Consider the following 113,248-nt stretch of genomic DNA (forward strand, 5'->3'; position numbering starts at 1 on the left):
CCGGTCGCCTTGACCTCGACCAGCACTTCGCCGGCCTTCGGGCCGTCGAGCTGCACGGTCATCACTTCGAGCGGTTTTCCGGCCTGAACGGCTACGGCGGCGCGAACGTCCATTTGATATCTCCCTGACAATATTATTGGGGCTGAGCTTGGCATGGTCGGCGCGCCGCGCTCAAGCGAAAACGGCCGGCCGCGCGGCCTTCTCTCAGGCGAATTCCATGATCACGGCATCGACGGCCAGGCTTTCGCCGGCCGCGGCATTGATCTTCGAAACAACGAGATCGCGTTCGGCGCGCAGCACGTTTTCCATTTTCATCGCTTCGACGATCGCAAGCGTCTCGCCGGCCTTGACCTCCTGTCCCTCGGCAACCGCGATGGCAACGACGAGGCCGGGCATCGGGCAGAGCAGGAGCTTGGAGGTATCAGGCGGCAGCTTCATCGGCATCAGCCTGTCGAGTTCGGCATGGCGCGGCGAAAAGACCTTGGCGGTGACGGACAATCCCTGCCAGTCGATGCGCAGGCCGTTGAGAACGGGACGGATCTGGGCCGTGATATCCCGGCCGCCGACCTTGCCGCTCCAGACCGGATCACCAGGCCTCCAATTGGTGACAACGCTCCGGTTCTCGCCCTCTACCGCCATGTCCATATCGAAGGGGATAGTGACGAGGCCGTCGAGCAATCTGACATCGACGTAGTTTTCGCCTGTCTTGACCACCCAATGCTCACGCAGCGGGCCGGATGCGGCGCGCAGGCGATCGGCGAAACCTTCGCGGCGGTTCGTTTCGATCAGCGAGGCCGACAGCGCGATGGCAGCCAGCGTGGCCTCTTCCTGCCGGTCCGGTTTCATCGGCGCGAAGCCGTCAGGATATTCCTCGGCGATGAAACCGGTGGAAAGCCGGCCTTCGCGCCAGCGCGGATGTTTCATCAGCGCCGACAGGAAGGGGACATTGTGTTCGATGCCATCGACGACGAAGCCGTCGAGAGCCCGGCCCATGGCGTCGATCGCCTCGCCGCGCGTCGGCGCCCAGGTGCAGAGCTTGGCAATCATCGGGTCGTAATACATCGAGATCTCAGCACCCTCGAAGACGCCGGTATCGTTGCGGACGACGACATTGCCGGTCCAGCCTTCCGCCGGCGGGCGGTAGCGCGTCAGCCGGCCGATCGAAGGCAGGAAATTGCGGTAGGGATCTTCGGCATAGAGCCGGCTTTCGATCGCCCAGCCATCGAGGCTGACATCCTCCTGGCCGAAGCTGAGCGGCTCTCCGGCCGCGACGCGGATCATTTGTTCGACGAGATCGATGCCGGTGACGAGCTCGGTGACGGGATGCTCGACCTGAAGGCGGGTGTTCATTTCGAGGAAATAGAAGTTGCGGTCGCGGTCGACGATGAATTCGACGGTGCCGGCGCTCTGGTATTCGACGGCTTTGGCCAGCGCCACCGATTGTTCGCCCATGGCCTTGCGGGTCTTTTCGTCGAGGAAAGGCGAGGGGGCCTCTTCGACCACCTTCTGGTTGCGCCGCTGGATCGAGCATTCGCGCTCGCCGAGATAGACGACGTTGCCGTGGGCATCGGCCAGCACCTGGATTTCGATGTGGCGCGGCTCGACGACGAACTTCTCGATGAAGACGCGGTCGTCGCCGAAGGAGCTTTTCGCCTCCGAGCGAGCGCGCTCGAAGCCGTCGCGCACCTCCGCCTTGTTCCAGGCGATCCGCATGCCCTTGCCCCCGCCGCCGGCCGACGCCTTGATCATGACGGGATAGCCGATGGCGCCGGCGATCGTTTCCGCATGGGCGGCATCCTCAATGACGCCGAGATGGCCGGGCACTGTCGAAACGCCGGCGGTATTGGCGAATTTTTTCGATTCGATCTTGTCACCCATCGCCATGATCGCCTTCGGCTTCGGGCCGATGAAGACGATTCCCTGCTTTTCCAGGTCGGCGCAGAAGGCGGCGCGCTCGGAAAGAAAGCCGTAGCCGGGATGCACCGCCTCCGCGCCGGTCGCCTTGCAGGCGGCGAAGATATTCTCGGCGACCAGATAACTTTCGGAGGCTGCAGCAGGGCCGATATGGACGGCCTCGTCGGCCATTTCGACATGCAGCGCATCCCGATCCGCATCCGAATAGACCGCAACGGTCGAAATGCCCATACGGCGCGCGGTCTTGATCACGCGGCAGGCAATCTCGCCGCGATTCGCGATCAGGATTTTCTTGAACATCGAGACTCCACCCAGAAATGCGTTCCGGAGTTTTACGCATAAAACACCGGAACGCACAATCGGGCTTGAGAAAGCTCAGGCGACCGCGGCTTTGGCAACCGGTTCTTCGTCGACGATGCGAAGCCAGCGGCTGCGGCGCGGCTCGGGACGATCGCGCAGTTCGACGGCAGCCATGATGCCGGCCCAGTGCGGATGGTTGGCAGCCGGCAGGGTTGCCTGCTCGATCTGCTGGAAGACGCCGTATTCGGCCGGAGACACGGCGATGACGCCGCCTGCGGCGATGCTTCTGAAGATGCGCATCGTAAAGTCGACGTCCTGGCGGGTGATGCTCCTGCGGTCGACGGCGCGCGACAGCTTGTAGCCGCCGATGCCGTCGGTGATCGCCAGACGAAGCTGGTCGAGGGCAAGCGCTCTCAATTCACCCGGGACATCGGCCGAAATCTCCATGATGTGGAGAATGAGCTCGAGCTCCAGCGCCGAGTTGACGACGCCATCGGTCGTGAACATGCGCATGATCCAGGCAACGTTGATGTCATCCAACGAGCCCTGCGGATAGGTGTGGTTGACGATGAACCCGGCGAGCTGCTCCACGAATAAAGCGTTCCACTCGGCACATTTTTCAGGACAGGAATTGTTAAGCGCCAACATCGCCGCGACATCCTGGGATGTCCGGATTCCCTCGGGAAAGGCGTGTTTGCGCAATAGCACGATATCTTCGGCCGCCAGCCGATGCTTGCCGGCCACGACGCAGGCCGGAAAAGCGAGACGAAATACGCTCATGTTTTAACTCCAGTCTTCATCATGAAGCCACAGACGGTTTTATCGCCCGCGAATTGACGATCCCTCAAGAAGAGGCGTTAACCCGATATTGCCGAAATCCAAAGAATTTTAGCGATTGTGCTGCTGGCGCTCGCGCCAGATGATGAAAAGCCCCGATGCAACGATGATAAAGATGCCGATCCACTTGGAAAAACTCGGGAAATCGTTGAACAGCGCATAGCCGAGCACCGTGGCCGAGATGATCTCGAAATATTGGAAAGGCGCAAGCAGCGACAGCGGCGCAAGCCGGAAAGCCCGGACCACCAGCAGATGCGCATAGCCGGAGATCGAGCCGAGAGCGAGAAGCAGCACGAGACCGAGACCGGAGGCGGGCAGGGAGGTGGCGAAATCCGCATTGCCGGCGCCGCTGCCGACGAGAAGGGCGGCGGCCATGAAGACCGTTCCGCCGATGCCGGCTATCGTCTGCATGGTAAGCGGCGAATCGGCCTCGCCGATCGCGCGGTTGAGGAAAAGATAGAGCGAGAACAGAAAGGCGCAGGCGACCGGCAGCAGCGCCTTGAGGCCGAAAATCTCGTAACTGGGCTGAATGACGATCATCGCGCCGCCGAAACCGACCGCAATCGCCATCCAGCGGCGCCAGCCGACCTTCTCTCCCAGGAATACCGCCGACATGACGGTCAGCATGAAGGGCTCGACGAAATAGATGGCGAAGACGTCGGCAAGCGGCATGTATTTGACGGCGACGAAGAACAGCAGGCTTGCAGCCCCGTGCAGCACGCCACGCAGAATATTCATCCATGGTCGCCTAGCCGAAAACGCCTTGAGCCCGAAAAGTGCGACGAGGATCGGCAGGGTGCAGGCGATCTGGAAAAAGAATCGGTAGAACGTCACCTGGCCCGGCGACATCGCCTCGAAGGTCGCCATGTATTTGGCGATGGCGTCCATGGTCGGCAGGATGAACATGGCGCCTGACATGATGGCCATGCCCTGCAGGGAGTTTTGATGGGGCTCTGACATGGCGGCCGATTCTTGCGGGAACGGCGCCCATCAATCACGGGAAAGTCGGGCAAATCAAGCCGTCAACCTCGCAAGCGGTCAGGTCTCGTTCACCGTCTCGCCGAAAACCGTCTCGAAAGCGGAGCGCAGCCTGATATCGACATCCGCCATCATCACAGGCAGGCCGAGGTCGACGAGGCTGGTCACGCCATAAGCCGATATCCCGCAGGGCACGATGCCGCTGAAGTGATCGAGGTCCGGATCGACGTTCAGCGACAGGCCGTGGAAGGTCACCCATTTGCGCAGGCGGATGCCGAGGGCGGCGATCTTGTCTTCAGCCATCGTTCCGTCGGCCAGCAGCGGTTTTTCCGGCCGGCGCACCCAGACGCCGACGCGATCCTCGCGCCGCTCGCCGCGCACGTTCATCATGTCGAGCGTGCGGATGACGACCTCCTCAAGGGCGGCGACGAAGGCGCGCACGTCCTGGCGGCGGCGCTTCAGGTCCAGCATGACGTAGGCGACGCGCTGACCGGGTCCATGATAGGTATATTCGCCACCCCGTCCCGTCGCAAAGACCGGGAAGCGATCCGGTTGGACGAGGTCACCTGCATTGGCGCTGGTGCCGGCGGTGTAGAGCGGCGGATGCTCGACGAGCCAGACAAGCTCGTCGCCGCCGTCTGCGATCGCCGCGACCTCGCGCTCCATCATTTCCACCGCTTCCTCATAGGCGACGAGCCCATCGGCGATGCGCCAGCGCACCGGGCGGCTATCGAGTTTGGGCAGCATGGAGAATTCGAGATCGGTGCGAAGCATGGCCATTCCTTGCCGCTTGCCCCGATATGCCTGAGAAATAGGGGCGGCAGGGAACCTATATGGACCCGTTTTCCAGCCAATTCAAATGCTGTGAAAGGTTTTCAAAAAAACTGTCATATCGCCCTTGTGCACCCCAAATGCTTTTGCTACATGCTGCCCCGCCGACGCAAATCGGCACCTACCACGATGCGGTCGTGGCGGAATTGGTAGACGCGCAGCGTTGAGGTCGCTGTGGGGCAACCCGTGGAAGTTCGAGTCTTCTCGACCGCACCATCCCCTTTAGGGTATTGATTTCGCTTGTTTTCTTCCTGCCGGTGCGAATCTTCTGTGGCGCAGTTTGCGCCCATTTTGTGTCCCGTTTTTCGGTCCGTTTTTCAGGTAGGCGGATCAAAAAATGTTGATGCGTTTTCGGTCTGATCAATGAACGGCGCTGTTCCAGCGGTTGCGTTCGTTTCCATCGAGAACACACATGATCGTTTCTGGGAAAAGTGCTCCCACATCCTCAGCGTTCGTCGGGGAATCTCCGACCAATCTAGCTTATCACAGCTCGCCGCTGAGCATCATGATCACCGGGTGAATGAACCGCACCGGGTTTGCCGGAGGCTGCAACTTCTGAGAAAGTGGAGCAGACATGAGCAGACAACGAACAAATTTTCACCGGACGTCCGCGCCCGAGCCGTGCGGATAGTTTTGGATCACGAAGGCGAGCATTCCCCACGATGGGCGGCGGTGTCCTCAACGCGGCCAAGATCGGCTGCACGGCGCAGACGCTCAATGAGTGGGTGAAGAAGGCCCAGTAGACAATGGTTCCCGGTATGGGCTTCCAAGCGATGTCGCCTCACGCCAATCTGATCGCGACTGGATTCGAACAGATTTACACGTGGATGTACTACCGTTTCGGATGCTTCATAAGGAACGTCAGACACCATAGGTCTGCGCCTCGAGTTGTCGCTTTCTTTCCAGTTGCCGCGCTTGCCGGATGAGTGCTTCGAACTCGGAGAGGAGTCCTTTTCTTTGCGGGGACCACAGGTCGAGCGCAAACTTCAACGCCTGAACTTGAAGAAACATCAATATGTAATGAGCTATTCATGCCCGTTACCTCAATATCCGAGAAACTGTCGGTCTCGCCGCAGCCAAGTATCGAGGACATCCAGTCGCTACGCGACCAGGGATTCAAGACACTCATCAACAACCGACCGGATAACGAGGATACTTCCCAGCCGAACACGCGAGCCGAAGGCCAGGAAGCCAAGCACTGCGACCTGTCCTATATGTTCATTCCTGTCATGGCCGACACGATCACCGAAGCAGATGTCCGTGCCTTCCAGAGGGCCGTCGATGAATCGGACGGACCCGTTGTTGCGCATTGCCAGACCGGCAAGCGCTCGCTTAACCTTTATCTGATTGGAGAGGTTCTGAACGGCAGCATGTCTGCCGACGAGGTCGTCGAATTCGGACGCAGCCGCGGTTTCGACACCAGCGCCGCTGCAGCCTGGCTCAAACAACATGCTGCTCGCAGGCCGCAGGTGAAGGGCTTCTTCGACAGGCGCACCTTGAGCGTCCAGTACGTGGTTTCCGATCCGGTGACCCGCAAGTGCGCTATCGTCGATCCGGTACTCGACTTCGATGAGAAGTCCGGAGCTACGGCGACCATCAACGCGGACGCGATCCTCGACTACATCCGCGACAACGCGCTGACAATCGAGTGGATTCTCGACACCCACCCCCATGCCGACCATTTCTCCGCCGCCCATTATCTGCAAGAGAAGACCGGCGCACAAACGGCGATCGGCGAGCGCGTCGTGGACGTCCAGAAACTGTGGAAGGGCGTCTACAACGGGCCTGAGCTTGCCACCGACGGCTCCCAATGGGACCGCCTGTTTGCCCACGGCGAGACCTTCGAGGTCGGCTCGATCAAAGCCAAAGTGCTTTTCTCTCCGGGACATACGCTCGCCTCCATCACCTATGTGATCGGCGACGCGGCCTTCGTGCACGACACGCTGTTCATGCCCGACAGCGGTACGGCACGCGCCGATTTCCCCGGCGGTGACGCCCGCATCCTGTGGAAGTCGATACAGAAGATCCTTTCGCTCCCGGATGAGTCGCGGATCTTTGCCGGCCACGACTACCAGCCGGACGGTCGGGAACCTCGCTGGGAAAGCACGGTAGCCGATCAGAAGAGGCTCAGCACGCATCTTGCGGGCGTGACGGAAGAAGAATTCGTGGCGCTCAGGACGAAGCGCGACAAGACGCTGCCGATGCCGAAGTTCATCCTCCATGCCCTCCAGGTAAACATCCGCGGCGGGCGCCTGCCGGAGCCGGAAGCCAACGGCCAGCGCTACCTCAGGTTTCCGCTCGATGCATTACAGGTAGCAGCATGGAAATGACCGCCGATCTGAAGGCAATGATGAAGGCAGGGCTGTCTCCTGCGGAGCTTTCTCTCCGGGCGGGCGAGGTGGCGAACCTCCTGAAGACGCTGTCCCATCCGGCGCGCCTGATGATCGTCTGTATCCTGGTGGAAGGCGAGTATTCGGTCGGCGAGCTTGAAGAGACGCTCGACCTCCATCAGCCGCATCTGTCGCAGCACCTGACGGTACTGCGTGGCTCCGGAATCGTCGAAACCAGGCGGGAGGGGAAACAGATTTTCTACCGCCTGACCGAAGAGAAGGCTGCGCAACTGGTCGCCGCCCTCTATGACATCTTCTGCGTAAAGGATGACAAGTGAACGCTTATCTCCCCTCATTGGTCGGCGGCATGCTGATCGGCGTGTCGGCCGTCATGCTGCTGCTCCTCAACGGCCGGATTGCCGGGATCAGCGGGATCGTCGGGCGTCTCGCGCGAGGGATCGGCTTAACGACCAATCTTGCCTTTGCGCTCGGGCTGCTGCTCGGGCCGCTCGCCTATCTGCTCATGTTCGGCGGCTGGCCGGCCGTGCAGATCACCACCGGCTGGCCGCTGCTCATCGTGGCCGGACTGCTTGTCGGCTTCGGCTCGCGGATGGGATCGGGCTGCACCAGCGGACACGGCGTCCTTGGGCTTGCCCGGCTGTCTACGCGATCGATGGTCGCGGTCGCCACCTTCCTGACCGCCGGCGCGGTCGCCGTCGCATTTCTGCGAGGTGTGGGGTTATGAACCGGAACATCTACCAATTCGTGGCGGCGCTCGCTTCGGGCGTTGTCTTCGGCTTAGGACTGTCCTTGTCGGGCATGCTGAACCCTGTTCGCGTCCAGGGCTTCCTCGACGTCTTCGGGGACTGGGATCCGAGCCTTGCCGTCGTTCTCGGCGGCGCCGTCGTCGTCGCCTTTACCGGCGTGCAGGTGATGAAGCGGATGCGGCATCCAGCCTTTGACGACAGCTTCCACGTGCCGACGAGCCGCCGGATCGACGTGGCTCTCGTTGTCGGCTCTGTCTTGTTCGGCCTTGGCTGGGGGATCGGCGGCTTCTGTCCAGGCCCGGCGGTTGCATCCCTATCGGTCGGCCTTCCCCAGACATTCCTGTTCGTGATCGCCATGCTGGTCGGGATGACCTTGTATGACAGAATATGGAGCAGACGGACGCGAACACTTCCATTTTGACGGCAGGACGCCGACGACGAGCATGAGGAGGCCGAACAGGAAAATCAGGCGATTTCCGTCCATCGCGACCCTTGCAACGCCAAACATTGACCATCTCGTAGGGCCTAGCGGCGTTGTCGCCGGTGAGAACCACATGGTCAGTACAGATCCGTGTCTGAAGACGACATGCTACCGCTCCGGCGTGGCCGCGTACGGAGCGCGGCCGTGTTCTTCCCGCCGTCAATGAGCCATGAATATTGGCATGCTGCTTTGCTCGATCATGTTGCGCGTCACGCCTCCGAAGAGCGTCTGCTGCCAGCGAGGGTGATTGTATGCGCCCATGACGATCAAATCGGCATTCACATCCGTCGCATGCTGCCTCAGGATCTCGTCAGCCCTGTTTCCGCCGCTGGCCACACGATCCACCTGTACCTTGACCCCGTGACGGGAGAGGAAGCTTGCAATGTCGGCGCCTGGCTCCTCTCCATTCACCCGCTCTCGCGAAACTGGATCGATCATCGTCACGTAGACGCAGTCGGCCGTCTTCAACAGGTCAAGGGCCTGCCTTGCGGCACGCGACGCCTCGTCGCTCGAATCCCACGCCAGCACGATCGACTTGGAAGTGGAAGAGAGCGGCCGCCGCCCACGGTTGATGATGACCGGCGTCGGAGTGCGGAACAGAGCGCCATCCATGACCCGTTTCTGGAGTTCCTCGTCCTTGCAGGCTTGGCGACCGACGAGTACGACGTCGGCATATAGCGCTCTTTCCGCTATGTCCTCTTGGGCAAAAGCGAATTCCGTATAGACGTCCTGCACGTCGTAGGACAGACCGGTGCGCGACAGGTCTGCCTTGATCTCTTCGGCTTTCTTGACGAGTTCTTCGATTTCGCGCTGGCGTTCGTCCAGCCAGACGGTGGACAGGGAGTTGTATTCTCCAATCATCGGCGACGCTCCCATGCAGATCACGACTGCGCTGAGATGGGCTCCGGAGGCGCCGCAAAACTCCACGGCGGCCTTCAGGTCCTCATCGAAGTTTCTCGAACTCAGGATGCTCATTACCGTGCGAATGGACATTTCGATCACCTCTCTTGTTGAATACTGAGAGGATAGCGGCACTTGCGGCGACGTCTTTGATCTTCATCAAGCAACGCGGGATGAGCGATCGTGGCACCCCCGGGAGACGAACTTGTCGATCTCGGTCACGAGGACGAGTGAGCTCGCCACCAGCATGCTGAGACCCCATTCAAGAGGCGTGATAGGCGAAAGATCAAGAGTTCTGCTGAGCCACGGTATGTACATCGAGGAGATGTGGATCGTCTGTGCCGCGAGCACGCTGAGAAGCAGGAAACGGTTTCGAAGGATATCGACGGAGAATATCGATCGTCGTTCGGAGGAACTTGCCAGAGTCTGGACGTTCTCGAACATCACGAAGATGAGAAGTGTCATGTTGCGGGCTTCGGGAACGCCATATCCATGCTCAATCATCCACTGGAAGGCCAGGAACGCTACCCCGCCGATCACGACCGTCGATTGGACGACGCGCCGGATCATCAGCCGGTCGAGGACAGGCTCGAGCGGAGAACGTGGCGGCCCGGCCAGCTCGTCTCCTTCCGGTCTTCCGCCGGCAAGGGCGACGTCCTGTATGCCGTTTGTCACGAGATTGAGCCATAGAAGCTGAACAGGGAGGAGTGGCATGGGCAGGCCGAATGGCAGCGCGAGCATGAAGAGCAGGACCTCGGCGGCGCCTGTTGCGACCGACATCAGCACCACCTTGCGGATGTTGCGATAGGCTGCCCGGCCTTCGGCGATCCCCGTGACGATGGATGCAAAATTGTCGTCCGTGACGACGAGATCGGCGCTCTCCTTTGCCACCTCGGTTCCCCTGAGCCCCATTGCGACGCCGACATGCGCCTTCTTCAACGCCGGACCGTCGTTCACACCGTCTCCGGTCACGGCGACGATGTGGCCATTGCGGATCAGGGATCCGACGATCGCTGATTTCTGCGCCGGCTGCACGCGGGCGTAGATGCGGGCCTCTTTCGTAATTTCGTCCAGCCGTTGGTCGCCCGCTCGTGCGGCTTCATCGATGTCCTGGCCCAAAACAACTTGGCTGGCGTGAAAGCTCAAGCCGGCATCTCTGGCAATCGCGGCAGCGGTCCTCGGGTCGTCCCCGGTCACCATCACGACCTCCACACCTGCCGAACGGCAGTCTTTCATAGCGTTCGGCACTTCAGGCCGGACCGGGTCCTGTAGTCCAGCCAGGCCTAAGAACACGAGATCGATAAGGTGACCGTGTCCGAGGCTTCCGGCGAGGGGCGCGCCGACTTCTCCTTCGGCGAACGCCAGCACCCTAAGGCCTCGAGCGGCCATTTCTTCCTTCTGCGCCAAAAGCGACGCACGGTCGATTTCCACCACGTTTCCTGTGGAGTCCATGCGATCAGACATTTCTATGAGCACCTCCGACGCCCCCTTGACGAAGACATGGATCCGATCGCTGCCGTGGTGGAAGGATGCAGCGTATTTGTGCTCGGGCTCGTAGGCGATCCTTGCCGCCAGCGGGAATCGATCGTTCAGCTCTTCCTGCCTCAGCCCCGCCTTTCGCCCTGCTGCAAGAAGCGCCACGTCGACAGTGTCTCCGACGGCGACCCAGAGATCGTCACGGCGAACGAGGCTTCCTTCGTTTGCAAGCAGTGCGGCGCGTAGCAGCCTGCGCACCCTCTCGCGGACAAGGTCGCTGTCCAGGCCGCTCGCCCTGATCTCGCACCTGTCGAGGGCGGCATGAGCGTCCAGGGCGATGTCCGTTCCGTCCGGGAGGCGAATTTCGGTCACTGTCTGCACGTTACTGGTCAAGGTCCCCGTCTTGTCGGTGGCGATCATCGTGGTCGAACCCAGGGCCTCAACGGCTGGCATGCTTCGGACGATGACGTTGCGGGCGGCCATCCGCCGCATGCTGACAGCAAGCGCTACGGAGATCGCGATCGGAAGTCCTTCCGGAACAGCGCTCACCGCCAGACCTACGGACATCATGACCAGATCGTGCAGAGGGAGGCCGCGCATGAAGCCCGCAACGACCAGCACCAATGCTGCCAATCCTACGAAAACCGCGAGCGCGTTCGTAAACTTCGCCAGGCGGGCGACAAGCGGGGGCTGCGACGAACTGGCTCTTCCCAACTCGGCGGCGATGCCGCCAAGCATCGTTGCGGTACCCGTAGCGGTCACAACGCCGTTGGCTCGCCCGCGCGTCACCAGGGAACCGGCGAGCAGCAGCAAGGGACTGCGGGTTTCATCCGACGAGCCTTCGGCTGTCCGCCCTTTGGAGACCGGCATCGACTCGCCGGTCAGAAGCGACTCGTCGCACCGGAGATCGCTCGCATCGACAAGCGTCAGATCGGCAGGGATTCTGTCACCGGATTCCAGAAGGACGAGATCGCCGACGACCAGCCGCTTGGCCTCGATCCGGCAAACCACCCCGTCCCGGATGACCCTGGCCAACGGCTGCTCAAGCTTTCGAAGGGCGGCCGCCGCTCGATCCGCCGAATACTCCTGGTAGGTGCCTATGGAGGCATTGATCAGAAGTACGACGAGAATGAACAGGCCATCTTCGATCCTGGCGGTCGCAAACGAGAGCGCCGATGCCAGCAAAAGGATGTAGATGATCGGGTTGCGAAATTGGCTGAGGAAGACCTTCAGCGGCGATGGCGGCTCAGGCTCGGGCAGCGTGTTGGGTCCAAATTCGGCGAGCCGTTCCTCGGCCTCGGCGCTTGTCAGTCCGATTACCGCAGGCGTCGTGGGGGCGGGTGTCTGCGCCGTCAGATTCATCATGGGCTCCGGGCTTGTCGCGAAGATTTCATTGATAGCTCCCGCGACAGCCTATGTGCTTCCGCGCAGGTGACATTGACCGGGATCAAGGAGCTTCGACCGGACTGAGATATGATGCAGACGATTTGTGCACCGCGACTTTTGCGGCCACTGCGTTTCGAAAGCCCGGCGCTTGGATCGGTTCCCGACGGCCCACATTGATCAGGCAAGATTGGAAGGCCCTAAAATGAATAAGCGCTCAGTACAGACCGTGTTGCAGACGATGAAGGATGACCTTGTTCGTCGTCTCGGAGCGATCGATGCAGATCTCTGCGTCGCGCTCGAGAAGGACAGCGAGGAACGCGCGACCCAGGTTGAGAACGATGAGGTTCTTCGCGAGATGCAAGCCGAGGGGCGCGACCAGATCGCGGCTATTAACGCGGCGATCGACAGGCTGAACGACGGCACATATGGGAAATGCGTCAAAAGCCACCATCTGATCGGTAAGGAGCGGCTGACTGCCGTTCCCTATACGCCGTTCTGCATCGATTGCGCAAAGTCGTTCCGCGACTTCTGATTGATCGTGGGGTGAGAGGTTGCTACAGCGGCGACTTGGAGGGCTGGCAGGTGGACGTGGTGCAGGGCGGGATGTCGCGACTGAGGGCGGTGGCCTCCCGGTCGCGCCTTCTGTTGATTTCCTCGCTACTTGCGCTTTCGGCCGCGCTCACTTTTTATCTCGCGGATCACGGCCTAGGATACCGGATAATCCTGGTAGGCTGCACCAGCCTGATTTTGCTGTCTCTTTGCATCGAGATCGCCAAGAAGCTGCGAAAAGGGGAATACGGTCTGGACCTGATCGCGGCCTTGGCCATGGGGTCCTCCTTATGGTTCGGCGAATATCTTGCCGGAGCGATCGTCGGCCTCATGTATTCCGGCGGTCAGTTTCTGGAGGCATACGCACATCGTCGCGCCGACGAGGGCATGTCGGCTTTGCTGGCGCAAGTTCCGCGGACGGCCCTGCGGCTTGACGGAACCGGTTTCCAAGAAATTCCGATCGAGAAGATCGCGGTCGGGGACGTGCTCCTGATACGCAAGGGCGACGTCGTACCGGCCGACGGGGCGCTCGTCGGCGAAGTCGCGACGATCGACCAGGCGGTGCTGACCGGCGAGCCCTTCCCGGTGCGCATCGTCAGGGGTGGCAACATTTCGAGCGGCGCTACGAACGAGGGCGATGCGATTGAAATCCGCGTTCTAAGCCGCGCCGAGGACAGCACCTATGCAGGAATAGTCAGGCTCGTGGAAGCATCGAGACGTTCCAAGGCGAAGCTGATGCGCCTGGCCGACCGGTTCTCGGTGTGGTTCCTGGTCGCGACGATCGCTGTCGCAGGAGTCTCGGCATTCATGTCCGGAGACATGTCGCGGATCGTGGCCGTCCTGGTAGTCGCCACGCCCTGTCCCTTGATCCTGGCCGTACCCATCGCACTTGCTGCCGGCACTTCAAAGGCCGCCAAGGAAGGCGTCCTGGTGAAGGGCGCAGGACCCCTCGAGGCACTCGCCCAGGCCGCCGTGGCGGTGTTCGACAAGACAGGGACGCTCACCGCGGGACAGCCGGAAGTCGGCAAAATCGAGGGTCCGGAGCATCCTGACAGAATCCTGCGGCTCGCCGCCTCGCTGGACCTGGCTTCGGGCCATGTGGTCGGACGCGCGCTGGTGGATGAGGCGCATAGACGTGGTTTGTTACTGAGCCGCCCATCGGAGGTGATCGAGACCGCGGGATCCGGAATCTCCGGGATCGTCGATGGGGTGCGTGTCGGCGTCGGAGGAGACAGCTATTTCGGAGAAGCGCCGCCGTCCGGACCGAACGGGTCAAGCAACGCAATGCGTGTAATGGTGCTGTTCGACGGCACGCCGGCTGGCACGATCACGCTCGAAGACCGGCTTCGCGAAGACGCTGTCCAACTCGTCACCCAGCTCAGGGCGTCGGGAATCTCGCGAGTGGTCCTGGCTTCTGGTGACGAGTTGGCTATTGTCACAGCCATAGCTCGCTCGCTGGGCTTGGACGACGTCGCGGCGAGGCTCGCTCCCGCAGACAAAGTAGCAGTCATCGAGAAGGAGCGCGTCCACGGGAAAGTCCTGATGGTTGGCGACGGAGTGAACGACGCGCCAGCACTGGCGGCAGCCGACGTCGGGATCGCCGTGGGCGTCGAGAACCTTGCGGCGGCCGCGGAGGCTGCGGATATCGTGCTTGTCCGGGACGACCTCACGCAGATAGCGAAGGCCATCGGCATCGCTCGTCGTTCACGCAGGATCGCGCTTCAAAGCATCTATACGGGCATCGGTCTTTCGCTCATCGCGATGGGGTTTGCGGGAGCGGGATACCTTCCGCCGGTCGGCGGCGCGTTGCTTCAGGAGGCCATCGACGTGGCGGTCATCCTCAACGCCCTTCGCGCCCTCTAATGGGCGAGAAGCACCGGTAGCTCGGCCTTGACGAGCAGTTCCCGAGTGACGCCGCCGATGGCCAAATCCGCCCGCGACCAGGAGGTCCGCTTTTCGTTCCAGCGCGGCCGATTGGATGGCGGCGGCCGCGGTCTCTCCACCTGCCTGAATCGATACGTCTTCCACTTCGAATCCCGAGTGCTTCAACGAGGAGATCAGGAGCGCGCGGTTCCCCTCGTTGATCTCCTTGTCGTCAGTGATCGAGATGACCTGCACCTTGGTCGCGCGCTCGATGACGATGCGTGCGCAGGAAAGGGCACGTGCTGCGGTGGCGCTGCCGTCCCAGGCAATGGCGATCGTGTCCACACGAGAGCCGATGCTGGTGGCAGGAAACAGCACGAGTGGACGGCCGCTTCCGAACAGCAACGTCCCGGAAAGCTGGCGGGAGAGCTCCGAGGCCTCGACGATGGAAAGGTCGTGGCACCTGGCAATTTCGGAAAAGCGTTCATACACAAACGGCTCAGTCGCCTCGAATCCATGGATTCTAACTGGACGCCAGTCTTCGAAACAGCGTCGGCGAGGTGTTCCCGCAGCGAAATCCCGCTGTCCTGGCTATACCCCTCTGCTTGTTCCCGCCATGTGTCGACATCGATAAAAGTGGGAAAGGGCTGATGAACCGGGGGAACGCGGACTTGGGGGATGCTGGCGACGAGATCGGCGTCGTTCTGCCGAGCGAGGTCGATCGCGTTGTCGACTATAGTGAAAGAACTCGGGTCGGGATAGGTCGATACCGGGAGATGGAACTGCGGCTTCATGCTGGCCTCCTGAGGTTAATCTGCCGTCATGATGCATGCCGCAGGGAGAGTTCGCATTGCGCTTTGTCAAGGCCGCGGCGCAAAGAAGCTCCTAAGATCGTGCCTTTCAAGCTGACGGAGATCAACCCCGGTGAGTGCTACCTTGAGAACGAGCGCTTCGGTCATCTCGCCTGCTGCAAGGATGGGCAGCCTGACGTGGCGGCGATCTATTTCGCCTTTTCCAGCGGCGTCGCCTAAAGCTTCACCATGGCTGGCAAGAAACTCGACTAAATGCGAGGGAGTGACAAGGTCTGCCTTCACATCGAGCAGCGTGCCGCCGCCGGCGGTTGGAAATGCGTCGTTGTCGACGGTCAGTTCAAGGAGTTTCCGGACAGCGACGCGCGCGACGAAGCGAAAAGGCTCCGACCTGGTCGCTTCTCCAAAAGTATTCGGACTGGTGGTAGATCGGCTCCATGAAGCCCCACAAGCTCCCCGTGCTCGAAGGCTGACCGCATGTCTTCTACGGCATTGTCGTCACGGCCGTGTTTGGACGGAGCGCGCAATCAGAACGGAATGACCGTCGATGCCCGAGCCACCCTACATCTCACAAACGGAGCACCTCATGCTATATCTCCCTAGCCTCCATCCAAGCGCCAGATTCAACTTCAACCTCGCACCCATCTTTCGCGCGGGGGCTCTGATTCAAGACGAGTCCTTCGCCGCGTCGGCCAAGGTCACCACGCATTTGACGGCGTCCGCTGCCCGGCGAGGGCTTCGATGCTTTGAATTTCTGACTCGACTTGGCTGCAGTATCGACCACGGCGATGCGGTCGAAGTCCTTTCGGACTTCGTCGAAACCGAGCTGGAGGAATATCCCAGGGAAGTGGCGCGGCTGTACGAGGTCGGGTCACGAACGTTGTCGCACGCCGCCGAACTGTGTCGTGATGTCGCGGCCGGTCAGGCTCGCGAGGCTGAAGCAAAGACGGTTGTGTGAAGCAAGCGGCGTCACCGGGTCGTTTGCAAGACGAGCTCGGAGCATGGTGCGCGCTGCACGACATAGTCCACGACCGAGCCGAAGAACCGGTCGAGCACATTGTCCCGGTGAGAGGCGATCACGACGAGATTGGCAGCGATCTCCTTTGCAATGGCGACGATGACCCGCGAGGGTTTGCCCGCGCGGAGGTGTATCGAAGCAGGAGTGTCGGTCGACCGCGGAGCTTCCGAAAGTCTGGTCTCGACGGCCATCACCTCGAGCGCCCAATCGTCGGGTGAGGCCAATCCCGGTCAAACATCCGGATTGACGCTTGTCAAAGACGGATTGCCTTGCGGGAGATAGGCTTGTGGACACAGCGCCACGACCTCATCCAAAGGAGACGGACATGCGCGAACAACAAGAGGCATGCAAAACAGCAACCGACGTAGCCACAACTAATCCTCCCGTCGAGCGAACGTTCGCAGACCTTGTTCTCGGACGTCGGGACGAGGACCGCTGGGAGGTGAGGGCAGCGACGCCGCGAGGCGTGGCGTGGGCGAGAGACCATTTCTGCTGCGCGCTCCGGCAATCCTTCACTGGCACCATGTGTCTCGATATCATGAGCGCCGATCGGCTGCTCAAGGAAGCGCATGGCGATGGACTGACCACCGAGTTCGTCAGCCTGTCTGGCAAGGACATATACTGACATGTTCGCCACAGTCGTCTGCGCCATCGGCCGAGGATCGCGGCAACGCATGATTCAGCTTATCGAAAGGAAGCCTCCCCCCGTTCACGCGGTGGAAGGCCGTCCAAGCCAAGGTCCGGCGGTGCGAGGCGGCGAAGCCGGAGACGGCAACGAAGGGCTGTGAAGCCTGTTGGAACTGCGCGCTCCAGGACTCCGAGCCATGGATAAGGTTGCCGTCTCCTTCAACGCCGGATCCTCCAGTCTCAAGATCGGCGTCTCAGGCTGGGCGACGGCCGGTCGCTCCGTCTGGGAGGTGGTATTGCCGGTGACCAGCCAAGATTCAGCTTTCGATCCTCTGGCCGAGACGAGGCCATTGATCTTCCGGCAGGACAGAGATCGACGCGGAACTGGTTTCGCAAGTCGTCGTCTGCATCGTCCGTAGATGCATCTTTGGTGCGTCTCGACCGCACCATCCCTTTTCAGGGAACGCTCGCCGGGCGATGATGTCGGTATAAGCTGATCACCTTGTATATGTGTAACACGGCCGGGTAGGCCGTGATTGCCGCCGCTGCTGACATAAGAATCGACGACGGTGAAACACGTCGCGCTGATCTCAAGCGCCAATCACGCGTCAATTGATTCTCGAAGATCGCGATGTAATTTTGAGACGCACCGCGAGATTTCCTCATAAACGGCTTAACCCATCCTTAGTTGCGGCCAAGATATATGTCGGCCCGGTGTGTATCTCCGGAAGCTTGGGAATAATGAAGACAAAAGACGCGGCAAGCGGGTCGTTCCTCGACATCTATTTCGTCCTCGACATCATCGAGAAGGTTCTGGTCGTCTATCTCTTTGTCGCGATAGTGCTGCGCATCCTGCCGCAGGCGCACGGTGACAGAGCGATTATCGATTGCCTGCTGCTAGTCTCTGAAGGCGCTGCCGCCTTTCTGATCCTGACCCGCCGACCGACGAAGAATGCGTCGCTTCGGGTCTATGACTGGACTGTCACCGCCATAGGAACGCTGTTCCCGCTGCTCGTCTCGCCAACGACGACGGAGCCGCTTGCGCCGCTCTGGTTCTGTGGAACGGTGATGTGCCTCGGCTTTATCCTGCAAATATCGGCGAAGCTGGTTTTGCGGCGAAGCTTCGGTCTGGTGCCGGCAAATCGGGGCGTCAAGGTCGGCGGCCCGTACAGGTTTGTCCGCCACCCGATGTATGCGGGCTATTTGATGACGCATGTCAGTTTCTTGCTGGCCAATCCGTCGATCTTGAATTTCGCCATTTATGCGACGGCTCTTGGCGCGCAATGTCTGCGGCTTCTGGCAGAGGAACGCCTGCTCAAGGAGGATCCCGCCTATACGGCCTTCATGGCCACGACCCGTTACCGACTCGTTCCATTCGTATTCTGAGGCGCTAAAGCGCGTCGCATCAACTTTGATTCATGCGACGCGCTTTAGCCCTTTGTTTTTATGCATGTCGCCCGGAACCGCTGCACACTTCCGGGCGACATGCATTAGAAGCGGATTGAAAGGAAGGGGCTGAATTTGCGGCCCCTTCCTATTAATCAATGCGTTGCGCGGCAAGCTTCGGTGCGCGAGGCGCCGCTGTCGGCACCCTTGGTATGGGAGCCGCTCGGACCGACCATGCTGTGGCACGGGGGCAGGGGCTTGATGCTCGCGGTCGCCGTCTTGTCGACAACTGGGGTGGCCATGGCGGACGGGGCAAAACCGTCGCTGTCATTGGTGTAATCGCTGGAATAGGCCGGGGCCTTGCGGTTGCTGTAGTGAACCGGAGCGGGCTTGGCCATCGGGCTCGGCGCAAAGCCGTCACTGTCATTGGTATAGTCGTCAGAATATGTCGGCTGAGCGAAGGCAGCGCCTGCGAGGCTGACGGCGAACAGAGATGCGGCGAGGGCAATTTTGATGCGCATGGTTTCTTCTCCTCAATCTGTTGTTGAAATCAACAACATAAACCATCCCCGGCGGATAAGAGTTCGCGCTCCAATTCAGGCGAAATTGTGAACGGATTTCGACTGGACAGAAACCTTTTGTTCAAATGAAATCACGGACTTGTCAATGAACCTGACGTTTTCGTCACGGCAGCCGCGTAAACAAACATAGCCAACTGATCGCCCGCGATCGCTACAAGCTAAGATTGTTAACTTTTGGTAATGTTGAACAGAGCCAAAGGGAGGCGGCAGCAGCCTCCCTCGTGATCGCCAAGTTACCCGTGAGGTTCAGTCTTCGTTGGGGATGTGGGCGTCGACGCCGGTCAGCTGCAGCCTGTTGCGGACATGATGGACGCCGTCGACAGAAAGCGCGCCGAGCTCGACCTTGCGGGCAATGCCGATCGTCTCCACCGAGCCTTCCAGGGTGATGACGTGGCCGTCGGCGTGGACCTCGATGCTGTTGATATCCACTTCGGGAATGTTTTCGAGAACGTCGTTTACCCGCGCTTCGAGCTCGTCGCTGTCGTCACGATCGATCGTGCCGGCGCGCAGCGAATCCTTCAGGCGGTTCTCGTTGCCGTCCTTATCCGTGCCGTCGATGCGAAAGCCTTGGTTGGGATCGCGGTCGAAATTTGCTTTTGTATCACCATAGGGGCGGTTGGCCGGGTCGCTGCCAGCGGTGCCGTCGGCATAGGGCCAGCCGTCGTCGAGATTGCGTTCTTCGAGGTCGCGATAATCTTCTTCGCGGGAAAGCTCTGGGGCCTCGCGTGAAATCGGGGTCTTGTCACCGATCCTTGCCATTAGGTTCGCTCCTTGTTTCTCTGCGGGAGAACGCCGACAGGGGCGAATGGTTCGGTGTGCCGGGTGATTTGTCAGCCTTGCGTCTTCTCCCATTTTTTGACGAGGCGGTCGCGCTTCAGCCGCGAAAGCCGCTGCAGCCAGAAGATGCCGTCGAGCTGGTCGACCTCGTGCTGGATGCAGATGGCGAGGAAATCTTCGGCGGCCTCGTCGTGCATCTTGCCGTCGGCATCCTGATAGCGGAAGCGGATTGCCCGCGGGCGCGTGACTTCGTCGGTCGCGCCGGGCATGGAGACGCTGCCCTCGGTATGGATCATCGTCTCCTGCGACCGCCAGGTGATCTCAGGATTGACATAGAGGCGCACTCCGTCGGCCCTGTCCAGCTCAAGCACTGTCAGACGAAGGAAGACGCCGATATGGGCGGCGGTGATGCCGACACCGGGGGCCGCGCGCATCGTCGCCAGCAGGTCGTCGGCCAGCGCGGCGAGCGAGGCGTCGAAGGCCGTCACCGGCGCGCAAACGGTCTTCAGGCCCTGATGCGGATAACGCAGGATCGGACGGACGGGCATGGAGCGGGCTTCCTCTGTTTGAACGACGGGAAAACTATCGTTGGCCGCAGGCATTGTCATCAAGAAGCGCGGTTTGGCGCTTTACGGCAGGGATGCTTTGAGCTAGCAGGAGCAGGAATTCCGACTGCGGGAAGCCTTGCGCGGGATTTACTATCCGCTTGTTGACAATGTGTTTTCGGCCGACATTTGCGAATGCGGCGCGGCAGTCGTTGAAATTCGAACCAGGTGCGAGGGCGGCAGATGACGACGACCGATACGGAAGACCGCATTCGCCGGCGCGATGACGAGGAAGCGGATATTTACGACGAGGACGGCAATGTCCGCGGCGATTTCCTGGCGCTCGTCGGCGCCGCAATCGCCGATCGCGATACGCTGTTCCTGCGCCAGAATGTCGCCCGCCTGCATGAATCCGAAATAGGCGACCTGCTGGAATCGATCCAGCCGGATCAGCGGCTGGCGCTGGTGCGCCTGCTCGGCGAAGATTTTGACATGACGGCGCTGACCGAGGTCGACGAGGCGATCCGCCGCGAGATCGTCGACCAGATGCCGAACGAGCAGATCGCCGCGGCGATCGGCGAACTCGATTCGGATGATGCCGTCTACATTCTCGAAGATCTCGACAAGGAAGACCGAGAAGAGATCCTTGCGCAGCTGCCGTTTACCGAACGGGTGCGGCTGCGTCGGGCGCTGGACTATCCAGAAAGCTCGGCCGGACGCCGCATGCAGACGGAATTCGTCGCCGTGCCGCCATTCTGGACGGTCGGCCAGACGATCGATTACATGCGTGACGAGGAGAATCTGCCCTATTCCTTCGCGCAGATCTTCGTCATCGATCCGACCTTCAAGCTGCTCGGCGCCGTCGATCTCGATAAAATCCTGCGCACCAAGCGGCAGACGAAGATCGAGCAGATCATGCGCGAAACCAACCATCCGGTTCCGGCCGAGATGGACCAGGAAGAGGCCGCCCAGCTCTTCGAACAGTACGACCTTCTCTCTGCGGCCGTCGTCGACGAAAACGACCGACTGGTCGGCGTGCTGACAATCGACGACGTCGTCGACGTCATCCACGAAGAGGCGGATGAGGATATCAAGCGCCTCGGCGGCGTCGGCGACGAAGAACTGTCGGACAATGTGCTGTCGACGGCGCGCTCGCGTTTCCTCTGGCTACTCATCAATCTCGGCACTGCGATGCTGTCGGCAAGCGTCATCGGCCTGTTCGACGCCTCGATCGAGAAGATGATCGCGCTTGCGGTGCTGATGCCGATCGTCGCCTCGATGGGCGGCAATGCCGGCACGCAGACGATGACGGTGACGGTGCGCGCGCTCGCCACCCGCGATCTCGACATCTATAATGCCGGCCGCATCATCCGCAGAGAGGCGGGCGTCGGCATTCTCAACGGCGCCGTCTTCGCGACGATCATGGGCGCGATCGCAGCAGTCTGGTTTAACGACTATCAGCTCGGCGGGGTGATCGCGGCGGCGATGATCATCAATCTGATGGCGGCAGCGCTTGCCGGCATCCTGTTGCCACTGCTGCTCGACAAGATGGGGGCTGATCCGGCCATCGCCTCCTCGGTCTTCGTTACGACGGTGACGGACTGTACCGGCTTTTTCGCCTTTCTCGGTATCGCGACCTGGTGGTTCGGCATCTGAATGGCGGCCGAAATTGACTATTACGTAAAAGTCAATATTATTGCCGGTTCGACGACGGGGAACACATGCCGGTGAACAAATATTATAGCATAACGGAGCTCACGCGCGAATTCGGTGTCTCGACGCGCACGCTCCGATTCTACGAGGACGAGGGACTGATCCATCCGGAGCGGCGAGGGCGCACCCGCCTGTTCCGGCCGGCGGACCGACGGCTGATTGGCGAAATCCTGCGCGGGCGGCGGATCGGTTTCACCATCGCGGAAATTCGCGAGATCATCCAGGTCTATAAGGAGCCGCCGGGCGAACTAGGCCAGCTGAAGCTTCTGATGAAGCGCGTCGACGAGAAGCGCGAGGACCTGCGCCAGAAGCGCAAGGATATAGACGACACGCTGACGGAACTCGACAATATCGAGGAGGCCTGCCTCGGCCGCCTCGCCGAAATCGGCGTCACCACCTGACAACGGGGGCCGTGCCCTCGTCCGTCCCTATTCCGCCTCGGCGCTGCATTCGGTGACGAGCGTCTGCACCCGTTCATCCTTCTGGACGTCGACCTCGTTTGCCTGCAGTGGGATCAACAGGTTTTGGGCCTGCAATTTTCCGAGCGTACACTGGCAGAAACCGCGGCAGAGCGCTTCACCTTGCTGCATCACGCAAGTGGAGTTGCATTGCCTTAGGTAAGTTTCTGTCGGATCCGGCTTTGCCGGCGGGACGAGAAGGGAAAGCCCGTAGGCGACGGCGATCAGCACAGGCTGGTGGATGAGATAGAAGGCAAGGCTGTGGCGGCCGAGCCGCGCCGGCCACCAGGAGCCGGTGCCAAGGGCGGCAAGCCGGTGCGGCAGCCTGGTTCTGATGGCGATCGAGGCGAAGCTCAATCCGGCAAAGAAGGGCGTTGCCCAGGGAAACAGCGGCACGTAGTCGTTCGATCGTTGCGGCATTTCGGCAAGGCCGATCCAGGCGAGATATCGCGGATCGAAAAAGGACGAGCGCAGCAGGCCCGGCGTGCCGAAATTATCGGTGATCCAGGCGGCCAGGAGTGCCAATGTGACGACGAGCGTGACGGCGAGCGGCAGCCGGATGAAAATGATGCCGATGAGCGTGAGCACCGCGATGCAATGCAGAATGCCGAAATAGATCCACCCGTCCGGCATCGCGATGCGGGTGACGATCGAAATGGCGGCGGCTGCCGCGGCAATCATGCCGAAACGCTTCCAGAAGGACGGCCAGCGAATCGTCGGCGTGCTGGAAAGCACCAGACTGACGCCGACGATGAAGAGGAAGGTGGTGGCGATCGCCCGGGCATAGAACTTCAGCCAGCCGGTCTCGGCCGTGCCCGGCGCGAGATATCCCATGAACTCCATGTCCCAGGAGAAATGGTAGCTCGCCATGGCGATCAGCGCGATGCCGCGCGCCGTATCCAGTAGACCGATGCGTGGCGGCCTTGCCGCCGCATCGGCCTGAGCTGCCGGCATGGTCATCAAAGTCTCCCGGTCAGATCATTTCCGTCGTTCGACGGCATGTCGCGGCGAAGAGCGGAAAGGTGAAGATTGGATGGCGGGCCAGCATCCATGATCGCCAGCCGCGCCTCCGAGAAGAACTGCCGTCGTGTCAGCACGAAGATGACGATCGCTGTCGTCAGCATGAAGACATAAGGATTGATGAACCAGCCGAGATAGCCGATCGACAGGAAGATCGCCCTGAGGCCTTCGTTGAAATGGCTGCCCGCGATGACATTCATGCGGATCACCCGTTCGGCGGCGCGCTCGGCCGCGATGACGTCGCTCTCCGTGTCGCGCATCATCGGGATGGCACCGAAAAGGATGGTGCAATAGTTGAACAGCCGATAGGACCAGCCGAACTTGAAGAAGGCATAGCCGAATAGCGCTGCAAGCCCACCGACCTTCATCTCGAAGGCGGCATGGCCGCTGTGGAAGACGAAGGGCAGGTCGGCAAAGACGGCGTCGACCTTCTCCGTCGCGCCGAGCAGGGCGAAGCAGCTGCCGATCGCGAAAATCGAGGTGGAGGCGAAAAAAGCCGTGCCGTTCTGCAGGCCGGCCATGATCTGCGTGTCGATCATCTTAAGGTCGCGGCGCAGCGAATTGTAGATCCAATCTCGCCGCCGTTCGGTCATCGCATGGGTAAGGCTGGTACGGCCGAAGAAGGTGCGGCCCTTCAACAGCCAGGAATAACCCGCCCAGACACAGGCAAAGAAGGCCAGAGCGATATAGTCCGCCGTCGTCATCAACGATTCAGTCTCCGCATGAACGCGGCCACCTTACATATGCGCTGCAATGCTGCAATGACCGGTGAACGAGGCCCGCGCGCTTTATGCGCGTAACTCTGACAATCGAGTTCGATTTTCCGAGCGGAAAATGGCCAAGGCAACAGGAGGGAACAGGGCGCGTTGACGAGGTCAATTAGTTGCGCTAACGTTAGCAAAAAGGGAGATCAGCATGAAGGTTGTGCGTTACCGGTCCGTCGACGGAATTTATTATGGGGTCGAAAGTGAGGGCAGGATCGATCGCTTAGCCGGCGAACCGTTCGAACGTATCGAGCGGACGGGGAAGGAGGATCACCTTTCCGACGTCCGTCTGCTGTGCCCAGTGGAACGGCCCCGGATATTTGGGGTCGCTTACAATTACCGACAGCACACCGACGAGTCCGGAAAGGAGCAGCCGACGCTTCCGGTGTTGTTCATGAAACCCAGCACCGCGGCGAGCGGCAACGGAGATGCCATTGAATATCCGAGTGATGGCGAAATCGTCCACTACGAAGCTGAGCTGGTGGCCATCATAGGCAAAGGCGGACGCCACATCAGTAGGGAAGATGCGTTGCGGCATGTCCTTGGCTACACATGCGGAAACGATATCAGCGACCGCATCATACAGCGGCAGGAAAGCAAGTTTGGCTGCCTGCTGGCAGGCAAGGGTTACGACTCCTTTGCACCGTTGGGGCCGGCCATCGTTACCGATCTCGATCCGACGAATCTTGACGTCATCCTTCGTCAGAACGGCACCGTCAAACAGGCGGGAAATACGCGAGACCTGGTCTATTCCGTTGCTGACATCGTTGCTTATTTGAGCCGCTTCATGACGCTGTTGCCCGGTGATGTAATCATGACCGGTACGCCTGCGGGCGTTGGGCCGATCGTTCCCGGCGACGAACTCGAGGTGGAAATTCCCGGTATCGGTGTTCTGAAAAATCCGGTGGTTGCGGCACCGCACTAGCCGAATCTCTTGCAGGGGTTCCGCTGCGGCGCGAAAATTCTGATTGACCTCAGAATCACTAATGCTATTAATGCTAACGTTAGCACCTGCAGAGACTGGTTCCGCATCGGACCACGTTGAACAGGTAGATTTGTCAAGGCAAAGTTGAGGGTGGAGAAATGGCACGAGTAAAATATGTCTCGAATACCGAGTTGGCCGAGACGCAACCTGCGCTCAATGAGCGCCTGCTGAAGGAGAGGAAGGTTCCGACCGGAAACATCTTTCTGGCGCTCGCCAACGCTCCCGCGATCCTCGGCGATTTCCTCACTTATGCCAATGCGGTGCGGGCTGCTGACCTCAGCCCGAAGCTGCGGGAGATGGCCATCCTAACGGTCGGGTACTGCACAAACTCCGAGTACGAGGTGAAGCATCATCATTCTCATGGGCTCAAGGCCGGCCTGACGGAGGAGCAATTCCATGCAATTGCGCATTTCGAGACCTCGGATCTCTTTGACGAGCACGAAAAGGCAGTGATGGCCTTTGCCAAGGAGTCCACGCTGAACGTCGATGTTTCCGATGAAGTGTGGAACGGCGTCGCAAAGTTCCTGTCGGAAAAGCAGCTTGTCGAGCTCTCGATCAATGTCGCTTGGTACAATTCCGGTGTTCGCCTCATGGGCGCGCTGAAGATCGATCTTGAAGAGGGATATCGCTGAGCAGGCCGGCGGCGCCCAACCTGCGCCGCCTCGGCTTGCCGTATGGTCTTGGCGGCGCTCATCAAGATAATTCCAGAGCTTTCAGCGTCCGGCCCTGGATGCGGATGAATCGCAGCCGATCGAAGAGAGGTGCGTGTCACGGGACGGGCGCCTCTCTCTGATTCCGCTTGCTGCGAGAGATCGACCGCCACCGGCTTTTCACGGAGTGCCTGTGCTGCCGCGGATGACCAGGTGGGGCGGAGAGATGAAGCTGTAGGGCCTACTGAGATCACCCTTGTTCTGAAGGTGGTGCAGGAACCAAAGCCCGCAGGCGGTTGCCAGCTCCGAAACGGGCAATTGGACCGTCGTCAGTCCCGGACCCCACCATCGGTACCCAAGCTCATCACCAAATCCGACGACCGAAATATCTCGGGGAACGCTCAGGGCCTGGTCCTGGATTTCGTCAATGACTCCGGAGGTATTTTGCACCGCGCCGATCACAAGCGCCGTCGGTCGATCCTTTTGGGAAAGAAGGCGACGCACGGCCTCCCGTCCGAATTCCGGCGAGGAGGGCGCGCCAAGCTCCTCATGCACGGTGATCGCTTGACTGGAGCTTTTCACCGCGTCCCGGAAACCCTGCACGCGAGCTGCGCCGGTGGGCAGTTCTTCCGTGCCGCCGATGTAAGCAATCCGTTTGTGACCTGCGTTGATGATGTGTTCCGTGCTCTCGTAAAGCGCCCGTCTGTCATCAATCCCAAACCATTGGTCGCCGAGCAGCGGTGCTCTTCGCAGCAATTGGATGTGAGGTGTCATCTTCAGGATTCGCGCGGAATCGGGATGGGGTTTTGCGCTAGGGACCAGAATGATCCCGGCGACGTTGACGCTCGTTAGTTCCTTGATGTGGCGAAGCTCGTGCATTCTGTCGTCATCGGTTTCGCACAAGGTCAGCTGATAGTTCGCCGAAAGAAGGCACTGCGAGAGGGCGTGGGCAATCGTCGAATAAAAGCTGTTCCGGATATCTGGAACGATCAGCCCGACGAGATTACTCTGCACCCCGCGCATCATGCGAGCAGCACGATTGGCAACGTACCCCGCTTGCGCTGCGGCTTCATTCACCTTTCGCTTCATCTCAGCGCTGATGCGGCGATCGTCGGCAAGAGCGCGGCCCACGGTCGAGGGGGAAACTTGAAGTATCGCCGCTATGTCTTTAATCGTTACCATTGTGCTTGGCTCGGAATGATTATTTTGGCCAACGATAGCACTGACATCGCAGTTGTCAAACCTCTCATACCGTTTAAGTAGCAATCATTTAATTTCGTCCCTGACGCCCGGGCGCGGCGGCCAATCGCCATGTAAAATAAAAAGCTTTCAGATGCTTAATCTTCTCGAACGGGCTTAACGCACCGGTGGTTCTGCGCTCGCAGAGGCGCTTGACGATCAATTAACTTCTTTAAAGCCGTTGACATGAAGGTCATACTGTGGGACGAATGTTTGTGCAAACGTTAGCGCAAACGGGAGGAGGCATAACGTGGATATTCTGGTGTTCCCGGCGTTGATCATCATGTCCGCAGAGGGACGTAGATCCTCATGACCGTCGCTCTTTTCCTGCAATCCGCTGTTGGCGGCGTCTTGTTGGGTGGAATCTATGGCCTGCTGGCGATGGGTCTCAGCCTGAGCTGGGGCCTGTTGAAGCTTGTGAATCTCAGCCACTTCGCGCTCGCATTCCTCGGTGCCTACTTGACCTACCAGCTCGGCACGGTCCATGGCGTTCCGGCATATTTGAGCGCTCTTCTGATCGCTCCGTTGTTCTTCGCGCTCGGCATTGCGCTGCACAGCGTGTTCGTGCGCTTCAAGGTGAAGGAATTCGCCTCTCTGCTGGTGACCTTCGGCGTCACAATCCTGATCGAGTCGTTGATCCAATGGATCTGGTCGGCCGATTTCCTTCGCTACGAAACGCCCTATGCGCAGACCACCGTACGGCTCGGCCCGATCTTCGTGCCCGTATTGGAGCTTTCTGCGTTTGCCTGCGCCGGGGTGCTTGCCGGAGCGGCCTGGTACGCGTTGAACAAGACAATGCTCGGCAAGGCATTGCGCGCCGCCGCCCATGACGCTCCCGTCGCGTCGGCTTTCGGAATCAATTCCACGCGCGTGTCATACATTCTGGCTGGCCTCTGCTCGGCGACGGCGGGGATCGCCGGGGTCTTTATCGCCCTGATCGGAACTCTGGCTCCATCTCAAATCGAGGCTTGGATCGGGGTGGTATTTGCTGTCGCCATCATTGGAGGATTGGGCAGCCCTATTGGCGCGCTGGGCGCCGGAATGCTGATCGGTGTGGCCGAGAGCCTTACCATGTCCGTCGTGAACCCCGCTTGGGCGCCGCTCGTGGCATTCAGCGTGCTCATCGTCATCCTCCTGCGCAAACCGGTGATTTGACCATGAAAAAGCTCCTAATTACAGCACCCGTCGTGGCGGTCCTGGCCTCGCTGCCTTACCTGGGAATGGCGGATTACTACCTTTCCTACCTGTACATCATCTTCTTTTGGGTCGTCCTGGCTACGAGCTGGGGCATCCTCAGCGGTTACACCGGCTACTGGAGTTTTGGTCACGCCGCATTTTTCGGCATTGGGGTCTACACAACGGCCACGCTGACGACGCAGTTGTCATGGCCCTTCGTGGCAACGATACCTGCTGCGGCACTGCTTGCGGCCGCGATCGCCGTCCTGATTGGCTTGGTGGTCTTTCGCTCCGGAGCTCTGCGCGGCGAGTTCTTCGCGCTGCTGACGCTGTCGGTAACCTTCGTCATTGCGGCCATTGTGTCGAACACCGCGCTGGATTCGGGCACGGGCGTATTCCTCTCGGGAATCGAAATCCCAATGATCGGCGCGACGGCGTCTGGCTCCCTCTATATGTTCGGGCTTATCGCGGCTCTTGCTGCGCTGGCGTCCTCCTATTTCGTCTTTCACAGCAAGTTCGGCCAGGGCCTGCTTGCAATCCACGACGATGAAGATGTCGCAGAGGTGAAAGGCGTTCCGACGTTCCGCTACAAGCTGATGTCGTTTGCGATCTCGTCGGCGCTTGCAGGCGCAATGGGTGCAATCCACGCCGTCTATGTGGGCTACGTAACGGTTGGCGAGACGTTCGCGGTGACCGTTCCTCTCTATGTCGTGCTCATGAGCATTCTCGGCGGAGCGCGCCATTGGGCTGGACCTGCAATCGGCGCGGTCATCATCACCGTGCTGCAAAGCGCCATCGTCAGCGGCGCTCATGCGGAATTCGGCCGTGCGGGTGTGGCTCTCGCGCTGATCATTGTCATACTGGTGCTGCCGTCCGGCATTGTTCCCAGCCTTATCCGTCGGTTTGCCGACAAGCGCAGCGGAGCTGGCGCACAGGAGGCGAGTGATCAGGCCGCTGCGCGGTTCACGCCTTCAGCCCCGGCAGGTTCCGGTCCGGTGCTTCTCAAATGCGAGGATGTCACTAAGTCCTTTGGCGGCATCCGTGCCTTGACCGGCGTGACCCTGGACGTCTGGCGGGGTGAAATTCTCGCCCTGGTCGGGCCAAATGGCTCCGGCAAGTCCACACTGATCAACATGATCAGCGGCCATTACGCGATGACCTCCGGCAAGATCACGCTGGAAGGCGAGGAGATCTCCGGTCGATCACCGCATCTGATCGCGCAGCAGGGCGTGGCGCGTACCTACCAGATCCCGCGCCTGTTCGATAATTTGACCGTCCTCGAAAATGTTCGGCTCTGCGCGAAATTTGGCAGCGCAGACGGCATGGGCGTGGATGCGGTCGACGCTGTCACCAGGGAGGCGCTCGCCTTCACCGGCCTGGCTGATAAGGCCGACGTGCTTCCGGAAGCCTTGAACCTGCATGACCGAAAATTTGTCGAATTCGCCAGAGCGTTGGCCGCAAAACCACGTCTGCTCCTGCTCGATGAGGTGCTTTGCGGCTTGAATCCGGCCGAGGTTGACCATGCGGTCGAAATGATCAAGCGGATCAAATCCGGCGGCACGACGATCATCTTCGTCGAACACCTCATGCGTGCGGTTGTCGCACTGGCGGACCGTGTCGCAGTGCTGGATCAAGGCAAGGTACTGGCGCTTGGGCATCCAGGCGAAACGATGCGAGATCCGGCAGTGGTCAGCGTATATCTGGGAGGCACTCATGCTGCTTGAGGTCGATAAGATCGAGGTCGGCTACGGAGACGCGATCGCTCTGTGGGACCTGTCTATCAGCGTAGGGCCGGGCGAGATCGTTTCGGTCGTCGGCCCGAACGGAGCGGGAAAGACGACGCTGGTAAATGCCATCGCCGGCATTCTTCGGCCGCACAAGGGAACGATCGTCATCGAGGGCAACGACGTTTCCAAAGTGCCCAGCCACCGGGTCTGCGATTACGGCATAGCCGTGGTCCCGGAAGGGCGGCGCCTCTTCACAGCGATGACGGTCCTGGACAACCTGTTGCTTGGTGCCTACCGCTCGCAGGCTCGTGCGGAGCGCGATGCCACGCTCGCAGAGGTGTTTCAGCTTTTCCCTGTTTTGAAAGAGCGCCAGGATTCGCTGGCCGGCTCCTTATCGGGTGGGCAGCAGCAAATGGTTGCGATCGGCCGCGGGCTGATGGCCAAGCCGCGCGTGCTTCTTATGGATGAACCGTCGCTCGGGCTGTCGCCTTTGATCGTCGGAGAAATGTTCAAAATCGTCCAGATGATCAACGAGCGGGGCGTAGCCGTGCTGCTCGTCGAGCAGAATGTGAACAAGGCGCTTGAAATTGCCCATCAGGCCTACGTGATCGAGCAAGGCCGCGTGACGGCCTCCGGAGCGCCCGAAGTTCTCATCAATGATCCAAGCATCAGGGAGGCCTATCTTGGTATCTGAAAAATCGAGCGGGAGTGTTCCCGTGCATATAAGGCGCGTCGTGACGGAGCACGGCAGTCAGGGTGTTGCCAGGTTCGCCGAGGACGGCGCTGTTCCGCGCACCGACATATTCAGGACGGTTCCCGGACTGGTGTCGCGGATGGTCTGGTCGACCTCGGCTTCAACGGCAGTTCCATTCAACGGAACCGATCCAACTCCGCTGGTGACGAGCTTCGTTCCTGAGCCGGGCGAAACGCGCTTTTTAGTGCTAACGTTCCCACCAGACTCCGTTTTTATGTCTCCGGATTTCGATGGTCCGGCGGCTATGGCGGAGAACCTTGCGGTCAGCCCCGGCTTGGCCGAACGTTTCGAGCCGGATGGCAAACATCAAACGCCTACCGTCGACTATGGCATCGTTCTCGACGGCGAGATCTGGATGGAGCTCGACAATGGTAATGAGACCCGCTTGGTCCAGTTCGACGCCTTCGTGCAGAACGGCACACGCCACGCCTGGCGAAACAAAAGCGACAGGCCGGCAACCATCGCCGTGGTGCTGGTTGGCGCACGGACCCCCGATACGACGGATTAACGATGACGGCCTATGAGCCTCGATGATCCAATATTTCAACCTGACTTTGTGGACCAGCTGAACATGATGAACACCGAAATTCGAAAAGTGCAGGGCCGTCGCGTCTGGGATTCCCGTGGCAGGCCCACCGTTGAGGTAGAAATCGAGCTCGCCTCCGGTGCCACGGGCAGGGCTATTGCCCCGGCTGGCGCATCGACCGGCACCGGCGAAGCTCTCGATCTACGCGATGGCGGCAGCGCCCTTGCCGGCTTGGGCATCAACAAGGCCCTCTCCGCCGTCAACGGGGAAATTGCCAAACTGCTGGTTGGCCGCGATGCCAAGGATCAAGCCGAGCTAGACCGCGCGATTATTGAGCTCGATGGCACACCGAACCGGAGCAGACTGGGTGGAAATGCATCGGTCGCAACGTCGATGGCGCTGCTTCACGCCGCAGCGGCTGCGGCCGATCAACCGATCTGGCGGTATCTCGCAGGCTCCGGCAACGCCATAACCATGCCACTGCCGGAAATCCAGATTTTCGGTGGCGGAGCGCACGCGGCGCGCCGGGTAGACGTCCAGGATTTCATGATCATGTGCCCCGCCGCCTCGACTTTCTCGGAAGCCTTGGAATGGACTGCCGAGGTCTATCGCGCTGCGGGCGACCTCATGAAACGCGCCGGCAAACTTCAGGGCGTGGCGGACGAGGGAGGTTACTGGCCAGCCTTCACCAGCAATGAAGAGGCTCTCGATGCCCTTGTGCGTTCTATTGAGGCTGCCGGTCTGAGGCCCGGCGGTGAGGTCGCGATATCGCTTGATATCGCGGCTTCCGAATTCGGCCGAGAGGGCAAGTATTCGCTAGCACTGGAGGATCGGCAGCTCGATACGGCCAAGATGATCGACATGCTCGGCGGCTGGTTGAAGGCCTACCCGATCGTCTCCATCGAGGACCCGCTCGCCGAGGACGATGCGGACGGTTTCAAGGAATTCACCGCCCGCTACGGCTCCAGATGCCAGATCATCGGCGACGACTTCTTCGTGACGAACGCGGCGCGGGTAAGCGAAGCGATCAAGGATAAAAGCGCCAACGCTGTTCTGATCAAGCCGAACCAGGCCGGTACCATCACCGAGACCTTCGAGGCGCTCTCCGTTGCCAAGAAGGCGGGCTTTCGGACGATCGTTTCGGCGCGATCCGGGGAGACGGAAGATGTGACGATCGCCCATCTGTCGGTCGGCTGGGATGCCAAGCAGCTCAAGGTCGGATCGTTCTCCCGCTCCGAGCGAATGGCCAAGTGGAACGAGGTTCTTCGGATTGAGGAGGCGCTTGGAAAAGAAGCTTCGTTCGCTGGCTGGTCGGCGCTAGACTTGGCTGAAAGGCCGGCCGCCGTTGCCGCCGTAGGCTAGGATTTTTGATGGGCCGTATGCGCGTCTTGGCAAAACAGGCATTGACAAAATACCCGGCCCTTTTATGCTAACGTTAGCAAAACCAAACGAGGATAACATGCTTCCGGCTGTTAATTTGAAGCCTCCCTTCAACATCACGCGCTTCAGTCACGTCGTGCTTGAAGTCAATGATGTGGGATGCAGCCGAGATTTCTATGTCAATATCGGCGGCCTCGTCGAAACAGAATTCGCGGACGGTGTTTCCTACCTCCGCGGACTGTCCGAGGCCTGCCATCACAGCCTCGTGCTCACACCCACTGGCGGCAAGCCGACATGCAGGCGGATCGGGTACCGGGTGTTCCTGGAGGAGGATCTCGACAAGGCCAAGGTCTTCTTCGAGGAGAGGGACCTTCCGGCGGAGTGGGTCGAGGTTCGAAATCAGGGCCGCACGCTGCTTGTCAGTGATCCCTCGGGCGCTCGCATCGAGCTTTGCTCCAGCATGAGCGTCCATCCGCGGAAATTTCTCGCCGTGCACGAACATCGTGGGGCTCGAGCCCAGGGCCTCGACCATTGCCAGATCATGGTTGCCGATCCGCTGGCTCTGAGCGCGTTCTACGGCGAACTCGGCTTTCGGACTTCGGAATATATAGCAGCGGGCGACACTCTTATTGCGAACTTCATGTATCGCAAAGGTGTCTGCCTCGACCTGGCCTTGGTGCCTGGCATCGGCCCGCAGTTGCACCATTTTGCCTATACAGTTCCCGAAAGCAGCGACATCTTCGCCGTGTGCGACTTTGCCAGCCGTTACGGATATGGAGACAGCGTTGAGCGCGGGCCCGGGCGTCATGGCCCATCGGGAGTCCTGTTCGTCTATCTGCGCGATCCCGATGGACACCGGGTGGAGTTCTTCAACAATCACTACACCACGATAGATGCGGAATTGGAGCCTATTCGCTGGGACGCGGCATCCCTAAGCACCAACGTGCATTGGGGGATGCCAGCCGTCTCGAAGTGGTTCTTCGAGGCCAGCGAATTTACGGGAGTGCCACTGGAGCATCCCGAGAAAATGCCGAACCCGATGACGCTGGAACGCTACGCAGAAGGGCTCGTAAAGAGCTGAGACCTGCCGCCGGGCAAGAGACTGACGCGCTACGAGACTCGTAAGCGCGATGACATGCCGGAAGCACTTGGGAGGATGAGATGAGTGCAAATTCCATCAAACTGAATAGACGTGCATTTCTCGGCTCTGCAGCCGCTGTGGCAGCTTTCAGCTCGATGCCTAGAGTTTTCGCCCAGGAGGGTCCGATCCGCGTCGGCGGAACGCTGCCGTTGACCGGTCCGCTTGCGGGCGTCGGCGCAATCCATAAGCTTGCGGCCGAGGTGTTCGTCGAACAGATCAACGCCAAAGGCGGTATTCTCGGACGGAAGGTTGAGTTCGTCCTTCTCGACGATCAATCGCTTCCCGCCAATGCGCGCACGCTTTATGAGCGCCTGGTGACGGCCGATAAGGTCGATCTCCTGATGGGGCCTTACGGCACCTCCTCGATTATCGCAGCCATGGGTGTTGCCGCTCGTTTCAAGAAGGTGCTCGTGCAGAGCAGCCTTGGCGACCCAAGCCTGGCACCCTATCCGCTGCAGTTCCCCTCTCTTCCGATCGGGGCCGAGCCGCAATTGACCGACACCGAGGTCGTTCTCGATGCCTATGCCAGCCTGCCGACCCCTCCCAAGACGATCGCCTTCGTCACCAGCAAATTCCCGTCCGCGCTGACGATCGCCAAGGGCGGTCAGCAGGTCGCGGAGCAACGGGGCATCAAAAGCGTGCTGGACCTCGAATATGAATTCGGCACGAAGGACTTCGGCGCAATCGCGAACCGCATCAAAGCGGCTGATCCGGATCTGCTGTGGTCCGGTGCGATCGGTATGGAGGCAGTGCAGCTTCTCGATGCCATGAGCCGGATCGATTACCAACCAAGGAACCAGTTCTACCTGTTCCCGGCACCCGGCCCGACCGCAGCCCACCCCAAAGCGAATGGCTTGACCTCGCTGACCTGGTTCGAAGAGCACGAACCATTCCTCAAGTATCACGGCGCCCAGGAGTTCGTAAGCGCTTATGGCAGTAAGGCGAAGGCGGCAGGCTTCCCCTATCCGCGCACCGAATATCAGGCCGCCGTCGAATATGCTGCGTGGCAAATCCTTGCGGCAGCAGCCGAAGGGGCAGGGAAGCTGGACGACGCCGCGATGGCTGCATGGTTGCGCTCGAATGCGGTCGAGACGGTCGTCGGGCCAAGGACTTTCGACGGCAAGTTCAATGCTGGGAAGCCATCGACAAAGCTCAAGCAGGTTCAGGGGAAGGACTGGGTGACTGTCTGGCCGGCGGACTTCCGACCGGCTGGAAAGGAGTTCCTGGTCCCCTGACGAATGCCGCTCGGCACCGCAGCGCACCTGTCTGAAACTAAAAAAATGCATTCGGTCGGGCACGGTCCGACCGATGTCCCATGGAGGAGTTAATGGTTAAAACTATGATCGCTGCTCGGCTGCATGCTCTGCATCAGCCGATGTCGCTGGATGAGATTCCGGTTCCCGCACCCCGGCCCAACGACGTCCTGGTGCAGGTCAGGGCTTGCGGTATCGTGCCCAACATGGCCAACGTCATCAATAATTGGCCAACCTGGTTTCCCCACCAGCCGCTGCCGAAGTTTCCGGCAGTGTTCGGCCTGGATCCGGCCGGGGTCGTCGCCGAAGTCGGCGAGGCGGTCACCAATGTCAAGATTGGCGATCGTGTCTATGTCAGCCCTCTGCGGTCCTGTGGTTCCTGCAAGGCGTGCCGGTCAGGCAACCGCAGCCAATGCCGCTACTACACCTTGAATGGGTACTTCAGCACCAGCCGTGATGGTCAAAGGATCTTCGATCTTTATCCCTATGGCGGCTTCAGCCAGTACATGACTGCCCCGGAATATTCTCTCGTATGCCTGCCGGACAATCTCAGCTTCGAACAGGCCGGCCGTTTCGGCTACCTCGGCACATCCTACGGCGCCCTGAAGAATGCACAGGCCGGGCCCGGCCAGGTCTGCCTCATCGACGGGATTACCGGCACGCTCGGCGTCGCGGCCACCAAGCTCGCTCTTGCAATGGGCCTCTCCAAAATTCTCGGCACCGGCAGAAACAAGGAACTGATGGACCGCATAAAGGCCATCGCTCCCGACCGCATCGATACGATTATGCTCGGTGAAGGCTCGACCGGAGAATGGGCGAAGGCTCAGACCGGCGGCGAGGGAGTGGATTTCGTCATCAGTGCGCTGGGGGCGAGAGCTCCCGCTACGACTGTGGTGGACTCCATGCGCGGCGTTCGTCGAGGCGGCCGTGTGGTTGTCGTTGGTGGTGTCGCGGAAGATGTTCCGGTCGACGTGAAGTGGCTGATGGACGAGCAGGTTCAGCTCATCGGCTCCAACTGGTTCAGCGCTGCCCAGGGGCAGGAGATGGCAGACATGGTCCGCACCGGCGCGCTCGATCTCTCCTATCTCGAGCACAAGATCTATCCGCTCGAGCGGGTGAATGAAGCCATCTCCGGCATCGGCGAACGCGATGGCGGCTTCAGCAACTATGTGGTCATTCCTCCGGTTCCTGCCGCTTACCAATAACAATCACCGGCGCCGGTTGCGACCGGCGCCGCCCTCACGCGGAAAGAGAGAACATGTCCAAGAAAGATATCGCGGTCCTGGTTGGAAGCCTTCGTCAGGCTTCGGTCAACCTGAAGTTTGCCCGTGCAATGCAGAAAGTAGCGCCCGATGGGCTGAACCTGGAAATCGTACCGATCGGCGACCTTCCGCTCTATAACCAGGACCTCGAGACCGAAACGCCGCCGGTGGAATGGACGACCTTCCGCGAGCGCATCAAGGTTTGCGACGGAGCAATCTTCGTGACGCCGGAATACAATAGATCCGTACCCGCGGCATTGAAGAATGCGATCGAAGTCGGCTCTCGACCGTTCGGGAAAAGCGTATGGGATCATAAGCCCGGTGCGGTGACCGGGGCTTCTCCCGGTCTCATTGGCGGCGCTGCCGCAGCCCTCCAGCTCCGGGTTATCCTGACCAACATCAACGTGCCGACCATGCCCCAGCCTGAAGTTTACCTCAGCACGGCCGACAAATTGGTGGGCGACCATGGGGTATTCCTCAATGAAGGAACCCAGAAGTTCATCGAGAGCTTCCTGATTGCGTTCGAAGGCTGGGTCGCCCGGTTCTGAGCCGCAGCAGAGCAAGACTTCATCGGCCATCGCGAACACAGCGCGGTGGCTTTTTCATTTTCATTTGAAGTGGAAAGGGTGCCGCTCCCGAAACGCCTGGCTTACTTACGAAAACCAGGCCTGCGCCAGGTCAGCGAGCTTTTGCGGAGGCGAGGCGATCAACGGGATGGCGGCTTTGCGGATAGCTTCGCGCTGGCATTCCTCGGTTATGTATTCGACGGGCGATTTGCCGTCGACCCGGGCGAGGAAGAGTGCGGGCAGCAGGCTTGCGGCCCGAGCCTCGAGAGCGTCCCGATCCTCCCAATCGACCTGATCCATGTAGGCTGCGGTCAAATCCGAAAATGACGATGCGAGCTCAGATGCCGCCTTTTCCGCTACGATCTTCTTCAACAACAGATGGTTCAGGCAGAAGGCCAGGTCGAAAGCCGGATCACCGAACCAGGCGCATTCGGCATCCAGGAACACAGGTCCGTTCTTGCCCAGCAGGATGTTCTTCGGGCTGACGTCGCCGTGGACAAGCGCCAGCTTTGTTTCGGCCGTGCGCTGAACTAGCTCGGCAAGGCGATCGCTGACGAAGGGATGTTTGGCGGCAGTCGCCACCAGGTAGGGCTCAAGCCGGAGCGCATAGAAATTCGGTCCAGAGTCAAATTTGTCCGATAAGCCCGATGTGCGGGCGCTGACGGAATGGATCTGTCCGATCCGCCGGCCCGTGACCTCTGCTGCCATTCGGTCGACGCTTCCTTGAAGCAGGCTGGTCTTCCACAGCGGATACTCGTCGCTGGGCAGAAACTCCATTGCGAAAATACCACACGACTCGTCGTGCGCGAGAGGCTTCGGAACGGCAGAAGGGAAATGCTCCGCCACGAAGGAAATCCAGTTCCATTCGTATACATTTCTCGACACCGGCGCTTGCCAATCGGCAGATACTTTAAGCTTGGCCAGTGCGCGTTTCACGCAGATGAGCCGGCCAGGGAGCTCCACGCGGTAGATATCTGAGGAAACACCACCCGTCAGGGGCTTGTAGATCGCCTCCTCGGAAGTGCTCTTCAGGCCGCTCTTCAGTAAGAAATCGTCGAAAATCGTCGTCTCGGCTACAGACATAAAACCATTGTCCTTGCTGCGTTAGCGGCCGGGGTTGTTGCGGGCTTGTTCGGGCATCTCTCCGCAGAGAACCCTGACGACCTCCTCCGCGGCCCGGCGACGCAGTTCGATCAGCGAAGCATCCGAGGAGAAGGCGACATGCGGCGTGATCATCGCGCCGGGGTGAGCGATCAGCTCCGCCGGCACGTGTGGTTCATCCTCGAGCACATCAAGGCCGACACCGCTCAGAATGCCGGACGCCAGGCCCTCGATTACAGCGGCAGTATCCACGACGCCGCCTCGGCTGACGTTGATAAGCAGACTTCCGCGACGCATCTTCGAGATGGCGTCTTTGTTGATCAGATGACGCGTCGCCGGCGAAAGCGGCGCATGGACAATGACGATATCGCTCTTGGCCAGAAGCGTATCGAAGTCGGCAAGCTCCACATCGGCGGGGACATTGGAGGCATGGGGATCATGCGCCACTACGCGGCATCCCAGCGCCTGCATCTTTGCTGCCGTCGCGCGGCCGATGCGACCGAAGCCAATGATGCCGCAACTCAGCTCCGAAAGCCTGCGGAGATTTGCCGAAGCGGGATCCCAGCGGCCTTCGCGAACTTCGCGATCAAAGTGGAGCAGTCCGCGGGCCCAGGCAATTGCAAAACCGATTGCGTGGTCGGACACTTCTGCGACGCAATAGTCGGGAACGTTGGTGACCCAAATTCCTCGCTCGGTCGCCGCATCGACTGCAATATTGTCCAGGCCTACACCGAGGCGAGCGACGATCTTGAGATTGGGAGATGCAGCGATGGCCCTCTCGCTGACCCGGGCCCAACAAGTCAGGATCGCTTGCGGCCGATGCTCTGCAGCCAAAGCGTCGATCTCGGCAGAGGGCAATGGCTCGGCAGGGCCGCTGATGAGGACAAATCCAGCCCTCTCGATCACCTCCCGCTCCACCTTGTCATCCGGCCAGGCGTAGTCCGTCAACAGCACGGTCCGTGTCATGATTTCCTCCCATTTTGTGCGAACGTTAGCGCAATAGTTTCACCGAGGTCAAGAAAAAAGGTGTATGCGATCCGCATTGGCGGTTGGCTACCCGCTGTTTCGTAGGCCGGCGGCAATTCCGTTGATTGTCAGGTGCAGGGCTTCTTCGGTGTCCTGATCTCGTTCTCCGGCACGGTGGCGGCGAAGAAGGTCGATCTGCATGTGATTAAGCGGATCGAGGCATGGAAAGCGATGATGGATCGACTGTTTCAGCGCCGGATTGTTCTCCAGGAGCGAGGCCTGATCGGTTATGCCGAGCAGGGCAGCCGTTGTCGCCTCCCATTCGTCTTTTATGCGTGCGAAGATCTTCTCATGCGCGGATGCGTCAGGAGCGAGGTCCACGTGCCGCGCCGCGATCGCCATGTTGGTTTTGGCCAGCACCATCTCCATGTTCGCGATCAGCGTCTGGAAGAAGGACCAGTCCCGATGCATCCTTTGAAGGGTCCGCAACCCGTCCGGTTGTCCGGACAGCCATTGTCTGACGGCCGAGCCAAATCCAAACCAGCCCGGCAGCATGATACGGCTCTGCGACCAGCCGAACACCCAGGGTATCGCGCGGAGATCTTCGATGCGTCGAGACGAGCTGCGTGAGGCCGGGCGGCTGCCAATATTCAGTTTTGCGATTTCGCCGATGATCGTGGTTTCCCAGAAGAACTCTTCAAATCCCTCGGTTTCGTAGACCAACGAGCGATAGATACCAAAAGCCAGGTTGGACAGCTCCTCCATGGCGCCGATATAGTCGGGATCCGGTTCTTGTGCGTCGGAAGGCAGCAAAGACGCTTCCAGCGTCGCGGCGATAAGCAGTTCGAGATTTCGGCGACCGAGTGTTGGATTGGAATATTTCGCTGCAATCACTTCGCCTTGCTCGGTCAGCCGGATCGAGCCGGCAACGGCGCCGGGGGGCAGGGCGGTGATGGCCTCATAGCTTGGGCCGCCGCCGCGGCCGACGGAACCGCCGCGGCCGTGAAACAGGCTGAGGCGGATCCCTTCACGTTCAAAGAGCTGAATGAAGGCCATCTCTGCCTTATAGAGTTCCCATCCCGAAGTCAGATAACCGCCATCCTTGTTGCTGTCGGAATAGCCGAGCATGATCTCCTGTTTGCGGCCAAGTGCGCCCAGATACGCCCGATAGGCTTCGATGGCCAAAACTGTCCGCATCACCTCATGCGACCTTCGAAGGTCCGAGATCGTCTCGAACAGCGGTATGATGTTGACGGAAGCTGCTTCTGGTTCATCGGGCCGGAACAGCCCCACCTCCCGGAACAGAACCATGACCTCCAGAAGGTCGGAAGGGCTTCCGGCCTTCGAGATAATGTAATTCGGGACGCTGGCGCGGCCGTAGCGCTTATGGGCTTCGGCGGCTTCACGCAGAACGGAAAGCTCCGACATGGTCTCGGCCGAATAGGTCTTAAGCGGTGTAACCAGCAGCTGGGAGGACCGTAGTTCCTCGGTGAGCAAGCGGATCTTGTCGTTCTCGGCGAGCGCCTCGTAGCCTGTTCCGGGGCGCACCTTCTCGAAAAGCTCATGAACTACACGCTCGTGAACCTCTGAATTCTGTCTCAAATCGAGGCTGACAAGGTGAAAGCCGAAGACTTCTATGGCGCGTTGGAGGCTGCGCAGTTTTCCAGCGGCGATCTTTTCTGCGCCATTGGTTATCAGGGATTTGCTGATCGTCGCCAGGTCTTCGGAGAATTCGGCGGGGCTCCTGTAGGAAGAGGCGGCGGCTACAGGCTCGCGAACCAATTCCGTGCTGCCGAATTTGCGGGCCGTAGCCGCCAGGCGAGCGTAGATGCCTGAGATCGCCAGGCGATATGGCTCGTGCCGGCGCTGCTCCGATCTATCGGGAGAGTCAGTGGCGAGGCGCTGAAGGTCCGGCGAGACCTTTACATACCGATCATCCAAGGAAAGTTCGGCGCCAAGGCTGTGCAGCTCGCCGAGATAGAAGGAAAAAACCCTCTCGCTATGCAGCCGGAGCGCCTCCCGCAGGGTCTCGCCATTGACATAAGGGTTGCCATCCCGGTCGCCGCCGATCCAGGAACCCATGCGCAGGAATGGCGGCAGCGCGTCCTGGCCAAACCTCCAGGGTGAGCCTCGAAGTTGATTTTCGAGATCCTCATAAACTTCCGGGATAACGTGGAAAATCGTGCTGTCATAATAGGACAGGCCGTTGAGGATTTCATCCACGACCTGCAGTTTCCGTCCTCGCAAGCTGTTCGTTTGCCAAAGGGTCGTCGTCGCTCTTTCCAAATCCTGCTGATATCGATCCACCTCCTGCGCAGTCAGGCCGGCCTGGTCGAACCGGCTCAAGCATCGTGCAAGCTCCTGCTCGATGTCGATAACGCTTTTGCGCCGAACCTCGGTGGGGTGTGCTGTAAATACAGGCGAGACCACAGCTTCAAAAAGCAGGTTGCGGACTGCTTCCGCCTCTATCCCGGCGGCAGCCAGAACGGAAAGCGATCTGGCAACCGTCCCCGGCATGGCGGGTTCGCCATCGACGATGCTGAGGCGCTGCACTCGGGCGTGATGAGCGTCTTCTGCGATGTTCACGAGCTGAGAGAACTGGCTGAACGCGCGGACCACGCGCTTCAGAGTGCGCGGAGGCATGTCAGCGCAGAAGGGAGCAAGATTGTCGTTCAAACCCGCGCTGGTCTTTCTGCGGCCTGTCAACGAAAGACTGCGGACCTGTTCCACAATCTCGCGGACCTCTTTCCCGTCGCTGGCTTCAATAGCCTCACACAACAGTCGGCCGAGAAGCTGAACGTCTTTGACCAAGGTTCTGGCCGTCAGGCGTCTTCCCTGCATGCCTGCTGTCCTCGATTGAAGATGCAAATGCCTATTCCTTGTGCTAACGTTAGCATAGACTGACAGGATTTGGCTGAAGTGTCAAGAACGCGTGCAATCGGGCATGCGTGAACGGTCGAATGGGTGCGTTACAGGCTGCTATTGCAACCGCATTGGCATCAATCGGCAATGCCTTTCTGGTAACGCGCGACTTCTTCCAGAAGCCATGCGCGAAACGCCGCGACAGGACGGAAATCCTTCCTGCCGAGTGGGGCGACCGCATAATAGGCGCTGGGGCTTTTGACCTGATGCGGAAAGGCTTGAACAAGCTGGCCATTCGCAAGTTCGGTCTCGATGAGGAAAAGCGGCATCAGGGCGAGCCCCAGGCCGGCAATGCAGGCTTGGGCCACGTTGCTGAACTGTTCGAACCGCATGGCCTGCGATGGGGTGCCGTTGACCTCGAGGCTCTCGAAAAAATGGCTCCACGCACCCGGACGGGACGCCATCTGCAACAACGGAAGGCGAAGCAGATCTTCAGGCGTCGATATGGAATGCGAACTCAGAAAAGACGGTGACGCGACCGGTGCCACCATCTCCTCCATGAGAAAGGTGCTTTCCGCACCCGGCCAATCAGGCTGGCCGATATGGATCGCCATATCGATGTCGTCGCGGTCGAAATCGAACATTCCTATGCGCGTTGCGAAGTTCAACGTGATCTCCGGATGTCTGGCGACAAACTGCGGAATGCGTGGCATCAGCCAGCGTGTGCCGAATGTTGGCAGGATGGCGAGATTGAGTTGGTCATTATGCTGTTTGGTCATGGCGTGCAGCGAAGCGGAGCGGATTTCCGCCAGAGCGTTGGCGATAGCCCGCGCATAATCAGCGCCGGCCTCTGTGAGAATGACGCCGCGGCTGGTGCGCTCGAATAGTAAAACGCCCAGTTGTTCTTCCAATCCGGCAATCTGCCGACTGATGGCTCCCTGAGTCAGGGAAAGTTCCTCAGCCGCCGCAGAGAAGGTGTTCAGCCGCGCGACGGAATCGAAAGCTGCGAGAGCGGAGGTCGAGGGAAGGAGTTTTCGAGAGAGGTTTGCCATTGGCTATTACTAGAGCTCATAGGGCGATGAGTAAAGCTCGCTTTGTCAATCGCGAAAAAGCGGCTTTAATCCCATCAAATTCGAATTGCCAAAAACCTCAACGGGAGGATGACGAACTTGGCCTTTTCTTGGAATGACCCCTTTCTGCTCGACGACCAGCTGACCGAAGATGAACGGATGATCCGCGAGTCCGCGGCGGCTTTCGCAGAATCCGAACTCCTGCCGCGTGTCCAGGAGGCCTATCTCGAAGAAGCGACCGACCCCGAATTGTTCAGGTTGATGGGGCAGACCGGCCTTCTCGGTGTTACGCTGCCGGAAGAGTACGGGGCCGCGAACGCATCCTACGTCGCTTATGGCCTGGTCGCTCGCGAGGTCGAGCGCATCGACTCCGGATATCGCTCGATGATGAGCGTGCAGTCCTCGTTGGTCATTTACCCGATCTTCGCCTACGGCTCCGACGAGCAGAAGAAGAAGTACCTGCCGCGCCTCGTTTCGGGTGAGCTGATCGGCTGTTTCGGCCTGACCGAGCCTGACGCCGGCTCCGACCCCGGCGGCATGAAAACCCGCGCCGAGAAAATTGCGGGCGGCTACCGATTGCGCGGCTCGAAGATGTGGATCTCGAACTCGCCGATTGCCGATGTCTTCGTCGTCTGGGCAAAGTCTGAGGCTCACAACAACGAAATTCGCGGTTTTGTTCTCGAGAAGGGCATGAAGGGCCTTTCGGCTCCGAAGATCGGCGGCAAGCTTTCGCTGCGTGCCTCGATCACGGGCGAAATCGTGATGGATGGTGTCGAAGTCACCGAGGATGCGCTTCTGCCCGGTGTTTCGGGTCTCAAGGGACCGTTCGGCTGCCTCAACCGCGCCCGTTACGGTATCTCCTGGGGCGTCATGGGAGCTGCCGAGGACTGCTGGTTCCGCGCTCGCCAATACGGTCTGGACCGCAAGCAGTTCGGCAAACCGCTTGCAGGTATGCAGCTTTATCAAAAGAAGCTCGCCGATATGATGACCGAGATTACCCTCGGACTGCAGGGCTCGCTTCGGGTCGGACGCCTGATGGATGAGCACAAGATGGCCCCGGAAATGGTCTCGATCGTCAAGCGCAACAATTGCGGAAAGGCGCTTGAAATAGCGCGGCACGCTCGGGATATGCACGGCGGCAACGGCATTCAGATCGAATACCATGTCATGCGCCACGCGCAGAACCTGGAGACGGTCAATACCTATGAGGGCACCCACGACGTCCATGCGCTGATCCTTGGCCGCGCCCAGACGGGCCTCCAGGCTTTCTTCTGATTGCCGCAATCCGTTCGGCGCAGATCGACCTTCCATCTCTGGATCAACGAGAGGCAGCATGCCTATAGCGAATAAGATTGCGACCGTCGCCGTCATTGGCGCCGGCCAGATGGGAACCGGGATCGCGGAAGTCGTGGCGAAACATGGGTATGAGGCCCTGGTTTACGATCTCGACAAAGATCGGATCCGCGCGAGCCTCGAAGCGAGTACCGGATATTTCGGACGTCAGGTCGAAACCGGTAAAATGCCGGGCGAGGCGGCTGAGCAGGCGACCTCCCGGATCAAGGGCGCGTTCTCCCTCCCGGAGCTGGCGAAGGCCGATTTGGTCGTCGAAGCGGTCAGCGAGAATGAAGACATCAAGAGGAAGGTTTTTGCGGATGTGTGCCCCGTCCTCAAGCCCGACGCGATCCTGGCGACGAACACGTCGTCGCTCTCCATAACGCGGCTCGCCGCGTCAACCGACAGACCCAATCGTTTTATAGGGATACACTTCATGAATCCCGTACCGGTTATGAAGCTGGTCGAGCTGGTCCGCGGCATCGGAACCGATCAAGAAACTTTCGCCACAGCCAAGGCTTTCGCCGAATCCATCGGCAAGACCGTCACTGTCTCCGAGGATTTTCCGGCTTTCATCGTCAACCGCGTTCTCATCCCGATGATCAACGAAGCGATCTACACCCTGTATGAGGGTGTCGGAAACGTGGAGGCCATAGACACCGGCATGAAGCTTGGCGCCAATCATCCGATGGGGCCGCTCGAATTGGCCGACTTCATCGGTTTGGACACATGCCTTTCCATCATGCAGGTCCTTCATGAGGGGCTGGCTGACAGCAAGTACCGCCCGTGCCCGCTGCTGGTCAAATATGTCGAAGCCGGCTGGCTCGGCCGTAAGGCGCAACGCGGGTTCTACGACTACAGGTACGTTCCGGCTCGGCCAACTCGCTGATCCCATCCTTTCCAATATCGAGATTTATCAGGCATTCATCATGACCGAAGAACACGTAGACGATAGTCGGGAGAGCATGGAATTCGACGTGGTGATCGTCGGCGCCGGTCCTGCCGGTCTTTCCGCGGCGATCCGGCTGAAGCAGGTCAATCCGGAACTATCGGTCGTCGTGCTGGAGAAGGGCTCGGAAGTCGGCGCTCATATTCTCTCCGGCGCCGTCGTCGATCCTGTCGGTATCGACCGGCTGCTGCCCGGCTGGCGCGATGAGGCCGATCATCCCTTCAAAACTGAGGTGACAGACGACCATTTCCTGCTGCTCGGCCCGGCCGGCTCGATCCGCCTGCCGAATGTCATGATGCCGCCGCTGATGAACAATCACGGCAACTACATCGTGTCGCTTGGGCTTGTCTGTCGCTGGCTGGCGGGCAAGGCGGAAGAACTCGGCGTCGAGATCTATCCGGGCTTTGCCGCCGCCGAAGTGCTCTACGACGACAAGGGTGCGGTGATCGGCGTTGCCACCGGCGATATGGGCATCGAGAAGAACGGCGAGCCGGGGCCGAACTACACCCGCGGCATGGAGCTGCGCGGCAAGTACACGCTGATCGGCGAGGGTGTGCGCGGCTCGCTCGCCAAGCAGCTGATCGCTAAGTTCGACCTGCAGAAGGACCGCGAGCCGCAGAAATTCGGCATTGGCATCAAGGAGCTCTGGCAGGTCAAGCCCGAGCACCACAAACAGGGTCTGGTGCAGCACTCGTTCGGCTGGCCGCTCGGCATGAAGACCGGCGGCGGCTCCTTCCTCTATCACCTCGAGGACAATCTGGTGGCGGTCGGCTTCGTCGTCCACCTGAACTACAAGAACCCCTATCTCTACCCCTTCGAGGAGTTCCAGCGCTTCAAGACCCATCCGGCGATCCGCGGCACTTTCGAAGGCGGCAAGCGGCTCTCTTATGGGGCGCGCGCCATCACCGAGGGCGGTTATCAGTCGGTGCCGAAGCTGTCCTTCCCCGGCGGGGCGCTGATCGGCTGTTCGGCCGGTCTCGTCAACGTGCCGCGCATCAAGGGCAGCCACAATGCGGTGCTGTCGGGCATGCTGGCGGCCGAGAAGCTGGCCGCTGCCATCACAGCCGGCCGCAGCCATGACGAAGTCGTCGAGATCGAAAACGACTGGCGCCAGGGCGACATCGGCCGCGATCTCAAGCGGGTCCGCAACGTCAAGCCGCTGTGGTCGAAGTTCGGCACCGCCCTCGGCGTGGCGCTCGGCGGTCTCGACATGTGGACCAATACGCTGTTCGGCTTTTCCTTCTTCGGCACGCTTGGTCACGGCAAGACCGATGCGGCCTCGCTGGAGCCGGCCTCGCAGCACAAGCCGATCGCCTATCCGAAGCCGGATGGGGTGCTGACCTTCGACCGCCTGTCCTCGGTGTTCCTGTCGAACACCAATCACGAGGAAGACCAGCCGGTGCATCTGCAGGTCAAGGACATGGGCCTGCAGAAGAGCTCCGAGCTCGGCATCTATGCCGGCCCGTCGACGCGTTACTGTCCGGCCGGCGTCTATGAATGGGTGGAGAAGGATGGCGACAAGAGCTTCGTCATCAACGCCCAGAACTGCGTGCACTGCAAGACCTGCGACATCAAGGATCCCAACCAGAACATCAACTGGGTGCCGCCGCAGGGCGGCGAGGGACCGGTCTATCCGAATATGTAGCCAAACGACGATCAGCGAACTTGGGAATAGATCAGGGAGTTATCGATGCAGTCTCCGCTTGAAGGCGTTCGGGTCTTGGAATTGGCGCGAATCCTGGCTGGTCCGTGGGCCGGACAAACGCTCGCCGACCTGGGTGCGACCGTCATCAAGGTGGAAAGCCCGGAGGGCGACGATACGCGTCGCTGGGGGCCTCCCTTCATCAGGGATGGCGATGATGTCGCTGCAGCCTACTTCCACAGCTGCAATCGCGGAAAACTGAGCATCACGGCGGATTTCAACTCTGTGGAGGACGTCGACAAGCTTCGCGCACTGGTGGCGAACGCGGACGTCGTCATCGAGAATTTCAAGGTAGGCGGGTTGAAGAAGTTCGGTCTTGATTACGAGAGCCTCAAGGCGATCAACCCAAGACTGATCTATTGCTCGATTACCGGCTTTGGCCAAACCGGTCCCTATGCGGGGCGTGCAGGATACGATTTTATCGTCCAGGGCATGGCGGGCATCATGGATCTGACCGGTGAACCTGAAAGGGAGCCGCAGAAAATCGGCGTCGCGTTCGCCGATATCTTCACGGGTCTCTATTCAGTCATCGCTATCCAAGCCGCTCTGATCCTCAGAAATACGACAGGTGAGGGACAGTTCATAGATATGGCACTTTTGGACAGTGCGGTGGGTGTGCTGGCCAACCAGGCAATGAATTTCCTGGCCTCGGGAAAGGCGCCGACGAGACTTGGCAATGCGCATCCCAACATCGCGCCATACCAAGTATTCCCGGTGTCTGACGGCAATATCATTATCGCCTGCGGGAACGACGCTCAGTTTGCACGGCTATGCGATATCCTCCGGCTATCTGCTGTGGCAGACGACATCCGTTTCAAGTCTAATGCGGAAAGAGTTCGCCATCGAGAGGAGCTGACATCGACCATGGAAGCACAGACGAAGCTTTTCAAGCGGACGGATCTGCTAGCCGACTTGGCGCGCGTGGGCATTCCCGCCGGCCCCATCAATACCGTCGAAGACGTATTTGCCGACCCGCAAGTCGCGCATCGAAAGATGGCCGTGGAAAATGAAGGAATAGCGGGCATCCGTACACCAATCATTTTCTCAGGGCACGCGCTCTCCTCGCACCGCAAGTCGCCCAGGCTTGGTGAGCACAATGGCAAGGTACAAGCAGACTGGACCCTATTGGACTGACGTTTTAACCTGGCTTTTTCGACATCGACGGCAATGAGAGGCCGCGCCGAAACTGCGCGTTTTGAAAAGCGGTCGCAGAAGGCTCTCCGATCCGGGCTGGCCGAAAACCGCGCCGCTTCTGCCGAGCTTTCCTCTGCGCCTTTGCTCAAGCGACATCTTCGTGCCACGATGGCCGTCTCTTGCGGTGAGGCGACGATGTTCGTAACAATCGGTTGCCGCATCGCTGCGTTGCGCGGGTTTTGTCTGTGTCAGCCAGTGTGCAGTCGGAATGTCGCACCGACTCTAGGCGATGTCGGTTTGCCGCTTGGATCAGAAACCGGTGGCGTCTAAATTTGCATTCCAGTGATCAGAAGGCGCATCCATGTTTCTCTCGGTATTCGACGTGTTCAAGATCGGTGTCGGGCCGTCGAGTTCGCACACGATGGGTCCGATGTCGGCAGCCAACCGGTTTCTCGATCTGATCCTGTCGAATGAATGGCCACGCCCGTCATCGGGCGCGCAGGTCGCCGCGATCAAGGTCAGCCTGCATGGTTCGCTCGCCCATACCGGCATCGGCCATGGAACGGGCAGGGCCGTCATCCTCGGTTTGATGGGCGAAGCGCCCGACAGCGTCGATCCCGACAAGATGGACGGCATCATCGATACGGTCGAGCGCACCGGCCGCATCGCGCCGACGGGCCATCCGGCCTACCAATTCCAGCCGAAGACCGACCTGGTTTTCGACAAGAAGCAGCCGCTGCCCGGCCATGCCAACGGCATGATCTTCTCCGCTTATGACCGTGACGGACGGCTGCTCTTGAAACGCATCTATTATTCGGTCGGCGGCGGCTTCGTTGTCACCGACACCGAACTGGAGCAGATGCGGGCGAAGAAGAACGCCGTGGGCGGCGCGCGCGTGCCCTATCCTTTCGCGACCGCCAGGCAGATGCTCGACATGGCTGAGCGCTCGGGGCTTTCGATTGCGCAGATGAAGCGGGCGAACGAGGAGAGCCAGCGTAGCCGAGAGGAGCTCGATCAGGGGCTCGACCGAATTTGGGAGGCAATGCGCTCCTGCATCGAGCGCGGTCTCAAGGTCGAAGGCGTCATGCCGGGCGGCCTCAACGTCAAGCGCCGCGCCCGCAGGATTCACGACAAGCTGCAGGAGGAGTGGCGCAGCAATCGCGTCAATCCGCTGCTCGCCAACGATTGGCTCAGCGTCTATGCGATGGCCGTCAACGAGGAAAATGCGGCCGGCGGCCGTGTCGTCACCGCGCCGACCAACGGGGCGGCCGGTGTCATTCCGGCGACGATCCGCTATTACGAGCATTTTCACGAGGACTGGGACCAGAACGGTATTCGCGATTATTTGCTGACGGCGGCCGCCATCGGCGGCATCATCAAGCATAACGCCTCGATCTCGGGCGCCGAGGTCGGCTGTCAGGGCGAGGTCGGCTCGGCCGCGGCGATGGCGGCCGCCGGCCTTGCGGCCGTGATGGGCGGCACGCCCGAGCAGATCGAAAACGCCGCCGAAATTGCGCTCGAACATCATCTCGGCATGACCTGCGATCCGGTTGCGGGCCTCGTCCAGGTTCCCTGCATCGAGCGCAATGCGCTCGGGGCGGTCAAGGCCGTCACGGCGGCATCGCTCGCCGTCAAGGGCGACGGCCAGCACTTCGTGCCGCTGGACGCCTGCATCGAGACCATGCGCCAGACCGGCCACGACATGAGCGAGAAATACAAGGAAACCTCGACCGGCGGCCTCGCCGTCAATGTCGTCGAATGCTGAGTTTGCCACCGCGTTAGAACGGTTCAACTTTTCAGCAAGTGCAAAACCGCTGCACAGTTTCGCCCGGCATGCCGTAGGCGCTTGACGCTCGCCGCCAAAAGGATTTCAACGGCGGTATGGCATTGCATCTCATCAAACTCTGCGTCGGCGCCGACTCGATCGACGATCTGCGCGAATGGGTGGCGGAGCGCTCGCTGCGCGCCATTGCCGCCGGGCTCGAGCCGCATTCCGTGCATACGACCCGCATGGTGCCCAAACGCATGGAGGAGTTGCTCGACGGCGGCTCGCTCTACTGGGTGATCAAGGGGCAGGTGCAGGCGAGACAGCGGCTGCTCGGCATCGAGACCTTCACCGACGCAGAAGGGATTTCACGCTGCCGCCTGATGCTCGGTCCCGAAGTCATCGAAACTGCGGTACAGCCGAAGCGGCCGTTCCAGGGCTGGCGCTACTATGCGCAGGATGACGTGCCGCCCGATCTGACGAGCCTGGGTGCCGGCATCGCCGAAATGCCGGCCGACCTGCGACGCGAGCTTACCGAGCTCGGCCTGCTCTAGGCGCGTCGCATCAAATATGATCCGCGCAACGCGCCTTAGCTCTTTGTTTTTATGCATGTTGTTGTCCCGGAATCGCTGCACACTTCCGGGCGAGATGCATTAACCTCTGCCGCCGAACACAACGGTTCCCGACAGCACAGGCGGCTCAGCGCAGGCGCAATTGCACCGGGGCGCTGCCGTCGGGCGAAGTCACATGCAGATGGATTCGGGCTTCCGGCTGGGAATAGCGCCAGGCGCGAGCGCCGTGGCAAAGCAGCAGGTTGATGAGATCGCGGGTCTTGGCAGATTTCGCTCTCGGCCGCTGCAGGCCCATCTCGGCGAGCCGCAGCGCCGCTTCGTGCAGCGGATGCAGGGCTGAGCGCCCCTTGGCCCCGATGCGGCGGTCGCCTGGCATTCCCGGAACATTTTCATTTATCGCCATTGTTTTCCCCGTACGCACTACTGATCGAGTTCAAGAATGGTGGCCGGAAACGCAAACACCGATTCCGGCCGTTACCAATGCCGCCGGCCATGTTGCAGGCAGCATCGAATAGCTCATTGTGCAGCCGCCCAGCACTTGATGCCGGCCTTCTTCAAGGCCTTGCAGGCGTTCACCGCATCGCGCTGATCGTCGAAGCCGCCGAAGCGGGCGCGGTAGACCTGGTCGTTGCCCGTACCGTAGGCGACGGCGAAGGGCTTTGCCGAGGCCAGCGCCTTGCCGCCCTTGCTCTTGGCGCCCTCCAGAAGGCCCATGGCCATCTGCCGGCTCGGCGAGACGCCGACCTGTACGACCCAGCCCGCCGGCGCGGCGCTTTCCGGGGCGGCGCTGGTCGAAGCAGTCGTGACGTGATCGACGGCGGCGCTGTCCGGTTCGGCAGGTGCTGCGGCCGGAGCCTGCGGCTTGAAGCTCGTGGTCTTGACCTTGGTCGGTGCCGGCATGGCCTGGGCGACCAGCGGGTTGTCGGACTTCGTCGCGGATGTTTCGGTATAGGCGACTTCGGTTGCGGCCACCTGATAGCGAGCGTCCGGCAGCGGTCCCTTGTGCGGCAGGCTGAGATCGGCGGCAGCGGCGGAAATCGGCGGCTGCGCTGCGGTGATCGTCTTTGCGACCTGCTGCTGGGCGACCGGCTGCGGGGCGAGCTGCTGCCGGGCCTTCTGCGGCTGAACCGGAGCGGGCGTTTCGATAATCGCCGGGGCAGGGGCTGCTTGAGCCACCAACGCCGAGTTTCCGCCGCGGCTCGACGCCTTGGGCAGGTAAGTGGCGATCAGATTGCGCATCTGGGCGTCGCGAGCCGCTCCGGAAGTACCGCCAAGCACCACGCTGACGATCGACTTGCCGTCAACTTGGACAGAACTCACAAGATTGAAGCCGGCGGCCCGCGTGTAACCGGTTTTGATTCCGTCGACACCGCGCACTGAGCCGACCAGCCGGTTATGACTGCGGATCGTGCGGCTGCCGAACTTGAAAGCGCGGGTGGAAAAATAGCCGTAATATTGCGGAAAATGCTGACGGAGAGCGATGCCGAGGCGGGCCTGGTCGCGCGCCGTCGTCATCTGCGCCGTATTCGGCAGGCCGTTGGCGTTGCGATAGGTGGTGCGCGTCATGCCGAGAGCATGCGCCTTGGCTGTCATCAACTGAGCAAAGCGATCCTCGCTGCCTGCCAGCAGTTCGCCGAGGGCGGTTGAGGCATCATTCGCAGACAGAGTGACGAGACCGAGGATGCCCTGTTCCACGGTAATCGTGCCGCCGGCGCGCACGCCAAGTTTCGTGGGTGCCTGGGCAGCGGCATGAGCGGAGAAGGGAACCGGCGTGTCGAGACGGATGCGCCCTTGCTCCAGCGCTTCGAAGACCATGTAGAGTGTCATCATCTTGGTTAGCGAGGCCGGGTATTGCAGCCGATCGGCATTCTCGCTGTAGAGAACGTTGCCGGTCTTGGCGTCGACGACGATGCCTGCATATTTCGGATTGGCCGTCTTCGCTTCCGCATTGACTGAATCAACCAGGACGACCGTGAGAGCCACCGAAAGGATCGCCAGGAGCTTTGCGAAAAAGCTGCCGGACCGGAATGATGATACGGAGGAGACTGACCTTGACACTATTCCACTCTTCGCTTGCATTTCAGATATCGGGCAGGAACCGCACACCCCCCGCCGCACAGCTCGTCTTTTGAAATTACCGATTCAGCGTTACCAATCCGTTTATGATGAATCGTTTCACTCGCCTTCCGGAAGCATTTTAAGGACCTGTCGCAGAACGGTTCATAAGACGCGCCTCTACAAAGGTGCGGATCGCGGCATCAATATGTTCCCAATCGTCGAGATGGCTGCTGGAGAAGCGGTAGAGGACGCTGAGATCCTTGCCGACCTTGATATCTCGCTGGCAATCACCGCTTGCCGCCTTGTCTGGGGTTGACGGCAATATGCAGCGCACGACGTAGTCCGGTCCGCCCTTGACAGGTGCCGTCAGCAGCACTTCGTCGCCATAACCGGCGTCGGCGCGAAGACGGTGCAGCGTCAATCCGTCGCGAAAAGCCTGGGACGGCCCTTCGATCAGATGCGAATAGATCGGCTCCAGCCGGCCGGACATGTCGCGCGACATGGTGCTCTGGGCGATCTGCAGGAAGATCAGGCCGGAGGATTGGGCGACATCGTCGAATCGAAGATGGTTGTCCTTGCCGTAACCCCGCATATCAGGCCAGGCGAGGTAGAGATCGACGCGCTCGGCCGCACCTTCATGCCGCTGGCTCGGGAAGCGGATGGCATTCTCGGGCAGTTTCACGGTGTCGCGGCCGATGGTCAGCGTGATTTCGGTTGTGTTGTCGGTATTGCCGGCAAGGGAGATGTGCCGGCCGAACCAACGACCTGCAATGCAGATGGCGACAGTGAGGACCGCAAGGACGGCGATCACCGCCATCGTGCGCAGGAGGAACCCCATGGAAAAAAGCGGCTGCTCGTCCGGTGTGCTTTGCGCTGCTTGGCTCATGGCGGTTCTTCGTGTTTCGGCCCGCCGCAGGAAGAACATGAGCCGCCGGTGCCGATGATGAGTCTCACCAACATGATCAGACCGGCAGGGTTAATAATTCGCTAAGTTTTCGGGGTGCCGCTGTACCGGAATGGCCCTTGTTCCAAAAAGGAGAGAGCCGTTCCCGGGACAGCGGGAACGGCTCTTGGGCACCGGTCGGGACGGGATGCGGGGACTGACCGGGCCGAAACCAGCGCCGGCTTGGCCGGCGGGTTATGCTGCTACTTGACGCTACCGACCGCGATGGCGCGGCCGTCCTGAAGCTTGGACCAGCGGCCCGGATCATTGGCGGACTGGCGCTTGAGATAGGTGTATTCAGTGTCCGACCACAGCAGCACCTTGTTGCGCATGTTGTCGAGAATGAAGTCGCCGTGGTCGGTGCGGACCGTCAGCACGGCATGGCCTTCGCCGTTCGGCTGCAACACGACCGTAATCAGCGTGTCGGATGGCGAAAAGCCGTCCTCGATCAGCATCTTGCGCTTCAGCAGGACATAGTCTTCGCAGTCACCGACGCTGGTCGGATAGGCCCAGCGCTCTTCAACGCCGTAGATCTGTTCATCCGTTTCCGGCTGGACCGAAGAATTGACAGTGTAATTGACCTTGAGAATTTCCTTCCAGCGCTCCTCGGTGAGAATGGCCGGTCCGGCGTCGCCGCCGGCATAGGCGCATTCCGTTGGATTGGCCTTGCAGAACTCATAGTGTCCGATCGGCGGGCTGGCATTACCTGCCAGTGCCATGCTTGCTGGGGTCGCCTGTCCCGAACCCGCCATGGTCATCGCGATGACACCGGCCAGAAGGCCGCCTTTCAGGATATTCGCAGTCGTCATTGCCGTCCCCCCTAAGTTGAGGCGACAATGACACAGACGTTTTTATCTCGCGCAAAATTGCGTAATAGAATTAAAGGCTTAGTTGAATCAAATGCCGATAAAACTTGGCTAAAAACAAACTCGAATGCGCATAAAATTCGAGGCGCATTTGTCTCGAAGTCGATTAAAATTGTAATTAGCGCAGCAAGGCTTTCGCGCTCGAAAAGGCTGCGCTGCCGTCCGGCCATTAAGGTTTGCCCTGAGTCGGTAAACTCCTGCGGGGAAGCCGTCCTTGCCGGCGGCATGCGGTCGTCGGACGGAACGGCCCGGATTGACGGGAATTGTCCGGCCGATGACCGGAAAACTGCCGCCCTCGGCGACTCAAAAGGAAAAATTATTTTTGAGGGAAATTGCGAAACCGGTCGGTGGCGGCGACGATTGCTGCGCTCATACCAGGATTTGCGGTGGAATGGGCAGCGTACGGGAGAATCCTGAGTTCACTTTCGGGCCAAGCGCGCGCCAGTTCCCAGGCGGTGACAAGTGGTGCCTCGATGTCGAACCGTCCCTGCAACAGGATGCCTGGAATGCCGGCAAGCTGCGCGGCGTTCCTCAAGAGCACGCCGTCCTCCAGCCAGGCACCGTTGAGGAAATAATGGGTGATGATGCGGGCGCGCGTCAGAACGTAGACCGGGTCGGCCCAGCGGCGCGGCAGTCCGTCCGGATCGGCGAGCAGGATCGAGGCTGCCTCCCAGTCATGCCAGTCGCGCGCCGCCTTCAGACGCGTCTGCGGGTCCGGATCGTTGAGGAGACGGTGATAGGCTCCAGCCATATCCTCATCCAGCCCCTGCATGCTGGAAGGAATCCCCTGACGGAAACGATGCCATTCTTCCGGAAAGAGCGGCGCCATGCCGCGACAGAGCCAGTCGATTTCCGAGCGCCGCGTGGTGGTGACGCCCGACAGGACGATCGCGGCGACTCGCTGCGGATGCGTTTCGGCATAGGCGAGCGCCAGCGTCGAGCCCCAGGAGTTGCCGAAAAGCAGCCAGCTGTCGATGTCGAGGACGAGCCGCAGCTTCTCGATATCAGCCACGAGATGCCAGGTCGTATTCAGGGAGAGGTCGGTCGTGGGATCGGCCGCACTCGGCAGGCTTCGGCCGCAATTGCGCTGGTCGAAAAGGACGATCCGATAGGCCTCCGGATCGAACTGGCGTCGGGCGTCAGTCGAACAGCCGGAGCCCGGCCCGCCATGCAGCACCAGTGCCGGCCACCCGTTCGGATTGCCGCAGGTCTCCCAATAGATCAGGTTGCCGTCGCCCGTGTCGAGCAGACCATGATCATAGGGTTCGATTTTCGGATAGAGAGCTGACATCGGTGCCTCTGCGGTCGGGGAGGACCTTATCCTTTATCTCGATAGCGAAGGAAAGTGGCCGCGATGCCGCGCGCAAAATCGTTGCTGAATTATGCGCGACCTGCTCCCGGCTGGTCGGTGTCGCAGGTTGTTCCACTCATAAGCTTAGGCATCTACTGGTGGGAACAACTTGCGACAGGGCGCTTGCTTTCCCAAGCCGGATTTGTTGCCGCTTGCAGATTTGTTGCGGTCAGATCCAGGTGTTCTCGACGCGACCTGACCGGGTGAGCGCCGGGCGCTGGCAACAGCCTCGGCGGATGTCTGGCGAAAATGCAGCCGCCGCGGAAATCACCGGCGGGGCAGCGCGCTTCGCAGCAGCTGTTAGAGGAATTCCCGCAGCGTCTCGCGGGACTGGATCGACAGGAATTCGATCGCCACGCCTTCGACGAAATGGCGCACGACGCGGCCGCGCATATTGCCGAGACGCACCGCCGTTCCGATGGAAGGACGCATCTCGACGTCGACGGCCGCTCCGGAGAGCGAAAGATCCATGATGCGGCAGGCATATCGCGTGCCGTCATCGAGTGTCAGTTCGGTCTTGACGTCGCGCGGCGTCAGACGGTCGTGGCGGCGATCTTCCGGCAGGCCGAGCTCGTGCTTGTTGGCAAGCCAGGTGAGCTGGGCGGCGAGCTTCTCGCGCTTGCGCTCGGTGGCATTGATCGACATGGTGAAGCCGCGGCCGTCGAGCGTCTGGACATAACCTTCGACGCGCCCGAGATGGTCGATATAGGCGACGACGCGTTCGTTGGCGCGCGGCCGGCCGGAGCAGGTGACGTACATATCGCCGGGCGACATGTCGATCACCATGCATTCAAACTCCTCGTAGTTTGCAAGCATCAGCCGGCCCTGCATATTGATCGGCACGCGCTGGAAAACGCCTTGTTCAGGGCGCGGCGCAGGTCGTTGCGTCTGTGCTGGCTGGAACGAGTGCATCAAAAGGCTTCTTCATGAAAATCTCAGAGGCCAATCTTTACCCCCAATCCATTAACAGAAGGTTGTCTCGGCGCCTGCCGACATAACCAAAAACGAGTATGGCCGCTGTCCCGAAACGAGACGCTCAGCGCGCCTCACCAGTCAGCAGCTGCGACACCACGCGGCGCATGGCCTGGCCGAAGCCGATGCTCTTTCCGGCGACGCTTTCGTTGATCGGGCGCAGTTCGGCCGGCGCGACCTTGCTGAACTTTTCGGGCAGCAGACGGCTGCGGTCGAGCGCCAGCAATTCCAGCGGCACGATCTCCAGCCAGCTTGCAGCCGCCACCGGCGCGATCGCGCCGAGCACCCGGTCGCAAGCGCCGTGCGACGAGCGCAGCGGCATCATGATGATCTCGAAGGAGGCCTGGTGCCCGACGGTGCTGTAGCCGGTGGCATTGAACAGGGCCGGCATGGCGTGATCCATGACACCTATCGCGGTGCGTTCGATATCCGCGTGCTGGCCATGCGCCCAGAGCGATGAGAAACGTTCGCCGCGCAGATCCCGCCCAAAGAGATCGCAGATGCGGGTGCCGGCGAGCCGGAAAACGATGTCTCCGTCCTCGCGCGCCTCGAGGATGAAGAGACTTTGCAGTAGATGGGGTACGGCAGACGGTTCGACCTGGGACTTCAGCGGCGCACCGGCTGCGCCGCGGATACGGTTCCAATAGTCAAAAATTTCGATGGTCGTTTGCACACGCATTTCACACCAACCTGTCCCATTCCGGATCATTTTCGGGCACTCATTGCCCGGACAACTTCTACCTTGCGGATTTCATGCCAAATCCCGGCCGTTAAGGTTAAGAAAGGGTTTCGGTTGAGGTGTGGCGCCTGCCATGACACTGTCGCGTCTTCGCTTCGACTTTCGAAGTTCTGCACAACCTGCCCGGGCCGAGATCTTTCCTCAGGGTTCCCGGTACGCCGCCCGACATTCCGGGCGGCTTTTTTTTTGGCCATCGCTCCTGTATGGCTGGGGCCACAACGAGGCGAACACAGATGAATGAGCAAACGGGCGAGCCGCAGAAGGCGCCCGAATCTTCCGAGGTCGAACCGCCGGCGCGGCCCCCGCGCGTACCGGTCTTCAACCTTCCGCCGGCGCTGTTCTTCAGCCTTTGCCTGCTGATCGTCATCTATGCGGCGCAGGCGCTCGTCCTGTCCGACGATGCTGTCAGCTGGCTGCTCTTCACCTTTGGCTTCGTTCCCGCACGCTACGTGATTCCGCTGTCGCATCAGGGTTTCGAGCTGTTCTGGACGCCGGTCACCTATTCGCTGCTGCACGGCAGCGTCCAGCACATCGTCTTCAACGCCTTCTGGCTGATGGCCTTCGGCGCGCCGGTCGTGCGTCGCATCGGGACGCTGCGATTCGTGTTCTTCTGGCTGTTTTCCGCAGCCGCCTCCGCCGCTCTCCACGCGGTTCTCAACTGGGGAGACGTGTCGCTGCTGATCGGCGCCTCCGGCGTCATTTCCGGGCTGATGGGAGCCGCCTGCCGGTTCGCCTTTCCGGCTGAGCGACGTCCGATGCTGGCGGCGCATCTCAATGCGCGGCTTTCCATCACCGGGGCGCTGAAGAGCCGGACCGTCGTCTTTTTCATGCTGCTCTGGCTCGTCGGCAACGCCCTGATCGCCGTCGGCATCCCGCTCGTCGGCGACAGCGATCAGGAGATTGCCTGGGACGCGCATATCGGCGGCTTCGTCTTCGGCTTCTTTTTATTTTCGCTGTTCGACCGAGCGGCGCCGCAGGCGCCGATCGAACCAGCCGAAGCGGAGAAGGATGTGTTGCAATCCTGAGCGGGGCAGTGCACCATCCAACCATCCGCGTTTGGGGGGAGAAACCGCCACGGATACTGTGACAAGCGTTACAGTTTCGACATAGGAGGTTCGAATGACCAGTTCAGTCAAAGCAATCCTCGACCTGAAGGGCAGGGACGTCGTTACCGCCGGGCCGAACACCACCGTCGCCGAGGCTGCGGTCATCCTCAGCAAGAAGAAGATCGGCGCCATCGTCGTCGTCGGCATGGAGAATCGGATTTCTGGCATGTTCACCGAGCGCGATCTCGTGCATGCGATCGCCAAGCACGGCAAGGAGGGTCTCGACCAGCCGCTTGCCAAGGTCATGACAGCAAAGGTCTATCGCTGCCATGAGGAGACGACGGTCAACGAACTGATGGAACTGATGACCAGCCGCCGTTTCCGCCACGTCCCGGTGGAAAGCAACGGCAAGCTTGCCGGCATCATCTCGATCGGCGACGTGGTGAAATCGCGGATCGCCGAAGTCGAACGCGAGGCCGAGGACATCAAGGCCTATATTGCCGGCTGAGCTTCGCTTTGTGGTTCAGATCCCGTCGACCGCAGCGCCTGTCGCAGGGGCGACGCCTTATGGCGGGCTGGCGTAGATTTCCTGCATGCGCTTGATCTCGGGGAGCCGGGCTCTGGCTTCCTCGTAACCGCGCTCGATCGCCTCGCCGGCCCGGTGGAATTCGGAAAGGCCGATATAGCTGAGGCGCGGCTGCAGCGAAATGTCGGGGGGGTCGCCGGCAAGGCGGGCGCGGGCAATCCTGTCCTGGATGATGTTGAAGGCCTGCACCATGACGCCGGTCATGCCGAGGCGGGCATAGGGCGCCTCTTCCTGTTTCTGCACCTCCTGCGGAGAAAGGCTGGCATTGTGCCGGACGACGGCCGAGCGGCCGTAGAGATCGTAATTGAGATTGACCGCGACGACCAGCGGCTGCTCATAGGCGCGGCAGACGGAGACGGGAACCGGGTTGACCAGCGCGCCGTCGACGAGCGTGCGCTGATTGCTGCGCACCGGTTCGAAGATGCCGGGCAGGGCATAGGAAGCGCGCAGCGCCGTGATCAGCGAACCGTTGGCGATCCAGACCTCATGGCCGGTATTGACCTCGGCTGCGACCGCGACGAAAGGCCGGTCCAGATCCTCGACATTTAGGCCTTCGAGATGCTCCTGCATGCGCTTGGTCAGCCGCATACCGCCGAACAGGCCGCTGCCGCCGATGGTCAGATCGAGCAGGCTTGCGATCCGGCGCATGGTCAGCGAGCGTGCGAAGGTTTCGAGTTCATCGAGTTTGCCGGCAAGATAGCAGCCGCCGACCAGGGCGCCGATCGACGTGCCGGCAATCATGCCGATTTCGACCGCGGCTTCGTCAAGGGCGCGCAATACGCCGATATGGGCCCAGCCGCGGGCCGCGCCGCCGCCAAGCGCGAGCGCGATCTTGATTTTCTTGGCAGGCGCAGGGGCAGGGATTGTCTCGAGGATCGTCGACATGCCGGAACCGGAACCTTCGCCTTCAGCGCTTTGACGATGCAGACTCCAGTTCAGCATTGCGCTCTCCCCTCCCAGCAGAACACGTGTGGTGCGATAGTGTGCCCGATCAATTGCCAAATGGTATATAGAAGCGGTTTCTGGCACAATAAGGGGCAAATGCCGGGAAGTTCGACCTATTTTCCGTAGATGTCCTGCGGATCGAAATGACGCTCGTCGTCGACGATGTCGAGCATCGGCTTTCCTTCGCGCAGTGTCACCGTCCGATAGAAGCAGGAGCGGCGGCCGGTGTGGCAGGTGGCGTCATGACCGGCGACCTCGACCTTCAGCCAGATGGCGTCCTGATCGCAATCGGTGCGAATTTCCTTCACCGTCTGAAGGTTGCCGGAGGTCTCGCCCTTCTTCCAGATCTTGCCGCGCGAGCGGCTGAAATAATGGGCCGTGCCTGTTTGGATGGTCAAGGCCAGCGCCTGCGCATTCATATGCGCCACCATCAGCAGTTCGCCATCGCCGACGTCGGTTACGATCGCGGTGATCAGGCCGCGGTCGTCGAAACGCGGCGTGAAATCGCCGGCGTCTTCCAAGGCCGACTTGTCCTCGGATGGTTGATTGAAGATCAGGTGACTCATCGCGGCCCTCCTGCGGGAGCCGGTATCAGCGGCTCCGCACCATGCTCATGAAACGGGCCTGATCGGCCGGTTCCGTCTTGAAGGTTCCCGTAAACGTGGTCGTCAACGTGGTCGAACCCTGCTTCTGAACGCCGCGCATCGCCATGCACATATGTTCGGCCTCGATCATCACGGCAACGCCGCGCGGCTGCAGCGTATCGTCGATGGCGCGGGCGATCTGGGCGGTCATCGTTTCCTGCGTCTGCAGGCGGCGGCCATAAATCTCGACGACACGGGCAATCTTCGACAGGCCGAGCACGCGTCCATCCGGCATATAGGCGACATGGGCCTTGCCGATGATCGGGACCATGTGATGTTCGCAATGCGAGTAGAAGGGAATGTCCTTGACCAGGACCATGTCGTCGTAGCCTGCGACCTCTTCGAAGGTCCGGCCGAGCACGTCCTCCGGCGCCATGTCGTAACCGGCGAAAAGCTCGCGATAGGCCTTGGCGACACGGGCGGGCGTCTCGATGAGGCCTTCGCGCGTCGGATCGTCACCGGCCCAGCGCAGCAAAACGCGCACGGCTTCCTCCGCCTCCTGCTGAGACGGGCGGTCCGAGTCGCGGTTCGGCTGCGGAAAGTTCTTTACGATGGCGTCCATGATCAATGGTCTCCTGGTCCGCAGTGCGAACCCATCTTTCGGAATTGCCACTGGTCAGTCCCATGCGGGAATTCATGCACCTTTGGCAGGCTCCGGGGCTTTCAGGGCAATTCAAGCCCATCCGGCACGGTTTCCCAATCAAACTTACACAAGGCCATTGCATTTTGATGGCCTTCGAACGACATACATATAGGAAGACGGCCATGGTATGTAAGTATGCTCAGGCGACACGGTGTGTTTTTTGTTTCAATAACAATAACAGCGCCATTAAGGCCGATCCGCAGTGATTTTGGAGCGGAAACCCAGCATGGATGACATCTACAACAGCAAAATCCTCGAATTCGCCGGCAATATTCCGTTGACCGGCACGCTGGTGGACGCTGATGCGACCGCCCAGGCGCACTCCAAGCTATGCGGTTCCAAGGTCCGGATCTGGCTGAAGATGGACGGCGAAGTCGTAACCGCTTTTTCGCATGACGTGAAGGCCTGCGCACTCGGCCAGGCATCGTCCTCAATCATGGCCCGTCATGTCGTCGGCGCCACATCGGGCGAATTGCGGCAGGCGCGTCTCGACATGCTGGCCATGTTGAAGGCGGATGGGGCTGGGCCCACCGGACGGTTCGAAGACATGCGCTACCTGTTGCCCGTGCGGGACTACAAAGCACGACATGCTTCGACAATGCTGACCTTCGATGCGGTCGTCGATGCGATCGGGCAGATCGAGGCGAAACGGGCGGAAGTGATCGAGGCGTAAGCGCGATGTGCGAGTTCTGCGTTCGGCAGGCTGACGATGAGGACGATGGCGGCGCGGCCGGATCGAGCCAGCCGCGCGAAAGACCTGCGCGCTATTCCCGCAATTATACCGGCCCGTTCCGCAACACCCCCGACCGCCTGCTCGGCATGGGGCTGATCCGCCTCTATCAGTTGACGCTTTCCGGCTTTATCGGCAGTTCCTGCCGCCATATCCCGACCTGCTCCGAATACGGCTATGAGTCGATCGCCCGGCACGGATTATGGGCCGGCGGCTGGATGACGCTGTTTCGCGTCAGCCGCTGCGGCCCGGGCGGCACCAGCGGCCTCGACCCGGTGCCCGAGGCGCTCGGCGACGGCTTCCGCTGGTGGACCCCCTGGCGGTATCTCTCCCTCGGACGGAAAAGAGGGTGAACGCCATGGCGATACCAGGCGAAAATGCGAGCGTGGCGGAGAGCCGGCAGCGACGACGGGCGAGGTGCGGTCACCATTCGGTGACTGTGGTTTCTCACCTGGGATAACGGAGGATTCCTGGCGGCCATGAGCACCTTCATTGCCCTCCTGCACAGCATCGTCCTGACGCCGGACCGCCGAGTGATCATGGAAGACCTGCGCGCGCTTGCCAAAGAGCTTGGCTATCGCGAGCCGCGCACGCTGGTTTCGACCGGCAATCTCGTTTTCGAGGCCGACGACATGCGCCCGCATGAGCTCGAGGCCGCGCTGGAGGAGGGCTTCGAAGAGAAGTTCGGCAAACATGTCGATATCATCGTGCGGAGCGACTGCACCTGGATGGCGCTCTGCAGCACCAATCCGTTCAGGGACGGCAGCGGCGATCAAGTGATCGTCCGGGTGATGCGCCTGCCGGTCGACCCTGAGAAGGTCGAGGCTTTGAAGCCGCTGATGACGGAAGGCCAGCGCATCGCCATCGTCGGCGGCGACCTCTGGATCGATTTCGCAGGCAAGCCGAGCCAATCCAAGCTGCTTTCGGCACTGACGACCAAGCGGATAGGCATCGGCACGATGCGCAACTGGAACACGGTCTGCGGTCTCGCGCAAATGATCATGTAGGCCGCTCCTTCTTTACTCCCGAGGGAAATCTGAGTATCAGGCGGCAGCGCATCCAAGGACGGAGGCGCTGTCGTTGCAACCACCCGCATTCGTTGGCGGGACTGGACAAGGAGAATTTCAATGTCCCAATCCGTTTCCCTGACATTTCCCGATGGTTCCGTGCGCAGCTTCCCGGCTGGCGCAACCGGCAAGGATGTCGCCGAATCCATTTCCAAGTCGCTTGCCAAGAGCGCCGTCGCCATTGCGATCGACGGCGCCGTGCGTGACCTTTCCGATGCCGTCACGGACGGCAAGATCGAAATCATCACCCGCAAAGATCAGCGCGCGCTGGAACTCATCCGTCATGACGCCGCGCACGTGATGGCCGAGGCCGTGCAGGAACTCTGGCCCGGCACCCAGGTGACGATCGGCCCGGTCATCGAGAACGGCTTCTATTACGACTTCGCCAAGAACGAACCGTTTACGCCCGACGATCTGCCGAAGATCGAAAAGAAGATGAAGGAGATCATCGCCCGCAACGCGCCCTTCACCAAGCAGATCTGGTCGCGCGACAAGGCGAAGGAAGTTTTTGCCGCCAAGGGCGAACAGTACAAGGTCGAGCTCGTCGATGCGATTCCGGAAGGGCAGGATCTGAAGATTTATCATCAGGGCGACTGGTTCGACCTTTGCCGCGGCCCGCACATGGCCTCCACCGGCCAGGTCGGCACCGCCTTCAAGCTGATGAAGGTTGCCGGCGCCTATTGGCGCGGCGACAGCAACAACGCCATGCTGTCGCGCATCTACGGCACGGCATGGGCTGACCAGGCCGATCTCGACAATTACCTGCATATGCTGGCCGAAGCCGAGAAGCGCGATCATCGCAAGCTCGGCCGCGAGATGGATCTGTTCCATTTCCAGGAGGAAGGTCCGGGCGTCGTCTTCTGGCACGGCAAGGGCTGGCGCATCTTCCAGACGCTCGTCGCCTATATGCGCCGTCGCCTGGCGGCTGACTACCAGGAAGTCAACGCGCCGCAGGTGCTCGACACGTCGCTCTGGGAAACCTCGGGTCACTGGGGCTGGTATCAGGAAAACATGTTCGCCGTGAAATCGGCGCATGCGATGACGCATCCCGAAGACAAGGAAGCCGACAACCGCGTCTTCGCGCTGAAGCCGATGAACTGCCCGGGGCACGTGCAGATCTTCAAGCATGGCCTGAAATCCTATCGTGAACTGCCGATCCGGCTTGCGGAATTCGGCCTGGTGCATCGCTACGAGCCGTCGGGCGCGCTGCATGGGCTGATGCGCGTGCGCGGCTTTACGCAGGACGACGCGCATATCTTCTGCACCGACGAGCAGATGGCCGCCGAATGCCTGAAGATCAACGATCTTATCCTGTCGGTCTACGAGGACTTCGGCTTCAAGGAAATCGTCGTCAAGCTTTCGACCCGGCCGGAAAAACGCGTCGGTTCCGACGCACTCTGGGATCGTGCCGAAGCCGTGATGACCGACGTGCTGAAGACAATCGAGGCGCAGTCAGAGGGCCGCATCAAAACCGGCATCCTGCCGGGCGAGGGCGCCTTCTACGGTCCGAAGTTCGAATATACGCTGAAGGATGCGATCGGCCGCGAATGGCAGTGCGGTACGACGCAGGTCGACTTCAACCTGCCGGAACGCTTCGGCGCCTTCTACATCGACAGCAATTCCGAAAAGACGCAGCCGGTGATGATCCACCGCGCCATCTGCGGCTCGATGGAACGCTTCCTCGGCATCCTGATAGAGAACTTCGCCGGCCATATGCCGCTCTGGGTATCACCGCTGCAGGTGGTGGTTGCGACGATCACCTCGGAGGCCGATGCCTACGGCCTCGAAGTGGCCGAGGCGCTGCGCGATGCCGGTCTCAACGTAGAGACTGATTTCCGCAACGAGAAGATCAACTACAAGATCCGTGAGCACTCGGTCACCAAGGTTCCTGTCATCATCGTCTGCGGCAGAAAGGAAGCCGAGGAGCGCACGGTCAACATCCGCCGCCTCGGCAGCCAGGACCAGGTTTCTATGGGGCTCGACGCTGCGGTCGAGAGCCTGACGCTCGAGGCGACACCGCCTGATATCCGCCGTAAGGCCGAAGCAAAAAAAGCCAAGGCGGCCTGAAACGCCCTTATCCGGCAGCGCCATCCGGCGCTGTCGGAAATCTGATATGAAACCGCAATATTGTCGTCGCGAACGGGGAGCGGATCATCCCGGGGCCGGCGTGCGCTTCAAAGAACTATCCTATGCCAATGACGCAGACCCGCGGCTGAAGCGGTGGCTGATCCGCTCGATCGACGGGCTTTCGGGCCGCGATCACTATGTCGGCCCTCTACCAGATCTGGCGCCGCGATATCATCGGCAAGAGCGATCGCGTCTTCGCCAGGACGCTCGATCTCGTCGACGTCGCCATCGACGTCAAGGGCCACTGGCCGCTCGAACCCGTTCCCACTGAACCGATCGTCATCGTCGCCAACCACCCTTTCGGCATCGGCGACGGCATCGCTGTCCTGGCGCTTGCCGAACAGCTCGGTCGTCCCTTCAAGATACTCATTCATAACGACCTGCTGAAGGTGCCGGAGATGGCATCCTATTCGTTGCCGATCTCCTTTGAAGAGACCCGGGAGGCCCTGGCGATGAATATGAAGAGCCGGAACGAGGCGGTGCGGCTGCTCAAGGAAGGCACGACCATCATCGTCTTTCCGGCCGGCGGCGTTGCCACCGCGAGAAGGGGTTTCGGCCGCGTCGAGGACCTGCCGTGGAAGCCGTTTCCGGCAAAACTCGTCCAGGCGGCGCGGCAAGCGTACGGCCGGTCTATTTCGAGGGCCAGAACGGCCGGCTGTTCCACCTGGTGAGCCTGACATCGATGACGCTGCGTCTGTCGCTGCTGATCCACGAGTTCCGCCGGCTGTCCGGCCGCACGATCACGGCCCATGTCGGCGAAATGCTGAGCTGGGAGTCGTTGAGCAAGGGTAGCGACCGCAAAGATCTGCTCGCCCGCCTCCATAAGGCCGTCTTTTCGATGGCGCCGCCCTCGAAGCGGCCGAGACGGCACCGCTTGCGGTAAGTTCAATCGAGGCTGGCGCCGTCGCCGCCCTGCGGCACGAGCTGTTCATAGGAGGGCAGAGGCGTTTCGGGGGCCGGCTGGACACCCGGCGGCGGCGGCGTGCCGGCCGGCACCTGCTGCACCGTGCGGGCCGCACTTTCCGGCTGCTGCGGCTGCTGGTCCTTCATCAGAACTTCGACATCGGTGTTTCTGCCGGCGACCACTTTAAAATCCCGCTGGTAAATCTTGTCCTTGTTGCGGGCGACGGCGGAATATTCGCCTTCGGCAAGCACCATGGTTGGAAAGGCGCTGACGCTTTCGCCGACGCTGTCGCCGGCTGCCGTCAGGATCGACCAGGCCGTGTCGGCGATCGCTTCGCCCCCGGCTTCCGAGACCAGCTTGAAAGTGATCTGGGCGGCGCGGTGCTGGATCGTCGCTTCGGTCAGTTTCCCGGCCTCGACCTGGATGTCGGCGCGGATGACGGCATTGACGCTGCCATATTCGGAAACGATGTGATAGGTGCCGGCATTGAGGCGCACCACCGTGTTCGGAGAGACGTCGGCCACCACGAGACCGCGCTCGCCGTCGTCACGCACTTCCGAAGAATAAATCGAGAAACTCAACTGATCCGGGCGGATGCGAGAATCGGTGCCGGAGACGGCATTGAGCAGCAGGCCGCCGGCATCAAGCACCATCACCTGCTTGTCGACCTGGCCGTCGGCCGGCACCGTCAGCTTCTTGGTGACGCCGGCCCGGCCGAAGGAGACATTGACGAAATAATCGCCCGGCGCGAGCTGGAAGGCGGCGGGTCCGCCCTTCGCGCTGGCGATCAGCGGCAGCTTGCCGTCGGTTCCGGCGATCGGGCTGAAGACGTACCAGGACAGACCATCCTCGACAGGCGTGCCGTCGACCGTCAGCTTGGCTTCCATCGCGACGTCGCGCAGCTTGGCGGCTTCGGGGGCGGTGCCGGGCGCGATGAAAGCGTTGAGCTTCGGCATCTTCGGCGTCGATTCAATCTGCTTGAAGTCCTTGAAAGCGTCCTGCGCGCCGGCGCCGAAGGGCGTCACTACCATCAGGGCAATGGCGAGGCCGAGGCGTGCAAAAGGCGAAATGCCAAACATCTGTTTCGTGAACCGATTGACTTCTGAAATCGCAAAGGCCACTTCAAGACCAACGCGATGGCAAATTCAAGACCCACGCTTTGCAGCAGCATAAAAATGAAAGTTTCTCCCGCATGAAATCCGATATCAAGCTGATTGACTACCTCGCCGTGCGCCGCTCCATCCCAGCTTTTCAGATGTGCGAACCAGGCCCCGAGAAGGCCGAGATCGAGGAAATCCTGCGTCTTGCCTCGCGCGTTCCCGATCACGGCAAGATCGCGCCCTGGCGCTTCATCGTCTATCGCGGACAGGAGCGCGTCCGCCTCGGCGAGGCGCTGCTGACGCTGGCGCTCAAGACGAAACCCGACCTTTCCGAAGAGATGATCCAGGTCGAACGCACCCGCTTCACCCGTGCGCCTGTGGTCGTCGCCGTCGTCAGCAGGGCGGGGCCGCACATCAAGATCCCGGAATGGGAGCAGCTGATGTCGGCCGGCGCACTCTGCCTCAACGTCATCCTGTCAGCCAATGCCCATGGCTACGTGGCCAACTGGCTGACGGAGTGGTTCGCCTATGACGAGCGCGCCTATCCGCTGCTTGGCGTCGGATCCGATGAAAAGGTGGCGGGCTTCATCCATATCGGTTCGACGACATTTCCGGCAATCGAGCGGCCGCGGCCGGAGCTTGCCGACACCGTCACCTGGATCGGTGGAGAGGATTGATGTTCTACACGACCGACAGCAACCGTCATGGGCTGGCGCATGATCCCTTCAAGGCGATCGTCTCGCCGCGGCCGATCGGCTGGATCGGCAGCAAGGGCAGGGATGGCTCGATCAATCTCGCGCCCTATTCCTTCTTCAACGCCGTCGCCGACCGGCCGAAGCTGGTGATGTTTTCTTCGGCTGGTCGCAAACACAGCCAGCGCAACGCCGCCGAGACCGGCGTCTTCACCTGCAATTTCGTCAGCCGCGAGCTTGCCGAAAAGATGAACCTTTCCTCGGCCGCACTGCCCTATGGCGCGAGCGAATTCGGCTTCGCCGGACTGACGCCGAAACAGGCCGAACTTATCGACGCCCCCTATGTCGGCGAGGCTTTCGCGGTGCTCGAATGCAGGGTTACCGAGATCATCGAGCCGAAGGCGCTGTCGGGTGCGCCGTCCGAAAACGTCATCGTCTTCGGCGAGGTCATCGGCATCCGCATCGACGAGGCGATTGTCAGGGACGGCCGCCTCGACATGTCGATTGCCCGGCCTGTGGCCCGCATGGGCTACATGGATTACAGCGAGGGCAGCGATGTCTTCGAGATGCTCCGGCCGCGGGTCGAGGGCTGACGCGAAGGCATACAAGGGCTTAAGAAACATGGTGAACGAATCTTAAACCTTTTACCGCTACGGTCGCAGCAATGAAAGGAACGCGAGGGAATCGCGTTCAAGTGCTGGGGCGTCGCGTGATCGTAGAAGCTTTCCTTCGTTGGATCGAAACGGCCAAGACCGGCGATCGGGCCCGGGCCGCGAACGCACTCGGTCGAGCCTATCTGCAATCTCAGATGAACGCGGAAGAGCGGACGGCGGCCGAGATGGCAATGACCTTTCTGCTCGACGATCCGTCGCCGCGCGTGCGGCTTGCGCTTGCCGAGGCGGTCGCCTGGTCGCCCGACGCGCCGCGCAGCCTGGTCCTTTCGCTTGCCGCCGATCAGCCTGAGATTGCCTGCCATGCCGTCACCTGTTCACCGCTTCTGAGCGACGCCGACCTCGTCGATCTCGCCGCACGCGGCAATGGCGCAACCCGGATGCTGATCGCGGCGAGGGCGCGTGTGACGCGGCCGGTTTCAGCCGCCCTTGCGGAAGTCGGCGATGAAGAGGAGCTGCTCTGCCTGCTCGAGAACGAGGGCGCTGTCATTTCGAGTCTTTCGTTGAAGCGCATCGCCGAACGGCTCGGCGACTGCTGCGATATCCGCAATCTGCTTCTCGAACGCAGCGATCTTCCGGCCGATGCCCGCCAACTGCTAACCCAGCACGTCAGCAATGCCCTGGTCGGTCTGCCGCTTGTTCAGGCGGCGGTCGGGCTGCAGCGGCTGCAGCGGATCAGCCGCGAGGCGACGGAAGCGGCGATCGTATCGATTGCCGGCGATATCGCGCCCCGGGAGATACCCGACCTCGTCGTACATTTGCGAATCAATGGCCGTCTGACGCCGTCCTTCCTGATGCACGCGCTCTGCTGCGGCAAGGTGGACTTCTTCGCCGGAGCGATCGTCGATCTGACAGGCTGCGGCGAGCGCCGCGTGCGCTCGATCTTGGCCACGGGACGCATGCATGCAGTGCGCGCGCTCTATGAATCCGCCGGCCTGCCGAGGGATATCAGCGTGATCTTCGTGGAGGCGACGCTTCTGTGGCGCGAGGCGGCGCGGAAGGCGCCGGGCAGCGTGCTCGGCACCGTCTGCGGTCGTCTTCTCGAAAAATTCCGCCATCACGACGGCGCCCACGGTGCGGTCGGCGAACTGCTCGATATGGTGGAGAAGCTGCATGTCGCCGAACAGCGGCAATCAGCCCGCGTCTATGCGGCGCTTGCAGCGGCCTAAAGCGCATGGCGATCTTTCAGATTCGCTCCTTGCGCTTTAGCTCTCGGTTTTCACGCATGTCGTTGCCGCAAAACCGCGCACACTTTTGCGCGACATGCTTTAATCGGCGATCCGTGTCACCACCCAGGAATAGCTGGAGGATACGAAATGCACCGGCTTGGAGAGCGTCTCCTTGACGTCACGGCCCGATGGAAGATGCGCGCGGACCTGGCCGGCGATATTTTCAGCGAAACTGGCGAGCTTTCCCACGGGTTCTTCGACAGGCTCGGACGCAGGAATGGGCGCCGGCAAGGGCGCCGGCTTCGGCGGTTCGGCGGCGGCGAGCGCTTTCGGCGGTTCGCAGACGGCGATCACCGAGGGATAGCTGACATTGGCATAGGCCTTCAGCCGGCGCTCGGCCTCGCCATCGCAGGCGGCAATGGTTTCCCAACGCTTGTCGACTGTCGCGACATAGCTGCACTGGGTGACGGAATCGTCGCAACCGAGAATTGTCATCGCGATGAGCACCGCTTGCATATTCTGCTTCCTTGGCTATTGAACCTCACATCGCCTTAGACGGCGCAATTCCATCCGAATGAAGGCAAGAGCATTAACTCTTCGTCATCTCATGGAAAAATTGCGCCTCGCAAGCATCGGGAGCCAGCATGTCCGTCACCATTGCCCAAGAGCCGCCGCGGCAGGAGGGCGTCATCCGCCTTCTCGATCTTTCCGATGCCTATGCGCAATCGCTCTATCCGGCCGAGAGCAACCATCTGGTGGACCTTTCTCTCCTGGAAAAACCGTCAGTGAGTTTCTTCGTCGCGCGCAGCCATGGCGCAATCGTCGGATGCTGCGCATTGGTGGAGGCCGGCGACGCTACGGCAGAGATCAAGCGCATGTTCGTCGACCCGCAGGCGAGGGGACTGAGAATCGCCAGCGGACTGATGAACGCTCTGGAGGTGGTCGCAAGGGAAAAGCGGCTGATGGCGATCCGGCTCGAAACCGGGATCTATCAGCCCGAGGCGATCGCTCTTTATCGCAAATACGGATATCGGGAAATTGAGGCCTTCGGCGCCTATCTGCCGGACCCGCTCAGCCTGTTCATGGAAAAGCGGCTAAGATAGCACCGAGAGACCCGGTTCAGCCTTCGGCGACGCGGGGAACCGGCTTGGACGGCGGGGCCTGTTCGTCGATCACGATCTGCGGCCCGCTCTCGCTGGTCTCGGCGTTGCGGGCCTCGTGGATCCATTCGCGCCAGATGGCGACGATCAGCGCCATCAGCACCGGGCCGATGAAGAGGCCGAGGAAACCCATCGTCTTGACGCCGCCGACGAGGCCGAAGAAGGTCGGCAGGAAGGGTAGCTTGATCGGGCCGCCGACGAGCTTCGGCCGCAATGTCTTGTCGACGATGAAGAGCTCGACTGTGCCCCAGACGAAGAGGCCTACGCCGGCGACATGCGAGCCGCTCGCCAGGAGATAGATCGAGACCAGCGTGAACGAGAGCGGCGCACCGCCCGGTATCAGCGCCATCACGCCCGTCAGCACGCCGAGCGTCACCGGCGACGGCACGCCGGCGATCCAATAGGCAAGGCCGAGCACGATGCCTTCGCCGATCGCAATCAGCGTCATGCCCATGACGGTGGAGCTGATTGTCGCCGGAACGACGCGGGAAATGCGTTCCCAACGGTTCGGCAGGATGCGCTCGCCCAGCATGTCGATCTGCTTGGAGAAGGAGAAGCCGTCGCGATAGACGAAGAACAACGCGATCAGCATGAAGAGCAGCGTCAGCAGAAGATGGAAGGCGCCGCCGCCGGCCGCAAGAACGGCACGGTAGATATTGCCGATATGGGCACCGCTGACCGCCTGAATGAGCTCACCAAGGGCGCCCGGGCTGCCGATATATTTTGTCCAAAGCTCGTCGAGATAGGGGCCGGCAAACGGCAACGCGGCGATCCAGCCAGGTGTCGAGGCCCCCGAACGGTTGGCGTGGATTGCCCAGGCGAGCCAGGTGCGCACTTCGCCCGTCGTATAGGTGGCCGCAAATCCGATCGGGATGACCAGAAAGGTGACGATCATGATGATGGCGATGGTCGCGGCGATCGTCGTATTGCCGCCGACACGGGCAAGAAGCTTGCGGTAGAGCGGCCAGCTGGCGAAGCCGATGACGAGGGCGGCCAGCACCGGCACAAGGAAACCGTAGAAGAAATAGACGCCGGCGGCGACGATCAGCACCAGCAGCCAGCGCGCCGCGGAGATGGAGGGTATCAGCGGCGTGCGTGTCGGCGCCGACGAGCCCAGCCATCGCGGTTCATGATTGCTTCTCTGACGGTCAAACACACCCACGCGCGCCTCTTCTTATTCTTGTCTTCTGGTTATGGGCTATGAACCCGGCGGTTTCAAGGTCCGCGCCGTGAAAGCGTTTACAAAGCGTCGCTATTCAGCCATCACAGCTGGTGTCTTACTGTTGCGGACGACGCAAAATCTTGAAGGCGTAGAACTGCGTCTTCTGCGCGGCGGAGAAATTATTGTCCGATCCGAGAATGAGGACGTCGGTTCCATCCTTGGCCTTGCCGAGCGACATGGCCTCGATATTGTCGGGGACAAGGCCGATTGCTCTGAGATCAAGGATCTGGCTCCTGCGAACCGGGACGACGCGCTGGTCGTTCTTGGCGAGCGAGGCGATGGCGGATATGTCGGTCGCGTCGGTGAGATCCATCATCATGATCTTGATGTTGTTGCCGACGCCTTCGGCATAGCTTCGCTCGACGGCGAGCAGGCGGTGATCGTCGAGAGCGAGCATTTCCGACATGCCGTTGTCGTTGCCGCCGTCGGGCTTGGCGGCGGCCTGCGGAATCGGCGAGACCGGGTAGACATATTGCGCCTTCGGCTCGCCGGTCGCGCCGTCATAGCGGATGATGCGCGACAGGCTGCCCGTGATCAGCGACGGCTTGGGACCGTCCTGGTAGAGGGCGGCTTCGGCGCCGACGAAAACGTCGCCCGAGGGCGCGACGGCGAGATCCTCAAAGGCGAGATTGTCACGGATGCCAGTCGACTTGTCGATGGTCGGTGCAAAGCCTTCCGGCAGCTTGAATTCGCGCAGGAAAGTACCGTCCGGCGCAGCGACGCGGATGAAGGGCGGCAGCAGCACCTTGGCGTCGCCTTCGCTGCCCCAATAGATGCCGTCCTTGCCGAAGCGGATCGATTCCGGATCGACGGTCTTTGCCGCGAAAGGCTCGCCGTTCTTGTCCTTCAGCGTCACGTGCTTGACGACGGAAACACCCTTGAGGCCCGACGCATCGACATCGATGTCGAGTTCATAGAAGCGGGCCGGGGCCTTGTCCGAGCGATCGTCGCTTATGGCGAGATAGTGGCCGGTGGCGGCATCGAAATCGAGACCGGAAATGCCGCCGAATTCGACGCCGTTTTCCATCTGGCCCGTCGGAATGACGAATTCACCGAGATAGGAGAGCGAAATGCCGGCGGCGCAATCGCCGAAGGGGCAGGCGGTCTCGAAGGTGGCGCCGATATCGCTGGCCCTGACAGTCACGGTGCTGGACAGGAGAACGAAAGCGGCAGTCGCGAGAAAACGCTTGGTCATGGCAAATATCCGGCAAGGGTTGAAAAGGTTCGAACGGACGCCGGCATTCCTCCCCGGGGAGGGCGCGCGCCGACCGCTTCATGCGCCGGTTGTTTGACGGAGTTGTTACGGTTCTTCGTCAGTTCCGTGAAATCGCAAATGCTAAAACGCAGCGCGCCGATGGCCTGTCGAACTGTTCGGCGCGCCTGAGTCCTGTCTAGATGTCCAGGTTTTCGGCGAAGGCGGCGCGTTCCTGAATGAAGCGGAAGCGGGCTTCGGGCTTGGTGCCCATCAGATCGTCGACGGCGCTGCGTGTGCCTTCGAAATCCACCTCGTCGATCAGCACCCGGAGCAGGGTGCGCTTGGACGGGTCCATGGTGGTTTCCTTGAGCTGGGCGGGCATCATCTCGCCGAGACCTTTGAAGCGGCTGATCTCGACCTTGGCCTTGCCCTTGAATTCCGTCTGCATCAGTTCGGCGCGATGATTGTCATCGCGGGCATAGGCGGATTTCGCCCCTTGCGTGATCTTGTAGAGTGGCGGAACGGCAAGGAAAAGGTGACCGCCGCGCACCAGCTCCGGCATCTCCTGATAGAAGAAGGTGATGAGCAGCGAAGCGATGTGGGCGCCGTCGACGTCGGCATCGGTCATGACGATGATGCGCTCGTAGCGCAGGTCTTCCTGACGGTATTTCGAGCGCGTGCCGCAGCCGAGCGCCTGGATGAGATCGGCGAGCTGCTGGTTGGCGCCCAACTTCTCGCGGCCGGCGCTGGCGACGTTGAGGATCTTGCCGCGCAGTGGCAGGATCGCCTGATTGGCGCGGTTGCGCGCCTGCTTGGCTGAGCCACCTGCCGAATCGCCCTCGACGATGAAGAGCTCGGCGCCTTCGGCGGTATTCTGCGAGCAGTCGGCGAGCTTACCGGGCAGGCGCAGCTTGCGCACCGCCGTCTTGCGGTTGACTTCCTTTTCCTTGCGGCGGCGCAGGCGCTCCTCGGCGCGCTCGATCACCCAGTCGAGCAGCTTGGCCGCTTCGTTCGGATTGTCGGCGAGATAGTGGTCGAAGGGGTCGCGCAGCGCATTCTCGACGATGCGCTGGGCCTCGACGGTGGCCAGCTTGTCCTTGGTCTGGCCGACGAATTCCGGCTCGCGGATGAAGACCGACAGCATGCCAACGGCCGAGATCATCACGTCGTCGGTGGTGATCTGCGCGGCACGCTTGTTCTGCGTCAGTTCGGCATAGGCCTTCAGCCCCTTGGTCAGCGCGATGCGCAAGCCTGCCTCGTGCGTGCCGCCTTCCGGGGTCGGAATGGTGTTGCAATAGGAATGCACCTGCGGATCGCCACCATACCAGGTGATCGCCCATTCCATCGAGCCGTGACCGCTGGCCTTCTCGGTCTTGCCGGCGAAGATCTCGCGGGTGACGGTGAACTCCTTGCCCATCGTCGCCTGGAGATAGTCCTTGAGGCCGCCGGGGAAATGGAAGGTGGCCTTATCAGGCACCTCGGACCCTTCCGGCAGAACGCCGGGCTCGCAGCTCCAGCGGATCTCGACGCCACCGAAGAGGTAAGCCTTGGAGCGCGCCATGCGAAAGACGCGGGCGGCGTCGAACTTCATATGCTCGCCGAAGATCTGGACGTCGGGATGGAAGCGCACGCGGGTGCCGCGGCGATTGTGGACGTCGCCCAATTCCTCGAGCCCGCCCTGCGGCAGGCCGCGGGAGAAGCGCTGGCGGTAGAGCTTGCGGTTGCGCGCCACCTCGACCTCGAGGAAGTCGGACAGCGCGTTGACGACCGAGACGCCGACGCCGTGCAGACCGCCCGATGTCTCATAGGCCTTGCCGTCGAACTTGCCGCCGGCATGCAGCTTGGTCATGATGACTTCGAGCGTCGATTTGCCCGGAACCTGCGGATGGTTCTCGACGGGAATGCCGCGGCCGTTATCGGTGACGGTGAGATATCCCTGCAGATCGAGATGCACTTCGATGAAATTGGCGTGTCCGGCGACCGCCTCGTCCATCGCATTGTCGATGACTTCGGCAAAGAGATGATGCAGCGCCTTTTCGTCGGTGCCGCCGATATACATGCCCGGGCGCATGCGCACCGGCTCGAGGCCCTCGAGGACGCGGATCGACGAGGCGCCGTATTCGTCCGAATTCGATCCGGCGGGCGCCGGGCGTGCAGAGGCGGAGGGCGGCGTCGCGGCGATGGCCGCTGCGGCCGCTGGCCGCTCGGCCGGCGCTACGGGCTTCTGTGCCTCCTCGCGTTTTTCAGAAAGGGGCAGTCCGGAAAAAAGGTCGTTGCTGTCGTCCATGGAGCCGTTCAGATCTTCATCCTGTCTTGGGCTTGCATCCGCCGCCGACCCAAAATCACCGCATTTCATGTCACGTTTGCGAATCGGGCAGATTCTGCCAGAAAGCACCTCTATACGCGACACCGCCAATTCTGGCGGAGTTTGACACATGATTTGCGTTGCCGGGCGCGGAATGGCAAGCGGCGGCAGGCTTCAGGAAACCATCCGCATGCGAATGTCCACAAGTGATTGCACCGTTATATCAGCAATTGCGGCGTTTTTCCTGTCCGGGGTGGTGCTGTTATCAGGCGGGCCGGCGCAGGCGGCCGGCCCGCTGGGGCCTTTCAAGGACGATCTGTTCTCGAAGCAGACCGTCCTGCAGACTGGCGACGATGGTGCCTTCGAGGTCATCGACTACGATGAGATGCGCGATATCAACGGCCGCGACCAGATCCCGCAGAAGCGGGTGCAGCAGAAATATGTGGCGCTCGGCATCCGCAAGGCCCAGGCGGACGAAACGCTCTCCCTTGACGGCATCAGCCTCGATGTCACCAGGGTGGGACCGGCGAAAAATGCCGCTTTCACGGTGATTTTCATCCACGGCCGCGACGGCGACCGCCGGCTCGGGGCCAACGACTACAGCTTCGGCGGCAATTTCAACCGGCTGAAGAACCTCGCCGCCGGCAATGGCGGCGTTTACTATTCGCCGACGGTGAAGAGCTTCGACAGCAACGGCGTTGCCGCCATCGCCGGCCTCATCCGCTATGCCAGCGCCCAATCGCCCGGCCGGCCGGTCATCCTGTCCTGCGCCTCGATGGGCAGCCAGGTCTGCTGGGGCATTGCCCGCGACGAGGGCAGCGTCAAGCGGCTGAAGGGCATGCTTGTCATGAGCGGGGTTACCGATCCCGATTTCACCAGAAGCGCCTTCTACCGGGCGAAACTGCCGCTATGGTTCGCGCATGGCAGCCGCGATCCGGTCTATGCCGCCAACGACCAGCAGGCGCTGTTCGAAAGACTGCACAAGGCAAAATATCCGACGCACTTCACGCTGTTTCAGACCGGCAATCACGGAACGCCGATCCGGATGATCGACTGGCGCAGGGTGTTGAACTGGATTCTTGCGGCTTAGCGGCGGATTTTCGGCAAAATTTGCCTGGGATCGCCGAGATTCCCCTTACGTCAAGGGCATGATGCTTTTCTTTGCCGCAAGCTTTTGATATGGCCGCAGGCATAAGCAGATTTAGGGAAGGCCGGCATGACACCTGACGTGCGCCCGCTCGTGGCGGGAAATTGGAAAATGAACGGCACCCGTGCCTCTCTGGATCAGATCAAGGCGATCGCCGAGGGTGTTCGCCCGCCGCTCGCCGATAAGGTCGAGGCACTGATCTGCCCACCTGCGACGCTGCTCTATGTGGCGACCGCGCTTTGCACCGACAGCCCGCTTTCAATCGGCGCGCAGGACTGCCATCAGAAGGCGTCCGGGGCACATACCGGCGACATCTCGGCCGAAATGATCGCCGACAGTTTCGGCACCTATGTGATCGTCGGCCATTCCGAGCGCCGCACCGACCACGCCGAAACAGACCATCTGGTGCGCGCCAAGGCGGAGGCCGCCTTTGCCGCCGGGCTGACCGCGATCATCTGCATCGGCGAGACGGCGGACGAACGCCGCGCGGGTCAGGCGCTCGACATCATCAAGCGCCAGCTTTCGGCCTCCGTTCCGGATGGCGCAACCGCCGAAAATACGGTTATCGCCTATGAGCCGATCTGGGCGATCGGTACCGGTGTGACGCCGACATCGGGCGACGTGGAAAAGGCGCATGCCTTCATGCGCGCCGAAATGGCGGCGCGCTTCGGCGACCAGGGCCGCAAGATGCGCCTTCTCTATGGCGGCTCGGTCAAGCCGGCCAATGCCGGCGAACTGATGGGCATTGCCAATGTCGACGGCGCGCTAATCGGCGGGGCGAGCTTGAAAGCCGCCGACTTCCTCGCCATCTACCGGGCCTACGAGGCGCTGCTCGCCTGAGGCGTTGTTTATTCCCGGGTTATTCGTTCAATCCGGGTCGTATTCTCGGCCGAAGGGCTTGGAATAGATGAACGCCTCATGTAAAGAGCCGCCAGAATTTTTAATTATGTCCGTCTTCCGGCGGGCAGGACTGGACCCATGCAGACAGTATTGATTGTCATCCATCTCATGATCGTGCTCGCCCTTGTCGGCGTCGTGCTCATCCAGCGCTCGGAAGGCGGCGGCCTCGGCATCGGCGGCGGTTCGGGCTTCATGTCGGCCCGCGGCACGGCCAATGCGCTGACGCGCACGACCGCGATCCTTGCCACGCTGTTCTTCCTGACGTCGCTCGGCCTCGGCATACTGACGCGTTACGAGGGCCGTCCGGGCGATATTCTCGACCGCATCCCGGCCACGAGCGGCCAGGGCAACGGCATTCTCGATTCGCTCGGCGGCGCACAGGCTCCGGCCAACCAGCCGACCGGCAACGGCGTTCCGAGCAGCGGCGCCGCCGCGCCCGCTCCGCAGGCTCCGGCCGCGCAAGCTCCGGCAGCCCAGGCCCCTGCGGCCAGCGCGCCTTCAACGGATGCGCCGGCAGCAACCGCTCCGGCAACGACTGCCCCGGCAACGCCCGCAGCTCCGGCCGCGCCGGCGCCGGCTCAGCCCTCCGGCGTCCCGACGGGACAGTAAACCGGTCTTCGACATAAACCGCCGGCAGGCCCTCGGGTCTGCCGGTTTTCTTTTGTTCAGATTCCCGCCTCAGGCTTCGAAAGTTCTGGAAAAGAATTTTTGGGCTGGTGGAATCGTTTTTGAAAAGGTATCCGGTGAATCCCATGGCGCGATACGTATTCATCACTGGCGGCGTGGTTTCCTCTCTCGGAAAAGGAATCGCGGCCGCGGCTCTCGGAGCCTTGCTGCAGGCTCGTGGTTATCGGGTTCGGCTTCGCAAGCTCGACCCCTATCTGAATGTGGATCCGGGCACGATGAGCCCGACCCAGCATGGCGAAGTCTTCGTCACCGACGACGGCGCGGAAACCGATCTCGACCTCGGCCACTACGAGCGCTTCACCGGGCGTTCGGCAACCAAGACCGACAACATCACCACCGGCCGCATCTACAAGAACATCATCGACAAGGAACGGCGCGGCGACTATCTCGGCGCGACGGTGCAGGTCATCCCGCACGTCACCAACGAGATCAAGGATTTCGTCACCGAGGGGAACAAGGACTACGATTTCGTCATCTGCGAGATCGGCGGCACGGTCGGCGACATCGAGGCGATGCCCTTCATGGAGGCGATCCGCCAGCTTGGCAACGACCTGCCGCGCGGCACCGCGGTCTATGTGCATCTGACGCTGATGCCCTATATTCCGGCGGCCGGCGAACTGAAGACCAAGCCGACCCAGCACTCGGTGAAGGAACTCCAGGCGCTCGGCATTCATCCCGATATCCTGCTGGTGCGCGCCGATCGCGAAATCCCGGAGGCCGAACGCCGCAAGCTCTCGCTGTTCTGCAATGTGCGCCCGTCCGCCGTCATCCAGGCGCTCGACGTCGCCAATATCTATGACGTGCCGATGGCCTACCACAAGGAAGGCCTCGACGACGAAGTGCTTGCCGCCTTCGGCATCGAGCCGGCGCCGAAGCCGCGCCTCGACCAGTGGGAAGAGGTCTGCAATCGCATCCGGACGCCGGAAGGCGAGGTGACGATCGCAATCGTCGGCAAATATACCGGCCTCAAAGATGCCTATAAATCGCTGATCGAGGCGCTGCACCACGGCGGCATCGCCAATCGCGTCAAGGTCAAGCTCGAATGGATCGAGTCCGAGGTCTTCGAGAAGGAAGATCCGGCCCCCTATCTGGAAAAGGTGCATGGCATCCTCGTGCCCGGCGGCTTCGGCGAGCGCGGCTCCGAAGGCAAGATCCATGCGGCCCGCTTTGCCCGTGAGCGCAAGGTGCCGTATTTCGGCATCTGTTTCGGCATGCAGATGGCCGTCATCGAGGCGGCCCGCAATCTCGCCGATGTGCCGGCGGCTTCGTCGACCGAATTCGGCCCGACAAAGGAACCGGTGGTCGGCCTGATGACCGAATGGGTCAAGGGCAACGAGCTGCAGAAGCGCACCGCGGCCGGCGATCTCGGCGGCACGATGCGCCTCGGGGCTTACAAGGCGGCCCTGAAGAAGGGCACGAAGATCTCGGAAATCTACGGTTCGACCGATATTTCCGAACGTCACCGTCACCGCTATGAGGTCAATGTCGACTATAAGGACCGTCTCGAGAGCTGCGGCCTCGTCTTCTCTGGCATGTCGCCGGACGGTGTCTTGCCGGAGACGATCGAATATCCCGATCATCCCTGGTTCATCGGCGTGCAGTATCACCCCGAACTGAAGAGCCGACCGCTCGACCCGCATCCGCTGTTTGCGAGCTTCATCGAAGCTGCGACGGAACAGAGCCGTCTCGTCTGACGAATGCTCCTACCAGATCGCGCCGCCGTCGCGCGATCTGGATAATGGCCATGTTTGCGCTATGTTGGCGGCATGGCAGCCCGCAGCACAACAGTCTCACGCTTCATCGCCGCGCCGCGCGAGCGCATCTACAGTGCCTTTCTCGATGCGGAAGCCGTCGCTACATGGCTTCCCCCCGGTTCGATGACCGGCATTGTCCACGCCTTCGAAGGCCGGGAAGGCGGTGCCTTTAGCATGTCGCTCGTCTACCCCGACGACGAGGCATCACAGCCGGGAAAAACCTCCGACAAGACCGACAGATTCGAGGGCCGTTTTGCCAGACTCGTGCCTGACGAACGGATCGTGTGGGCGACCGTATTCGATTCCGAGGACGAGGGATTTTCAGGCGAGATGACCGTCAGCACGATCTTGTCGCCTGCTGACGGCGGCACCGACGTAACGATCGTCTGCGAGAACATTCCCGCCGGCATTCGGCTTGAAGACAATGAAGAAGGTTGCCGCTTGACGCTCGGCAAACTTGCCACTTTCGTCGGTGGTTGAGATCGGCGGCCAATACAGGACATGCCCCGCCGCCGAATCCAAGCGTCAGGCTGCGGCCGGAAGCGGTCCGACATAGACCGAACGGGGGCGGATCAGCCGACCGTCGAGCGCTTGTTCGCGGGCATGCGCCAGCCATCCGACCGTTCGACCGATCGCAAAGACGCCGGTAAAGGCTTCCCGCGGGAAGCCGAGGGCTTCGAGCAGCAAGGCGGTGTAGAATTCGACGTTGACGTCGAGCGGCCGGTCCGGCTTGCGCGCCTTCAGGATCGCCAATGCGGCGGCCTCGACGGCTTGGGCGAGCGCACTGCGGGCGCTGTCCACCTGTCCTGACGTGATCAGCGGCTTCAGCGCACCTTTCAGCGCATCGGCGCGCGGATCGCGGACGCGGTAGATGCGGTGGCCGAAGCCCATCAGCCTTTCGCCGCGATCGAGCGCCCCGCCGAGCCAACGGCCGGCATTCTCTGCCGTTCCCACGGCATCCAGCATGTCGAGGACGGGCCCGGGCGCGCCGCCATGCAGCGGTCCCTTCAGCGCGCTCAGCGCCGCCAGCACGGAAGAGGTGAGGCCGGCCTGGGTCGAGGCGATCACCCGCGATGCGAAGGTCGAGGCGTTGAGGCCGTGGTCCGAGATCGTGACGAGATAGGTATCGAGCGCGGCCACCTGCTCCTTGCTCGGCAATTTTCCAGTCAGCATGCGCAGGATATCGGCCGCCTGCGACAGTGCGGCGTCGGGCGCGATCGGCTTTTGGTCGCACTGCAGCCTGAGAACCGCGGGCAGGAGGACCGCGGGCGCTGCCAGAAGGGCGAGCGCGGTGTCGAAATCGTCGCCATCGGGCAGCCGGGCGATCAGCGCCCGCATCGCATCGACCGGCGGCAGTGCGAGCAGGGCGGCGTCGGCGGCCTCGATATGGACGAAGGCTTTCGTTCGCGCTTTCGCCAGCCAGCCGCGCAATTCCGCTTCATTGAAGCTCCGCTCCATCAGGCCATCCAGCAACAGGGCGGCACCGCCCTCATAGGTTCCGCCCGCGACGAGATGATCCAGCGATACGCCGCGGATGATCAGCCGCCCCGCTTCGCCATCGACATCCGAGAGCTGCGTTTCGGCGGCGATGACGTCTTCCAAGCCGTTTTTCATATTGTTTCTCCTTTACGACAAGGATGATCCGACCTAGTCTCATTGACGTCAATCTTGATGCAATTGATCAATATGAGGCTCCGATGCCGTGGCTGACTGCCGAAGAGGCGCTGCAGGCGCTGAAGACCAAGCCGCAGACGCTTTACGCCAATGTCAGCCGCGGGCGCATCCGCGCCAAACCCGATCCCGCCGACCCGCGCCGCAGCCTCTACCAGGCCGCCGACGTGCGACGACTGGCCGAACGCCATGCCGGCCGCCGCAAGGCCGAAACGGTTGCTGCCGAGACGATCCGATGGGGTGACCCGGTTCTCGCCTCGGCGATCTCCACCATCATCGCAGGACGGCTTTTCTATCGCGGACGGGATGCCGCCGATTTCGCCGAGGCGGCGACGCTGGAGGAGACGGCGGCGCTGCTCTGGAACGGTGCGGAAACATTCTTCTCGGGCACGGTAGCCGGAAATGGCCCGCCGTCGCTTCAGGCTGCGTTCCTGGCGCTGGCCGGACGGGTGACGGCGGATCTGCCATCGCTCGGCCGATCGCAGGCCGCCCTGCGGCGCGAGGCGCACGGCGTTCTCTCCACCATCGCCGATGCGCTGGCGCCGGGGCCTGCGGCCCAGCCGCTGCATCTGCGGCTGGCGTCAAGCTGGGAACGGCCGGATGCCGCCGATTGTCTGCGCCGGGCGCTGGTACTGCTTGCCGATCACGAACTCAACGCCTCGGCCTTTGCGGCGCGGGTCGCCGCCTCGGCGGGTGCGGCACTTTCGGCCGCCGTGCTCTCCGGTCTGGCAACGCTGACGGGGCCACTGCACGGCGCCGCCTGGCAAGGCGTCGACGCCCTGATCGAGGCATCTTCAGCGCTTGGGCCGGAACTGGCGATCCGCCGCTCGCTTGTCCAGGGCAATCACCTCTCGGCCTTCGGCCATCCGCTCTATCCCGATGGCGACATCAGGGCTTTGGCACTGCTTTCGCATTTTTCCCTGCCGCCGCAATTCGCCGCGCTTCGGGAAACCGGCGAGGAGATGGTCGGTGAGAAGGTCAATGTCGATTTCGCGCTTGCCGCCATGGCCGCCGCCTGCGGGCTGCCTCGAGAGGCGCCGATCATCATTTTTTCGCTTGCCCGATCCACCGGCTGGCTGGCGCATGCGATGGAGCAGATCGAGAGCGGAGAATTGATCCGGCCGCGCGCGCGTTATGCCGGGCCGGCGCCGGAGATGCGAAGCGGTCCCTGAGAATTCGCCGGTGGTCTCACCGGTCCGCTTTTTCGCCTAGGGAAATATCGGAATTCGGCTATCATGGCCGATATGGAAGAAGACGGTTGGCGGGCGCTTTCGCAGAAGCTGCTCCGCGCGGTCACGGGGGCTTTCCATGCATACGACGCTTCGCAACCTGTTTGTCGCCGCGCTGGCTGCCGGCCTCATTCCGCATGAGGCGGCCTTCGCGCAGTCTGCGGGCTGCGCGATATCGCGTGACGCCGACGCCCGTCAGGTGCTGAGCTGCCCCGGCGGCGTCAAGGTGACGGCAGAAGCCGGCGCGTCTTTCCGCCTGACCGACCGCAACCGTGACGGCAGTCCCGATTCGGCATCGCTACGGCGCAAGGCCATTCTCGTTGATGTCGACAGCAGTCAGCACACAGGTGGCTTCCAGGTGGTAACGCCGCAGGCGATTGCTGCCGTGCGCGGCACGCGGTGGGCTGTCGACGTCGTAGGCGGCAAGACCTCGGTGCTGGTGGTCGGAGGCAGCGTTGCCGTCCGTCGGCCGGCTGGTGAGCCGGTGGTGCTGTCGCCAGGCGAGGGCGTCGATGTGACCAGCTCAACCGAACCCCTGGTCGTGCGCCGCTGGCCGGCGCCACGCGTCGCTGCCCTTCTTGCCCGCCTCGGCCAATAAATATCATGAGCCATCGCCTGCTGACCCTGATCGCGCTGCTGTTCGCCGGTCTTTGGGGGGCGGCGCTCGGTTATCACAATCTCAACGGCGAGGTCGGCCTTCTCGACCGGATGGAGGCCACGCTTGCGGATATCCGCAGCCTGGTCGTCGGGGCAAGAGAGCCGCCGCCTATCGTGTCGATCGTCGCGATCGATGACCGCACCGCCGCCGCCCATGGCTATCCGCTCGACCGGGCCACGCTTGCCCGCCTTGTCGGCGCGATCAATGCGGGCAATCCGAAAGCCCTGGCGCTCGACATTCTGCTCGTCGATCCGGGGCTGGAGGAAGGTGATGCGGCGCTGACCGCCGCCTTGCGCCAGGGGCCAACCGTCATCGCGGGCGCGGCCACCTTTGCGCAAAGCAGGCAGCGGGTCACCGATGCCGCCGAGGATCCATTTGCTGGCATCCCCGAGGCAAACCAGCTTCTGTTGCCGCTGCCGCGCTTTGCCGAGGCGGCCGCGGTCGGCATCGTCAATGTCGCGACCGATCAGACCGGCACGCCGCGTTTCATTCCGCTGATTTCGCGCAGCGCCGACCGGCTGGACCCGGCTTTTCCGTTGCGTGCCGCCTCGGTGGCGCTCGGCGTCGATCCCAGTATCGAACGCGGTGCCGTCATGCTCGGAGCGCTGCGTATTCCCACGGATATCGGTCAACGCCTGCCGGTGACCTTCTATGGCGGACGCGGCAGCATCACCACCTTCAGCGCCGCCGATGCGCTTGACGGCAAGCTGCCGGCGGCGGCTGTGGCAGGCCGCATCGTCGTCATCGGTTCGACGGTCACCGGCGGCGGCGATGTCTTCCCGACGCCGTTCGATCCCGTCATGCCCGGTGTCGAGGTGATGTCGACGGCAATCACCCATCTTGTCACCGGCGACGGCATGGTGCGCGACCACCGGATGAGGCTGATCGATGCTGGCACTGCCATCGGCCTGGCGCTCCTGCTCGTTTCGCTGGTGGCTTGGCGGCGCAGTGCTGCGGGCTATCTCATCATGGTGCTGGTGCTGGTGGTCTGGGCCATGCTCAATCTGTCGGCCTTTGCTCATGGCTATTGGCTGAGTGCGGCGCTGCCGATCGCCGCGGCGCTGCCGCCGGCGTTAATGCTCGGTGCGGTCGAACTCTGGCACGACCGCGGCCGCGCCCGCCATTTCGCCGAGCAGAGCGCGCTCCTGCAGCGCATCGAGGCTCCCGGCCTTGGCGAATGGCTGGCGCGCCATCCCAATTTCCTTGCCACGCCGGTGCGTCAGAACGCCGCCGTCATCTTCATCGATCTCTCAGGCTTCACGGGTCTCAGCGAAACGCTCGGACCGGTCAAGGTCAGCGAAGTGCTCAGCGGCTTCTTCGAAATCATCGACGACGAGGCCCGCTCTCACGGCGGCGCCATCACCAGCTTCATGGGCGACGGGGCAATGATCCTGTTCGGCCTGCCGCAGCCGGCCGATGACGATGCCGCCCGCGCCGTCGCCTGCGCGGTCGGCCTCTGCGAGCGTACGCGGGCCTGGCTTGGCGCGCATGCGGGCTTTGCCGAGAAGAAGATCGGCTTCAAGGTCGGCGCCCATTGCGGCCCGATCGTCGCCTCACGGCTCGGCACCGGCGACCGGCAGCAGATCACGGCGGCGGGCGACACGGTGAATGTCGGCGCCCGGCTGATGGAGGTCGCCGCCCGCAACGGCGTCGAGCTGGCGCTGAGCGCCGAAATCGTCCGTGCTGCAGGTCCCGACAGCGCGCTGCTGCAGGCCGGCCGGATGGAGGGGCCGTTGGAAACGGAGCTGCGCGGCCGGGCAAGCCATATAGACGCTTGGCTGTGGCGCAGCCACACGCTTTGACAATCGCTGCGGGAGCGGCTAGGAACGGCGCAAATATCCCGCCGGCTGGCTCCGGCCATGGCGCATTTCGCGCCTGACAGCTCCGAAAGATCGAACTCATGACAGAATTCAACGGCGTCGTTCCGGCGATCGCCAAGGCGTTGCAGAAGCGCGGTTACGCCGAACTCACCCCGGTGCAGAAGTCGATGCTCGATCCTGATCTTGCCGCATCCGACGCTCTGGTTTCCGCCCAGACCGGTTCCGGCAAGACCGTCGCCTTCGGGCTGGCGCTGGCGCCGACGCTGCTCGAGGGCAGGGAACGCTTCGGCAATGCCGGCGCCCCGCTCGCCCTCGTCATCGCCCCGACGCGTGAACTTGCCCTGCAGGTGAAACGCGAACTCGAGTGGCTGTATGAGATGACCGGCGCGGTGATCGCCAGCTGCGTCGGCGGCATGGACATCCGCAGTGAGCGCCATTCGCTCGAACGCGGCGCCCATATCGTCGTCGGCACGCCGGGACGGCTCTGCGATCATATCCGCCGCAACGCGCTCGACATGTCGGAGCTGAAGGCCGCCGTGCTCGACGAGGCCGACGAAATGCTCGATCTCGGATTCCGCGAGGATCTGGAATTCATTCTCGACTCGGCGCCGGACGAGCGCCGGACGCTGATGTTTTCGGCAACAGTGCCGGCGGCGATTGCCAAGCTTGCCAAGAGCTATCAGCGCGACGCGGTTCGCATCAGCACCGCCGCTGAGGAAAAGCAGCACGTCGATATCGAATATCGGGCGCTGATGGTGGCTCCGAGTGACCGCGAGAACGCCATCATCAACGTGCTGCGTTATTACGAGGCGACCAACGCCATCGTCTTCTGTTCGACGCGCGCCGCTGTCAATCACCTGACAGCGCGCTTCAACAATCGCAATTTTTCGGTCGTGGCGCTTTCCGGTGAGCTGACGCAGAACGAACGCAGCCATGCGCTGCAGGCGATGCGCGACGGGCGCGCCCGCGTCTGCATCGCGACCGACGTCGCCGCCCGCGGCATCGATCTGCCGGGCCTCGATCTCGTCATCCATGCCGACCTGCCGACCAATCCGGAAACGCTGCTGCACCGCAGCGGCCGCACCGGCCGGGCCGGGCGCAAAGGCATCAGCGCCATGATCGTGCCGCTGAATGCACGGCGCAAGGCCGAGCGCCTGCTCGAGAATGCTGGTATTTCGGCCGCCTGGGCGCGGCCGCCCTCGGCCGAGGAGGTGAGCGAGCGCGACGACGAGCGGCTGCTCGCCGATCCGATTTTTCACGACGCTCCGCAGGAAGAAGAGCGGGGGCTGGTGCAGCAGCTTCTTGCCAACCACGGCGCTGAAAAGCTCGCCGCCGCATTCCTGCGCCTCTACCGCACCAATCATTCGGCGCCGGAGGACCTGATCGAGGTTAGCGTGCAGGATGAGCGCAGCCGCAAACGCCGCGACAATGCAGAGCCATACGCGCCGGCGCAAAAGGGACCGCGGGAGGATTTCGGCCCCAGCGTGTGGTTCTCCGTTTCGGTCGGGCGCAAGCAGAATGCCGAGCCGCGCTGGTTGATCCCGATGCTTTGCCGCAACGGCAACGTGACGAAACGGGAGATCGGCGCGATCAAGATGCAGCCCGAGGAAACCTATGTGGAGATCGCCGCAGCGAATGCCGATAGTTTCCAAGAGGCGCTCGGGCCGAACAAGACGCTCGAACGCGGCATCCGCGTCACCAGGCTTTCCGGTACACCGGATTTCAGCCGTGCGCCGGCACAGAAGCCCTACGCCGGCAAGTCTTCGCGTGACGAACGGCCGGGCGATAACTTCCGCGACGAGCGGCCGAAGAAGAAATTCGGCAAGGGTTCGGGCGGCGGATATGCTGCGGCCGAGAATGTCAGCGGGGAGAAGAGGGATAGTAAGCCCTGGAGCAAGAAACCCGGCAAGCCTGGCTTCGATGGCCCGAAATCCGACAAGCCCAGATACGACAAGCCGAAATTCGAAGGCGGGAAATCCGAAGGCGCCAAATCCGAACGCCCGAAATACGAAGGCAAGGGCGGCGCCGGGCCGAAGAACAAGTTTTCGAAGAAGAAGCCCGGCTGATTTCGCCGGCAGCCCTTCGCTCGTACCGGCGGAGGGCTTTGTCTGACGGCCGATAAGCTACGTCGCATCTCGCCCGGTAGAATTTCTGAAGCTTTGGATTTAGAGCGGGGCAGGGAGCACAACGACGATGAAACGCTCCGGCATGCCGCATCCCGATCCGACCGCCTTCATCCAGGCCAATCTGCCGATCTCACCCGTTCTGGCCATTCCTGAAATCCTGCTGCATACAGCAGGGCCTGCGAGCGGGCTCTGGCGACTTGCCGGCCGCGAAGAAGCCGATCCGGCGCCTTATTGGGCCTATCCCTGGGCCGGCGGCGCCGTGCTTGCCCGCCATCTGCTCGATCGGCCGGAAGCAGTTATCGGCCGCCGCGTCCTCGATCTCGGCGCCGGCTCGGGGCTCGTCGCCATCGCGGCGGCCAAGGCCGGCGCTGCCGCCGTGACGGCGATTGATGTCGATGCCAATGCCATCGCCGCAATCGGCCTTAACGCGACGGTGAACGGGGTGAGCATCGTTGCGGTCGCCGCCAATATCATCGACGAGCCGCCGCCGGAGGAGACTGATCTCCTCGTTGTCGGCGACCTGTTCTACGATCCCGAACTTGCCGTGCGGGTGATGGCTTTCCTGCGGCGTTGCCAGACCGCCGGCATCGAGGTGCTGATCGGCGATCCCCATCGCGCCTACCTGCCGCAGGGCGCACTTCAGCGAATTGCGACGCATGCGGTTTCGGATTTTGGCGCTGGGTCCAGCGGCGAGGCGGTGCAGGCGGGCGTTTTTTTCCTTTCCTGAAGCAGCTGAAGCCTGAACTATACTAGGAGATCCGGCCGCAACAGCATAACCGGGCAAGGCGCTCCGGCGGGCAGTTCCGGCGCGTGCGGCGGACGGATGATGAGGCAATCGGCTTGCGCAAACACTTTCATCATCGAGGAATCCTGCTTGCCGAAAGGTTCGGCCAGCCAGTTTCCGGCGGTGGATTTCGAAAGTTCCGCCCTGATATAGTCCTGGCGGTGGTCATTGGCGCGCAGGGAGACGGCCGCTTCCACTGTTGCCTCGCGGCGCACCGGCGGCAGGGAAGCGAGCTTGCGGATCAGCGGTTCCAGGAAGAGCAGCGAACAGACGAGGCTCGAGACCGGATTGCCGGGCAGACCGAGCACATGCGTCTCGCCCAAGCTGCCGACCATCAGCGGCTTGCCCGGACGCATGGCAATGCGCCAGAAATCGAGCTGCATGCCGGCCTCGATCAGCGTCGCCTGCACCAGATCATGATCGCCGACGGAAGCGCCGCCGAGCGTGACGATGACATCGGCATTGGCTCCCCGCGCCATATCGATCGCCGCGGTGATCCTGGCCTTGTCATCCGGGACGATGCCGAGGTCGAGCACTTCGGCACCGGCCTTGCGGGCGAGGGCTGCGATACCGAACGTATTGGATGCGATGATCTGTGAAGGGCCGGGCGTGCTTCCGGGCGGCAGCAATTCGTCGCCCGTTGCAAGGATTGCGATCAGCGGGCGCCGGAGAATCTCGACATCGGGCCGGTTCATGCCGGCTGCGACGGTCAGCCGCGAGAAATCGAGCACGGTGCCGGCCGAAAGCACGGCTTCGCCTTCGACGAAATCCTGGCCGCGGGGACGGATATGCTGCCCCTGCTGGACGGGAAAATTGGTTCGAATGCCGCCTTCGATCTTCTCCACATCCTCCTGCAGCAGGACGCTGTCGGCCCCCGGCGGCACGGGCGCGCCGGTGAAGATGCGGACGGCTTCTCCGCGACCGACGCTTCCCTCGAAGCCGTGGCCCGCAGCCGAGGTGCCGATGACCTTCAGCACAGCACCCGGCTCCGGCGCGTCGTCGCGGCGCAGCGCATAGCCATCCATCGCCGATGCATTGAAGGGCGGCTGTGTCAGGCCTGCCGTGAGATCGACGGCAAGGACGCGGCCCTCTGCTTCGGCGAGCGGCAGCGTCTCGGATGCTGTGACCGGCTTTGCCCGAGAGAGCAGCCGGTTCTGTGCCTCGGTGACCGGGAGAAGATTCATCTCGCCTCCGGATGACGGAAATCGCCGGATTTGCCACCGGATTTTTCGAGCAGCCTAATACCGCCGATTTCCATCGCCTTGTCGGCGGCCTTGGCCATGTCGTAGATTGTCAGACACGCGACGGAGACGGCTGTCAGCGCCTCCATCTCAACACCGGTCTTGCCGGTCAGCTTGGCGGTTGCCGTGACGCGCAGGCCGGGCAGGGCCGCGTCTTCCGCGATCTCGACCGTCACCTTCGTCAGCATCAGCGGGTGGCAGAGCGGGATCAGATTGGCGGTCTGTTTGGCGGCCATGATGCCGGCAAGGCGGGCCGTGCCGATGACATCGCCCTTCTTGGCATTGCCCTGGCGAATGAGAAGGAGCGTTTCCGACGCCATTCTCACATGGCCTTCGGCGGTGGCGACGCGCACCGTCTCGGCCTTGTCGGAAACATCGACCATATGCGCCTCGCCTGACGCGTCGATATGGGTGAGGCCGGGCTTACCGCCGCTCATCTCATTCGGCCGCGATTGCCGCTTCGCCGATGAGCAGCGCGCGGGTGGCGGCCGTCACGTCGTCCTTGCGCATCAGGCTTTCGCCGACCAGGAAGGTATTGATGTCGGCGGCCTGCAGGCGCTTGCAATCGGCGTGGGTGAAGATGCCGCTTTCGCCGACGAGGAGCCGGTCATCAGGAACCATGGAGGCAAGCGTCTCGCTGACGGTCAGGCTGACTTCGAAAGTGCGCAGATTGCGGTTGTTGATGCCGATAAGCGGCGAGGAGAGCTTCAGCGCGCGTTCCATTTCCGGCGCGTCGTGAACCTCGACCAGCACATCCATGCCAAGCGAAAAAGCTTCGTCCTGCAGACGCTCCGCCTCGTCGTCGGTCAGCGACGCCATGATCAGCAAAATGCAATCGGCGCCCCAGGCGCGGGCCTCATGGACCTGGTAGGTCTCGAACATGAAGTCCTTGCGCAAAGCGGGCAAGGCGCAGGCGGCACGCGCCGCGGTCAGGAATTCCGGCGCCCCCTGAAAGCTTGGCGTATCGGTGAGCACGGAAAGGCAGGCTGCACCGCCGGCTTCGTAGGCCTTTGCCAGCGCCGGCGGATCGAAATCCGGACGAATGAGGCCCTTGGACGGGCTGGCCTTCTTGATCTCGGCGATCAGGCCGAAACGGCCAGCCTCACGCTTGGCCGTAAGCGCTTGGTAAAAACCGCGCGGCGCGGACTGCCCGGCCTGCATTGCCTTCAGGTCGGCCAGCGACACCGTTGCCTTGGCGGCAGCGATTTCCTCACGCTTGTAGAGTTCGATCTTCTTCAGGATATCGCTCATACGGCAATCCTAATCGATATCGTTGGAAACGGCGATGAGTTTGTCGAGAGCGAGCGCCGTGGCGCCGCTGTCGAGCGAATGCGCGGCAAGCGTCATGCCGTCGCGGATCGTTTCGACCTTGCCCGAGATGACGAGCGAGGCGGCAGCATTGGCCAGCGAGACATCGCGGTAGGCGTTTTTCGCGCCGCTAAGAACCTCGCGAAGCGCTGCAGCATTGGCGACACCATCGCCACCCTTGATATCGGCGAGCACGCAGGGGCTGACGCCGAAGTCGGCGGGTGACAGCTCGAAGGCGCGGATCTTGCCGTCTTCGAGGGCAGCAACCTTGGTGATGCCTGTTGTCGTGATCTCGTCGAGACCGTCGCCATGGACCACCCAGACGCATTCGGAACCGAGATCGCGCATGACTTCGGCCAGCGGCACCAACCATTGCGGCGAAAAGACGCCCAGCAGCTGGCGGCGGACACCGGCCGGATTGGAGAGCGGCCCCAGAAGATTGAAGATGGTGCGGGTGCCGAGTTCGACGCGGGACGGGCCGACATGGCGCATGGCGGAATGATGAAGCTGCGCGAACATGAAGCCGACGCTGGCCTCCGCAATGCAGCGGGAAATGATCTCGGGACCGACGTCGATATTGACGCCGAGTGCAGCCAGATTGTCGGCCGCGCCGGATTTCGAGCTCAGCGCCCGGTTGCCGTGCTTTGCCACCGGCACACCGGCGCCGGCGACGATCAGTGCCGCCAGCGTCGAAATATTGTAGGTGCCGCTGGCATCGCCGCCGGTGCCAACAATGTCGATGGCATCGGCCGGCGCCTCGACGGTCAGCATTTTCGACCGCATGGTGGTGACGGCGCCGACGATCTCGTCGACAGTTTCACCGCGCACGCGCAGCGCCATCAGGAAGCCGCCGATCTGCGAAGGCGTCGCCTGGCCCGACATCAGGATGTCGAAGGCAGCACGCGCCTCGTCACGCGTCAGCGGCTCGCGGCTTGCGGCCTTGGCCAGGAACGGCTTCAGATCGGTCATAAAACCTCCCAAAGCATGACACCGGAGCGGCGATCGGGCACGTCATGCTCTAACTGTTGAACTCGACAGGATTCAGATTAGGCCACCGCGCCTAAAATCATCCTGTTCTAGAGCATGGTGCCGAAAAGTGTGAGCGGTTTTTCGGGCGGCATCATGCTCTAACTCTTTAATTTGGAACAGGATTCAGATTTTGGGCCGACCGAGCCTGAAATCATCCTGTTCTACCGGGCCGCCGTCTGTTCGGCGAGCGTCTGGTTGACCTCAGCGCCGTACTGCGTCTGCAGCAGGTTGACCATCTGATCGAGAATATCATCGCCGGCGGCGTTGGCCATGGCGGTGAGCTGGGCATCGCGGTTGTTCAGCACGTCGCCGGTCGGCTGGCTGTTGACCTCGGTGACCTTCATCAGGATCTGCGTCGAGGGATCGGCGCCGACAGCGCTCGCCACCGTGTCGAGAGGGCCGGAGAAGGCGGCCTTGACTCCGGCGCGGCCGAGAACCGGATCGTCGGTGGAGCGGGTGATGCCGCTCTTGCTTTCGACAGCGATGCCGAGTGGCGTCGCAATGTCGGCAAGGGCGGTGCCCTTTTGCGCCTGGGCCTTCAATTCGTCGGCCTTTTTGGCGAGTTCGGCCTTCTGCTGCTCCGCCGTCCAGTCCTCAACGGCTTTCTCGCGCACTTCGGCGATCGGGCGGTCACGGTCCGGCGTGATTTCGCGGACGTTGAACCAGACATAGCCGTCATTGTCGACCGGAAGCGGCGGCGCATCGACGCCGACCTCGGTCTTGAAAGCTTCGCCGAGCAGCTGCTGCTTGACGGGGATATCCTTGACCTCCTTGCCGTCCTTGTCGGCACCGGTCGCGTCGACGGCATCGATGGTGACGGCTTTGAGCTTCAGCTGGCCGGCAATATCTTCAAGCGTGGCGCCGCCGGCGCGCAAATCCTCGATCTGGTCGTGAACGTTGATGACTTCCTGAGAGGCGTTGGAAAGCGCCAGCTGGTTGCGGATCTCCTCCTTCACCTCGTCGAAATTCTTCACCGTTTCCGCCTTGATGTTGGTGATGCGCAGGATCACCGGACCGAAGGAGCCGTCGACAACCGGCGTCGTGCCGCCATCCTTCGAAACCGCGAAGGCGGCATCGGCGACGGCCTGATCGGGAACCTTGTCCTTAGTGAATTCGCCGAGCAGCACGTCGCTTGCCGTCTTGCCCTGGTCGGAGACCAGCTGATCGAAGCTGGTGCCACTCTTCAGCGCGGTTTCGGCGGCGGCGGCAAGATCCTTGCTGGTGAAGGTGAGCTGCTCGATGGTGCGGCTTTCCGGCGTACGGTAGCTATCCTTGCCCTTGTCGAAAGCCTCGCGGACCTGCTCGTCGGTGACGGTCGCGGCATCGGCGATATCGGCCGGCTGCAGCTTGAGATAGGCGATCTTGCGATATTCCGGCGCGCGGTAACGCTGCTTGACGCCCTCGAACCAGGAGGCCAGCACGTCGTCGGCCGGCGCCTTGATCGGTTCGATATTGGCATTGGTCAGCAAGAGGTAATCGACACTGCGACTTTCATCGCCATAAAGCTTCAAGGCGTCGAACAGCGTCTTCGGCGCGGTGAAACCGTTGGAGACCGCATCGACGATCTGGCTGCGGACGGCGACCTTGCTGCGCTCCTGGATGTAATCGTCCTGGCGGATGTTGGCATTGCGCAGGCGCGAGACGAACAGGTCGCGGTCGAACTGGCCGTTGACGCCCTTGAAAGCCGGATCATCGCCGATCAGCTGGGCGAGGCGATCCTCGGACAGGCCGAGATTCATGTCTGCGGCGAGCTGGTCGAGCGAAGCACCCGCGATGAGCTGAGAGAGGACCTGCTGTTCGACGCCGAAGGCACGGGCCTGTTCCGGGGTGAGGCGCATGCCGAATTGCTGGCTGAGGCTTGCCACCTGACGCTGATAGGCGAGGTGGAATTCGTTGACGCCCACACGCTGATCGCCGACGGTCACGACCGTGGTGCTGTTGCCGCCTGATATCAGCTCACGCGATACGCCCCAGACGCCGAAGGAGGCGACCAAGAGAAGCAGAAGCAGCTTGGCAACCCAGGTCTGAGCAGCTCTTCTCAGAAAATGGAACATGGAAACGCAAACCTCGCAGTATTCATTGACCCGCGCGCGGGCAGACATTCGACGTTCCTTAGACCAAACCCGACAGGAAATGAAGGGTTGTCACGCGAAAAGCTGCGCAGAGCGGCGGCGGCGGCGCAAGGCGTTGACAGCAAACAAAACATCGGCTTCGGCGGAACCTTTCGGGCCGCCATTTCGTTGAAGCGGCATCCCATGAAACAGGAGCAGACCATGGCAGATTTGAAAACCGCTTCCGCCGAGTCCACCGCTGCGCGCGTCAAGGCGGATATCGCAGCAGACGATCTGTCGGCGCAGGTCACGGCACTCCGTGAAGATCTGTCCAGACTGACGGACAGCGTGCGGGCGCTGGGGCAGGGGGCGAAGTCGGTGGTTACGGACGAAGCTTCGCTGATGACGGAACGGCTGCGCGACAAGGTTCGCGAAGAACCGATCATGGCGCTCGCGGTGACGGCGGGCATCGCCTATGTTTTCGGCCTGCTGAGCCGCCGCTGATACGGAATTCCGGACAGAAAAAAGCCGGACGCACGGCGCGCCCGGCTTTGAGTGATGTCTGACAGTTATGTCTGGGGCATCAGCGGCGAATGGCGCGGCCAATGAAAATCAGAAGGCAGGCACCGATGAAGCCGGTGATCAGATAACCCAGCCAGCCGGCCAGCGGCTGAATGTGCAAGAGACCGAGAATCCAGTTGGCGACGATCGCGCCGACAATGCCAAGCAATATGTTCATGAGCACGCCCATGCTGCTGCTCATGACTTTTTCCGCCAGCCAGCCGGCGATACCGCCGATGATGATGGCTGCAATCCAACCCACGCCTGCGCCTTCCATGGTAATCCCTCCTGGTAAACCGACTCGCAGGAGAGCACGAAACCGCAGAAAGTTCCACTCATGGAGGAACTTAGGCGATTATGGCTGCAAGAGGGTGACCGGCGTCTCCAAAAGGTAGGCAATCAGCTGGAACAGCAGGCCAGCTACAGCAAGCATCGCGAAGCCGAAAGGCATGATCAGGCTTTTGCTAAACATTCTTTCCTCTCCCCCTTTGAGTAAAGAATAAGCCTATGTGCGGTCGACTCAAGATTATTATTAACTGATAGTTAAGAGTGATATTTAAGTAAAATTGGAAATACCACCAATGTATTAGTATGACCCACTGCGACAGGCGATGAAATACACCGTTTACAGGCAATATCACCGTGAATTTGCAAACAATTCAACGTTTCATGGAGTTTTTACCTGATGTAACCTGGACCGTTAGGGGAATAGGGAGTCGGAACACTGCCCCGATTTGGTGCACGGATTGATTTTGGCGCGGACTGCATCATTTTTCCTGGAGTTCGGCTCCATCAGGGAAAAACTCGATGTCGAAAGCTGCTATCGCCTTTGCCTGCCTCTGCCTGCTGACGCTTTCCGCTTGCGGCAACACGGCCCACGGGCTGAAGAAGGATGGACAGCAGGCCAGCCACGCAATGGACAACGCGACGCATCGGGTGCTCTCGGCCGGCGCCAAGAAGTAACGGCACCAGCGAAACTGAAGCCGTCACCGAGCGGCAAGCTTACATGAAAAAAAAGCCCGCCTGGGGTGAGGCGGGCTTGGCATAACAGAGAGAATGGACGGATGGAAACCGTCTCGACTAATACAGCATTTCTTTAAGCGTATGGCTTTGCGTCATTCGACGTAACGCGGCCGACAGATTCCGGCCGCGACCGCCAGGATCGGGTTTAGAAGTTGCCCCAATTCTGGGCGCGGGCACGGGCGCGAATAATCCGATATTCGCGACCGCCATAGAGCGAACCGATGGTCAGCAGCAGCGTCAGAACGTCCCAGATGATATACATTACATGTTATCCTCTCAGGTTGGACGGCTCTGCCGTCGATCGGTGAACGTACAATAGCAATCTTTCAAACCTGCTTATATGACAAGAAATCGGGATAGGCGGGGAAGCGGGAAGGGCGCTTCATGAGGAGACGGAGTCGCCATCTTGGGAGGAGTAAGGGTGAATAGATCAGCCGGTGGCGGGCCATGACAATTTTCTCCGTCCGCCATATCACGGCCTATCGTTACCGCAGAGAGGTTGATTTCGGCGAGCATCGCCTGATGTTCCGGCCGCGCGACAGTTTCGACCAGCGGCTGATCGAGGCGTCGTTGACCACCTATCCGGAGCAAAGCCATGTACGCTGGATCCACGATGTTTTCGGCAATTGCGTGGCGCTCGTCGATTTTTCGCGGCCGTCGTCCGAGCTTCGTTTCGAAACCTGGATCACGCTCGACCACACACCCCAGCTCGCCCCGGATATTCGAATCGACGAAGCGGCGCTCACCTATCCATTCTCCTACGACAAGGACGAAATCGCCGATCTCGCGCCGGCGATGCAGCGCCACTATCCCGATCCGGGCGATGAGATCGGCCGCTGGTCGCGCCGGTTTGTGCGCCTGGGGCACCCGACTGAGACGGGGCACCTGCTGATGACGCTCTGCTATGCCATTCGGGAAAGCTTCGTTTATGCGCGGCGCCATGAACATGGGACGCAGGCACCGCTTGAGACCTTGCATCTTCGCTCCGGCACGTGCCGGGATTTCGCGCTTCTGATGATGGAGGCAGCACGCACGCTCGGCCTGGCAGCGCGATTCGTCAGCGGCTATGTTTACGTACCCGATCGGGACGGCTCCACCGTGCTCGGTGGCGGCTCCACACATGCATGGTGCCAGATCTACCTTCCCGGAGCCGGGTGGGCGGAGTTCGATCCGACCAACGGCATCGTCGGCAACCGCGATCTCATTCGCGTGGCCGTTGCCCGTGATCCTCGCCAGGCTGTTCCTTTGAGCGGCAGCTATGACGGCGACGGGTCGGATTTCGACAGCATGACGGTGCAGGTCAACGTGACCACGCAGCAGGCGGGGATAAAAGAGGGTTGATGGTGGATCGCCGCGGCTGGATGACAGTTGCGCGGCCGCTGGAACCGGGCAGCGCAATCGGCGTTCAATACTCACCTCCGCCCATGCGGGGAGAGGACGAGGAAGCCGCAATGAAGATACGCGCCGGGTTTCATCTGGGCTATGAATGCATTCAGCCGACGCCAATGCTGCTGGTGCTCAACATTCACCCCTCCCGTCGCGCCGATCTTCTGAGCGAGCAGGTCCTGACATTCGATCGGCCAATCGAAGTCTGGGAATATACCGACAGTTTCGGCAACGCCTGCAACCGGATCATCGCTCCGCCCGGGCTGACGACGATTTCGACCAGATTCGAGATTTACGATACGGGGCAACCCGACGTCGTGCCGACCGAGGCCGTACAACACGCGATCAAGGACCTGCCCGACGAGGTGCTCGTCTTTCTGCTTGGCAGCCGTTACTGCGACACCGACAGGCTTTCGGATTTTGCCTGGAAAACCTTCTCGTCGACGCCGCTCGGCTGGGCGCGTGTGCAGGCGATCTGCGACTTTGTGCATAACCACATCACTTTCGACTATCAGAAGGCCGACGTTCTCCGGACCGCGCATGGCGGCTTTACCGACAAGAGCGGCGTCTGCCGCGATTTCGCCCATCTCGCCATGGCGCTTTGCCGATGCATGAATATTCCCGCCAGATATTGCACGGGCTATCTCGGCGATATCGGCGTTCCAGCCGATCCCAATCCAATGGATTTCAGCGCCTGGTTCGAAGTCTTTCTCGGAGGTCATTGGCACACGGTCGACGCCCGCCACAACACACCCCGTATCGGCAGAATATTGATGGCGACCGGCCGCGACGCCACCGACGTCGCCATGTCGACGGCGTTCGGCCCGGCCACACTCTCCCGCTTCGAGGTGATCACCGAGGAAATGCCGTGAAGGCACACAAAGATTGCCGCGGGTAAGCGGTTCCCTACGCTTTCTTGAGGAATTCCGTTTTCAGCACCAGGCCCTTGACCTGCTTGGTGTTGCACTCGATCTCGCCGGGATTGTCGGTCAGTCGAATTCCCTTGACCAGGGTTCCGCGCTTCAGCGTCTCCGAGGTGCCCTTGACCTTCAGGTCTTTGACGAGAGTCACGGAATCGCCGTCGTGAAGCTGGCTTCCGTTGCTGTCCTTTACGATAATATCCTCGGCCATGATGTCCTCGCTTGATGATGCGGTAGGGGAAATCACGGCGACAAGGGATAGTCAACCGCCGCCCTGCCGCGCCCCGAGGCCGTTCACCTGGGCATGCAGATCATTTTTCCGTCGCGGCCACATTGATCGCCGCGGCACTCGCCATCTCGGTTGGGACTTACCGTCGTGGCCGAGCGCCCGCGGGGCATTGAGACCGGCCGGGGAGGCGACGCAGATCACTTCCCCCGGCCGTGGCCCCTCGCGCAAAACCGACCAAGGTCCGATCCGACCCGGACTTCGTGCCGATACCAAACGCTCGGTTGCTGCAATAGGTTTTCGCGGCGGGGCGGAATTGCGGAGTTTTATAGCCGTGACGAAAATTGTCGTTGTAGGAATGGTACTGACGCCGGTGATCTTCTGGGGTTCTATCGGCGTCTGGGTCTACTCGCTATTATCGTGAGGCCCCTCACACCTTCAGTCCTCGATCATTTCATCGGGTAATCGGCGAAGCGAAGTCATGGCCGGCGACGGTCCTGGACAATCTCAATTAAACCAGGATCATTGTCAAAGCTCCTGACCAGGAGTGCAGATCAACGGAAAGGCTGAGCCCGGTTCATTGTCTTGGCACGAGCCCGTCAAGCAGGAAATCCAGACCTTTCCTGAAAGCGCCGTCCCAATCATTATCCAGCAGCAGACGCGCACGCTCGATCGTCGGATATTTTTCGCTGAGGTGAGCAAGGCGCTGCTGCGCCGCGGCCATGTCGTCGTCGGAAAGGTCGAAATTCGCCCGGGTGATGGTCGCGCCGATCACATAGTTCCAGAGCGACCATATCGCGCCGTTCAAATCTGCGTCGGCGACGCCGGCATCGGATAAGATCCTGCCCAACAGTTCCAGGCGGTTGAGGATGTTCGGGCCGAGCGCCCGCCGCGGCAGCAGCGATGCCGACCAGGGATGGCGCAGCATGCTGGCGCGCCAGTCCTCGAGCATATGAAAGATTGCGCCGCGCCATTCCGCAGCCTCGATCCCTCGCGGCGGCGGCCCGCGATATTCGAGAACCGAGTCGAGCGCCAGATCAAAGACTTCCTCTTTGTTGTCGACGTGCCAATAGAGGCTCATCGCGCCCGCGCCGAGGCTTTCGGCCAGGCGGCGCATCTTCAATCCGTCGACACCATCGGCATCCAGCAGTTCGACCGCGGTCGCCACGATCCGTTCGATCGAAAGCGCCGGTTCACTGCCCCCCTGCTGCACGGACGGGACCGACTCAACTCTCCGTTGAGGCCGTTTACCCTGAGCGCCGCCGCCTTTGGCTGCCATGCGTCCTTCCTAAATGATCTGAAGGCCGTTTTAAGCCGACAAAGCCATGAATGTCGACTCCTGCCGATTGACTCGTACAACGTACGATGCGATTTGATCGTACGTTGTACGAGTCAAGTATCCAACGATCGAACGAGGATTCAACCGGAGACCGCGGGCGATGCTCGCAGTCCGCATGGCCAAGAGAAAATCATGTCACACACCATCAAACATCTGCTTTTCGGAGGGCTGATCATCATGACCACGGGAATTTCCACTGCGACGGCGGCGAATGCGGGCGACCTCAAGCCGACCATCGTAAATCCGAAAAACCTCTACGACCCGACGCCGAACGGCTACAGCACGGCGGTGATCGCACCGCGCGGCGCCCGGTTGGCCTATATCTCCGGGCAGGGTGGCCAGGACGGCACCGGCGCCTTTTCGCCGGACTTCGCCGTCCAGGTTAAGCAGGCCTACGCAAATCTGCGCGCCGCTCTCGATGGGCTCGGCGCAAGGCCGGATCAGGTCGTCAAGCTTACGATCTTCGTGGTCAATCATGACATGTCCAAGCTCGAAGTGCTGACCAGGAACGTCAAAGAAACCTTCGGCGCGGCGCTGCCGGCGCAGACGCTTGTCCCGGTTCCCAAACTTGCAATAGACCCGATGCTCTTCGAGGTCGAAGCCGTCGTCGTTCTGGAATGACGGCCGCGCGCGATCCGGCTGAGGCAAGGCCTCCGGTCTTCTCTTCGACCTGAGCTTATCGCTGCAGAAAACGGCGGGGCCGCCGTTTTCACCCACCGCCTGCACCGATCTCAAGGGCACGCCCCAAGACTGCAGAATGGGGCGGCAGAACGCTGGCACATGAAAATGGAAATGGCGGAAGAGGTGGGATTCGAACCCACGGTACGGTTTCCCGCACGCCGGTTTTCAAGACCGGTTCCTTAAACCACTCGGACACTCTTCCAAGTAATTGAGAAGCTGTAAGAAATTCCGTCTCGGGATTTCTGGTGCATCGGTGGTTTCTGCCGATTTGCTGCCCATTCACTCACAGGGCGGCTTTTTAGCAGCTTTGACCGCAGCGTCAACTTGTTCTGCAGAGAAGCGGCTTCAACAGCCGCTTCTCTCTGCCGTCGTCAGACCAGGACGGTGAAGTTGTCAAATGCGAGCTGCGGAAAGCCCGTCGGCTCTACCTCGGGCTGAATATCGAAGCGGATGAAATCGACTGCTCCCAAGGCTTCCAGCGAAATGTGCTGGCCATCGGCAATGGTGTCGCCATAAACCGTCAGCGACATCTCGCTCACCTTGTTGCCGCCGATATAGCCTTCGAACGTCACAAGGGCATCGACACCGTGATAGGCCGGGTCGAAAACAGTCGCGACGTCGACACCCTCCACGGTGAAGAGTTTGCCGTCAACGCGATCGAAGAATGGATTGTAGGGGTTGGTGACGACGTATTCGTTGCCGCCGGATTCGGCGACCGTCCACAGATTGCCGTCCAGCTTATCGCCGAACTTGAAACCGGCATAGCCCGAGGCGATATCCGGCTGCCCGGGATATTCCGTCGGAGCTTCCTCGAAATCGATGGAATACAGCCCTTGCGGAGGCGTATGCACGCCGATGTTGAGATTGGCGACATCCGTACCGCCTTTTCCATCGGAGATCTTGAAGGAGAATTTCTCGGCGAAGACCTCACCGGACTCAAGGCTTGCGGGATCGCTGACCGTGTAACTATAGCTGCCGTTGCTCCAGACCGTCAGCGTTCCGTGCTCACCCTCGATGGTCAGATATCCTGCTTCACCCGCCTTATTGGGAATTCTTATTCCGTTGACGAACTGAACCTGAAGCAGGTCGCCATCGGAATCTGAGGCACTTTCGAGAAGGTTTCCTTCAATGGCTTCCGCTGGTGCGTAGTCGTGGACCAACACGTCAGGCACTGTTGGTTTGTGATTTGCCATAGCTCGTCTCCCTAAAGATGAGCGTGGAAAGGACGCCGGGCTACGACCCGAACGCCGCAAATAAACTTTCTACTCCACTTTGTGTCAAGCAACAAACTACACGTCCCAAGAGAGTGACCGCCGCGGTTACCCCTGCAGGGCACGCCCAACAACGTGAAGAGCAAGCCGCACCACTACCCTGAGCTGAAAGCTCCAACTCCAGCGGAGATTGGCGGCCTCTTGCGCTCGGTGGACGTTAACCTTCATTTCGCAGCTGTGTCGCTCCGGGGCATCTGACGCTCCGAAAACTGGCTTTGCAGATGCCAAATGATCCGCATCGGCACGCCAATTGCGGCTCTGACTGCAGCCTCAGAAGGGTAGGGCGGCAGCTTCGCGTTAGCGATCTGTAAACCATAATCATCGGAATTGTCGCTATCGCTTCGAAAACGTTCGTAAATTCGCCACGAACCCAGCAAATTTAAAGTCTCGTTAGGCGGGTGGGCATAAGGCGTTATTGGCCCGAGATGGGGCAAAGTTCCTTAACCATAACGATGTTTGAGCGGCGTGGGACATATGACATTGGGATACGGGGCGACGTCTTTCGCAACGACTGCGCGATGGCTGGCGATATCGGCGATGTGTGCGACGGTTGCGGCATGCGGCACAACACAGGCCGTGCCGAATAAAAAAGCCCATGGCAAAGAGTATTTCTCGGAATCCGAATATGGCGTGAAGGCCAGCCCCCGCGTCGCCACCGGCAACAACATCCCGAAGGGTGGCGGCCGCTACATCGTCGGCAATCCTTATGTGGTGAAGGGTAAATGGTATTATCCGAAGGAAGACTTCTCTTATAGCAAGGTCGGCATCGCGTCCTGGTATGGTTCCGCCTTTCATGGACGCCTGACGGCGAACGGCGAAGTCTACGACCAGATGCATCTTTCCGCCGCGCATCCGACTTTCCCACTGCCGAGCTATGCTCGCGTCACCAATGTCGAGAACGGCTCATCGATCATCGTGCGCGTCAACGATCGTGGTCCCTATCACGAAGGACGCATCATCGACCTTTCCAACAAGACTGCCAACATGTTGGATCTGCAGCACAGCGGCACCGGCAAGGTGCGCGTTCAATATGTCGGCCGCGCTCGTATGGATGGCCACGACATGCCCTACCTGATGGCCTCCTACGTACCGAAGGGCAGCCGCATTCCCGGCGTCAATCCGGAAGGGCAGATTGCAAGCGGCGTAATGGTTGCCTCCAACAGCCGCAAGATCACCCGCGATCAACTGCAGAGCGCCGAAGATTACGAGGTGCAGCCGGCCAAGGTGCCGGTGCCGATGTCGGCGACCTCCTATGCCGGCTCAACGCCGAGCGCGCGCTACAATTCGGCGCCCGCGCTTGCCCCGGGCGCCCATGTTCTGGTGGCTCCAACGGCACCCGCCGCAGACGCCGCGCCGGCTTTCGATCAGATGGTCGTGCTGCCGGAGATCGGTCCCATGCCCTATGAACGGCCCTATGGCGGCTCGCAGCCTTCCCTCGCGCTCGGCTATCAGAACGAGGGCGTGAAGACGGTGACGGTCGATCTCGCCTTCGACGCGGTGATGGTGCGCAATGACGGGCTGACGCAGGCCTCGATCCTTGCCTCGGCCAAGCGCCAACAGGCAAAATCCGCGGCGCGCTGAGCATGGCGATTGCATCGGATTTCGCCGCGCTCTAACCTTCTCAAAACTGCCGTTCACCGATGGGACTTGCGATGCTGAGGCCTGTGCTTCGCCTTCTAGAGCGGTTGCGCTTTTCACCGAAGCGCAGACCCGCTCTAACCTTTTGTTTTTCCGCAATTTCGGAGGCAAACCCGCTCGGCACTTTTTCCGCATTTGCTCTTGCATGCCTGATGCCGCTCGCCGCAGGCGCGCAGGCAACCGATGGGGGCGCCGCCGGTTTCGCCACCAAGGCGGCGCAGGCCTATATGATCGAGGCATCGACCGGCACGGTGCTTCTCGCCAAGAACGAGGATCAGGCCTTTTCGCCGGCTTCGCTTGCCAAGCTGATGACAATGGATCTCGTCTTCGAGGCGGTGGCGAAGGGCCAGATCACCCTCGATACCGAATATCCGGTTTCCGAATATGCCTGGCGCACCGGCGGCGCGCCGTCGAGGACGGCGACGATGTTTGCCGCCCTGAAATCGCGGGTGCGCGTCGAGGACCTGATCAAGGGCATCGCCATCCAGGGGGCCAATGACAGCTGTATCATCCTCGCCGAGGGCATGGCCGGAAGCGAGCAGCAATTCGCCGAATCGATGACGCGCCGCGCCCGTGAGATCGGAATGGAGAAGGCGGTGTTCGGCAATTCCACCGGCCTTCCTGATGGTAAGAGCAAGGTGACGGCGCGCGAGATGGTGACTCTTGCCGTCGCCCTCCAGCAATCCTATCCCAATCTTTATCCCTATTTTGCCCAGCCCGATTTCGAGTGGAACAAGATCTTTCAGCGCAACCGCAATCCGCTACTCGGGCTCGATCTCGGTGCTGACGGACTTGCCACGGGCTTTACCGAAGGTGAGGGTTATTCGATCGTCGCCTCGGTCCAGCGCGACGGCCGGCGGCTGTTTCTGGCGCTCGCCGGAATCGCCTCAGACAAGGAGCGGACGGAAGAGGCCAAGCGTGTGCTCGAATGGGGCCTGACGGCCTTCGAGAACCGGCAGATTTTCGCCGAGCATGAAGTGATCGGCGCAGCCAGCGTCTATGGCGGCACGGCGCGCACCGTCGATCTGATCGCCAAAGCGCCGGTCAGCGTCTACATTCCGGTCAGCAATCCCGACCGGTTGTCGGCGCGCATCGTCTATCGCTGGCCGCTGACAGCGCCCGTGCAGCCGGATTATCAGGCCGGCACGCTCAGGATTTTCGCCGGCAGCCGGCTTCTCAGGGAAGTCCCGCTCTATACCGCGCAGGCGGTTGGCGAAGGCTCGCTCAGCAGCCGCGCCGTCGATGCCATGCTGGAACTCGGCGAATCGCTGTTTTTCTCCTGGCTCTGGGACAAGTCCGCGCCCGGCTGAAGCCGTTATCGCCAAGCGGCTGCACTGTCGCGCACCACACGTTCAAGACTTGAGCGCCGGGCCTTCTGATATAATTTGCCGGGGAAGGTGATTATGTCGCCGTGGCGAAAGGTTTTCCTTCCCGATGTCTTCGGATAGATAGAAGAGGCGGGGCGCGCGCGCGCGTGCGGCGCCCGGAATGCGGGAAGCTGTCATTGTCATCCGGTACGGGATTGTTCGTTACGTTTGAAGGCGGGGAAGGCGCGGGGAAATCCACGCAGATCCGCCGCCTCGCGGAGGCGCTGAAGGGCGAAGGCCACGAGGTGCTGGTGACGCGCGAACCGGGCGGATCGCCCGGCGCCGAGGCCGTGCGCCACGTCCTCTTGTCCGGGGCTGCCGAGGCCTTCGGCACACGGATGGAGGCGATCCTTTTCGCCGCTGCGCGCAACGACCATGTCGAAGAGGTGATCCGGCCGGCCCTTGCCGCGGACAAGATCGTGCTCTGTGACCGCTTCATGGATTCCTCCCGTGTCTACCAGGGTATCACCGGCAACCTCGAACCCGATTTCATCGAGACGCTGCAGCGCATCGCCATCAATGGCGTCGTACCCGATTGCACCTTGATACTCGACCTTCCCGCAAAGGTTGGCCTGGAGCGGGCGCAGAAGCGCAGCGCGGCCGAAGCGCCCGACCGCTTCGAGAAGGAGCGGCTCGAAACGCATGAAAAACGGCGCGAAGCCTTTCTCGATATCGCCGCGCGCGAGCCGGAGCGCTGCCGCGTTGTCAACGCTATGCAGACGGAGGAGGCGATCGCGGCCGAGATCTTGGCGATCGTCAGGCAGCTCAAGTCGCCCGCAGACCGCGCCCGATTGCCGGAAGCGGCCCATCATGAGTGAAGCCCATCATGAGTGAGGAGAGGCCGGGACTGCTCGACGGCGCCATCTGGCCGGCCGAGAACACCAGATTATTTGGTCATGAGGAGGCGGAGGCCTTCCTCGCGCAATCCTACCGATCCGGCAAGGGGCATCACGCCATCCTGATCGAGGGGCCGGAGGGCATCGGCAAGGCGACGCTCGCCTTCCGCTTCGCCAACCACGTGCTTTCGCATCCCGATCCAGAGACGGCGCCGGAGACGATCGGCGATCCGGACCCCGCCTCGGCGGTCAGCCGCCAGATCGTCTCCGGCGCCTCGCACAATCTCTTGCATCTTGCCCGGCCGGTGGACGAAAAGACCGGCAAGGTGAAATCGGCGATAACAGTCGACGAGGTGCGCCGCGCCGGCAAGTTCTTCTCGCAGACGTCAGGCACCGGCAACTGGCGGATCGTCATCATCGATCCGGCCGACGACATGAACCGCAATGCGGCCAACGCCATCCTGAAGATCCTCGAGGAGCCGCCGAAGCGAGCGCTGTTTCTGGTGCTGTCGCATGCGCCGGGTCGGCTGCTGCCGACGATCCGTTCGCGCTGCCTACCGCTGAAACTGTCGCCGCTTTCAGACGATGCGCTGGTGGCAGCCCTTGACCATCTCGGCATATCCGGCGAGGGCGGGGCGCTACTTGCAGCGGCTAAGGGCAGCGTGGGCGAAGCGCTGAAGCTCTTGAACTATGGCGGCGGAGAGATCATCGCGGCCTATGACGAGGTGCTTTCCGCCGAAGGGCCGGCGGCCCGCAAGGCGATGCACCGGCTGGCCGATGCGCTTTCGGGCAAGGAAAGCGACACGATCTTCGATTTCTTCGTCAGCCATGTCGGCGACGACATCATGAACCGTGCGCGTGTGGCAGCGGGCGAGGGGCAGATCGCTGCTGCCGAACGCCTGGCGCGGCTCTATTCCGAGATCACTGAGCGGCTCACCATTTCGGATGCCTATAATCTCGACCGCAAGCAGACGATCATCAGCATTCTCGCCGATATCAAGCAGCCGGGCCTCTAAAGCGCGTCGCATCAAATTTGATTCATGCGACGCGCTTTAGCTCCTTGTCTTTATGCATGTCGTTGTCCCGAACTGCTGCACAATTCCGGGCGACATGCATTAGAATCCTCAACCTGGTTAGCCGGTCAGGAGCTTGCCTGCGACGACGGCGAGCGTGGCGGCCAAGACGATGCGGATGGTGCGTTCGTGCAGCTTCGGCGCCAGAAGGCTGCCCATGATGATGCCGGGAATCGACCCGACGAGCAGGGCAAACAGCATCGCCCAGTCGATCTCGCCGATCACCCAATAGCCCGTGCCGCCAATCAGGGTCAGCGGGACCGCATGGACGATATCGGAACCGACGATCTCGCGCACGTTAAGCCTGGGATAGAGGACCAGCAGGATCGTCACACCGAGTGCACCGGCGCCGACCGAGGTCAGGGTGACGAGGACGCCAAGACAGAACCCAAGAATGACGGTGAGGACGAGAATGGTTGCCGGTTGCGGCGGCGTGCGATCGCCGATGGCGCGCCGCGCCAATTCGAGGATCGAGCCTCGGAAGACCAGCATGATCGCGGTCATGACAAGAAGCCAGCCGAGCGCAACCGTAATGGTGTTGGTCACGCCGATGCTTTTACGATCGACGCCTGCCAACAGCCAGAGCATCAGCACGGCCGCCGGTACACTGCCGGCGGCGAGGCTGCCGACGATCTTCCAGTTGATCCGTCCATGCATGCCGTGAACGGCAGTGCCCGCCGTCTTGGTGATCGCCGCATAGAGGAGATCGGTGCCGACAGCGGTTGCGGGATGGACGCCGAACAGCAGCACCAGCAGCGGCGTCATCAGCGACCCGCCACCAACGCCGGTGATGCCGACAAGCGCGCCGACAAACAGGCCCGAGATCGAATAGAGCGGCTCAAATGTCAAACAAGCGTCCCCAACGGCGCGCGGCCACAACAAACCGGATCGATGAAAACTGACACTTCGTTCTGTCCCGCCCTCTTTCTGACGACCGGTAGTTTGGGTGCGAAGCGGAGTCAAGTTCGTGACCCCGCGTCCCGGAAATCATAACGGCGCCAAAACTTGATGTTTCGCTTGGCGGAGACATGCGCTAAGAGCGGCTGACCATTTTTATAGAGTAAGCCGGACATTGGCCGCCATGACAGACAAGACACCCTTCTACATCACCACCGCGATTTCCTATCCCAACGGCAAGCCGCATATCGGCCATGCCTATGAGCTGATCGCGACGGATGCGATGGCGCGCTACCAGCGCCTGGACGGCAGGGATGTCTTCTTCCTGACGGGCACCGACGAACACGGCCAGAAGATGCAGCAGACGGCGCGTGCCGAGGGGATTACCGCCCAGGACCTCGCTGACCGCAACTCCGGCGAATTCCAAGCGATGGCGAAGCTGCTCAACGCCTCGAACGATGATTTCATCCGCACCACGCAGGAGCGCCATCACGAGACGTCGCGCAACATCTGGAGACTGATGGCCGACAATGGTGACATCTACAAGGACAGCTATGCCGGCTGGTATTCGGTGCGCGACGAGGCCTATTACCAGGAAAACGAGACGGAGCTGCGCGCCGACGACGTGCGCTACGGGCCGCAGGGCACGCCCGTCGAATGGGTGGAAGAGGCAAGCTATTTCTTCAAGCTCTCCGAATACCAGGAGAAGCTGCTGGCGCATTACGAGGCCAATCCCGATTTCATCGGTCCGGCCGAGCGCCGCAACGAGGTGATCTCCTTCGTCAAGTCGGGTCTCAAGGACCTCTCGGTCTCGCGCACGACCTTCGACTGGGGCATCAAGGTTCCCAACGATCCAGCCCATGTCATGTATGTCTGGGTCGACGCGCTGACCAACTACATTACCGCGACCGGCTATATCGAAGACAGGAACGGTCCCAGGGCGAAATACTGGCCGGCTGATGTTCACATCATCGGCAAGGACATCATCCGCTTCCATGCGGTCTATTGGCCGGCCTTCCTGATGTCGGCGAAGCTGCCGCTGCCGAAGCGCGTCTTTGCCCATGGCTTCCTGCTCAACAAGGGCGAGAAGATGTCGAAGTCGCTCGGCAATGTCGTCGATCCCGTCAACCTCGTGAACCACTTCGGCCTCGATCAGGTGCGCTATTTCTTCCTGCGCGAAGTGTCATTCGGCCAGGACGGCAGCTACAGCGAAGAGGCGATCGGCACGCGCATCAATTCCGATCTCGCCAACGGCATCGGCAATCTCGCCAGCCGCTCGCTGTCGATGATCGTCAAGAATTGTGACGGCAAAATCCCGGAATGCGGACCGCTGAGCGAAGAGGACAAGGCGATGCTGGCGCAGGCCGACGCACTGCTTGCCTCGACGCGCGAAGACATGGGCAAGCAGCTCATCCACCGGGCGCTCGCCTCGATCATCGCTGTCGTTTCGGAGGCCGACCGCTATTTCGCCGGCCAGGCGCCCTGGGCGCTGAAGAAGACCGATCCGGCGCGCATGGGAACGGTGCTTTACGTCACGGCCGAGGTGGTGCGCCAGATCGCCATCCTGCTGCAGCCCTTCATGCCGGACTCATCGGGCAAACTGCTCGATCTCGTGGCCGCACCTGCCGACAAGCGCGATTTTGCCGCCCTCGGCGAGGCCGGCCGCCTGATCGCCGGTACGGCGCTCGAGGCGCCGACGCCGGTCTTCCCGCGTTACGTGGCTCCGGAGGCTTGAGGCCGTGCTGATCGATACGCATTGCCATCTGGATTTCGCCGACTTCGAGGCCGAGCGCGACGAGATTGTCGCGCGCGCACATCGGGCTGGTGTCAAACAGATGGTGACGATCTCGACGCGTGTGCGCAAGCTCGACGGGCTGCTCGCGATCACCGAGAAATATCCCTCGGTGTTCTGCTCCGTCGGTACGCATCCGAACAATGCCGACGAAGAGCTAGATATCCAGACGGAAGAGTTGGTGCGCCTTGCCTACGCCCATGAGAAGGTGGTGGCGATCGGCGAGGCGGGGCTCGATTATTTCTACGATACGCAAAAGCCCGAAGACCAGCAGACCGGCTTCCGCCGCCATATCGCGGCGGCGCGCGAGACGCAACTGCCGCTCGTCATCCATAGCCGCAGCGCCGACGAGGACATGGCAGCGATCCTGACCGAGGAAACGGGGAAGGGGGCTTTCCCCTTTATCCTGCACTGCTTCTCGGCTGGTCCGGAACTTGCGCGAACCGGCGTCGAGCTCGGCGGCTATGTCTCCTTTTCCGGCATCCTGACCTTCCCGAAGTCGGAAGAGCTGCGCGAGATTGCCAAGACGGTCCCGCATGAGCGGCTGCTGGTGGAAACGGACGCACCGTATCTGGCGCCGAAGCGCTGGCGCGGCAAGCGCAACGAGCCGTCCTATGTCGTCAACACGGCCGAAGTGCTCGCCGAGACGATCGGCCTTTCCTACGCGGAGATCGCACGGATCACGACGGAGAACGCTTTCCGCCTGTTCTCGAAAATGCCGAGGATCTAGCAGCGTGCTCTACCGGCGGCGTTTCACCATTCTTGGCTGTTCGTCGTCACCGGGCGTGCCGCGCATTTCTGGCGACTGGGGTGCCTGCAATCCCGACAATCCGAAAAACCGGCGCACGCGCGCCTCGTTCATGGTGCAGCAATTCGGCCCTGAGGGCGTCACGACGGTTGTCGTCGACACCGGGCCGGATTTTCGCGAGCAGATGATCAGGTCAGGGGCCGACCATGTCGATGCCGTGCTCTACAGCCATCCGCATGCCGACCACATTCACGGTATCGACGATCTGCGCGGCTATTTCCACAATACGCGCCGCCGGGTGCCGATCTTTGCCGACCAATATACGATGGACAGGCTGCGTGAAGCCTTCCGCTATTGCCTGGAAACGCCGCCCGGCAGCAATTATCCGCCGGTCGTGCTGCCTGTTGTCATCGAAAATTTCGACGAACCTGTCGAAATCCGCGGTCCCGGCGGCAAGATCGACTTTTACCCGCATATCCAGCAGCATGGCGATATCCATTCGCTCGGCTTCCGCATCGGCGATGTGGCTTATTGCAGCGATATCAGCGATTTCCCGCCGCAGACCGTCGAGAAACTGCAAAATCTCGAAGTTCTGATCATTGACGCCCTGCAATATACCTATCATCCGAGCCATCTGTCGCTGGAACAGTCGCTCGACTGGATCAGCCGGCTCAAGCCGAAACGGGCGATTCTAACCCATATGCATACGCCGCTGGATTACGATGCGGTGATGGCTGAGACGCCCGAGCATGTGGTTCCGGCGTTTGACCAGATGAGCTTCGAGATTGAGGTCAGCGCATAATTCTGGGCGCCGCAACCTCCTGCTCTGTGTCTGAAAAGACGCTGCGGGTCGAGGCGAAAACCTCGACCCTGATGCAGGATCACGGCATATAGGGCAGAACCTCGACGGCGCCGCGATAGATCATATCGAGCGAGACGTAGAGGATGATCACCAGACCGACATAGGCGATCCAGCGATGGCGGCTGAGCAGCCGGGCGATCACATGGGCGGCGATGCCCATCAACGCGATCGACAGACCGAGGCCGATGACCAGCACGCTCGGATGTTCGCGCGCAGCTCCGGCAACGGCGAGCACGTTATCGAGCGACATCGAGACGTCGGCGATGACGATCTGGGTCGCCGCCTGGAAGAAGGTCTTTTTCGGCGCGCCTTCGCCGGTCTCCGCCAGGTGTTCCTCGCTATGGCCATTGCGAAGCTCGCGCCACATCTTCCAGCAGACCCAGAGCAACAGCAGGCCGCCGGCCAGGAGCAGGCCGACAATCGCCAGCAGATAGACCGCAACGCTGGCAAAGAGAATACGCAGAATGGTTGCGGCCAGAATGCCGACGATGATCGCCTTGCGCCGTTGCGTGGCCTCAAGGCCGGCCGCGGCAAGACCGATAACCACGGCGTTGTCGCCAGCGAGAACAAGGTCGATAGCAATGACCTGCAGCAAAGCCGTCAGACCGGCTGCCGTGAAGATGTCCATATGAAATGTCCCCAATGCGTCAAAGCCGTGCTAGCGTCTCCACGGTTTGACGTCAACCGCTGAGGGATGCAACAGCCGGTGCAATTCACCGCGCGGTGCACCGAAACGACAAGCGGCAGCGTTATGGAACTGACGGTCAAGCCCCGCCGAGCCGTCGCCCTTACGGTGGAACATTCGTCTCGGCTGCCGGTTCTCCGAGTCAGGAAACCAGGCGTCGGGTCGGCGGCTGGAACGCGACATCGAGAGGAGAGTTCCGTGAGCAACATTCACAACGATACCAACCCCGGTTTTTCCGGCCCCGTGGGCGGCGGCAGCCTTACCGCCTTTTTCGACAGCCGGTCGGAGGCCGAATCCGCGGTTTCCCGTCTCGAGGACGCCGGCGTCCCTGTGGCGAGAATAAGATTGTTGCCGGGATATGAGGCGGATGAGAAAAATGCCGGCGTCATGGGCGACGACCGCAGCGGCTTTTTCGACGCGCTGGCAGACTTCTTCTTCCCGGACGAGGACCGCGCGATGTACGCAGAAGGGCTGCGGCGAGGCGGCTTCCTCGTTCAGGTCAACGATATCGATGACGCGCTCTACGAAACCGTTCATGATATCCTGGACGACGAGGGCAGCATCGACATCGACGAACGGGCGGATCTCTGGTTATCGGAAAGCGGGCGCCAAGGCGGGTCGAATACCGGTTTTGCGGGCTCGGCCCATGGCGGCAAGGCCGCGGACGACCTGGCAGTATCCGAAAGCGCATTCGAAGGGCCGGCTTCCGACGAGGCGCCGGTCGCAGTGCGCGACACCGCGCATGGAAGCGCCAAGGTTCGTGCTTATAAATTCACCGGCGCTTCCACATCATCGAACGATTCGCAACAGCAGTCGCAGACGCAAGGCGGGTCGCAGCAAAGCCAGAGTTTCCGGCGCGATCATTGATGTGCAGCGAGGCCGGCGGCAATGCCGAGCCTCGCTGCGCTCACTTATTCGAGGACAAGTCGATGCAATCATCCATCAACCGCGACGGCTTTCTTCCGCCCGATCCCGATGAACTGGTCGCGGAAGGTGAACCGCCTTTTGCCGATGCCGCCCCCGAGTCCGCGCGTGAAAAGGCCGACCAAAGTCTGCACCACCTGCAGCGAGAATTGCGGCTGCTTCAGGCGCGCATCGGCCTGTTACGTGACGATGCGGAAGCAGCGCTGAAAGCCAAGGCAACATCCGTCGATGCGAATGCCCATCTGCAGCTGGGCGACTATCCGTGGCTGAAACTCGCCATCGCCACCGGCGCAGCCTTCGTCGCGGCAAGGGCAATCAGAAGCTTGCCGTTCGGCGTATTGCTGGCCGGATTTGCCGGTCATGTCTCGCAGACCAGACGGTGGTGAACGATCCGGCACGTAACCGGCAAAGTGGATTCCATTCTGATCGTCGTTGTCCGAACCGTGGAGACTACGAAGCAGTGACCGGGCGCCTGTTCTTCGCCAACCAGCGTCAAGAAGTTCCGCGTTTTGTAGCGATGGACAGAGTGAAGGTGAGCCCGAATATCGCCTTGGACCCGCAACGCGATCGGAGCTGAGCCGGACTGGGGCAGCGCAAAGGCGGAGCGGCGTAAGCCTTTGGCCTCGTTGACAAAGGCCTATGTTCCATAATCTATCTTATGTGATCTTTGTGTGTAGCCGGGTGGGTTCAAGGATGAAGTGCGACTTGCGAATGATACCAATGGGTTGTCACTCGCAAGGAAGCTTCAATGAAACGCACCTACTCGCACATCGACATGGATGAACGGCGCAAGATCGCCCGCTGGCGCATGGCGGGCCTCACTGTTGGCATCATCGCCGAGAAGCTTGGGCGTCATCGCTCGACGATTTTCCGAGAGATTCGACGTAACATGTTCATCGATGAAGTCGTCCCGGATCTGAACGGCTATTAGCGCTAAATTGCGGAAGCTATCGCGCTTTTCTAATGTCAGGCAGTCCGTCATAGACCGGATCATGCATGGCTGGTCGCCGCAGCAGATCGCCGGCCGAATGCGGCTAGAGCGACATCCTGTCTCGGT

At 61.3% G+C, this 113,248-nt stretch carries 106 protein-coding genes, 2 tRNA genes and 6 pseudogenes; 67 read left to right on the forward strand and 47 right to left on the reverse strand.

Annotated features, from left to right (window positions below):
- From A7X77_RS33215 to lipB, 5 genes and pseudogenes are all read right to left on the reverse strand, one after another.
- Positions 1–113: pseudogene (locus tag A7X77_RS33215) on the reverse strand (S-(hydroxymethyl)glutathione dehydrogenase); the annotation flags it as partial.
- A gap of 91 nt (positions 114–204) precedes the next feature.
- Entirely contained in the window at positions 205–2,214 is a 2,010-nt protein-coding gene (locus tag A7X77_RS26355; RefSeq protein ID WP_064685796.1) for an acetyl-CoA carboxylase biotin carboxylase subunit, read from the reverse strand.
- A 75-nt stretch (positions 2,215–2,289) separates the two neighbouring features.
- Positions 2,290–2,994, reverse strand: coding sequence for a hypothetical protein (locus tag A7X77_RS26360; RefSeq protein ID WP_064685797.1), 705 nt, complete (start codon positions 2,992–2,994; stop codon positions 2,290–2,292).
- A gap of 108 nt (positions 2,995–3,102) precedes the next feature.
- Complete coding sequence (locus A7X77_RS26365; RefSeq protein WP_064685798.1) at positions 3,103–4,011, reverse strand: DMT family transporter; 909 nt, start codon at positions 4,009–4,011, stop codon at positions 3,103–3,105.
- A 78-nt stretch (positions 4,012–4,089) separates the two neighbouring features.
- A complete protein-coding gene (gene lipB, locus A7X77_RS26370; RefSeq protein WP_064685799.1) occupies positions 4,090–4,809 on the reverse strand; it encodes a lipoyl(octanoyl) transferase LipB in 720 nt (239 codons plus the stop codon).
- Between the two features lie 182 nt (positions 4,810–4,991).
- Here lipB and A7X77_RS26375 point away from each other — a divergent pair.
- From A7X77_RS26375 to A7X77_RS26395, 6 genes and pseudogenes are all read left to right on the forward strand, one after another.
- A tRNA-Leu gene (locus tag A7X77_RS26375) sits at positions 4,992–5,076 on the forward strand.
- Positions 5,077–5,415: 339 nt separating this feature from the next.
- A pseudogene (locus A7X77_RS32685) lies at positions 5,416–5,647 on the forward strand (IS3 family transposase); the annotation flags it as partial.
- A 244-nt stretch (positions 5,648–5,891) separates the two neighbouring features.
- Positions 5,892–7,190: a bifunctional sulfur transferase/dioxygenase Blh gene (blh, locus tag A7X77_RS26380; RefSeq protein WP_064685800.1), complete on the forward strand. Its 1,299-nt coding sequence runs from the start codon at positions 5,892–5,894 to the stop codon at positions 7,188–7,190.
- Positions 7,181–7,528: a sulfite-sensing transcriptional repressor BigR gene (bigR, locus tag A7X77_RS26385; protein ID WP_156668162.1), complete on the forward strand. Its 348-nt coding sequence runs from the start codon at positions 7,181–7,183 to the stop codon at positions 7,526–7,528. Before blh ends, bigR begins: the two co-directional genes overlap by 10 nt.
- A complete protein-coding gene (locus A7X77_RS26390) occupies positions 7,525–7,935 on the forward strand; it encodes a YeeE/YedE family protein (RefSeq protein ID WP_064685802.1) in 411 nt (136 codons plus the stop codon). The genes bigR and A7X77_RS26390 overlap by 4 nt, the downstream gene beginning before the upstream one ends.
- Positions 7,932–8,378, forward strand: coding sequence for a YeeE/YedE family protein (locus A7X77_RS26395; protein ID WP_064685803.1), 447 nt, complete (start codon positions 7,932–7,934; stop codon positions 8,376–8,378). The genes A7X77_RS26390 and A7X77_RS26395 overlap by 4 nt, the downstream gene beginning before the upstream one ends.
- Before the next feature lie 219 nt (positions 8,379–8,597).
- Here the strand turns inward: A7X77_RS26395 and A7X77_RS26400 are convergent, their stop codons facing one another.
- A complete protein-coding gene (locus A7X77_RS26400) occupies positions 8,598–9,431 on the reverse strand; it encodes a universal stress protein (RefSeq protein ID WP_064685886.1) in 834 nt (277 codons plus the stop codon).
- Positions 9,432–9,497: 66 nt separating this feature from the next.
- Positions 9,498–12,179, reverse strand: coding sequence for a cation-translocating P-type ATPase (locus A7X77_RS26405; protein WP_064685804.1), 2,682 nt, complete (start codon positions 12,177–12,179; stop codon positions 9,498–9,500).
- A gap of 223 nt (positions 12,180–12,402) precedes the next feature.
- On the opposite strand from A7X77_RS26405, the gene A7X77_RS26410 reads away from it, so the two are divergent.
- Both A7X77_RS26410 and A7X77_RS26415 read left to right on the forward strand, forming a co-directional pair.
- A complete protein-coding gene (locus A7X77_RS26410; protein WP_064685805.1) occupies positions 12,403–12,732 on the forward strand; it encodes a TraR/DksA family transcriptional regulator in 330 nt (109 codons plus the stop codon).
- Between the two features lie 50 nt (positions 12,733–12,782).
- Positions 12,783–14,612 carry a heavy metal translocating P-type ATPase gene (locus tag A7X77_RS26415; RefSeq protein ID WP_245293797.1) on the forward strand — a complete coding sequence of 610 codons (1,830 nt, stop codon included), beginning with the start codon at positions 12,783–12,785 and terminating at the stop codon, positions 14,610–14,612.
- Here A7X77_RS26415 and A7X77_RS34320 read toward each other — a convergent pair.
- Positions 14,609–15,406, reverse strand: a pseudogene (locus A7X77_RS34320) (universal stress protein). The gene A7X77_RS26415 and the pseudogene A7X77_RS34320 overlap by 4 nt on opposite strands.
- Positions 15,407–15,505: 99 nt before the next feature.
- Between A7X77_RS34320 and A7X77_RS26420 the strand changes: the two are divergent.
- Both A7X77_RS26420 and A7X77_RS26425 read left to right on the forward strand, forming a co-directional pair.
- Positions 15,506–15,962 (forward strand): annotated as a pseudogene (locus A7X77_RS26420) (pyridoxamine 5'-phosphate oxidase family protein).
- Between the two features lie 45 nt (positions 15,963–16,007).
- Positions 16,008–16,379, forward strand: coding sequence for a hypothetical protein (locus A7X77_RS26425; RefSeq protein WP_064685807.1), 372 nt, complete (start codon positions 16,008–16,010; stop codon positions 16,377–16,379).
- A gap of 11 nt (positions 16,380–16,390) precedes the next feature.
- On the opposite strand, the gene A7X77_RS33220 is transcribed toward A7X77_RS26425, so the two are convergent.
- Entirely contained in the window at positions 16,391–16,663 is a 273-nt protein-coding gene (locus A7X77_RS33220; protein ID WP_245293798.1) for a universal stress protein, read from the reverse strand.
- A gap of 101 nt (positions 16,664–16,764) precedes the next feature.
- Here A7X77_RS33220 and A7X77_RS26435 point away from each other — a divergent pair, with 101 nt between their 5' ends.
- Positions 16,765–17,064 (forward strand): hypothetical protein, encoded by a 300-nt coding sequence (locus tag A7X77_RS26435; RefSeq protein WP_064685808.1) that lies wholly within the window; start codon positions 16,765–16,767, stop codon positions 17,062–17,064.
- A 743-nt stretch (positions 17,065–17,807) separates the two neighbouring features.
- The gene (locus A7X77_RS26445; RefSeq protein ID WP_064685810.1) at positions 17,808–18,452 is read left to right on the forward strand and encodes a methyltransferase family protein; all 645 of its coding nucleotides are present in this window, start codon (positions 17,808–17,810) and stop codon (positions 18,450–18,452) included.
- A 155-nt stretch (positions 18,453–18,607) separates the two neighbouring features.
- On the opposite strand, the gene A7X77_RS26450 is transcribed toward A7X77_RS26445, so the two are convergent.
- The 3 genes from A7X77_RS26450 to A7X77_RS26460 all read right to left on the reverse strand — a co-directional run bounded on the left by A7X77_RS26450 (position 18,608) and on the right by A7X77_RS26460 (position 20,358).
- Positions 18,608–18,973, reverse strand: coding sequence for a hypothetical protein (locus A7X77_RS26450; RefSeq protein ID WP_064685811.1), 366 nt, complete (start codon positions 18,971–18,973; stop codon positions 18,608–18,610).
- Between the two features lie 306 nt (positions 18,974–19,279).
- Positions 19,280–19,792 carry a BON domain-containing protein gene (locus A7X77_RS26455; protein WP_064685812.1) on the reverse strand — a complete coding sequence of 171 codons (513 nt, stop codon included), beginning with the start codon at positions 19,790–19,792 and terminating at the stop codon, positions 19,280–19,282.
- A 71-nt stretch (positions 19,793–19,863) separates the two neighbouring features.
- Positions 19,864–20,358 (reverse strand): peptide deformylase, encoded by a 495-nt coding sequence (locus A7X77_RS26460; RefSeq protein ID WP_064685813.1) that lies wholly within the window; start codon positions 20,356–20,358, stop codon positions 19,864–19,866.
- 240 nt (positions 20,359–20,598) lie between these two features.
- Here A7X77_RS26460 and mgtE point away from each other — a divergent pair, with 240 nt between their 5' ends.
- Entirely contained in the window at positions 20,599–22,011 is a 1,413-nt protein-coding gene (mgtE, locus tag A7X77_RS26465) for a magnesium transporter (protein WP_064685814.1), read from the forward strand.
- A 65-nt stretch (positions 22,012–22,076) separates the two neighbouring features.
- Complete coding sequence (locus tag A7X77_RS26470; protein ID WP_011425479.1) at positions 22,077–22,469, forward strand: MerR family transcriptional regulator; 393 nt, start codon at positions 22,077–22,079, stop codon at positions 22,467–22,469.
- A 27-nt stretch (positions 22,470–22,496) separates the two neighbouring features.
- Here the strand turns inward: A7X77_RS26470 and A7X77_RS26475 are convergent, their stop codons facing one another.
- Together A7X77_RS26475 and A7X77_RS26480 are read right to left on the reverse strand one after the other, a co-directional pair.
- Positions 22,497–23,486, reverse strand: a complete 990-nt coding sequence (locus tag A7X77_RS26475; RefSeq protein WP_064685815.1) for a heparan-alpha-glucosaminide N-acetyltransferase — start codon at positions 23,484–23,486, stop codon at positions 22,497–22,499.
- Positions 23,486–24,250: a DUF599 domain-containing protein gene (locus tag A7X77_RS26480; protein WP_064685816.1), complete on the reverse strand. Its 765-nt coding sequence runs from the start codon at positions 24,248–24,250 to the stop codon at positions 23,486–23,488. The genes A7X77_RS26475 and A7X77_RS26480 overlap by 1 nt, the downstream gene beginning before the upstream one ends.
- 211 nt (positions 24,251–24,461) lie before the next feature.
- Between A7X77_RS26480 and A7X77_RS26485 the strand changes: the two genes are divergently transcribed.
- Together A7X77_RS26485 and A7X77_RS26490 are read left to right on the forward strand one after the other, a co-directional pair.
- Positions 24,462–25,235: a fumarylacetoacetate hydrolase family protein gene (locus A7X77_RS26485; protein ID WP_064685817.1), complete on the forward strand. Its 774-nt coding sequence runs from the start codon at positions 24,462–24,464 to the stop codon at positions 25,233–25,235.
- A 158-nt stretch (positions 25,236–25,393) separates the two neighbouring features.
- Entirely contained in the window at positions 25,394–25,927 is a 534-nt protein-coding gene (locus A7X77_RS26490) for a carboxymuconolactone decarboxylase family protein (protein ID WP_064685818.1), read from the forward strand.
- Between the two features lie 198 nt (positions 25,928–26,125).
- Here A7X77_RS26490 and A7X77_RS26495 read toward each other — a convergent pair whose 3' ends face one another.
- A complete protein-coding gene (locus tag A7X77_RS26495; protein WP_064685819.1) occupies positions 26,126–27,127 on the reverse strand; it encodes a LacI family DNA-binding transcriptional regulator in 1,002 nt (333 codons plus the stop codon).
- A gap of 366 nt (positions 27,128–27,493) precedes the next feature.
- Between A7X77_RS26495 and A7X77_RS26500 the strand changes: the two genes are divergently transcribed.
- The 9 genes from A7X77_RS26500 (at position 27,494) to A7X77_RS26540 (ending at position 36,951) form a co-directional block, all read left to right on the forward strand.
- Entirely contained in the window at positions 27,494–28,339 is an 846-nt protein-coding gene (locus A7X77_RS26500) for a branched-chain amino acid ABC transporter permease (RefSeq protein WP_245293799.1), read from the forward strand.
- Between the two features lie 2 nt (positions 28,340–28,341).
- Entirely contained in the window at positions 28,342–30,084 is a 1,743-nt protein-coding gene (locus tag A7X77_RS26505; RefSeq protein ID WP_064685821.1) for a branched-chain amino acid ABC transporter ATP-binding protein/permease, read from the forward strand.
- On the forward strand, positions 30,074–30,781 hold the full coding sequence (locus A7X77_RS26510; RefSeq protein WP_064685822.1) for an ABC transporter ATP-binding protein: 708 nt from the start codon (positions 30,074–30,076) through the stop codon (positions 30,779–30,781). The genes A7X77_RS26505 and A7X77_RS26510 overlap by 11 nt, the downstream gene beginning before the upstream one ends.
- A complete protein-coding gene (locus A7X77_RS26515) occupies positions 30,771–31,349 on the forward strand; it encodes a cupin domain-containing protein (RefSeq protein ID WP_064685823.1) in 579 nt (192 codons plus the stop codon). Before A7X77_RS26510 ends, A7X77_RS26515 begins: the two co-directional genes overlap by 11 nt.
- 63 nt (positions 31,350–31,412) lie before the next feature.
- Positions 31,413–32,729, forward strand: a complete 1,317-nt coding sequence (gene eno, locus A7X77_RS26520) for a phosphopyruvate hydratase (RefSeq protein ID WP_064685887.1) — start codon at positions 31,413–31,415, stop codon at positions 32,727–32,729.
- A 97-nt stretch (positions 32,730–32,826) separates the two neighbouring features.
- The gene (locus tag A7X77_RS26525) at positions 32,827–33,828 is read left to right on the forward strand and encodes a VOC family protein (protein WP_064685824.1); all 1,002 of its coding nucleotides are present in this window, start codon (positions 32,827–32,829) and stop codon (positions 33,826–33,828) included.
- 80 nt (positions 33,829–33,908) lie between these two features.
- Positions 33,909–35,123: an amino acid ABC transporter substrate-binding protein gene (locus A7X77_RS26530; protein ID WP_197486898.1), complete on the forward strand. Its 1,215-nt coding sequence runs from the start codon at positions 33,909–33,911 to the stop codon at positions 35,121–35,123.
- 104 nt (positions 35,124–35,227) lie between these two features.
- Positions 35,228–36,346: an alcohol dehydrogenase catalytic domain-containing protein gene (locus A7X77_RS26535; protein ID WP_197486901.1), complete on the forward strand. Its 1,119-nt coding sequence runs from the start codon at positions 35,228–35,230 to the stop codon at positions 36,344–36,346.
- 53 nt (positions 36,347–36,399) lie between these two features.
- Positions 36,400–36,951, forward strand: coding sequence for an NADPH-dependent FMN reductase (locus A7X77_RS26540; RefSeq protein ID WP_064685826.1), 552 nt, complete (start codon positions 36,400–36,402; stop codon positions 36,949–36,951).
- Positions 36,952–37,056: 105 nt separating this feature from the next.
- Here A7X77_RS26540 and A7X77_RS26545 read toward each other — a convergent pair whose 3' ends face one another.
- The 4 genes from A7X77_RS26545 to A7X77_RS26560 all read right to left on the reverse strand — a co-directional run bounded on the left by A7X77_RS26545 (position 37,057) and on the right by A7X77_RS26560 (position 42,950).
- Complete coding sequence (locus A7X77_RS26545) at positions 37,057–38,052, reverse strand: phosphotransferase family protein (protein WP_064685827.1); 996 nt, start codon at positions 38,050–38,052, stop codon at positions 37,057–37,059.
- Positions 38,053–38,073: 21 nt separating this feature from the next.
- Positions 38,074–39,036 carry a C-terminal binding protein gene (locus A7X77_RS26550; RefSeq protein ID WP_064685828.1) on the reverse strand — a complete coding sequence of 321 codons (963 nt, stop codon included), beginning with the start codon at positions 39,034–39,036 and terminating at the stop codon, positions 38,074–38,076.
- An 87-nt stretch (positions 39,037–39,123) separates the two neighbouring features.
- Entirely contained in the window at positions 39,124–41,877 is a 2,754-nt protein-coding gene (gene ppc / locus A7X77_RS26555) for a phosphoenolpyruvate carboxylase (protein WP_064685829.1), read from the reverse strand.
- A 158-nt stretch (positions 41,878–42,035) separates the two neighbouring features.
- The gene (locus tag A7X77_RS26560; RefSeq protein ID WP_064685830.1) at positions 42,036–42,950 is read right to left on the reverse strand and encodes a LysR family transcriptional regulator; all 915 of its coding nucleotides are present in this window, start codon (positions 42,948–42,950) and stop codon (positions 42,036–42,038) included.
- A 108-nt stretch (positions 42,951–43,058) separates the two neighbouring features.
- On the opposite strand from A7X77_RS26560, the gene A7X77_RS26565 reads away from it, so the two are divergent.
- The 6 genes from A7X77_RS26565 to A7X77_RS26590 all read left to right on the forward strand — a co-directional run bounded on the left by A7X77_RS26565 (position 43,059) and on the right by A7X77_RS26590 (position 50,404).
- A complete protein-coding gene (locus tag A7X77_RS26565) occupies positions 43,059–44,243 on the forward strand; it encodes an acyl-CoA dehydrogenase (protein WP_064685831.1) in 1,185 nt (394 codons plus the stop codon).
- A gap of 58 nt (positions 44,244–44,301) precedes the next feature.
- Positions 44,302–45,189: a 3-hydroxybutyryl-CoA dehydrogenase gene (locus A7X77_RS26570; protein WP_064685832.1), complete on the forward strand. Its 888-nt coding sequence runs from the start codon at positions 44,302–44,304 to the stop codon at positions 45,187–45,189.
- Positions 45,190–45,229: 40 nt separating this feature from the next.
- Positions 45,230–46,894: an electron transfer flavoprotein-ubiquinone oxidoreductase gene (locus tag A7X77_RS26575; protein ID WP_064685833.1), complete on the forward strand. Its 1,665-nt coding sequence runs from the start codon at positions 45,230–45,232 to the stop codon at positions 46,892–46,894.
- Positions 46,895–46,939: 45 nt separating this feature from the next.
- Positions 46,940–48,085, forward strand: coding sequence for a CaiB/BaiF CoA transferase family protein (locus A7X77_RS26580; RefSeq protein ID WP_064685834.1), 1,146 nt, complete (start codon positions 46,940–46,942; stop codon positions 48,083–48,085).
- 361 nt (positions 48,086–48,446) lie between these two features.
- On the forward strand, positions 48,447–49,850 hold the full coding sequence (locus A7X77_RS26585) for an L-serine ammonia-lyase (protein ID WP_064685835.1): 1,404 nt from the start codon (positions 48,447–48,449) through the stop codon (positions 49,848–49,850).
- A 116-nt stretch (positions 49,851–49,966) separates the two neighbouring features.
- Positions 49,967–50,404 (forward strand): DUF1489 family protein, encoded by a 438-nt coding sequence (locus A7X77_RS26590; RefSeq protein WP_064685836.1) that lies wholly within the window; start codon positions 49,967–49,969, stop codon positions 50,402–50,404.
- 145 nt (positions 50,405–50,549) lie between these two features.
- Here the strand turns inward: A7X77_RS26590 and A7X77_RS26595 are convergent, their stop codons facing one another.
- From A7X77_RS26595 to A7X77_RS26625, 7 genes are all read right to left on the reverse strand, one after another.
- Positions 50,550–50,825 carry a hypothetical protein gene (locus tag A7X77_RS26595; RefSeq protein WP_009994808.1) on the reverse strand — a complete coding sequence of 92 codons (276 nt, stop codon included), beginning with the start codon at positions 50,823–50,825 and terminating at the stop codon, positions 50,550–50,552.
- 113 nt (positions 50,826–50,938) lie between these two features.
- Positions 50,939–52,501 carry a D-alanyl-D-alanine carboxypeptidase gene (locus A7X77_RS26600; protein WP_064685837.1) on the reverse strand — a complete coding sequence of 521 codons (1,563 nt, stop codon included), beginning with the start codon at positions 52,499–52,501 and terminating at the stop codon, positions 50,939–50,941.
- Positions 52,502–52,619: 118 nt separating this feature from the next.
- Complete coding sequence (locus A7X77_RS26605; protein WP_064685838.1) at positions 52,620–53,405, reverse strand: hypothetical protein; 786 nt, start codon at positions 53,403–53,405, stop codon at positions 52,620–52,622.
- Between the two features lie 221 nt (positions 53,406–53,626).
- The gene (locus tag A7X77_RS26610; protein WP_064685839.1) at positions 53,627–54,232 is read right to left on the reverse strand and encodes a transglutaminase-like cysteine peptidase; all 606 of its coding nucleotides are present in this window, start codon (positions 54,230–54,232) and stop codon (positions 53,627–53,629) included.
- A gap of 373 nt (positions 54,233–54,605) precedes the next feature.
- Entirely contained in the window at positions 54,606–55,580 is a 975-nt protein-coding gene (pip, locus tag A7X77_RS26615) for a prolyl aminopeptidase (protein WP_064685840.1), read from the reverse strand.
- 360 nt (positions 55,581–55,940) lie between these two features.
- Positions 55,941–56,552: a PilZ domain-containing protein gene (locus A7X77_RS26620; protein ID WP_038689051.1), complete on the reverse strand. Its 612-nt coding sequence runs from the start codon at positions 56,550–56,552 to the stop codon at positions 55,941–55,943.
- Positions 56,553–56,676: 124 nt separating this feature from the next.
- The gene (locus A7X77_RS26625; RefSeq protein ID WP_197486899.1) at positions 56,677–57,321 is read right to left on the reverse strand and encodes a PAS domain-containing protein; all 645 of its coding nucleotides are present in this window, start codon (positions 57,319–57,321) and stop codon (positions 56,677–56,679) included.
- 263 nt (positions 57,322–57,584) lie between these two features.
- Between A7X77_RS26625 and A7X77_RS26630 the strand changes: the two genes are divergently transcribed.
- Positions 57,585–58,376 (forward strand): rhomboid family intramembrane serine protease, encoded by a 792-nt coding sequence (locus A7X77_RS26630; RefSeq protein WP_064685842.1) that lies wholly within the window; start codon positions 57,585–57,587, stop codon positions 58,374–58,376.
- Between the two features lie 94 nt (positions 58,377–58,470).
- Positions 58,471–58,905, forward strand: a complete 435-nt coding sequence (locus A7X77_RS26635; RefSeq protein WP_064685843.1) for a CBS domain-containing protein — start codon at positions 58,471–58,473, stop codon at positions 58,903–58,905.
- 57 nt (positions 58,906–58,962) lie between these two features.
- On the opposite strand, the gene A7X77_RS26640 is transcribed toward A7X77_RS26635, so the two are convergent.
- The 3 genes from A7X77_RS26640 to folE form a co-directional block, all read right to left on the reverse strand.
- Positions 58,963–59,925, reverse strand: coding sequence for a patatin-like phospholipase family protein (locus tag A7X77_RS26640; RefSeq protein ID WP_064685844.1), 963 nt, complete (start codon positions 59,923–59,925; stop codon positions 58,963–58,965).
- A gap of 116 nt (positions 59,926–60,041) precedes the next feature.
- Complete coding sequence (gene hisI, locus A7X77_RS26645) at positions 60,042–60,494, reverse strand: phosphoribosyl-AMP cyclohydrolase (RefSeq protein ID WP_064685845.1); 453 nt, start codon at positions 60,492–60,494, stop codon at positions 60,042–60,044.
- Between the two features lie 25 nt (positions 60,495–60,519).
- A complete protein-coding gene (gene folE, locus A7X77_RS26650; protein WP_010004221.1) occupies positions 60,520–61,134 on the reverse strand; it encodes a GTP cyclohydrolase I FolE in 615 nt (204 codons plus the stop codon).
- 307 nt (positions 61,135–61,441) lie between these two features.
- Here folE and A7X77_RS26655 point away from each other — a divergent pair, with 307 nt between their 5' ends.
- From A7X77_RS26655 to A7X77_RS26675, 5 genes and pseudogenes are all read left to right on the forward strand, one after another.
- A complete protein-coding gene (locus tag A7X77_RS26655) occupies positions 61,442–61,888 on the forward strand; it encodes an iron-sulfur cluster assembly scaffold protein (RefSeq protein WP_064685846.1) in 447 nt (148 codons plus the stop codon).
- 5 nt (positions 61,889–61,893) lie between these two features.
- Positions 61,894–62,298 (forward strand): membrane protein insertion efficiency factor YidD, encoded by a 405-nt coding sequence (gene yidD, locus A7X77_RS26660; protein WP_064685847.1) that lies wholly within the window; start codon positions 61,894–61,896, stop codon positions 62,296–62,298.
- A gap of 126 nt (positions 62,299–62,424) precedes the next feature.
- Positions 62,425–62,952 carry a DUF1697 domain-containing protein gene (locus A7X77_RS26665; RefSeq protein ID WP_064685848.1) on the forward strand — a complete coding sequence of 176 codons (528 nt, stop codon included), beginning with the start codon at positions 62,425–62,427 and terminating at the stop codon, positions 62,950–62,952.
- A 120-nt stretch (positions 62,953–63,072) separates the two neighbouring features.
- Entirely contained in the window at positions 63,073–65,079 is a 2,007-nt protein-coding gene (gene thrS, locus A7X77_RS26670) for a threonine--tRNA ligase (RefSeq protein WP_064685849.1), read from the forward strand.
- 100 nt (positions 65,080–65,179) lie between these two features.
- Positions 65,180–66,022, forward strand: a pseudogene (locus tag A7X77_RS26675) (lysophospholipid acyltransferase family protein).
- A 2-nt stretch (positions 66,023–66,024) separates the two neighbouring features.
- Here A7X77_RS26675 and A7X77_RS26680 read toward each other — a convergent pair.
- A complete protein-coding gene (locus A7X77_RS26680; protein WP_064685850.1) occupies positions 66,025–67,122 on the reverse strand; it encodes a hypothetical protein in 1,098 nt (365 codons plus the stop codon).
- Positions 67,123–67,235: 113 nt separating this feature from the next.
- On the opposite strand from A7X77_RS26680, the gene A7X77_RS26685 reads away from it, so the two are divergent.
- From A7X77_RS26685 to A7X77_RS26695, 3 genes are all read left to right on the forward strand, one after another.
- A complete protein-coding gene (locus A7X77_RS26685) occupies positions 67,236–67,820 on the forward strand; it encodes a nitroreductase family protein (RefSeq protein ID WP_064685851.1) in 585 nt (194 codons plus the stop codon).
- Positions 67,820–68,428, forward strand: a complete 609-nt coding sequence (locus A7X77_RS26690; protein ID WP_064685852.1) for a flavin reductase family protein — start codon at positions 67,820–67,822, stop codon at positions 68,426–68,428. Before A7X77_RS26685 ends, A7X77_RS26690 begins: the two co-directional genes overlap by 1 nt.
- Before the next feature lie 101 nt (positions 68,429–68,529).
- Positions 68,530–69,675, forward strand: a complete 1,146-nt coding sequence (locus A7X77_RS26695) for a DUF2336 domain-containing protein (protein ID WP_082928869.1) — start codon at positions 68,530–68,532, stop codon at positions 69,673–69,675.
- A gap of 99 nt (positions 69,676–69,774) precedes the next feature.
- Here A7X77_RS26695 and A7X77_RS26700 read toward each other — a convergent pair whose 3' ends face one another.
- A complete protein-coding gene (locus A7X77_RS26700; protein WP_064685854.1) occupies positions 69,775–70,191 on the reverse strand; it encodes a hypothetical protein in 417 nt (138 codons plus the stop codon).
- 128 nt (positions 70,192–70,319) lie between these two features.
- On the opposite strand from A7X77_RS26700, the gene A7X77_RS26705 reads away from it, so the two are divergent.
- On the forward strand, positions 70,320–70,778 hold the full coding sequence (locus A7X77_RS26705; RefSeq protein WP_064685855.1) for a GNAT family N-acetyltransferase: 459 nt from the start codon (positions 70,320–70,322) through the stop codon (positions 70,776–70,778).
- A 16-nt stretch (positions 70,779–70,794) separates the two neighbouring features.
- On the opposite strand, the gene A7X77_RS26710 is transcribed toward A7X77_RS26705, so the two are convergent.
- The 3 genes from A7X77_RS26710 to parE all read right to left on the reverse strand — a co-directional run bounded on the left by A7X77_RS26710 (position 70,795) and on the right by parE (position 75,539).
- On the reverse strand, positions 70,795–71,997 hold the full coding sequence (locus A7X77_RS26710; protein WP_064685856.1) for an AI-2E family transporter: 1,203 nt from the start codon (positions 71,995–71,997) through the stop codon (positions 70,795–70,797).
- A gap of 115 nt (positions 71,998–72,112) precedes the next feature.
- Entirely contained in the window at positions 72,113–73,252 is a 1,140-nt protein-coding gene (locus A7X77_RS26715) for an esterase-like activity of phytase family protein (RefSeq protein WP_064685857.1), read from the reverse strand.
- 196 nt (positions 73,253–73,448) lie between these two features.
- Entirely contained in the window at positions 73,449–75,539 is a 2,091-nt protein-coding gene (gene parE, locus A7X77_RS26720; protein WP_064685889.1) for a DNA topoisomerase IV subunit B, read from the reverse strand.
- A 208-nt stretch (positions 75,540–75,747) separates the two neighbouring features.
- On the opposite strand from parE, the gene A7X77_RS26725 reads away from it, so the two are divergent.
- The 5 genes from A7X77_RS26725 to A7X77_RS26745 all read left to right on the forward strand — a co-directional run bounded on the left by A7X77_RS26725 (position 75,748) and on the right by A7X77_RS26745 (position 80,525).
- Positions 75,748–76,647: an alpha/beta hydrolase gene (locus tag A7X77_RS26725; RefSeq protein WP_064685890.1), complete on the forward strand. Its 900-nt coding sequence runs from the start codon at positions 75,748–75,750 to the stop codon at positions 76,645–76,647.
- Between the two features lie 126 nt (positions 76,648–76,773).
- Positions 76,774–77,544 carry a triose-phosphate isomerase gene (tpiA, locus tag A7X77_RS26730; protein ID WP_038689029.1) on the forward strand — a complete coding sequence of 257 codons (771 nt, stop codon included), beginning with the start codon at positions 76,774–76,776 and terminating at the stop codon, positions 77,542–77,544.
- A gap of 138 nt (positions 77,545–77,682) precedes the next feature.
- On the forward strand, positions 77,683–78,213 hold the full coding sequence (gene secG, locus A7X77_RS26735) for a preprotein translocase subunit SecG (protein ID WP_064685858.1): 531 nt from the start codon (positions 77,683–77,685) through the stop codon (positions 78,211–78,213).
- A 143-nt stretch (positions 78,214–78,356) separates the two neighbouring features.
- Complete coding sequence (locus tag A7X77_RS26740; protein ID WP_064685859.1) at positions 78,357–79,985, forward strand: CTP synthase; 1,629 nt, start codon at positions 78,357–78,359, stop codon at positions 79,983–79,985.
- A 72-nt stretch (positions 79,986–80,057) separates the two neighbouring features.
- The gene (locus A7X77_RS26745) at positions 80,058–80,525 is read left to right on the forward strand and encodes an SRPBCC family protein (protein ID WP_064685891.1); all 468 of its coding nucleotides are present in this window, start codon (positions 80,058–80,060) and stop codon (positions 80,523–80,525) included.
- 45 nt (positions 80,526–80,570) lie between these two features.
- Here A7X77_RS26745 and A7X77_RS26750 read toward each other — a convergent pair whose 3' ends face one another.
- A complete protein-coding gene (locus tag A7X77_RS26750) occupies positions 80,571–81,659 on the reverse strand; it encodes a citrate synthase/methylcitrate synthase (protein ID WP_064685860.1) in 1,089 nt (362 codons plus the stop codon).
- 83 nt (positions 81,660–81,742) lie between these two features.
- Between A7X77_RS26750 and A7X77_RS26755 the strand changes: the two genes are divergently transcribed.
- The 5 genes from A7X77_RS26755 (at position 81,743) to A7X77_RS26775 (ending at position 88,276) form a co-directional block, all read left to right on the forward strand.
- The gene (locus tag A7X77_RS26755; RefSeq protein ID WP_197486900.1) at positions 81,743–82,888 is read left to right on the forward strand and encodes a citrate synthase; all 1,146 of its coding nucleotides are present in this window, start codon (positions 81,743–81,745) and stop codon (positions 82,886–82,888) included.
- A gap of 136 nt (positions 82,889–83,024) precedes the next feature.
- Complete coding sequence (locus A7X77_RS26760) at positions 83,025–83,543, forward strand: FecR domain-containing protein (protein WP_064685862.1); 519 nt, start codon at positions 83,025–83,027, stop codon at positions 83,541–83,543.
- A 5-nt stretch (positions 83,544–83,548) separates the two neighbouring features.
- On the forward strand, positions 83,549–85,405 hold the full coding sequence (locus A7X77_RS26765) for a CHASE2 domain-containing protein (protein ID WP_064685863.1): 1,857 nt from the start codon (positions 83,549–83,551) through the stop codon (positions 85,403–85,405).
- 98 nt (positions 85,406–85,503) lie between these two features.
- The gene (locus A7X77_RS26770; RefSeq protein ID WP_064685864.1) at positions 85,504–87,489 is read left to right on the forward strand and encodes a DEAD/DEAH box helicase; all 1,986 of its coding nucleotides are present in this window, start codon (positions 85,504–85,506) and stop codon (positions 87,487–87,489) included.
- A 127-nt stretch (positions 87,490–87,616) separates the two neighbouring features.
- On the forward strand, positions 87,617–88,276 hold the full coding sequence (locus A7X77_RS26775) for a class I SAM-dependent methyltransferase (RefSeq protein ID WP_064685865.1): 660 nt from the start codon (positions 87,617–87,619) through the stop codon (positions 88,274–88,276).
- A gap of 17 nt (positions 88,277–88,293) precedes the next feature.
- Here A7X77_RS26775 and A7X77_RS26780 read toward each other — a convergent pair whose 3' ends face one another.
- The 5 genes from A7X77_RS26780 to A7X77_RS26800 all read right to left on the reverse strand — a co-directional run bounded on the left by A7X77_RS26780 (position 88,294) and on the right by A7X77_RS26800 (position 93,965).
- Positions 88,294–89,517 carry a molybdopterin molybdotransferase MoeA gene (locus A7X77_RS26780; RefSeq protein WP_064685866.1) on the reverse strand — a complete coding sequence of 408 codons (1,224 nt, stop codon included), beginning with the start codon at positions 89,515–89,517 and terminating at the stop codon, positions 88,294–88,296.
- Positions 89,514–90,011: a cyclic pyranopterin monophosphate synthase MoaC gene (moaC, locus tag A7X77_RS26785; RefSeq protein WP_064685867.1), complete on the reverse strand. Its 498-nt coding sequence runs from the start codon at positions 90,009–90,011 to the stop codon at positions 89,514–89,516. The genes A7X77_RS26780 and moaC overlap by 4 nt, the downstream gene beginning before the upstream one ends.
- Position 90,012: 1 nt before the next feature.
- On the reverse strand, positions 90,013–90,825 hold the full coding sequence (trpC, locus tag A7X77_RS26790; protein ID WP_064685868.1) for an indole-3-glycerol phosphate synthase TrpC: 813 nt from the start codon (positions 90,823–90,825) through the stop codon (positions 90,013–90,015).
- Positions 90,826–90,834: 9 nt separating this feature from the next.
- Positions 90,835–91,851 (reverse strand): anthranilate phosphoribosyltransferase, encoded by a 1,017-nt coding sequence (gene trpD / locus A7X77_RS26795; protein ID WP_064685869.1) that lies wholly within the window; start codon positions 91,849–91,851, stop codon positions 90,835–90,837.
- A 221-nt stretch (positions 91,852–92,072) separates the two neighbouring features.
- Positions 92,073–93,965: a SurA N-terminal domain-containing protein gene (locus A7X77_RS26800; protein WP_064685892.1), complete on the reverse strand. Its 1,893-nt coding sequence runs from the start codon at positions 93,963–93,965 to the stop codon at positions 92,073–92,075.
- A gap of 219 nt (positions 93,966–94,184) precedes the next feature.
- Between A7X77_RS26800 and A7X77_RS26805 the strand changes: the two genes are divergently transcribed.
- A complete protein-coding gene (locus A7X77_RS26805; protein WP_004672489.1) occupies positions 94,185–94,466 on the forward strand; it encodes a hypothetical protein in 282 nt (93 codons plus the stop codon).
- Between the two features lie 79 nt (positions 94,467–94,545).
- Here A7X77_RS26805 and A7X77_RS26810 read toward each other — a convergent pair whose 3' ends face one another.
- Entirely contained in the window at positions 94,546–94,800 is a 255-nt protein-coding gene (locus tag A7X77_RS26810) for a GlsB/YeaQ/YmgE family stress response membrane protein (RefSeq protein ID WP_064685870.1), read from the reverse strand.
- Between the two features lie 530 nt (positions 94,801–95,330).
- Here A7X77_RS26810 and A7X77_RS26815 point away from each other — a divergent pair.
- The 3 genes from A7X77_RS26815 (at position 95,331) to A7X77_RS26825 (ending at position 97,804) form a co-directional block, all read left to right on the forward strand.
- Entirely contained in the window at positions 95,331–95,486 is a 156-nt protein-coding gene (locus tag A7X77_RS26815) for a hypothetical protein (protein WP_064685871.1), read from the forward strand.
- A gap of 507 nt (positions 95,487–95,993) precedes the next feature.
- Positions 95,994–96,887, forward strand: coding sequence for a transglutaminase family protein (locus tag A7X77_RS26820; RefSeq protein ID WP_064685872.1), 894 nt, complete (start codon positions 95,994–95,996; stop codon positions 96,885–96,887).
- A 110-nt stretch (positions 96,888–96,997) separates the two neighbouring features.
- Positions 96,998–97,804: a transglutaminase-like domain-containing protein gene (locus A7X77_RS26825; protein ID WP_064685893.1), complete on the forward strand. Its 807-nt coding sequence runs from the start codon at positions 96,998–97,000 to the stop codon at positions 97,802–97,804.
- Between the two features lie 34 nt (positions 97,805–97,838).
- Here A7X77_RS26825 and A7X77_RS26830 read toward each other — a convergent pair whose 3' ends face one another.
- Both A7X77_RS26830 and A7X77_RS26835 read right to left on the reverse strand, forming a co-directional pair.
- The gene (locus A7X77_RS26830; protein WP_064685873.1) at positions 97,839–98,063 is read right to left on the reverse strand and encodes an alkylphosphonate utilization protein; all 225 of its coding nucleotides are present in this window, start codon (positions 98,061–98,063) and stop codon (positions 97,839–97,841) included.
- A 592-nt stretch (positions 98,064–98,655) separates the two neighbouring features.
- A complete protein-coding gene (locus tag A7X77_RS26835; protein WP_064685874.1) occupies positions 98,656–99,357 on the reverse strand; it encodes a TetR/AcrR family transcriptional regulator in 702 nt (233 codons plus the stop codon).
- Between the two features lie 192 nt (positions 99,358–99,549).
- Here A7X77_RS26835 and A7X77_RS26840 point away from each other — a divergent pair, with 192 nt between their 5' ends.
- Positions 99,550–100,038 (forward strand): RidA family protein, encoded by a 489-nt coding sequence (locus tag A7X77_RS26840; protein WP_064685875.1) that lies wholly within the window; start codon positions 99,550–99,552, stop codon positions 100,036–100,038.
- Positions 100,039–100,210: 172 nt separating this feature from the next.
- On the opposite strand, the gene A7X77_RS26845 is transcribed toward A7X77_RS26840, so the two are convergent.
- Positions 100,211–100,300, reverse strand: a tRNA-Ser gene (locus A7X77_RS26845).
- A 169-nt stretch (positions 100,301–100,469) separates the two neighbouring features.
- A complete protein-coding gene (locus A7X77_RS26850) occupies positions 100,470–101,291 on the reverse strand; it encodes an Ig-like domain-containing protein (protein WP_064685876.1) in 822 nt (273 codons plus the stop codon).
- Between the two features lie 552 nt (positions 101,292–101,843).
- Between A7X77_RS26850 and A7X77_RS26855 the strand changes: the two genes are divergently transcribed.
- From A7X77_RS26855 to A7X77_RS26870, 4 genes are all read left to right on the forward strand, one after another.
- Positions 101,844–102,950, forward strand: a complete 1,107-nt coding sequence (locus tag A7X77_RS26855) for a septal ring lytic transglycosylase RlpA family protein (RefSeq protein WP_064685877.1) — start codon at positions 101,844–101,846, stop codon at positions 102,948–102,950.
- Positions 102,951–103,159: 209 nt separating this feature from the next.
- The gene (locus A7X77_RS26860; protein WP_082928870.1) at positions 103,160–104,317 is read left to right on the forward strand and encodes a D-alanyl-D-alanine carboxypeptidase family protein; all 1,158 of its coding nucleotides are present in this window, start codon (positions 103,160–103,162) and stop codon (positions 104,315–104,317) included.
- A 194-nt stretch (positions 104,318–104,511) separates the two neighbouring features.
- On the forward strand, positions 104,512–105,192 hold the full coding sequence (gene tmk / locus A7X77_RS26865; RefSeq protein WP_064685878.1) for a dTMP kinase: 681 nt from the start codon (positions 104,512–104,514) through the stop codon (positions 105,190–105,192).
- Positions 105,193–105,200: 8 nt separating this feature from the next.
- The gene (locus A7X77_RS26870) at positions 105,201–106,226 is read left to right on the forward strand and encodes a DNA polymerase III subunit delta' (protein WP_064685895.1); all 1,026 of its coding nucleotides are present in this window, start codon (positions 105,201–105,203) and stop codon (positions 106,224–106,226) included.
- Between the two features lie 117 nt (positions 106,227–106,343).
- Here the strand turns inward: A7X77_RS26870 and A7X77_RS26875 are convergent, their stop codons facing one another.
- Complete coding sequence (locus A7X77_RS26875; RefSeq protein WP_064685879.1) at positions 106,344–107,132, reverse strand: sulfite exporter TauE/SafE family protein; 789 nt, start codon at positions 107,130–107,132, stop codon at positions 106,344–106,346.
- Between the two features lie 232 nt (positions 107,133–107,364).
- On the opposite strand from A7X77_RS26875, the gene metG reads away from it, so the two are divergent.
- Genes metG through A7X77_RS26890 form a run of 3 tightly spaced genes read left to right on the forward strand, consistent with a single transcriptional unit; the run spans position 107,365 to position 110,522 of the window.
- Positions 107,365–108,915: a methionine--tRNA ligase gene (gene metG, locus A7X77_RS26880; RefSeq protein ID WP_064685880.1), complete on the forward strand. Its 1,551-nt coding sequence runs from the start codon at positions 107,365–107,367 to the stop codon at positions 108,913–108,915.
- Positions 108,916–108,919: 4 nt separating this feature from the next.
- Entirely contained in the window at positions 108,920–109,702 is a 783-nt protein-coding gene (locus A7X77_RS26885) for a TatD family hydrolase (protein WP_064685881.1), read from the forward strand.
- Positions 109,703–109,706: 4 nt separating this feature from the next.
- Positions 109,707–110,522 carry an MBL fold metallo-hydrolase gene (locus A7X77_RS26890; protein WP_064685882.1) on the forward strand — a complete coding sequence of 272 codons (816 nt, stop codon included), beginning with the start codon at positions 109,707–109,709 and terminating at the stop codon, positions 110,520–110,522.
- A 79-nt stretch (positions 110,523–110,601) separates the two neighbouring features.
- Here the strand turns inward: A7X77_RS26890 and A7X77_RS26895 are convergent, their stop codons facing one another.
- A complete protein-coding gene (locus A7X77_RS26895; protein ID WP_064685883.1) occupies positions 110,602–111,210 on the reverse strand; it encodes a TerC family protein in 609 nt (202 codons plus the stop codon).
- Between the two features lie 255 nt (positions 111,211–111,465).
- Here A7X77_RS26895 and A7X77_RS26900 point away from each other — a divergent pair, with 255 nt between their 5' ends.
- The 3 genes and pseudogenes from A7X77_RS26900 to A7X77_RS32695 all read left to right on the forward strand — a co-directional run.
- A complete protein-coding gene (locus tag A7X77_RS26900; RefSeq protein WP_064685884.1) occupies positions 111,466–112,134 on the forward strand; it encodes a hypothetical protein in 669 nt (222 codons plus the stop codon).
- Between the two features lie 62 nt (positions 112,135–112,196).
- A complete protein-coding gene (locus tag A7X77_RS26905) occupies positions 112,197–112,577 on the forward strand; it encodes a hypothetical protein (RefSeq protein WP_064685896.1) in 381 nt (126 codons plus the stop codon).
- 362 nt (positions 112,578–112,939) lie between these two features.
- Positions 112,940–113,248, forward strand: a pseudogene (locus A7X77_RS32695) (transposase); the annotation flags it as partial.

The organism is Rhizobium bangladeshense, from assembly GCF_001662075.1.
Taxonomy (GTDB): domain Bacteria; phylum Pseudomonadota; class Alphaproteobacteria; order Rhizobiales; family Rhizobiaceae; genus Rhizobium; species Rhizobium bangladeshense_B.

Bases quoted from the DNA above. Each gene is read 5' to 3' on its own strand.
- A7X77_RS26745 (WP_064685891.1), top strand. From the start codon at position 80,058: ATGGCAGCCCGCAGCACAACAGTCTCACGCTTCATCGCCGCGCCGCGC.
- A7X77_RS26545 (WP_064685827.1), bottom strand. From the start codon at position 38,052: ATGTCTGTAGCCGAGACGACGATTTTCGACGATTTCTTACTGAAGAGC.
- A7X77_RS26635 (WP_064685843.1), top strand. From the start codon at position 58,471: ATGACCAGTTCAGTCAAAGCAATCCTCGACCTGAAGGGCAGGGACGTC.
- A7X77_RS26460 (WP_064685813.1), bottom strand. From the start codon at position 20,358: ATGCCCGTCCGTCCGATCCTGCGTTATCCGCATCAGGGCCTGAAGACC.
- A7X77_RS26700 (WP_064685854.1), bottom strand. From the start codon at position 70,191: ATGCAAGCGGTGCTCATCGCGATGACAATTCTCGGTTGCGACGATTCC.
- A7X77_RS26800 (WP_064685892.1), bottom strand. From the start codon at position 93,965: ATGTTCCATTTTCTGAGAAGAGCTGCTCAGACCTGGGTTGCCAAGCTG.
- A7X77_RS26640 (WP_064685844.1), bottom strand. From the start codon at position 59,925: ATGCTGAACTGGAGTCTGCATCGTCAAAGCGCTGAAGGCGAAGGTTCC.
- A7X77_RS26705 (WP_064685855.1), top strand. From the start codon at position 70,320: ATGTCCGTCACCATTGCCCAAGAGCCGCCGCGGCAGGAGGGCGTCATC.
- A7X77_RS26805 (WP_004672489.1), top strand. From the start codon at position 94,185: ATGGCAGATTTGAAAACCGCTTCCGCCGAGTCCACCGCTGCGCGCGTC.
- moaC (WP_064685867.1), bottom strand. From the start codon at position 90,011: ATGAGCGGCGGTAAGCCCGGCCTCACCCATATCGACGCGTCAGGCGAG.
- A7X77_RS26860 (WP_082928870.1), top strand. From the start codon at position 103,160: ATGCCGCTCGCCGCAGGCGCGCAGGCAACCGATGGGGGCGCCGCCGGT.
- A7X77_RS26490 (WP_064685818.1), top strand. From the start codon at position 25,394: ATGGCACGAGTAAAATATGTCTCGAATACCGAGTTGGCCGAGACGCAA.
- A7X77_RS26715 (WP_064685857.1), bottom strand. From the start codon at position 73,252: ATGACCAAGCGTTTTCTCGCGACTGCCGCTTTCGTTCTCCTGTCCAGC.
- A7X77_RS26830 (WP_064685873.1), bottom strand. From the start codon at position 98,063: ATGGCCGAGGATATTATCGTAAAGGACAGCAACGGAAGCCAGCTTCAC.
- A7X77_RS26610 (WP_064685839.1), bottom strand. From the start codon at position 54,232: ATGACGACTGCGAATATCCTGAAAGGCGGCCTTCTGGCCGGTGTCATC.
- A7X77_RS26855 (WP_064685877.1), top strand. From the start codon at position 101,844: ATGACATTGGGATACGGGGCGACGTCTTTCGCAACGACTGCGCGATGG.
- A7X77_RS26395 (WP_064685803.1), top strand. From the start codon at position 7,932: ATGAACCGGAACATCTACCAATTCGTGGCGGCGCTCGCTTCGGGCGTT.
- A7X77_RS26685 (WP_064685851.1), top strand. From the start codon at position 67,236: ATGAAATCCGATATCAAGCTGATTGACTACCTCGCCGTGCGCCGCTCC.
- A7X77_RS26810 (WP_064685870.1), bottom strand. From the start codon at position 94,800: ATGGAAGGCGCAGGCGTGGGTTGGATTGCAGCCATCATCATCGGCGGT.
- A7X77_RS26760 (WP_064685862.1), top strand. From the start codon at position 83,025: ATGCATACGACGCTTCGCAACCTGTTTGTCGCCGCGCTGGCTGCCGGC.
- yidD (WP_064685847.1), top strand. From the start codon at position 61,894: ATGTGCGAGTTCTGCGTTCGGCAGGCTGACGATGAGGACGATGGCGGC.
- trpC (WP_064685868.1), bottom strand. From the start codon at position 90,825: ATGAGCGATATCCTGAAGAAGATCGAACTCTACAAGCGTGAGGAAATC.
- A7X77_RS26780 (WP_064685866.1), bottom strand. From the start codon at position 89,517: ATGAATCTTCTCCCGGTCACCGAGGCACAGAACCGGCTGCTCTCTCGG.
- A7X77_RS26850 (WP_064685876.1), bottom strand. From the start codon at position 101,291: ATGGCAAATCACAAACCAACAGTGCCTGACGTGTTGGTCCACGACTAC.
- A7X77_RS26820 (WP_064685872.1), top strand. From the start codon at position 95,994: ATGACAATTTTCTCCGTCCGCCATATCACGGCCTATCGTTACCGCAGA.
- hisI (WP_064685845.1), bottom strand. From the start codon at position 60,494: ATGAGTCACCTGATCTTCAATCAACCATCCGAGGACAAGTCGGCCTTG.
- secG (WP_064685858.1), top strand. From the start codon at position 77,683: ATGCAGACAGTATTGATTGTCATCCATCTCATGATCGTGCTCGCCCTT.
- thrS (WP_064685849.1), top strand. From the start codon at position 63,073: ATGTCCCAATCCGTTTCCCTGACATTTCCCGATGGTTCCGTGCGCAGC.
- A7X77_RS26620 (WP_038689051.1), bottom strand. From the start codon at position 56,552: ATGCACTCGTTCCAGCCAGCACAGACGCAACGACCTGCGCCGCGCCCT.
- eno (WP_064685887.1), top strand. From the start codon at position 31,413: ATGATGAACACCGAAATTCGAAAAGTGCAGGGCCGTCGCGTCTGGGAT.
- A7X77_RS26495 (WP_064685819.1), bottom strand. From the start codon at position 27,127: ATGGTAACGATTAAAGACATAGCGGCGATACTTCAAGTTTCCCCCTCG.
- A7X77_RS26680 (WP_064685850.1), bottom strand. From the start codon at position 67,122: ATGTTTGGCATTTCGCCTTTTGCACGCCTCGGCCTCGCCATTGCCCTG.
- folE (WP_010004221.1), bottom strand. From the start codon at position 61,134: ATGGACGCCATCGTAAAGAACTTTCCGCAGCCGAACCGCGACTCGGAC.
- trpD (WP_064685869.1), bottom strand. From the start codon at position 91,851: ATGACCGATCTGAAGCCGTTCCTGGCCAAGGCCGCAAGCCGCGAGCCG.
- metG (WP_064685880.1), top strand. From the start codon at position 107,365: ATGACAGACAAGACACCCTTCTACATCACCACCGCGATTTCCTATCCC.
- pip (WP_064685840.1), bottom strand. From the start codon at position 55,580: ATGTCAGCTCTCTATCCGAAAATCGAACCCTATGATCATGGTCTGCTC.
- A7X77_RS26775 (WP_064685865.1), top strand. From the start codon at position 87,617: ATGAAACGCTCCGGCATGCCGCATCCCGATCCGACCGCCTTCATCCAG.
- A7X77_RS26565 (WP_064685831.1), top strand. From the start codon at position 43,059: ATGACGAACTTGGCCTTTTCTTGGAATGACCCCTTTCTGCTCGACGAC.
- A7X77_RS26570 (WP_064685832.1), top strand. From the start codon at position 44,302: ATGCCTATAGCGAATAAGATTGCGACCGTCGCCGTCATTGGCGCCGGC.
- A7X77_RS26870 (WP_064685895.1), top strand. From the start codon at position 105,201: ATGAGTGAGGAGAGGCCGGGACTGCTCGACGGCGCCATCTGGCCGGCC.
- A7X77_RS26510 (WP_064685822.1), top strand. From the start codon at position 30,074: ATGCTGCTTGAGGTCGATAAGATCGAGGTCGGCTACGGAGACGCGATC.
- tpiA (WP_038689029.1), top strand. From the start codon at position 76,774: ATGACACCTGACGTGCGCCCGCTCGTGGCGGGAAATTGGAAAATGAAC.
- ppc (WP_064685829.1), bottom strand. From the start codon at position 41,877: ATGCAGGGAAGACGCCTGACGGCCAGAACCTTGGTCAAAGACGTTCAG.
- A7X77_RS26595 (WP_009994808.1), bottom strand. From the start codon at position 50,825: ATGGCGATAAATGAAAATGTTCCGGGAATGCCAGGCGACCGCCGCATC.
- A7X77_RS26655 (WP_064685846.1), top strand. From the start codon at position 61,442: ATGGATGACATCTACAACAGCAAAATCCTCGAATTCGCCGGCAATATT.
- A7X77_RS26525 (WP_064685824.1), top strand. From the start codon at position 32,827: ATGCTTCCGGCTGTTAATTTGAAGCCTCCCTTCAACATCACGCGCTTC.
- mgtE (WP_064685814.1), top strand. From the start codon at position 20,599: ATGACGACGACCGATACGGAAGACCGCATTCGCCGGCGCGATGACGAG.
- A7X77_RS26765 (WP_064685863.1), top strand. From the start codon at position 83,549: ATGAGCCATCGCCTGCTGACCCTGATCGCGCTGCTGTTCGCCGGTCTT.
- A7X77_RS26755 (WP_197486900.1), top strand. From the start codon at position 81,743: ATGCCGTGGCTGACTGCCGAAGAGGCGCTGCAGGCGCTGAAGACCAAG.
- A7X77_RS26530 (WP_197486898.1), top strand. From the start codon at position 33,909: ATGAGTGCAAATTCCATCAAACTGAATAGACGTGCATTTCTCGGCTCT.
- A7X77_RS26725 (WP_064685890.1), top strand. From the start codon at position 75,748: ATGCGAATGTCCACAAGTGATTGCACCGTTATATCAGCAATTGCGGCG.
- A7X77_RS26410 (WP_064685805.1), top strand. From the start codon at position 12,403: ATGAATAAGCGCTCAGTACAGACCGTGTTGCAGACGATGAAGGATGAC.
- A7X77_RS26825 (WP_064685893.1), top strand. From the start codon at position 96,998: ATGAAGATACGCGCCGGGTTTCATCTGGGCTATGAATGCATTCAGCCG.
- A7X77_RS26840 (WP_064685875.1), top strand. From the start codon at position 99,550: ATGTCACACACCATCAAACATCTGCTTTTCGGAGGGCTGATCATCATG.
- A7X77_RS26580 (WP_064685834.1), top strand. From the start codon at position 46,940: ATGCAGTCTCCGCTTGAAGGCGTTCGGGTCTTGGAATTGGCGCGAATC.
- A7X77_RS26455 (WP_064685812.1), bottom strand. From the start codon at position 19,792: ATGGCAAGGATCGGTGACAAGACCCCGATTTCACGCGAGGCCCCAGAG.
- A7X77_RS26575 (WP_064685833.1), top strand. From the start codon at position 45,230: ATGACCGAAGAACACGTAGACGATAGTCGGGAGAGCATGGAATTCGAC.
- A7X77_RS26470 (WP_011425479.1), top strand. From the start codon at position 22,077: ATGCCGGTGAACAAATATTATAGCATAACGGAGCTCACGCGCGAATTC.
- A7X77_RS26815 (WP_064685871.1), top strand. From the start codon at position 95,331: ATGTCGAAAGCTGCTATCGCCTTTGCCTGCCTCTGCCTGCTGACGCTT.
- A7X77_RS26600 (WP_064685837.1), bottom strand. From the start codon at position 52,501: ATGCAAGCGAAGAGTGGAATAGTGTCAAGGTCAGTCTCCTCCGTATCA.
- A7X77_RS26435 (WP_064685808.1), top strand. From the start codon at position 16,765: ATGCGCGAACAACAAGAGGCATGCAAAACAGCAACCGACGTAGCCACA.
- A7X77_RS26365 (WP_064685798.1), bottom strand. From the start codon at position 4,011: ATGTCAGAGCCCCATCAAAACTCCCTGCAGGGCATGGCCATCATGTCA.
- A7X77_RS26480 (WP_064685816.1), bottom strand. From the start codon at position 24,250: ATGACGACGGCGGACTATATCGCTCTGGCCTTCTTTGCCTGTGTCTGG.
- A7X77_RS26355 (WP_064685796.1), bottom strand. From the start codon at position 2,214: ATGTTCAAGAAAATCCTGATCGCGAATCGCGGCGAGATTGCCTGCCGC.
- A7X77_RS26485 (WP_064685817.1), top strand. From the start codon at position 24,462: ATGAAGGTTGTGCGTTACCGGTCCGTCGACGGAATTTATTATGGGGTC.
- A7X77_RS26450 (WP_064685811.1), bottom strand. From the start codon at position 18,973: ATGCGCATCAAAATTGCCCTCGCCGCATCTCTGTTCGCCGTCAGCCTC.
- A7X77_RS26740 (WP_064685859.1), top strand. From the start codon at position 78,357: ATGGCGCGATACGTATTCATCACTGGCGGCGTGGTTTCCTCTCTCGGA.
- A7X77_RS26585 (WP_064685835.1), top strand. From the start codon at position 48,447: ATGTTTCTCTCGGTATTCGACGTGTTCAAGATCGGTGTCGGGCCGTCG.
- A7X77_RS26540 (WP_064685826.1), top strand. From the start codon at position 36,400: ATGTCCAAGAAAGATATCGCGGTCCTGGTTGGAAGCCTTCGTCAGGCT.
- A7X77_RS26690 (WP_064685852.1), top strand. From the start codon at position 67,820: ATGTTCTACACGACCGACAGCAACCGTCATGGGCTGGCGCATGATCCC.
- A7X77_RS26750 (WP_064685860.1), bottom strand. From the start codon at position 81,659: ATGAAAAACGGCTTGGAAGACGTCATCGCCGCCGAAACGCAGCTCTCG.
- A7X77_RS26500 (WP_245293799.1), top strand. From the start codon at position 27,494: ATGACCGTCGCTCTTTTCCTGCAATCCGCTGTTGGCGGCGTCTTGTTG.
- bigR (WP_156668162.1), top strand. From the start codon at position 7,181: ATGGAAATGACCGCCGATCTGAAGGCAATGATGAAGGCAGGGCTGTCT.
- A7X77_RS26605 (WP_064685838.1), bottom strand. From the start codon at position 53,405: ATGTTCTTCCTGCGGCGGGCCGAAACACGAAGAACCGCCATGAGCCAA.
- A7X77_RS26630 (WP_064685842.1), top strand. From the start codon at position 57,585: ATGAATGAGCAAACGGGCGAGCCGCAGAAGGCGCCCGAATCTTCCGAG.
- A7X77_RS26665 (WP_064685848.1), top strand. From the start codon at position 62,425: ATGAGCACCTTCATTGCCCTCCTGCACAGCATCGTCCTGACGCCGGAC.
- A7X77_RS26425 (WP_064685807.1), top strand. From the start codon at position 16,008: ATGCTATATCTCCCTAGCCTCCATCCAAGCGCCAGATTCAACTTCAAC.
- parE (WP_064685889.1), bottom strand. From the start codon at position 75,539: ATGGACGACAGCAACGACCTTTTTTCCGGACTGCCCCTTTCTGAAAAA.
- A7X77_RS26560 (WP_064685830.1), bottom strand. From the start codon at position 42,950: ATGGCAAACCTCTCTCGAAAACTCCTTCCCTCGACCTCCGCTCTCGCA.
- blh (WP_064685800.1), top strand. From the start codon at position 5,892: ATGCCCGTTACCTCAATATCCGAGAAACTGTCGGTCTCGCCGCAGCCA.
- A7X77_RS26405 (WP_064685804.1), bottom strand. From the start codon at position 12,179: ATGATGAATCTGACGGCGCAGACACCCGCCCCCACGACGCCTGCGGTA.
- A7X77_RS26360 (WP_064685797.1), bottom strand. From the start codon at position 2,994: ATGAGCGTATTTCGTCTCGCTTTTCCGGCCTGCGTCGTGGCCGGCAAG.
- A7X77_RS26590 (WP_064685836.1), top strand. From the start codon at position 49,967: ATGGCATTGCATCTCATCAAACTCTGCGTCGGCGCCGACTCGATCGAC.
- A7X77_RS26505 (WP_064685821.1), top strand. From the start codon at position 28,342: ATGAAAAAGCTCCTAATTACAGCACCCGTCGTGGCGGTCCTGGCCTCG.
- A7X77_RS26400 (WP_064685886.1), bottom strand. From the start codon at position 9,431: ATGTCCATTCGCACGGTAATGAGCATCCTGAGTTCGAGAAACTTCGAT.
- A7X77_RS26770 (WP_064685864.1), top strand. From the start codon at position 85,504: ATGACAGAATTCAACGGCGTCGTTCCGGCGATCGCCAAGGCGTTGCAG.
- A7X77_RS26895 (WP_064685883.1), bottom strand. From the start codon at position 111,210: ATGGACATCTTCACGGCAGCCGGTCTGACGGCTTTGCTGCAGGTCATT.
- A7X77_RS26475 (WP_064685815.1), bottom strand. From the start codon at position 23,486: ATGACCATGCCGGCAGCTCAGGCCGATGCGGCGGCAAGGCCGCCACGC.
- A7X77_RS26625 (WP_197486899.1), bottom strand. From the start codon at position 57,321: ATGATCCGGAATGGGACAGGTTGGTGTGAAATGCGTGTGCAAACGACC.
- lipB (WP_064685799.1), bottom strand. From the start codon at position 4,809: ATGGCCATGCTTCGCACCGATCTCGAATTCTCCATGCTGCCCAAACTC.
- A7X77_RS26905 (WP_064685896.1), top strand. From the start codon at position 112,197: ATGCAATCATCCATCAACCGCGACGGCTTTCTTCCGCCCGATCCCGAT.
- A7X77_RS26550 (WP_064685828.1), bottom strand. From the start codon at position 39,036: ATGACACGGACCGTGCTGTTGACGGACTACGCCTGGCCGGATGACAAG.
- A7X77_RS26445 (WP_064685810.1), top strand. From the start codon at position 17,808: ATGAAGACAAAAGACGCGGCAAGCGGGTCGTTCCTCGACATCTATTTC.
- A7X77_RS26535 (WP_197486901.1), top strand. From the start codon at position 35,228: ATGATCGCTGCTCGGCTGCATGCTCTGCATCAGCCGATGTCGCTGGAT.
- A7X77_RS26835 (WP_064685874.1), bottom strand. From the start codon at position 99,357: ATGGCAGCCAAAGGCGGCGGCGCTCAGGGTAAACGGCCTCAACGGAGA.